Annotated in this window: 123 protein-coding genes, 7 tRNA genes, 3 pseudogenes and 2 riboswitches (2 of these 135 running past the window's edge); of the genes and pseudogenes, 96 read left to right on the forward strand and 37 right to left on the reverse strand. The window is 41.9% G+C overall.

From position 1 onward, the window contains the following. Positions 1-254, forward strand: partial view of a RidA family protein gene (locus MHB69_RS02215; protein WP_070326696.1) — the 3' portion only. The gene continues 139 nt to the left of window position 1, outside the view; only the last 254 of its 393 coding nucleotides appear in the window; its start codon lies off the left edge, out of view; the stop codon is at positions 252-254. A 198-nt stretch (positions 255-452) separates the two neighbouring features. Here MHB69_RS02215 and MHB69_RS02220 read toward each other — a convergent pair whose 3' ends face one another. The 3 genes from MHB69_RS02220 to MHB69_RS02230 are packed head-to-tail and all read right to left on the reverse strand — an operon-like array spanning position 453 to position 1,411. Next, the gene (locus MHB69_RS02220) at positions 453-689 is read right to left on the reverse strand and encodes a DUF2651 family protein (RefSeq protein WP_041116688.1); all 237 of its coding nucleotides are present in this window, start codon (positions 687-689) and stop codon (positions 453-455) included. A 25-nt stretch (positions 690-714) separates the two neighbouring features. Then, positions 715-1,008, reverse strand: a complete 294-nt coding sequence (locus tag MHB69_RS02225; protein ID WP_041116690.1) for a DUF5316 family protein — start codon at positions 1,006-1,008, stop codon at positions 715-717. 25 nt (positions 1,009-1,033) lie between these two features. Further along, positions 1,034-1,411, reverse strand: a complete 378-nt coding sequence (locus MHB69_RS02230) for a VOC family protein (RefSeq protein WP_061110657.1) — start codon at positions 1,409-1,411, stop codon at positions 1,034-1,036. A 184-nt stretch (positions 1,412-1,595) separates the two neighbouring features. Here MHB69_RS02230 and MHB69_RS02235 point away from each other — a divergent pair, with 184 nt between their 5' ends. The 8 genes from MHB69_RS02235 to MHB69_RS02270 all read left to right on the forward strand — a co-directional run bounded on the left by MHB69_RS02235 (position 1,596) and on the right by MHB69_RS02270 (position 8,298). Next, entirely contained in the window at positions 1,596-1,865 is a 270-nt protein-coding gene (locus tag MHB69_RS02235; RefSeq protein WP_080769491.1) for an excalibur calcium-binding domain-containing protein, read from the forward strand. A gap of 128 nt (positions 1,866-1,993) precedes the next feature. Continuing rightward, positions 1,994-2,749, forward strand: a complete 756-nt coding sequence (locus tag MHB69_RS02240; protein ID WP_024425552.1) for a Cof-type HAD-IIB family hydrolase — start codon at positions 1,994-1,996, stop codon at positions 2,747-2,749. A gap of 184 nt (positions 2,750-2,933) precedes the next feature. After that, positions 2,934-3,692: a 5-oxoprolinase subunit PxpA gene (locus MHB69_RS02245; RefSeq protein WP_342495962.1), complete on the forward strand. Its 759-nt coding sequence runs from the start codon at positions 2,934-2,936 to the stop codon at positions 3,690-3,692. A gap of 26 nt (positions 3,693-3,718) precedes the next feature. Next, positions 3,719-4,936 carry an NRAMP family divalent metal transporter gene (locus MHB69_RS02250; RefSeq protein ID WP_041116696.1) on the forward strand — a complete coding sequence of 406 codons (1,218 nt, stop codon included), beginning with the start codon at positions 3,719-3,721 and terminating at the stop codon, positions 4,934-4,936. 5 nt (positions 4,937-4,941) lie between these two features. After that, the gene (locus MHB69_RS02255; RefSeq protein ID WP_342495963.1) at positions 4,942-5,733 is read left to right on the forward strand and encodes a putative hydro-lyase; all 792 of its coding nucleotides are present in this window, start codon (positions 4,942-4,944) and stop codon (positions 5,731-5,733) included. Between the two features lie 18 nt (positions 5,734-5,751). After that, on the forward strand, positions 5,752-6,498 hold the full coding sequence (gene pxpB, locus MHB69_RS02260; protein ID WP_081123994.1) for a 5-oxoprolinase subunit PxpB: 747 nt from the start codon (positions 5,752-5,754) through the stop codon (positions 6,496-6,498). After that, entirely contained in the window at positions 6,495-7,541 is a 1,047-nt protein-coding gene (locus MHB69_RS02265) for a biotin-dependent carboxyltransferase family protein (protein ID WP_046313921.1), read from the forward strand. Before pxpB ends, MHB69_RS02265 begins: the two co-directional genes overlap by 4 nt. Then, positions 7,525-8,298, forward strand: coding sequence for an IclR family transcriptional regulator (locus MHB69_RS02270; protein WP_034283816.1), 774 nt, complete (start codon positions 7,525-7,527; stop codon positions 8,296-8,298). Before MHB69_RS02265 ends, MHB69_RS02270 begins: the two co-directional genes overlap by 17 nt. A gap of 33 nt (positions 8,299-8,331) precedes the next feature. Here MHB69_RS02270 and MHB69_RS02275 read toward each other — a convergent pair whose 3' ends face one another. Further along, complete coding sequence (locus MHB69_RS02275; RefSeq protein ID WP_034283819.1) at positions 8,332-8,967, reverse strand: FMN-dependent NADH-azoreductase; 636 nt, start codon at positions 8,965-8,967, stop codon at positions 8,332-8,334. Between the two features lie 406 nt (positions 8,968-9,373). Here MHB69_RS02275 and MHB69_RS02280 point away from each other — a divergent pair, with 406 nt between their 5' ends. From MHB69_RS02280 to MHB69_RS02290, 3 genes are all read left to right on the forward strand, one after another. Further along, a complete protein-coding gene (locus MHB69_RS02280; RefSeq protein WP_046313923.1) occupies positions 9,374-10,006 on the forward strand; it encodes a GDSL-type esterase/lipase family protein in 633 nt (210 codons plus the stop codon). 88 nt (positions 10,007-10,094) lie between these two features. Then, positions 10,095-11,177: a C45 family peptidase gene (locus MHB69_RS02285; protein ID WP_046313925.1), complete on the forward strand. Its 1,083-nt coding sequence runs from the start codon at positions 10,095-10,097 to the stop codon at positions 11,175-11,177. A gap of 129 nt (positions 11,178-11,306) precedes the next feature. Further along, entirely contained in the window at positions 11,307-13,394 is a 2,088-nt protein-coding gene (locus MHB69_RS02290) for a transcription antiterminator (RefSeq protein WP_046313927.1), read from the forward strand. 16 nt (positions 13,395-13,410) lie between these two features. On the opposite strand, the gene MHB69_RS02295 is transcribed toward MHB69_RS02290, so the two are convergent. Beyond that, the gene (locus MHB69_RS02295; protein ID WP_046314021.1) at positions 13,411-14,022 is read right to left on the reverse strand and encodes a class I SAM-dependent methyltransferase; all 612 of its coding nucleotides are present in this window, start codon (positions 14,020-14,022) and stop codon (positions 13,411-13,413) included. Positions 14,023-14,178: 156 nt separating this feature from the next. Here MHB69_RS02295 and MHB69_RS02300 point away from each other — a divergent pair, with 156 nt between their 5' ends. Together MHB69_RS02300 and MHB69_RS02305 are read left to right on the forward strand one after the other, a co-directional pair. Beyond that, complete coding sequence (locus MHB69_RS02300; RefSeq protein ID WP_034283829.1) at positions 14,179-15,048, forward strand: SDR family oxidoreductase; 870 nt, start codon at positions 14,179-14,181, stop codon at positions 15,046-15,048. Between the two features lie 294 nt (positions 15,049-15,342). Then, positions 15,343-15,765: a pyridoxamine 5'-phosphate oxidase family protein gene (locus MHB69_RS02305; RefSeq protein ID WP_046313929.1), complete on the forward strand. Its 423-nt coding sequence runs from the start codon at positions 15,343-15,345 to the stop codon at positions 15,763-15,765. 444 nt (positions 15,766-16,209) lie between these two features. On the opposite strand, the gene MHB69_RS02310 is transcribed toward MHB69_RS02305, so the two are convergent. From MHB69_RS02310 to MHB69_RS02320, 3 genes are read right to left on the reverse strand one after another with little or no spacing between them, the layout of a single operon-like run. Continuing rightward, positions 16,210-16,389: a hypothetical protein gene (locus tag MHB69_RS02310; RefSeq protein ID WP_041116715.1), complete on the reverse strand. Its 180-nt coding sequence runs from the start codon at positions 16,387-16,389 to the stop codon at positions 16,210-16,212. Next, complete coding sequence (locus MHB69_RS02315; protein WP_041116717.1) at positions 16,386-16,568, reverse strand: hypothetical protein; 183 nt, start codon at positions 16,566-16,568, stop codon at positions 16,386-16,388. The genes MHB69_RS02310 and MHB69_RS02315 overlap by 4 nt, the downstream gene beginning before the upstream one ends. Positions 16,569-16,581: 13 nt before the next feature. Beyond that, entirely contained in the window at positions 16,582-16,800 is a 219-nt protein-coding gene (locus MHB69_RS02320; protein ID WP_041116719.1) for a hypothetical protein, read from the reverse strand. A 158-nt stretch (positions 16,801-16,958) separates the two neighbouring features. On the opposite strand from MHB69_RS02320, the gene MHB69_RS02325 reads away from it, so the two are divergent. Next, the gene (locus MHB69_RS02325) at positions 16,959-19,208 is read left to right on the forward strand and encodes a hypothetical protein (protein ID WP_342495964.1); all 2,250 of its coding nucleotides are present in this window, start codon (positions 16,959-16,961) and stop codon (positions 19,206-19,208) included. A gap of 61 nt (positions 19,209-19,269) precedes the next feature. Here the strand turns inward: MHB69_RS02325 and MHB69_RS02330 are convergent, their stop codons facing one another. Both MHB69_RS02330 and MHB69_RS02335 read right to left on the reverse strand, forming a co-directional pair. Next, positions 19,270-19,566 carry a DUF3817 domain-containing protein gene (locus MHB69_RS02330; RefSeq protein WP_034664017.1) on the reverse strand — a complete coding sequence of 99 codons (297 nt, stop codon included), beginning with the start codon at positions 19,564-19,566 and terminating at the stop codon, positions 19,270-19,272. 129 nt (positions 19,567-19,695) lie between these two features. After that, positions 19,696-20,370, reverse strand: coding sequence for a GntR family transcriptional regulator (locus MHB69_RS02335; protein WP_065215296.1), 675 nt, complete (start codon positions 20,368-20,370; stop codon positions 19,696-19,698). 153 nt (positions 20,371-20,523) lie between these two features. Here MHB69_RS02335 and MHB69_RS02340 point away from each other — a divergent pair, with 153 nt between their 5' ends. From MHB69_RS02340 to MHB69_RS02405, 14 genes are all read left to right on the forward strand, one after another. Beyond that, positions 20,524-21,351: an AraC family transcriptional regulator gene (locus MHB69_RS02340; RefSeq protein ID WP_342495965.1), complete on the forward strand. Its 828-nt coding sequence runs from the start codon at positions 20,524-20,526 to the stop codon at positions 21,349-21,351. After that, a complete protein-coding gene (locus MHB69_RS02345) occupies positions 21,341-22,273 on the forward strand; it encodes a DMT family transporter (protein ID WP_046313938.1) in 933 nt (310 codons plus the stop codon). Before MHB69_RS02340 ends, MHB69_RS02345 begins: the two co-directional genes overlap by 11 nt. Positions 22,274-22,371: 98 nt before the next feature. Continuing rightward, positions 22,372-23,427 (forward strand): tartrate dehydrogenase, encoded by a 1,056-nt coding sequence (locus MHB69_RS02350; RefSeq protein WP_024427347.1) that lies wholly within the window; start codon positions 22,372-22,374, stop codon positions 23,425-23,427. A gap of 72 nt (positions 23,428-23,499) precedes the next feature. After that, positions 23,500-25,686 carry a DNA topoisomerase III gene (locus tag MHB69_RS02355; protein ID WP_041116726.1) on the forward strand — a complete coding sequence of 729 codons (2,187 nt, stop codon included), beginning with the start codon at positions 23,500-23,502 and terminating at the stop codon, positions 25,684-25,686. Between the two features lie 197 nt (positions 25,687-25,883). Further along, complete coding sequence (locus tag MHB69_RS02360) at positions 25,884-26,966, forward strand: glycosyl hydrolase family 8 (RefSeq protein WP_327825462.1); 1,083 nt, start codon at positions 25,884-25,886, stop codon at positions 26,964-26,966. Beyond that, positions 26,947-27,798 carry a diguanylate cyclase gene (locus MHB69_RS02365; protein ID WP_046313943.1) on the forward strand — a complete coding sequence of 284 codons (852 nt, stop codon included), beginning with the start codon at positions 26,947-26,949 and terminating at the stop codon, positions 27,796-27,798. Before MHB69_RS02360 ends, MHB69_RS02365 begins: the two co-directional genes overlap by 20 nt. After that, positions 27,788-29,500: a DUF2334 domain-containing protein gene (locus MHB69_RS02370; RefSeq protein WP_342495966.1), complete on the forward strand. Its 1,713-nt coding sequence runs from the start codon at positions 27,788-27,790 to the stop codon at positions 29,498-29,500. The genes MHB69_RS02365 and MHB69_RS02370 overlap by 11 nt, the downstream gene beginning before the upstream one ends. After that, complete coding sequence (locus MHB69_RS02375) at positions 29,493-30,761, forward strand: glycosyltransferase (protein ID WP_024427352.1); 1,269 nt, start codon at positions 29,493-29,495, stop codon at positions 30,759-30,761. Before MHB69_RS02370 ends, MHB69_RS02375 begins: the two co-directional genes overlap by 8 nt. 4 nt (positions 30,762-30,765) lie before the next feature. Continuing rightward, positions 30,766-32,853 (forward strand): cellulose biosynthesis cyclic di-GMP-binding regulatory protein BcsB, encoded by a 2,088-nt coding sequence (locus tag MHB69_RS02380; protein WP_342495967.1) that lies wholly within the window; start codon positions 30,766-30,768, stop codon positions 32,851-32,853. Positions 32,854-32,922: 69 nt separating this feature from the next. Then, positions 32,923-33,067: riboswitch (cyclic di-AMP (ydaO/yuaA leader) on the forward strand. A 112-nt stretch (positions 33,068-33,179) separates the two neighbouring features. After that, on the forward strand, positions 33,180-35,006 hold the full coding sequence (locus MHB69_RS02385; RefSeq protein WP_342495968.1) for an APC family permease: 1,827 nt from the start codon (positions 33,180-33,182) through the stop codon (positions 35,004-35,006). Positions 35,007-35,073: 67 nt separating this feature from the next. Next, entirely contained in the window at positions 35,074-36,795 is a 1,722-nt protein-coding gene (locus MHB69_RS02390) for a pyruvate oxidase (protein WP_034283856.1), read from the forward strand. A 192-nt stretch (positions 36,796-36,987) separates the two neighbouring features. Then, positions 36,988-38,580 carry a T7SS effector LXG polymorphic toxin gene (locus tag MHB69_RS02395; RefSeq protein WP_342496225.1) on the forward strand — a complete coding sequence of 531 codons (1,593 nt, stop codon included), beginning with the start codon at positions 36,988-36,990 and terminating at the stop codon, positions 38,578-38,580. A gap of 4 nt (positions 38,581-38,584) precedes the next feature. Further along, positions 38,585-39,061 carry a DUF2247 family protein gene (locus MHB69_RS02400; RefSeq protein ID WP_034284336.1) on the forward strand — a complete coding sequence of 159 codons (477 nt, stop codon included), beginning with the start codon at positions 38,585-38,587 and terminating at the stop codon, positions 39,059-39,061. A 346-nt stretch (positions 39,062-39,407) separates the two neighbouring features. Beyond that, complete coding sequence (locus tag MHB69_RS02405; protein ID WP_034283982.1) at positions 39,408-39,632, forward strand: hypothetical protein; 225 nt, start codon at positions 39,408-39,410, stop codon at positions 39,630-39,632. Positions 39,633-39,672: 40 nt separating this feature from the next. Here MHB69_RS02405 and MHB69_RS02410 read toward each other — a convergent pair whose 3' ends face one another. The 4 genes from MHB69_RS02410 to MHB69_RS02425 form a co-directional block, all read right to left on the reverse strand. After that, on the reverse strand, positions 39,673-39,936 hold the full coding sequence (locus MHB69_RS02410; RefSeq protein ID WP_008346966.1) for a hypothetical protein: 264 nt from the start codon (positions 39,934-39,936) through the stop codon (positions 39,673-39,675). Positions 39,937-40,034: 98 nt separating this feature from the next. Next, positions 40,035-40,604 (reverse strand): GNAT family protein, encoded by a 570-nt coding sequence (locus MHB69_RS02415; RefSeq protein ID WP_034283978.1) that lies wholly within the window; start codon positions 40,602-40,604, stop codon positions 40,035-40,037. Positions 40,605-40,675: 71 nt separating this feature from the next. Beyond that, on the reverse strand, positions 40,676-41,953 hold the full coding sequence (locus MHB69_RS02420; protein WP_034283976.1) for an Nramp family divalent metal transporter: 1,278 nt from the start codon (positions 41,951-41,953) through the stop codon (positions 40,676-40,678). A gap of 221 nt (positions 41,954-42,174) precedes the next feature. Next, complete coding sequence (locus MHB69_RS02425; protein ID WP_024427360.1) at positions 42,175-42,435, reverse strand: GlsB/YeaQ/YmgE family stress response membrane protein; 261 nt, start codon at positions 42,433-42,435, stop codon at positions 42,175-42,177. Between the two features lie 155 nt (positions 42,436-42,590). Here MHB69_RS02425 and MHB69_RS02430 point away from each other — a divergent pair, with 155 nt between their 5' ends. Continuing rightward, the gene (locus MHB69_RS02430) at positions 42,591-43,421 is read left to right on the forward strand and encodes an EcsC family protein (protein WP_034283975.1); all 831 of its coding nucleotides are present in this window, start codon (positions 42,591-42,593) and stop codon (positions 43,419-43,421) included. 25 nt (positions 43,422-43,446) lie between these two features. Here MHB69_RS02430 and MHB69_RS02435 read toward each other — a convergent pair whose 3' ends face one another. After that, positions 43,447-44,544, reverse strand: a complete 1,098-nt coding sequence (locus MHB69_RS02435; RefSeq protein WP_041116739.1) for a DctP family TRAP transporter solute-binding subunit — start codon at positions 44,542-44,544, stop codon at positions 43,447-43,449. A gap of 82 nt (positions 44,545-44,626) precedes the next feature. Here MHB69_RS02435 and MHB69_RS02440 point away from each other — a divergent pair, with 82 nt between their 5' ends. The 8 genes from MHB69_RS02440 (at position 44,627) to MHB69_RS02475 (ending at position 53,291) form a co-directional block, all read left to right on the forward strand. Then, complete coding sequence (locus MHB69_RS02440) at positions 44,627-46,231, forward strand: sensor histidine kinase (RefSeq protein WP_169737561.1); 1,605 nt, start codon at positions 44,627-44,629, stop codon at positions 46,229-46,231. Continuing rightward, on the forward strand, positions 46,228-46,911 hold the full coding sequence (locus tag MHB69_RS02445; RefSeq protein ID WP_034283970.1) for a response regulator: 684 nt from the start codon (positions 46,228-46,230) through the stop codon (positions 46,909-46,911). The genes MHB69_RS02440 and MHB69_RS02445 overlap by 4 nt, the downstream gene beginning before the upstream one ends. A gap of 124 nt (positions 46,912-47,035) precedes the next feature. Next, positions 47,036-48,304 (forward strand): C4-dicarboxylate transporter DctP, encoded by a 1,269-nt coding sequence (gene dctP, locus MHB69_RS02450; protein WP_041107478.1) that lies wholly within the window; start codon positions 47,036-47,038, stop codon positions 48,302-48,304. A 197-nt stretch (positions 48,305-48,501) separates the two neighbouring features. Next, complete coding sequence (locus MHB69_RS02455; protein ID WP_024425375.1) at positions 48,502-49,524, forward strand: AI-2E family transporter; 1,023 nt, start codon at positions 48,502-48,504, stop codon at positions 49,522-49,524. A 63-nt stretch (positions 49,525-49,587) separates the two neighbouring features. Continuing rightward, positions 49,588-49,721, forward strand: a riboswitch (cyclic di-AMP (ydaO/yuaA leader). A gap of 76 nt (positions 49,722-49,797) precedes the next feature. Continuing rightward, complete coding sequence (locus tag MHB69_RS02460; protein WP_034283966.1) at positions 49,798-51,039, forward strand: dicarboxylate/amino acid:cation symporter; 1,242 nt, start codon at positions 49,798-49,800, stop codon at positions 51,037-51,039. Between the two features lie 127 nt (positions 51,040-51,166). Continuing rightward, positions 51,167-52,078 (forward strand): ABC transporter ATP-binding protein, encoded by a 912-nt coding sequence (locus MHB69_RS02465; protein WP_034283965.1) that lies wholly within the window; start codon positions 51,167-51,169, stop codon positions 52,076-52,078. Beyond that, complete coding sequence (locus MHB69_RS02470) at positions 52,071-52,838, forward strand: ABC transporter permease (protein ID WP_034283983.1); 768 nt, start codon at positions 52,071-52,073, stop codon at positions 52,836-52,838. Before MHB69_RS02465 ends, MHB69_RS02470 begins: the two co-directional genes overlap by 8 nt. A 117-nt stretch (positions 52,839-52,955) precedes the next feature. Beyond that, positions 52,956-53,291, forward strand: coding sequence for a hypothetical protein (locus MHB69_RS02475; RefSeq protein ID WP_017366657.1), 336 nt, complete (start codon positions 52,956-52,958; stop codon positions 53,289-53,291). Between the two features lie 97 nt (positions 53,292-53,388). On the opposite strand, the gene fbpB is transcribed toward MHB69_RS02475, so the two are convergent. After that, entirely contained in the window at positions 53,389-53,538 is a 150-nt protein-coding gene (gene fbpB / locus MHB69_RS02480) for a Fur-regulated basic protein FbpB (RefSeq protein WP_065215285.1), read from the reverse strand. 315 nt (positions 53,539-53,853) lie between these two features. Beyond that, positions 53,854-54,174 (reverse strand): thioredoxin family protein, encoded by a 321-nt coding sequence (locus MHB69_RS02485; protein ID WP_034283964.1) that lies wholly within the window; start codon positions 54,172-54,174, stop codon positions 53,854-53,856. A 184-nt stretch (positions 54,175-54,358) separates the two neighbouring features. Here MHB69_RS02485 and MHB69_RS02490 point away from each other — a divergent pair, with 184 nt between their 5' ends. The 7 genes from MHB69_RS02490 to MHB69_RS02520 all read left to right on the forward strand — a co-directional run bounded on the left by MHB69_RS02490 (position 54,359) and on the right by MHB69_RS02520 (position 61,799). Beyond that, positions 54,359-55,441, forward strand: a complete 1,083-nt coding sequence (locus MHB69_RS02490; protein WP_041107469.1) for a D-alanine--D-alanine ligase — start codon at positions 54,359-54,361, stop codon at positions 55,439-55,441. 80 nt (positions 55,442-55,521) lie between these two features. After that, positions 55,522-56,886, forward strand: coding sequence for a UDP-N-acetylmuramoyl-tripeptide--D-alanyl-D-alanine ligase (gene murF / locus MHB69_RS02495; RefSeq protein WP_070326711.1), 1,365 nt, complete (start codon positions 55,522-55,524; stop codon positions 56,884-56,886). A gap of 18 nt (positions 56,887-56,904) precedes the next feature. Beyond that, positions 56,905-57,597, forward strand: a complete 693-nt coding sequence (locus MHB69_RS02500; RefSeq protein ID WP_061110634.1) for an alpha/beta fold hydrolase — start codon at positions 56,905-56,907, stop codon at positions 57,595-57,597. 127 nt (positions 57,598-57,724) lie between these two features. After that, positions 57,725-58,063: a glutamate synthase gene (locus tag MHB69_RS02505; RefSeq protein ID WP_034283957.1), complete on the forward strand. Its 339-nt coding sequence runs from the start codon at positions 57,725-57,727 to the stop codon at positions 58,061-58,063. A gap of 165 nt (positions 58,064-58,228) precedes the next feature. Then, positions 58,229-59,719, forward strand: coding sequence for a DEAD/DEAH box helicase (locus MHB69_RS02510; protein ID WP_061110633.1), 1,491 nt, complete (start codon positions 58,229-58,231; stop codon positions 59,717-59,719). A 114-nt stretch (positions 59,720-59,833) separates the two neighbouring features. Next, a complete protein-coding gene (locus MHB69_RS02515; protein ID WP_024425383.1) occupies positions 59,834-60,313 on the forward strand; it encodes a PH domain-containing protein in 480 nt (159 codons plus the stop codon). Beyond that, positions 60,303-61,799 (forward strand): PH domain-containing protein, encoded by a 1,497-nt coding sequence (locus MHB69_RS02520; protein WP_046313966.1) that lies wholly within the window; start codon positions 60,303-60,305, stop codon positions 61,797-61,799. The genes MHB69_RS02515 and MHB69_RS02520 overlap by 11 nt, the downstream gene beginning before the upstream one ends. A 54-nt stretch (positions 61,800-61,853) precedes the next feature. Here MHB69_RS02520 and MHB69_RS02525 read toward each other — a convergent pair whose 3' ends face one another. Then, the gene (locus tag MHB69_RS02525; RefSeq protein ID WP_041116754.1) at positions 61,854-62,459 is read right to left on the reverse strand and encodes a rhomboid family intramembrane serine protease; all 606 of its coding nucleotides are present in this window, start codon (positions 62,457-62,459) and stop codon (positions 61,854-61,856) included. 94 nt (positions 62,460-62,553) lie between these two features. Here MHB69_RS02525 and acpS point away from each other — a divergent pair, with 94 nt between their 5' ends. The 14 genes from acpS (at position 62,554) to MHB69_RS02595 (ending at position 73,554) form a co-directional block, all read left to right on the forward strand. Continuing rightward, a complete protein-coding gene (gene acpS, locus MHB69_RS02530) occupies positions 62,554-62,919 on the forward strand; it encodes a holo-ACP synthase (RefSeq protein WP_041116756.1) in 366 nt (121 codons plus the stop codon). Positions 62,920-63,079: 160 nt separating this feature from the next. Further along, positions 63,080-64,096, forward strand: coding sequence for an outer membrane lipoprotein-sorting protein (locus MHB69_RS02535; protein WP_098677666.1), 1,017 nt, complete (start codon positions 63,080-63,082; stop codon positions 64,094-64,096). Positions 64,097-64,237: 141 nt separating this feature from the next. Next, positions 64,238-65,419 carry an alanine racemase gene (alr, locus tag MHB69_RS02540; protein WP_098677665.1) on the forward strand — a complete coding sequence of 394 codons (1,182 nt, stop codon included), beginning with the start codon at positions 64,238-64,240 and terminating at the stop codon, positions 65,417-65,419. 294 nt (positions 65,420-65,713) lie between these two features. Next, positions 65,714-65,995 (forward strand): hypothetical protein, encoded by a 282-nt coding sequence (locus MHB69_RS02545; RefSeq protein ID WP_003214273.1) that lies wholly within the window; start codon positions 65,714-65,716, stop codon positions 65,993-65,995. 4 nt (positions 65,996-65,999) lie between these two features. Beyond that, positions 66,000-66,350: a type II toxin-antitoxin system endoribonuclease NdoA gene (gene ndoA / locus MHB69_RS02550; RefSeq protein WP_024425388.1), complete on the forward strand. Its 351-nt coding sequence runs from the start codon at positions 66,000-66,002 to the stop codon at positions 66,348-66,350. 115 nt (positions 66,351-66,465) lie between these two features. Further along, the gene (locus MHB69_RS02555; protein ID WP_034283948.1) at positions 66,466-67,296 is read left to right on the forward strand and encodes an RsbT co-antagonist protein RsbRA; all 831 of its coding nucleotides are present in this window, start codon (positions 66,466-66,468) and stop codon (positions 67,294-67,296) included. A 4-nt stretch (positions 67,297-67,300) separates the two neighbouring features. Beyond that, positions 67,301-67,669, forward strand: a complete 369-nt coding sequence (gene rsbS / locus MHB69_RS02560) for an RsbT antagonist protein RsbS (protein ID WP_003214235.1) — start codon at positions 67,301-67,303, stop codon at positions 67,667-67,669. Positions 67,670-67,671: 2 nt separating this feature from the next. Further along, positions 67,672-68,073, forward strand: a complete 402-nt coding sequence (locus tag MHB69_RS02565) for an anti-sigma regulatory factor (RefSeq protein WP_024427376.1) — start codon at positions 67,672-67,674, stop codon at positions 68,071-68,073. A 10-nt stretch (positions 68,074-68,083) separates the two neighbouring features. Then, a complete protein-coding gene (locus MHB69_RS02570; protein WP_024425391.1) occupies positions 68,084-69,091 on the forward strand; it encodes a PP2C family protein-serine/threonine phosphatase in 1,008 nt (335 codons plus the stop codon). Between the two features lie 59 nt (positions 69,092-69,150). After that, complete coding sequence (locus tag MHB69_RS02575; RefSeq protein WP_024425392.1) at positions 69,151-69,480, forward strand: anti-sigma factor antagonist; 330 nt, start codon at positions 69,151-69,153, stop codon at positions 69,478-69,480. After that, positions 69,477-69,965, forward strand: a complete 489-nt coding sequence (gene rsbW, locus MHB69_RS02580; RefSeq protein WP_041107445.1) for an anti-sigma B factor RsbW — start codon at positions 69,477-69,479, stop codon at positions 69,963-69,965. The genes MHB69_RS02575 and rsbW overlap by 4 nt, the downstream gene beginning before the upstream one ends. After that, a complete protein-coding gene (gene sigB / locus MHB69_RS02585) occupies positions 69,931-70,719 on the forward strand; it encodes an RNA polymerase sigma factor SigB (protein ID WP_024427378.1) in 789 nt (262 codons plus the stop codon). The genes rsbW and sigB overlap by 35 nt, the downstream gene beginning before the upstream one ends. Then, positions 70,719-71,318 carry a PP2C family serine/threonine-protein phosphatase gene (locus tag MHB69_RS02590; protein WP_034283944.1) on the forward strand — a complete coding sequence of 200 codons (600 nt, stop codon included), beginning with the start codon at positions 70,719-70,721 and terminating at the stop codon, positions 71,316-71,318. Before sigB ends, MHB69_RS02590 begins: the two co-directional genes overlap by 1 nt. Positions 71,319-71,394: 76 nt before the next feature. Continuing rightward, complete coding sequence (locus MHB69_RS02595; protein WP_098677663.1) at positions 71,395-73,554, forward strand: Tex family protein; 2,160 nt, start codon at positions 71,395-71,397, stop codon at positions 73,552-73,554. Positions 73,555-73,574: 20 nt separating this feature from the next. Here the strand turns inward: MHB69_RS02595 and cmpA are convergent, their stop codons facing one another. Next, positions 73,575-73,709: a cortex morphogenetic protein CmpA gene (gene cmpA / locus MHB69_RS02600; RefSeq protein WP_008346893.1), complete on the reverse strand. Its 135-nt coding sequence runs from the start codon at positions 73,707-73,709 to the stop codon at positions 73,575-73,577. Positions 73,710-73,808: 99 nt separating this feature from the next. Here cmpA and MHB69_RS02605 point away from each other — a divergent pair, with 99 nt between their 5' ends. The 13 genes from MHB69_RS02605 to MHB69_RS02665 all read left to right on the forward strand — a co-directional run bounded on the left by MHB69_RS02605 (position 73,809) and on the right by MHB69_RS02665 (position 81,909). After that, positions 73,809-74,282, forward strand: a complete 474-nt coding sequence (locus tag MHB69_RS02605; protein WP_024427381.1) for a SprT family protein — start codon at positions 73,809-73,811, stop codon at positions 74,280-74,282. A gap of 200 nt (positions 74,283-74,482) precedes the next feature. Then, a complete protein-coding gene (locus MHB69_RS02610) occupies positions 74,483-75,460 on the forward strand; it encodes a thiamine pyrophosphate-dependent dehydrogenase E1 component subunit alpha (RefSeq protein WP_024427382.1) in 978 nt (325 codons plus the stop codon). 19 nt (positions 75,461-75,479) lie between these two features. Beyond that, on the forward strand, positions 75,480-76,517 hold the full coding sequence (locus tag MHB69_RS02615; protein ID WP_046313978.1) for an alpha-ketoacid dehydrogenase subunit beta: 1,038 nt from the start codon (positions 75,480-75,482) through the stop codon (positions 76,515-76,517). Positions 76,518-76,534: 17 nt separating this feature from the next. Continuing rightward, the gene (locus tag MHB69_RS02620) at positions 76,535-77,665 is read left to right on the forward strand and encodes a dihydrolipoamide acetyltransferase family protein (RefSeq protein WP_342495969.1); all 1,131 of its coding nucleotides are present in this window, start codon (positions 76,535-76,537) and stop codon (positions 77,663-77,665) included. Positions 77,666-77,681: 16 nt separating this feature from the next. Beyond that, the gene (lpdA, locus tag MHB69_RS02625; protein WP_342495970.1) at positions 77,682-79,061 is read left to right on the forward strand and encodes a dihydrolipoyl dehydrogenase; all 1,380 of its coding nucleotides are present in this window, start codon (positions 77,682-77,684) and stop codon (positions 79,059-79,061) included. 103 nt (positions 79,062-79,164) lie between these two features. Beyond that, positions 79,165-81,012: a sigma-54-dependent Fis family transcriptional regulator gene (locus MHB69_RS02630; RefSeq protein ID WP_342495971.1), complete on the forward strand. Its 1,848-nt coding sequence runs from the start codon at positions 79,165-79,167 to the stop codon at positions 81,010-81,012. Between the two features lie 222 nt (positions 81,013-81,234). Then, a tRNA-Asn gene (locus MHB69_RS02635) sits at positions 81,235-81,309 on the forward strand. Between the two features lie 4 nt (positions 81,310-81,313). Further along, positions 81,314-81,404: transfer RNA gene (locus MHB69_RS02640), tRNA-Ser, on the forward strand. A gap of 9 nt (positions 81,405-81,413) precedes the next feature. Beyond that, a tRNA-Glu gene (locus tag MHB69_RS02645) sits at positions 81,414-81,485 on the forward strand. Between the two features lie 20 nt (positions 81,486-81,505). Then, positions 81,506-81,580, forward strand: a tRNA-Gln gene (locus MHB69_RS02650). A 31-nt stretch (positions 81,581-81,611) separates the two neighbouring features. Then, positions 81,612-81,687, forward strand: a tRNA-Lys gene (locus tag MHB69_RS02655). A 7-nt stretch (positions 81,688-81,694) separates the two neighbouring features. Next, a tRNA-Leu gene (locus MHB69_RS02660) sits at positions 81,695-81,777 on the forward strand. 48 nt (positions 81,778-81,825) lie between these two features. Further along, positions 81,826-81,909, forward strand: a tRNA-Leu gene (locus MHB69_RS02665). A gap of 123 nt (positions 81,910-82,032) precedes the next feature. On the opposite strand, the pseudogene MHB69_RS02670 reads toward MHB69_RS02665, so the two are convergent. Continuing rightward, a pseudogene (locus MHB69_RS02670) lies at positions 82,033-82,122 on the reverse strand (hypothetical protein); the annotation flags it as partial. An 866-nt stretch (positions 82,123-82,988) separates the two neighbouring features. Between MHB69_RS02670 and MHB69_RS02675 the strand changes: the two are divergent. Together MHB69_RS02675 and MHB69_RS02680 are read left to right on the forward strand one after the other, a co-directional pair. Continuing rightward, positions 82,989-83,366: a hypothetical protein gene (locus MHB69_RS02675; protein ID WP_034284113.1), complete on the forward strand. Its 378-nt coding sequence runs from the start codon at positions 82,989-82,991 to the stop codon at positions 83,364-83,366. Positions 83,367-83,733: 367 nt separating this feature from the next. After that, the gene (locus MHB69_RS02680) at positions 83,734-83,937 is read left to right on the forward strand and encodes a cold-shock protein (protein WP_003214229.1); all 204 of its coding nucleotides are present in this window, start codon (positions 83,734-83,736) and stop codon (positions 83,935-83,937) included. Positions 83,938-84,214: 277 nt separating this feature from the next. Here MHB69_RS02680 and MHB69_RS02685 read toward each other — a convergent pair whose 3' ends face one another. Then, the gene (locus MHB69_RS02685; protein ID WP_098677662.1) at positions 84,215-84,676 is read right to left on the reverse strand and encodes a CarD family transcriptional regulator; all 462 of its coding nucleotides are present in this window, start codon (positions 84,674-84,676) and stop codon (positions 84,215-84,217) included. Positions 84,677-85,003: 327 nt separating this feature from the next. Beyond that, entirely contained in the window at positions 85,004-86,053 is a 1,050-nt protein-coding gene (locus MHB69_RS02690; protein ID WP_046313986.1) for an NAD(P)-dependent alcohol dehydrogenase, read from the reverse strand. Positions 86,054-86,272: 219 nt separating this feature from the next. Here MHB69_RS02690 and MHB69_RS02695 point away from each other — a divergent pair, with 219 nt between their 5' ends. Further along, entirely contained in the window at positions 86,273-86,674 is a 402-nt protein-coding gene (locus tag MHB69_RS02695) for a MerR family transcriptional regulator (protein ID WP_008346757.1), read from the forward strand. A 42-nt stretch (positions 86,675-86,716) separates the two neighbouring features. Here the strand turns inward: MHB69_RS02695 and MHB69_RS02700 are convergent, their stop codons facing one another. After that, on the reverse strand, positions 86,717-87,445 hold the full coding sequence (locus tag MHB69_RS02700) for a glycoside hydrolase family 16 protein (protein WP_046313988.1): 729 nt from the start codon (positions 87,443-87,445) through the stop codon (positions 86,717-86,719). Between the two features lie 271 nt (positions 87,446-87,716). Between MHB69_RS02700 and MHB69_RS02705 the strand changes: the two genes are divergently transcribed. The 3 genes from MHB69_RS02705 (at position 87,717) to MHB69_RS02715 (ending at position 90,904) form a co-directional block, all read left to right on the forward strand. Then, on the forward strand, positions 87,717-88,289 hold the full coding sequence (locus MHB69_RS02705) for a TetR/AcrR family transcriptional regulator (RefSeq protein WP_046314028.1): 573 nt from the start codon (positions 87,717-87,719) through the stop codon (positions 88,287-88,289). A gap of 79 nt (positions 88,290-88,368) precedes the next feature. Next, positions 88,369-89,808 carry a DHA2 family efflux MFS transporter permease subunit gene (locus MHB69_RS02710; protein WP_046313989.1) on the forward strand — a complete coding sequence of 480 codons (1,440 nt, stop codon included), beginning with the start codon at positions 88,369-88,371 and terminating at the stop codon, positions 89,806-89,808. 193 nt (positions 89,809-90,001) lie between these two features. Next, positions 90,002-90,904, forward strand: coding sequence for an alpha/beta hydrolase (locus tag MHB69_RS02715; protein WP_342495972.1), 903 nt, complete (start codon positions 90,002-90,004; stop codon positions 90,902-90,904). A gap of 119 nt (positions 90,905-91,023) precedes the next feature. Here MHB69_RS02715 and MHB69_RS02720 read toward each other — a convergent pair whose 3' ends face one another. From MHB69_RS02720 to MHB69_RS02730, 3 genes are all read right to left on the reverse strand, one after another. Then, on the reverse strand, positions 91,024-91,323 hold the full coding sequence (locus MHB69_RS02720; protein ID WP_163115561.1) for a hypothetical protein: 300 nt from the start codon (positions 91,321-91,323) through the stop codon (positions 91,024-91,026). Between the two features lie 13 nt (positions 91,324-91,336). Beyond that, positions 91,337-92,161 (reverse strand): hypothetical protein, encoded by an 825-nt coding sequence (locus tag MHB69_RS02725; RefSeq protein WP_342495973.1) that lies wholly within the window; start codon positions 92,159-92,161, stop codon positions 91,337-91,339. 156 nt (positions 92,162-92,317) lie between these two features. After that, complete coding sequence (locus tag MHB69_RS02730; protein WP_342495974.1) at positions 92,318-92,746, reverse strand: hypothetical protein; 429 nt, start codon at positions 92,744-92,746, stop codon at positions 92,318-92,320. A gap of 119 nt (positions 92,747-92,865) precedes the next feature. Between MHB69_RS02730 and MHB69_RS02735 the strand changes: the two genes are divergently transcribed. After that, a complete protein-coding gene (locus MHB69_RS02735; RefSeq protein ID WP_163115559.1) occupies positions 92,866-93,162 on the forward strand; it encodes a DUF1433 domain-containing protein in 297 nt (98 codons plus the stop codon). Between the two features lie 82 nt (positions 93,163-93,244). Next, positions 93,245-94,005: pseudogene (locus MHB69_RS02740) on the forward strand (SDR family NAD(P)-dependent oxidoreductase). A 245-nt stretch (positions 94,006-94,250) separates the two neighbouring features. Here the strand turns inward: MHB69_RS02740 and MHB69_RS02745 are convergent. Further along, positions 94,251-94,670 (reverse strand): hypothetical protein, encoded by a 420-nt coding sequence (locus MHB69_RS02745; protein ID WP_342495975.1) that lies wholly within the window; start codon positions 94,668-94,670, stop codon positions 94,251-94,253. Between the two features lie 215 nt (positions 94,671-94,885). On the opposite strand from MHB69_RS02745, the gene MHB69_RS02750 reads away from it, so the two are divergent. Further along, positions 94,886-96,034 (forward strand): type II asparaginase, encoded by a 1,149-nt coding sequence (locus MHB69_RS02750; RefSeq protein WP_342495976.1) that lies wholly within the window; start codon positions 94,886-94,888, stop codon positions 96,032-96,034. 35 nt (positions 96,035-96,069) lie between these two features. Here MHB69_RS02750 and MHB69_RS02755 read toward each other — a convergent pair whose 3' ends face one another. Together MHB69_RS02755 and MHB69_RS02760 are read right to left on the reverse strand one after the other, a co-directional pair. Beyond that, positions 96,070-96,963 carry an alpha/beta hydrolase gene (locus tag MHB69_RS02755; RefSeq protein ID WP_342495977.1) on the reverse strand — a complete coding sequence of 298 codons (894 nt, stop codon included), beginning with the start codon at positions 96,961-96,963 and terminating at the stop codon, positions 96,070-96,072. Between the two features lie 56 nt (positions 96,964-97,019). Further along, positions 97,020-97,472 (reverse strand): helix-turn-helix domain-containing protein, encoded by a 453-nt coding sequence (locus MHB69_RS02760; protein WP_034284102.1) that lies wholly within the window; start codon positions 97,470-97,472, stop codon positions 97,020-97,022. A 420-nt stretch (positions 97,473-97,892) separates the two neighbouring features. Between MHB69_RS02760 and MHB69_RS02765 the strand changes: the two genes are divergently transcribed. The 3 genes from MHB69_RS02765 (at position 97,893) to MHB69_RS02775 (ending at position 100,661) form a co-directional block, all read left to right on the forward strand. Then, a complete protein-coding gene (locus tag MHB69_RS02765) occupies positions 97,893-98,498 on the forward strand; it encodes a TetR/AcrR family transcriptional regulator (RefSeq protein ID WP_034284099.1) in 606 nt (201 codons plus the stop codon). A gap of 31 nt (positions 98,499-98,529) precedes the next feature. Then, the gene (locus MHB69_RS02770) at positions 98,530-99,732 is read left to right on the forward strand and encodes a tetracycline resistance MFS efflux pump (protein ID WP_034284096.1); all 1,203 of its coding nucleotides are present in this window, start codon (positions 98,530-98,532) and stop codon (positions 99,730-99,732) included. A gap of 140 nt (positions 99,733-99,872) precedes the next feature. Beyond that, a complete protein-coding gene (locus MHB69_RS02775) occupies positions 99,873-100,661 on the forward strand; it encodes a GNAT family N-acetyltransferase (protein ID WP_342495978.1) in 789 nt (262 codons plus the stop codon). Here the strand turns inward: MHB69_RS02775 and MHB69_RS02780 are convergent. Next, the gene (locus tag MHB69_RS02780) at positions 100,653-101,126 is read right to left on the reverse strand and encodes a GNAT family N-acetyltransferase (RefSeq protein WP_342495979.1); all 474 of its coding nucleotides are present in this window, start codon (positions 101,124-101,126) and stop codon (positions 100,653-100,655) included. The two genes, MHB69_RS02775 and MHB69_RS02780, sit on opposite strands and share 9 nt — an antisense overlap. Positions 101,127-101,167: 41 nt before the next feature. Between MHB69_RS02780 and MHB69_RS02785 the strand changes: the two genes are divergently transcribed. After that, positions 101,168-101,437, forward strand: coding sequence for a YesK-like family protein (locus MHB69_RS02785; protein WP_087978837.1), 270 nt, complete (start codon positions 101,168-101,170; stop codon positions 101,435-101,437). Here the strand turns inward: MHB69_RS02785 and MHB69_RS02790 are convergent. The 3 genes from MHB69_RS02790 to MHB69_RS02800 form a co-directional block, all read right to left on the reverse strand. Beyond that, complete coding sequence (locus MHB69_RS02790; protein WP_326136021.1) at positions 101,434-101,973, reverse strand: GNAT family protein; 540 nt, start codon at positions 101,971-101,973, stop codon at positions 101,434-101,436. The two genes, MHB69_RS02785 and MHB69_RS02790, sit on opposite strands and share 4 nt — an antisense overlap. Next, positions 101,970-102,365 (reverse strand): VOC family protein, encoded by a 396-nt coding sequence (locus MHB69_RS02795; RefSeq protein ID WP_024425420.1) that lies wholly within the window; start codon positions 102,363-102,365, stop codon positions 101,970-101,972. The genes MHB69_RS02790 and MHB69_RS02795 overlap by 4 nt, the downstream gene beginning before the upstream one ends. Before the next feature lie 68 nt (positions 102,366-102,433). Beyond that, the gene (locus MHB69_RS02800; RefSeq protein ID WP_046314005.1) at positions 102,434-103,057 is read right to left on the reverse strand and encodes a GNAT family N-acetyltransferase; all 624 of its coding nucleotides are present in this window, start codon (positions 103,055-103,057) and stop codon (positions 102,434-102,436) included. Between the two features lie 149 nt (positions 103,058-103,206). On the opposite strand from MHB69_RS02800, the gene MHB69_RS02805 reads away from it, so the two are divergent. The 6 genes from MHB69_RS02805 to MHB69_RS02830 all read left to right on the forward strand — a co-directional run bounded on the left by MHB69_RS02805 (position 103,207) and on the right by MHB69_RS02830 (position 107,289). After that, complete coding sequence (locus tag MHB69_RS02805) at positions 103,207-103,758, forward strand: TetR/AcrR family transcriptional regulator (RefSeq protein ID WP_034284083.1); 552 nt, start codon at positions 103,207-103,209, stop codon at positions 103,756-103,758. Positions 103,759-103,843: 85 nt separating this feature from the next. Then, a complete protein-coding gene (locus tag MHB69_RS02810) occupies positions 103,844-104,386 on the forward strand; it encodes a dihydrofolate reductase family protein (protein ID WP_342495980.1) in 543 nt (180 codons plus the stop codon). 108 nt (positions 104,387-104,494) lie between these two features. Next, on the forward strand, positions 104,495-104,968 hold the full coding sequence (locus tag MHB69_RS02815; protein ID WP_034284080.1) for a MarR family transcriptional regulator: 474 nt from the start codon (positions 104,495-104,497) through the stop codon (positions 104,966-104,968). Beyond that, entirely contained in the window at positions 104,952-105,575 is a 624-nt protein-coding gene (locus MHB69_RS02820; RefSeq protein ID WP_034284077.1) for a nitroreductase family protein, read from the forward strand. Before MHB69_RS02815 ends, MHB69_RS02820 begins: the two co-directional genes overlap by 17 nt. A 17-nt stretch (positions 105,576-105,592) precedes the next feature. Then, on the forward strand, positions 105,593-106,645 hold the full coding sequence (locus tag MHB69_RS02825; RefSeq protein WP_024425426.1) for an LLM class flavin-dependent oxidoreductase: 1,053 nt from the start codon (positions 105,593-105,595) through the stop codon (positions 106,643-106,645). 350 nt (positions 106,646-106,995) lie between these two features. Next, positions 106,996-107,289 (forward strand): hypothetical protein, encoded by a 294-nt coding sequence (locus MHB69_RS02830; protein WP_034284074.1) that lies wholly within the window; start codon positions 106,996-106,998, stop codon positions 107,287-107,289. A gap of 33 nt (positions 107,290-107,322) precedes the next feature. Here MHB69_RS02830 and MHB69_RS02835 read toward each other — a convergent pair whose 3' ends face one another. Then, on the reverse strand, positions 107,323-107,886 hold the full coding sequence (locus tag MHB69_RS02835) for an XRE family transcriptional regulator (RefSeq protein WP_034284073.1): 564 nt from the start codon (positions 107,884-107,886) through the stop codon (positions 107,323-107,325). A 110-nt stretch (positions 107,887-107,996) separates the two neighbouring features. Between MHB69_RS02835 and MHB69_RS02840 the strand changes: the two are divergent. Continuing rightward, positions 107,997-108,584 (forward strand): annotated as a pseudogene (locus MHB69_RS02840) (LysE family transporter). A 4-nt stretch (positions 108,585-108,588) separates the two neighbouring features. On the opposite strand, the gene MHB69_RS02845 reads toward MHB69_RS02840, so the two are convergent. Continuing rightward, positions 108,589-109,140 (reverse strand): GNAT family N-acetyltransferase, encoded by a 552-nt coding sequence (locus MHB69_RS02845; RefSeq protein ID WP_034284071.1) that lies wholly within the window; start codon positions 109,138-109,140, stop codon positions 108,589-108,591. Positions 109,141-109,266: 126 nt separating this feature from the next. On the opposite strand from MHB69_RS02845, the gene MHB69_RS02850 reads away from it, so the two are divergent. Further along, positions 109,267-109,452, forward strand: a complete 186-nt coding sequence (locus MHB69_RS02850; RefSeq protein ID WP_342495981.1) for a CsbD family protein — start codon at positions 109,267-109,269, stop codon at positions 109,450-109,452. A gap of 148 nt (positions 109,453-109,600) precedes the next feature. Next, complete coding sequence (locus MHB69_RS02855) at positions 109,601-110,263, forward strand: O-methyltransferase (protein ID WP_342495982.1); 663 nt, start codon at positions 109,601-109,603, stop codon at positions 110,261-110,263. A 36-nt stretch (positions 110,264-110,299) separates the two neighbouring features. Here MHB69_RS02855 and MHB69_RS02860 read toward each other — a convergent pair whose 3' ends face one another. Together MHB69_RS02860 and MHB69_RS02865 are read right to left on the reverse strand one after the other, a co-directional pair. Then, on the reverse strand, positions 110,300-110,626 hold the full coding sequence (locus MHB69_RS02860) for an AzlD domain-containing protein (RefSeq protein WP_101677108.1): 327 nt from the start codon (positions 110,624-110,626) through the stop codon (positions 110,300-110,302). Continuing rightward, positions 110,623-111,348: an AzlC family ABC transporter permease gene (locus tag MHB69_RS02865; RefSeq protein ID WP_041116816.1), complete on the reverse strand. Its 726-nt coding sequence runs from the start codon at positions 111,346-111,348 to the stop codon at positions 110,623-110,625. Before MHB69_RS02865 ends, MHB69_RS02860 begins: the two co-directional genes overlap by 4 nt. 297 nt (positions 111,349-111,645) lie before the next feature. Here MHB69_RS02865 and MHB69_RS02870 point away from each other — a divergent pair, with 297 nt between their 5' ends. Together MHB69_RS02870 and MHB69_RS02875 are read left to right on the forward strand one after the other, a co-directional pair. Continuing rightward, positions 111,646-112,521 carry a DMT family transporter gene (locus MHB69_RS02870; protein ID WP_034284064.1) on the forward strand — a complete coding sequence of 292 codons (876 nt, stop codon included), beginning with the start codon at positions 111,646-111,648 and terminating at the stop codon, positions 112,519-112,521. 62 nt (positions 112,522-112,583) lie between these two features. Beyond that, positions 112,584-113,218: the 5' portion of a S66 peptidase family protein gene (locus tag MHB69_RS02875; protein ID WP_120209044.1), read on the forward strand. The gene runs 385 nt beyond the window's last position; 635 of the gene's 1,020 nt are visible here — the first part of the coding sequence; it begins with the start codon at positions 112,584-112,586; the stop codon falls past the right edge of the window.

The raw sequence follows: 113,218 nt of genomic DNA on the forward strand, positions 1-113,218 counted from the left end.
CATCAAGCTTAAACGACCAAGTAACGAATACGTTTGAAAACATTAAAAAAATCCTTGAATCAGAAGGATTGAATGAAGAACATGTGATCAAGGTCAATATATGGGCAACAGAAGAAATCGACTGGGACCATCTATATCCTCAGTGGGATACGATCTTCAAAACAGCTTACCCATCAATGACGATTGCTTATGTATCAGCTTTAGGATGGCCGGAGCTGAAAATTGAAATTGAATTATGGTGTGCGGATATATGATTCAAAAAAAGAACAGTGAAAACTGTTCTTTCAAATTGTTGACAAAGGGCTAAAATGATCTTGATTTTAGCCCTTTGTCTTCTTTTTTCAGCGTGATAGAAAACCTTTGAAGTCTAGGAAGGACGAGTACCGGCTCGGAGCGAATTTGACATTCGTGAGCACCGGCACGCAGACCTGACACAGAATGCGAGGGTTTGTCTACACGCTGAGCCGCTTTGTGATCCATCCAGCAAGGAACGTAAAGACGGTGTAGACGATGACCCAAATGAGAAAAGATACGTTTCCGCCAATAGAGGTGAACATGAAGATCAAGCTTGCTAACAGCACAATCAAAGTAGGCATCCAAACATTCTTCAAAAAGAGCGTGCCCAAAATGCCAATCAGCACAGAGATAATAGGAAAGCCAAATACAATGAATAGAATAAAAACAGCCATATTGCTAACTCCTTTTAATAAGTGTTTACATTAAAACATAAAAGACCGAAGCAGCCATGTGCGGAAGTGCAAAAATCATCACAAGAAAAGCCGTATCAAGGCGCCACATGCGGTGTTCTTTTGTTTCAGAATGATAGGCTGCTCGTGTCTCTTCTCCACTTGTCCAAGCACCCATTAGCACCCCAGACATCACGACCCCAATAATAGAAATCCCGCCGCTGACAAACCCAATCCATTCAAGGTGCTGCAACATCATAGCGGCGCTGCAAATCACAATCATTGAGCAAACACCGGCGAAAAAAGCATGTTTTTTTCTCATTCTGGTTCACTCCCTTCAAAGCCCATTAGGAGACCGCATCACATATTTCAATGAAATGACCATCAGGATCAGACACATAAGCGACCGTTTGACCCCATGGTTTTTTTGCAGGTTCTTTGATGATCGAAACCCCTTTTTCCTTCATTGATGCAATCGTTTGCTCCACATCATCCACAACAAAGCCAATTTCAAACGTGTGAGACGCTTGATTTGCTTCAGGGACAGGCAATCCGAGTGCTTCTTTGACATCTTGGCGTGAATTAATCGATAACGTCACGTCTCCAGTATCAAACTCAACATAGGATTCAACCCTCAATTTTATTGGGAAACCAAGTACTTGTTGATAGAAATGAATACTCGACTCCACATCGTTTACATATAAAATGGTATATTTCATTTTCATGTGAAAAACTCCTCTCTTCATATACGTGTCAAAAACGGAAAGGTTTCCCACTCATTGTACCATATAGGATATAAGGTGTATTTCATGCCAAAAAAATCAAAATATTTAGCTCAATAGTCTTGAAAAACAAAAAGTGGTGACATATGATAAAATTGTAAAATTAGAAAAAATAGGGGGATCTTACATGTTGAAAAAAATCATGGTGGCTGTCTTGTCTTTAGGTCTTTTACTAAGCTTTACACAAGTCGACACCCACACAGCAGATGCAAAAACGGTCAAGTCTTACAAAAATTGCAAAGCGCTGAACAAAGTATATAAAGGCGGCGTAGCAAAAAGCAAAAACACGAAAAACAAAGGCGGAAAAACAAAGTACAAGCCTTATGTATCAAAAGCACTTTATCAAAAAAATATGCGGCTTGACCGCGATAAAGACGGCATTGCGTGTGAACGCTAAGCACATGTGAAAAAGACCTGTCACAAGGTCTTTTTTCTATGGGATCAAACTCGTCCCTTTGTGCCAGCTTCATCTTTATATTAAAATAAAGATAGTTTCAAAAATCGATACAAAGTGGGGTACTCAATTTGTCAACACAAGCTCATAAGAAAGACATCCGATTGATTGCCATTGATATGGATGGCACGCTGTTAAACAGTGAGCACATCATTCCAGAGGAAAATAAACAAGCCATTAAAGAAGCTGAAGCAAAAGGGGTCCATGTGGTCATTAGCACAGGGCGGACACTGATGACATGCCGAGAGCTGGTTGAGCCGCTCAAGTTATCGTCTTACCTCGTGACAGCAAACGGAAGTGAAATCTGGGATTCAAATTTTCAGCTGATCGAACGAGATCTGCTGCATCCTGATCACGTCCAAATGATGTGGGATTTAAAAAATAGGTACGAAACCGATTACTGGGCTTCGACTGTGGATAAGGTGTGGAGAGGTGAATTCCCTGAACGGATTCATGACCATGAATGGCTGAAATTTGGCTTTGATATTCATGATGATGACGTTCGTGAGGAAGTACTCAATACATTGAAAACAAATAAGCACCTAGAGATCACAAACTCAAGTCCAACGAATATCGAAGTGAATGCAGCCGGCATTAACAAAGCGGCAGCTCTTGCAAAAGTAGCAGAACGCATTGGCTGTACGATGGACAACGTCATGTCACTTGGCGACAGCCTCAATGATATGGCCATGATTCAAGAAGCCGGATTAGGCATTGCGATGGGAAATGCCCAGGAAGTGGTGAAAGAGGCGGCTGATTGGATTACGGCTCCTAACACAGAACACGGTGTTGCAAAAGCCATCCAACATTGGGTGCTGTCTAAATAAAGTGCACTTCATTACAAGAAAAAGTGAGAGGACTTTGCCTCTCGCTTTTTTTTGTTTTCTCCTAGTTCGAATGTTATGTTTTCTGCCAATTTCATGTGCAGTCTATCCAAAGTTGGTATAATCAATATAAATTCGAATATTCGGACTTTATATTCCGTATTTCGGAACAACAAGGAGGGATTCTATGTATCAAGTGGATATCAACTGTGATTTGGGAGAAAGCTTTGGTCAATACACAATCGGTGCAGACGAACAAATCTTAGAATATGTCACCTCAGCCAACATTGCTTGCGGTTTTCATGCAGGAGATCCAACGGTCATGAGAAAGACAGTTAGAATGGCACTGGATAAAGGGGTCAAAATTGGTGCGCATCCGGGTTTGCAAGATTTGGCCGGCTTTGGCAGACGTCCAATGGCTATCTCCGCAGAGGAAGCCTATGATCTTGTCATCTATCAAATTGGCGCTCTATCAGCCTTTCTCAAGGCCGAGGGCGGGACGATGCAGCATGTCAAACCACACGGTGCCCTCTACAACATGGCGGCTGAAAATACTGAATTATCTAAATCGATTGCGCAGGCTGTGTATGATGTGGATCCAAACCTTGTGTTATTTGGTCTGTCAGGCAGTGAACTTGCGTTAGCAGGTGAACGAATAGGTTTGCAAGTGGCACATGAAGTGTTTTCTGATCGGACGTATCAAACAGATGGGACGCTGACATCCCGCCGCGAACCACATGCACTCATTGAAGAGGATGAACGGGCCGTCCACCAGGTTGTTCGTATGGTGAGAGAAGGCAGGGTTCGTACAGTTCAAGGAGAAGATATCGAGCTCAAAGCAGATACGGTCTGCATTCACGGAGACGGCAGCCATGCGCTTCAATTTGCAAAAACCATTACAGCGAAGCTAAAAGAAGCCGGGATTCATCTCAAGGCCTTTCAATAAAAATCGTCATCAAAGGGGGAAACAGCATGAAAACAGAGAAAGTCAAACACATGAAGGCACCAAAGGGGAATCGTTCTATGCTGATGGGCGCTGCCTTTTTAATGGCGACGTCCGCGATCGGACCGGGATTTTTAACACAAACAACCGTCTTCACACAGCAGCTTGCGGCTAGCTTTGGATTTGTCATTTTGATCTCAATTTTATTAGATATTTTTGCACAAACAAATGTATGGCGCATCATTGCCGTTTCAGAAAAACGAGGTCAGGATATAGCGAATATGGTGCTCCCGGGTCTCGGGTATGTGCTGGCCTTTTTGATTGTCATTGGAGGACTTGCCTTTAACATCGGAAATATCGCTGGAGCTGGTCTCGGTTTTCAGGTGATCTTCGGTGTCGATCCGCGAATCGGCGCAGGGATCAGTGCTGTGATTGCCATTCTCATCTTTGTGATCAAAGAGGCTGGGAAAGCGATGGACCGTTTTACGCAGGCAGCAGGCTTTGTCATGATTGGCCTGATGCTGTACGTGGCGATTTCAACAGCGCCGCCAGTTGGAGAAGCAGCCGTGAGAACATTTGTCCCAGAGACGATTGATATTTTATCCATTGTGACACTTGTGGGCGGAACGGTAGGCGGCTATATCGTCTTTGCTGGCGGGCATCGCTTGCTGGATGCAGGTATTAAGGGGAAGGAAGCACTGCCGCAAGTGACGAAAAGCTCTATTTTCGGTGTGTTAATTACATCTGTCATGCGTGTGGCACTCTTTCTTGCCACATTAGGAGTTGTCTCAAAAGGCTTGCAGATAGATCCATCCAACCCGCCTGCCTCTGTTTTTCAATTAGCTTCAGGAAATATCGGATATAAAATGTTCGGGATTATTATGTGGGCTGCGGCGATTACATCCGTCATTGGAGCAGCATACACATCTGTTTCTTTCTTCAAAACCTTCTCACCAAAAATTGAGCAAAACCAGCGTGGTATCATCATTGGCTTTATTGCCCTCTCGACCCTTTGTTTTATTACGATCGGAAGACCAGTGAACATCTTGATATTAGTTGGAGCGATCAATGCATTGATTTTGCCGCTCGCCCTTGGCACATTACTCGTTGCGGCGTATAAGAAAGACATTGTCGGAGATTATCGGCATCCATTCTTTTTGACAGTGACTGGTGCATTTGTTGTGGTCATTATGGCGATGATGGGCGGCTATACCATCATTAATGAAATCCCGAAACTATGGAGCTGATTCAGATGAATACTTATCAAACATATGAGCCATCACAGATGAGAGAATTGATTCGCGAAAAAAAGATCACAGGACCAACGGCTGGCTTTGCAGAGGGGTTTGCTCAAGCCAATTTAATGATTGTCAAAAAGGAACTTGCCTTTGATTTTCTATTATTTTGTCAGCGGAATCCGGCTGCATGTCCCTTGCTTGATGTACTGGACCCAGGTGATCCAGTGCCAAGACGGTCTGCGCCTCAAGCGGATATTCGTACGGACTTTCCTAAGTACCGTATTTACCGAAAAGGGATTCTTGAAGAAGAGGTGACAAATATCACTGCTTATTGGGAGGATGATATGGTTGCCTTTCTCATTGGATGCAGTTTTACGTTTGAGCACGCGCTTATGCTAAATGACATTCCTGTCCGCCATATCGAAGACGGTCATAACGTACCCATGTATCAAACGAATATAGCTTGTGAAAAAGCAGGAGTCTTTCATGGCCCGATGGTGGTCAGCATGAGACCCATTCCGGCGCATCAAGTCACAAGAAGTGTTCAAGTGACATCTCGATTTCCATCAGTCCATGGCGGACCGATCCATATAGGGGACCCAGCGGTGATTGGCATTTCCGATATAGGTCAGCCTGACTTTGGAGAACCATCTGTGATCAAAGAAGGAGAAGTCCCGGTGTTTTGGGCATGTGGTGTGACGCCGCAAGCCATTGTCATGCATACAAAACCCGATATTGCGATCACTCATGCACCCGGTCATATGTTCATCACAGATCGAAGAGATCAAAAGCTAGGTGTACTGTAGAAAGAGAGGTGTTCTCAAGTGGCTTTTTCAACGATAAAAGATTCCATCACCTACCACCCGCTGGGAGATGCAGCGATCGTCATCCAAGCTGGAGCTGACATACGTGAGGAGATTCATGTACGTGTTGAGCAGCTGTTTGCATGTATTGAACAGCACCCATTTGAAGGATATGTAGAAGCGGTTCAAGCCTTTACAAACGTGACTGTTTTCTACGAGCCTTATACCGTTCATCAATCGGCCCAGCTTCAAACACATGACCTGTCTCCATATGAATGGGTCAAAGGCTACATTGAACAACTTCTTGAAGACAAATGGCAGGAGGGAGTTCAGGTAAAGCGCCGCATCGTTGACATTCCAGTCTGTTACGGGGGAGCGCTGGGCCCTGATTTAGAAGAGGTTGCCCGTATCAATGGTTTAACGCCAGAGGAAGTCGTGCGTATTCACACTGCGGGCACGTACCTAGTCTATATGATTGGATTTGCCCCAGGGTTTCCGTTTTTAGGCGGGCTGTCTGAAAAGATCGCAGCACCACGCAGAGAAACACCAAGAATGTCCATTCCAAAAGGCTCTGTTGGTATTGCAGGAAAGCAGACAGGCGTTTATCCAATTTCTACACCCGGGGGCTGGCAGCTCATTGGACAAACCCCGCTGCCGCTTTTTCGCCCAGACGATGAAATTCCGAGTCTATTGAAAGCAGGGGACGAGGTCAGATTTGTCCAAATGTCTGAAAAGGAATTTTTCAGCATGAAGGAGGCAGAATGTTGAGTATTCATGTCATCAAGCCAGGGATGTACACAACCATTCAAGATAAAGGGCGTCAAGGCTATCAAAAGTATGGCGTCTTAACGAGCGGCGGCATGGATCCGCTCTCACTTAGAATCGCCAACATTCTCACCGGCAACCAAGAAAACGAAGCCGTGCTGGAAGTCACGTTGATGGGGCCGGGGCCTGTGCTCACATGTGAGAAGGATCAGCTCATTGCAGTCACTGGTGCTGATGTTGAGATTGATATTGATGGAGAGCGGGCACCATTATGGAAGCCGCTCTTTGTTCGATCAGGAAGCACGATTACCTTTGGTCTTTGTAAGAGAGGCTGCCGCGTTTATCTTGCTGTGGCAGGTGGATTTGATGTGGCACCAGTCATGCAGAGCAAAAGCACTTATGTCAGAGCAGGAATCGGTGGACTGAAAGGACGACCGCTTGAAAAAGGCGACATTCTGCCTGTTGGAGAGCCGTCTATCGTAGCGGATCATTTGTTTGATAGGCTGAAAAATAAAGTGAAACAGGCGGGATACGGCGCACCCGATTGGACAGTGAGTCATGATCATTTTTTGCCGCTGCTGAAATCGCCAGTGATTCGCGTGCTGGCAGGCAGGCATCTTTCTTTTTTTCAAGAAACATCTCAAACCGCTTTTTTTGAGCAGCCTTATCAGGTCACACCCCAATCAGATCGTATGGGCTGCCGGCTGAAGGGGGAGCCGGTTCATTTAAAAGAAAAGCTGGAATTGATCTCAGAAGCTGTCGCCTTTGGATCTATTCAAATTCCACCCGATGGCCAGCCGATTATTCTGCTGGCAGATCGGCAGACGACAGGCGGATACCCGCGTATTGGAGAAGTAGCAACTGTTGATCTGCCGCTTATTGCACAGGCGATGCCTGGGGCAAAGCTGTATTTTGAACAAATAGATCACCGGGATGCAGAGCAGGCGTTATTTAAGCAAGAAGCCGAACTGAGGGAGCTGGCCGCAAGAATCAAGCTGGAAGCATTCTCGTTTAGAAAAGGTGAAGAAGATGCAAAACACAAATAAAACGGTTGTGAAATCAATGGAGATTTTGCGGCTGTTTATCGCTCACGATCAATTAACATTAAATGAAATGATCGAGCTTTCCGGTATGCCGAAAACATCTGTTCATCGTATGGCGAGCTCTTTAGCTGATATGGGGCTGTTAGAAAAGCAAGAAACGGGTGTTTATCGATTAGGCTTGATGTTCCTTGAATACGGTCAGCTTGTGGCGGACCGCCTTGATATTCGAAGGATTGCAAGACCATTTATGGAAAGCTTACGGGATGAAGTAGGAGAAGCTGTACAGCTCATTGTTCGTGAAGGCGACGAAGCCATTTACGTGGAAAAGATTGAAGGTACGCAGCCTGTTCGTCTCTACACCGCCGTCGGCAGACGGTCCCCCCTATATGCGGGTGCCTGTGCGAGAAGTATTCTCTCTTTTTTACCAGAGAGCGAGAGACTTGCCTATATTGACTCAATCGAGCTGGGGAAGATCGGAATTGGGACCATCACAGATAAAGAGGTCCTAAGAAACATGCTGGAAGAATCAAATGCACGGGGATATACGCTAAGCTATTCTGAGCTTGAAAACTATACAGCTGCGATTGGAGCCCCAATTTTCAATCATCTGGGGGAAGTGGCAGCAGGTATTAGCATTGCAGGATTTGAAGCAGGATATCAAAAAGAACGCTTACCTTACTTAATTAAACAGGTGAAAAAAGCCGCCAGTGATATTTCGAGGGAATTAGGATTTTCATCTGAACAAATAAAAAGCCAATGACCGTAAAGATCATTGGCTTTTTGCGTGCAGTTATTAGAAAGTTTTTCCTAAAGCTTTCGCACGTTCGATTGCATCTGCTTTAATTTGCTCTGCTTTCGCAGGCTCAGCATTGTGGCCTTCAACGATAAGACCTTCGAAAGAAGGAATTCCGAAGAAGCTAGCGATTGTACCAAGGTAACGGTGACCTGCTTCAAGTTCAGCAGCAGGACCTTCAGAGTAGTATCCGCCACGTGCTTGGATGTGAAGAGCTTTTTTGTCTGTTAATAATCCAACAGGACCTTGCTCAGTGTATTTGAATGTTTTACCAGCTACAGCAACAGAGTCGATGTATGCTTTAAGAACTGGTGGGAATGAGAAGTTCCAAAGTGGTGAAACAAATACATATTTGTCAGCAGAAACGAATTGATCACTTAATTCGTTTAGACGAGCAACTTTCGCTTGCTCTTCAGCTGAAAGTGTATCGAAACCAGCGCCAGATTGAAGTTTGCCCCAGCCAGCGAATACATCTGCATCAATGTGAGGGATGTTTTCTTTGTACAAATCGATATGTACAACCTCGTCACTTGGATTTGCTTCCTTATAAGATTCGATAAATGCCTTAGCAGTAGCCATACTGTAAGAAACTGTTTCATCATGCGGATGTGCAGTGATGTATAAAACTTTTGCCATGTTCATTCAATCCTTTCTGTTTCGGTTATTTTTTTAGCGTATCCCAATGATACACTGAATATGTGGCATCTTTAATCATATTGGAATGCTATGAAAAAGATGTAACAAGCACAGTTACATGAAAACTGATATTTTCATTGTAATCACAATGTAGTTTGAAGTCAAGGTATAAAGTCTCGAAATCAAGATAAAAAGTTTGTAAATTTTTCTGGAACGCGTAAACACGCAGTTTTCAGCGTAAAAAGCCTACTCTTATTGAACAAAAAATCGTTCGATATCGCAAGTAAAGAGTTTGTAAAGGCACTGCATCTCAAAAATAGATGGATGCCCCTAAGTCATCTGCTACAAGCAACTGTTCTCCGAATTCGTATATATAAGAGAAGGCAGGAGAGAGTGAGGGATAAGAGTGGGACGATCCTATGTTGCGATTGGAGATTCCTTAACAGTTGGGGTGGGGGCACGTTTATTTGGCGGAGGATTTGTTCAGCGATTTTGGTGGATGCTTGAAAAAAAGACACATGCACCGGTCGAGCTGTCCGTATTTGCAAAATCAGGGTTAACGACTGATCAGATTTTACAGCTCTTCAAACGGTCAGAGGTGAGACGTGCGATTGCAGCAGCAAACATCATCACCATCACAGGCTGTGGGAATGACCTTGTTCAAGCTGTTCAGCAGTATGAAGAAGGTGAAGATGAAAAGAAACTGCTGCAAGCAGTCATACATTGTCAGGCGAATTTTAGCAAGATGATTCAAGAAATTGCTCAGATCAAAAAAGGGCAGCATCAGCCTTACTACGTATATTTCATGAATTTATATAATCCATTTCCGCAAATACCAATAGCCGGGCGGTGGCTTCAGCAATATAATCAACAACTTCGTTTGCTTGCTGCGAATCCGCATGTAGAAGTTGTGGATGTGTACCGAGCGTTTGAAGGGCATGAAAGAGCCTACTTATCGATTGATCAATTTCATCCGAATCCTAAGGGGTATGAAGCAATGGCAGAAGCATTGTTTAAGGTATACTGTAAACAGCTGTAATCCGTGGGATTGCAGTTTTTTTCATCCTTTTCAATATATGACGGTTTCGATATGATAAAAGAAACGAAGGCGAAAGAGGTGTGGAGGCATGGAGGAGATTAGTGCATATTTTCAAGAGATGACTGGAACGGCTTATGAAGTGGGAAAACAGCAGGCTGTCTGGCTTAAGGAGAACCCGCTGCTAAAGACACAATATATTCGGACAGAACCGGTAACACAACAGGCTGTGAAAGAAACGAAGCAGCTGATCCGTCCCTTTCTTCCTCAATTAGATGAAGAGTTTGCTGGGTTTTGTGATGAAATGCAATTAGATGAGCGTTATTTGACCTTTTTCTATTCATCTCATCTTCAGCCAGGCTGTTCCCACTGTGTGAGGCAGGGGAATATGGCGGCAGGTCAACAAACGGTCATGCTTCGTAACTATGATTTCTCCCCGATTTTTGATGATATGCGTCTTGTGACGACACATGTAAAAGGCTCGGCATATCATACAGGCTCGTCGCTGCTCTTGTTTGGCAGATCTGATGGGATGAATGAGCATGGTCTTTCTGTAACTTTCTCTGCTTGCGGTCCGCCGGTTGGCAATGAACCCGGTTTAAAGCCCCCAGCAGTCGCCGGTTTGCAGGTGTATCATGTGATTCGCTCTGTTCTGGAAACCTATCAAACGGTCGAGGAAGCCATTCGCTCTATCGAGGAAATGCCCGTTGCCTCAAATGTTCACATCATGCTTGCGGATCGAAAAGGAGAGGCGGCTGTGATTGAAATCATTGATGGTCAAAAAAGAGTGAGAAGACCGGAGAGAGGTTATATTGCGGCAACAAATCATCCGGTAGCTGATCAAACAGCAAAAGGGATGACCAAACATCATTCTGTGGTCAGATACGATATGTTAATGGAAGCGTTAAAAGAACAACGATCAAGTGATTCTCTTGTGAAACTGTTCCAGACAGAATATCCTGATGGTCTGGCTGTGCACAATTATGAGGAGCTGTTTGGAACGATGCGAACCGTCATGTTCCGTCCAGAAGAAGGCACAATCGATTATTGCTTTGGCTCTCCAGTATACAATCCGACTTATTCTTTAAAAGCGGGGGGTTCACTGCCTTTTCAAGAACAAAAGGTTCAATTTCATCAAAAGGATTATGGACCGTCATTTTGGAGAAGTGTCTGATGATCCCTTGTTTATATTTTGTCATAGCCGCTGTGCCAAAGTCAGATCAACTAAAGATTGCAATGCTCGTTGAAAGCGTTTTATATTAAGGTGTGACAATAGACCTATTTATACAGAAGGAGGCATTTCATGTACATAACGGCACGAGAACAGAAAGTCATTAAATACATCATTCAGCAAAATCGTTATGTCACCATTCGTGAGATAGCCGATTCTGTTCAGGTAAGTACTAGAACGATCCATAGAGAACTAAAATCCATTAAACCAATATTGAAAGATTATCAACTTTCATTAGATAAACAGCCGGGGAAAGGCTTGAAGGCAGTCGGCGAACAGGAGGATAAACAGCGGCTTCTTGCTCATATGTCAAATGAGGATCAAATCGAATATAGCTCAGATGAACGAAAGCTCTTAATTCTATGTGCGCTGCTTGAAGCGAAGGAACCGGTGAAATTATACACACTCGCAGCTGACTTGCAGGTAACAAATGCGACGATCAGCTATGATTTAGATGAACTGACGGAGTGGATTGCTCCATACGGTTTGCAGCTTATCCGCAAGCGCGGGTACGGCATTGAATTAAAAGGGCCGGAGGAAGCAAAACGAAAAATTGTCGGCAATCTCATTGTTGACCGGCTCGACATTCAATTGTTTTTAGAAACGATTGAAATGAATATCAAACATCGAACGAAAGCAACGGAAAAGGTGTTTGGCGTTGTCAGCAGAGGACAGCTGCTTAAGGTAGAAAGGCTGCTCTTTCATTTGAAAGATCGACTGTCACTCTCCTTATCTGATAGTGCCTATATTGCACTTGTTGTTCACTTAACCTATGCTATCGAACGTATTCAGCTTGGGGAAACCATTCGAATGGAAGAGGAGGAGCTGCTGGAATTAAAGCGGACGAAGGAATTTGAATCATCACTTCGAATGGCAAGAGCGCTTGAACGCATGTTTAATGTGGAGATCCCTGAAGCGGAGGTCGGATATATGACCATCCACCTTCGCAGCGCAAATCGCAGCTTTCAGACTGAATACCGTATTGATGAAATTGAGCTGGATATAGCGCTGAGAACGAAAAAGCTCATTGATTTTATTTCAAATAAAACCGGCTATCATCTCAATGAAAATGATTCATTGTATGAGGGGCTCGTGTCTCATCTTGAGCCTGCCATGAACCGTCTAAAGGAAAAGATGAGAATCTATAATCCGCTCACACAACAAATTAAAAAAGACTACTTTTTGCTGTTTATGGCGATTGAAGAAGGAGTCGAGCGTTTCTTTCCAGAGATTGAATTTCCAGAGGATGAAATTGCCTTTCTTGTGCTTCACTTTGGCTCAGTGCTTGAAATCAAAAAAGAAGAAACAAAAATTCATGCGCTGGTTGTTTGCTCAAGCGGGATTGGTTCCTCGAAAATGCTCGCCTCCCGGTTGAAAAAAGAATTGCCGGAGATCGCCAAATTCGATCTATCCTCTTTGATGGAGCTAAAGGAAATCGATGCATCGAGCTATGACATGATTGTCTCGACCGTTCCGATCCCATATGAGCATATCGATTACATCATGGTCAGCCCGCTTTTAAACGAGGATGATGCTATGCGTGTGAAGGCTCATATTAAACGGAAGATTCCTTATATCATCGAGAAAAAAAGAATAAAAGAACCTCCCGAAGAATTGGCGCAAGAAACCGTTGATATGATGGCGGTGGCAGAGCAGGTGACGAATTATATGTTTGTGATTCGCAGCATCCTGTCCCATTTTACCATCGAAAAAAGAGAGACGATGCCGCAGCATGATGAAACCATTAGGCAGCTGCTTCGTCAGCTTGAAGAGGAAGGATTTATCATACATGCAGATGATGTGGCGGGCGGCCTTTTGGAACGTGAACAGCAAGGCGGCTTAGGCATACCTGGCACTGAATTTGCTCTTTACCATTTAAAGCATACATTCATCAAGGAACCAATCTTTCATATTTATGATCTTGATCAGGCATACGAGGTTAAAAGCATGGATGGCGGGCAGCAGCAGATGTCAAGAATGCTCATGATGCTGGCGCCGCAAGAGCTTGGCAAGGAAGGGTCAGAAATGTTTAGTCTGATCAGTTCATCCATCATTGAAAGTGAAGAAAGCATGGCGCTTTATGGACAAGGAACAAAGGAAAACATTGAACAGAAATTACATCAGCTTTTCTATCAATTTGTCAAAGAGGCAAAGTGGTAAGAAAAAGGCCGAGAGCTTATTCGCTTCTCGGCTTTTTTGCTGTGACACAGACAGCAAGGGTAGGGCGAATTTCTTCATACTCAATAGAAAATTCGTCAAACCCTGCAAACTGCAAGTCATTTAATATGTTTTCACCCATCTCTTTTGTCCGATTGGCGTCAGCTCCTTTTTCTCTTGGCTGCATCACAATAGCGAGTGTCCCGCCTGGTTTTAAGGTGTGATAAAGATTGAGTAAGCCCGTTTTTGGATCATCCCAAATCGTAAAATTGTTAACAGACAGTACTTTGTCATACTGCTCTCCGGGAAGACGTGTTTTCTCGATTTTGCCGACATACAGACGAACCTGTTTGTCTTTTGCCCGTTTGCTGACGCGGGACTGTGCTTGCTCCTGCATGGTGGAAGAAGCATCCAGCCCATCAATGTGAAGGTCTTGATAATGCTTGAGCATATGTTTGATACTGTAGCCGGGTCCATAGCCAATTTCCAGAATGTTTTCACCATCTGTCAAATCTAAGTGGCGGATGGCCCACTGATTCAATGCTTTATTTTCATTTGCCATAATGAGTCCAGCAATGCTTCCGAGCCAGCCTTTTGGTCTGCTAAAGGTTTTCGAAATAGTAGACAGCATGTGAGAACGCTCCTTTTTGATGATCATGTAACCGATTTTTCCCCTCTTCAAACATGCTGATTTTCGGGAACACATCAATACAGCTTCATGATGTTTGAGTGAAAAAATGAGGTGGTAATGAAAGGATACATCAACAAATCAAGGAGGAGCTTACACATGGATTTACGTGATTATTTAACAAATGGCATTCCGCGCCAAACGCAGGATCAGCAGCCAGGCAGTGAAAGAGAAATGAATCCAGCGCCGATCTTTGAGGATGAATCATATCAAGGTTCTGGCAAGCTAAAAGGAAAAGTGGCACTGATTACAGGTGGAGATAGTGGAATTGGACGGGCAGTATCTGTTGCCTATGCAAAGGAAGGTGCACATGTTGCCATTGTGTATTTAAATGAACATGAGGATGCAGAGGATACGCAAAAACGTGTAGAACAAGAAGGCGTCAAATGCTTAACGATTGCAGGAGATGTCGGTGACGAAGCCTTTTGTGAGAAAGCAGTAGAAAAAACAGTTGAAGCCTTTGGTCAATTAGACATTTTAGTAAATAATGCGGCTGAACAGCATCCGCAAGAACGTATTCAAGATATTTCGAGTGAACAGCTTCACCAAACCTTTAGAACCAACTTCTATTCCTATTTCTATTTTACGAAAAAGGCATTGGATTATTTAAAACCGGGAAGCTCCATTATTAACACAACATCCATTAACCCATATAGAGGTAACCCAGTGCTGATTGATTATACGGCAACAAAAGGAGCCATTAACGGCTTTACGCGTTCTATGGCACAATCGCTTGTGAAAGATGGGATTCGAGTGAACGGTGTAGCGCCAGGTCCAATTTGGACGCCGCTCATTCCATCTACATTTGATGAAGACAGTGTGGAAAGCTTCGGAGCAGAAACTCCGATGGGAAGACCAGGACAGCCTGTTGAGCATGTCGGCTGCTTTGTACTGCTGGCTTCTGACGAATCGTCTTATATGACAGGACAGACACTTCATGTCAATGGCGGTTCCTTTATGAATACATGATCTACCGCGGCACCGCCCAGCTTTGATTGGGCGGTGTTTTTAGTATTTCTTGCGATTTTTCTGCACAGATATGACAGACCATACGATTATGCCTACAACAACTGCCGCAATGACAAGTGAGCTCAAATGAAACATCGTTTCATGATGCATGTTCAATTTCTCCCTTCATTGAACCTGTTTTTTATAGCATCAGCCAGAAGGTCTCTTTTTATGAAAAACACATTTCTTTGTTTAATGAATGGGCTGTCGTGGAAACCTACGTATACGGATGAAATTTTGAAGGAGTGAAACGATATGTCTCAAGGAGAATTAAAACAAAAGGTATTAAACCTGTTAGATGAACAAAAGGTGGGAACACTAGCGACTGTTGAACAGGATAAGCCGCATACCCGCTATATGACTTTTTTCCATGAAGGGCTGACGTTATATACACCAACGAGTAAAGAAACACATAAAGCAGAAGAAATTGAAAAAAACCCGAATGTTCATATTCTCATTGGATATTCAGGCGAAGGATTCGGTGATACGTATGCAGAGATTGCAGGCACCGCAGCATTAACCGACGATCCGGAACTGATTGACCGTCTTTGGTCTGATGAGATGGAGAAATGGTTTAAAGGAAAAGATGACCCAAATCTAGTGATCCTGAAGATTGACCCAGCCTCCATTCGTTATATGAATGAAGGAAGCCGTACACCAGCAGAATTATCACTTTAACACTTGCGCAAGCAGGGGGAATGTGTTATAGTTTGATATTAAGTGTTGAAATAAGCAAATAAATAAAGAAAGTAAACTTTCTTTTTTCTATGACATAATGAGAAGCAATAGAGCTTCTACTTGATAAGAACGAGACGCTGTCAAAGCGAACAAACTTATTCTTTTCCTTCTGCCACCGCCCCCCTATAAGAGCGGAAGAATGGAAAAAAGACGTTTTGATTTACAATTCACACTGGCACGGCTTCGGAGCCGTAAGGACGAATGAGAGGTAGGGCTTTCGTTGTCTTGTTATCCAGAACTTCCATGGCGTTTACTTTCAAACGTAGGTTCACTCGGAACACATATGACACACTGATATGATCGAATCTTAATTCATACAATCCGTAACGGAGATTAAACATTGATTATTTATTTGCATGAAAAGAGTAAGGAAAAGGCTGCCATCTATTTGGCAGCCTTTTTCATTGGGTCAAACAATAGGAACCCGAAACCAATGAGCACAAGAAAAGGAAAAACAAAGGTCGCAACCATTCGCATAACGTCCGCCCCAAAAGGGTTTGACACTAACAGCAGACCGATAAATGCACAAATAATCAGAGTGAATAAAGCGAGCTTCATGATCATTTACTTTGTCCTTTTTTCTGATACCGCCAAATCCGCTCAATAAAAAAGAACATGACCGCAAACAAAATAGAAAACATGAACATATCCAGCAGTGTCACGCCTCTATTTGGATGCACAAGACCAAACCAAATGAATTGAAGAACAAAAGAGATCGCAAAATAAAGAATAGATTGTTTCATCATTTTCCCCTTTTCACTTATTTTTTTGCCTCTTAAGCCACATCAGCCAAATGATGAAGGAACCAATCACACATGAAAGCAAAGTGACAGGCGGCAAGGTGTGCCAGCTAGTCAGCCCCTTTACAAAACACATATAAAAAAAGAAAATGGAAATGGATACGAGTACCCATTGCTTGAACCAGCGAGGGACACGCAGCCAAGCTGCTAGAATGATTGATGATAGCTTATCCAAAGAGATAACTCCTTTTTTGAATCTGATTGGATTTTATCGTAAACAACAAAGTTTGTAAAATATGGATTTCAGAGGCTTTGATGGTATTCTTCTCGCATGAAACATTTTCGCTGTACTGACGTATAAGTTTAAGGAACCTCATGAAAGGAAGCGATCAAGTGAAAAGAATACCAATCATCTTCCTCAGATATATTGTCTTCTTTATTCCAGCCATCATTCTCAGTGTCTTGGTGTGGAATCATTACCAAGATGATTTGTCAGATGGGAAAGTAACAGAGTATGACGTCAAAGGAATGTTTACATTTGATGAAGGAAAACGAGTGGTGAGTGCTGTATCAAAAGACCAGCAGCTCCATTTTGCAATGTATGATCCTCAATCAGGAAAAAGAATTAGTGAATGGACCACAGAAAGTGATACGTTTCATGAAATGCTGCCATCCATTCAAGGAAACAATCTCTTACTGACTTTAAAAAATAAAGACGGGCAGCTGTTGATCGAGAAACTAACACCAAGCGGAGAAAAGAAAGAGCTCGTTCAAAATAACCTGCAGATTCCCTCATTTCTAAAAACGAATACATACCAGTGGAATGGACGGCTCGTATTTACAGGAGAAATGGACGGTGCCGCTGCAGTCATCGGTGAGCTGAAGGATGGTCAGTTTCATGTGCACAATCTGAACGATCTAAAGCTGCCAGCAAGACCCGTTTCTATCGATGTTGTCATGAATTCCTTTAGAGGGCAGACGCCAATTCCTATGTTTGAATTGGCTTTGAAAAATGACCAGAAGGCGTATGTCAGCGGAATCTCAAACGAGAAGCAACAGCTTGGGGTTTATGTCTCCAAAAACGCTGAACCGTTCAGTCTCATTGAAGATAAAGTGGAGCAGCAGATGGAGAAAACAATCGGGACATCACAAAACTTTGCAGTCGCTGTCGAATCTAACTATCCAAAAAGGGCAAGGAAAGTGAATGCAGAGGGAAGGCTTGGGGAAGTCGTTCCAACACCAAAGCCGATTTATCAAACCTTTATTTACCAGCTTAATGAAGAAGAAGTTCTTCTTGCAGGCTCTACAGCAAAGGACGAAGCAAAAGGCAAACTGACAGGTTATATATATAACCATCGCACGAATAAGGCGACGTCTGCCAGCAAGCTTTTGCAGTCGTTTTCATATGAATCTTTACAAAGAGAAGGGCTCTCTTTCAATAAAAATGTGAAGAGCGACTGGCTCTATTATTCATTTGACAATCAATTAACGGGTGCATTTGAGACGAAAAGCAAAGAACTAAAGGAATTTCCTTTGCAAAAGGTCATCTCAATTGAAAACGCCAGTCCGGCCCACCAAACGTCTGTTGATACCTTTACGCAATATGTTATGAAGGGCGGACCGCTCATTCTCAACTGGGCGATATGGATCTTGATCCCGCTATTATTATTTGTGCTAGCGATCTTCCTGCCGCCGATTTTGAGGCTGGTGAGGAGAAACAAGATAAAGGACAGTGTCACATTAGAAGCCAATATTGTGTCTGTTAAAGAAACGGGCACCTACATTAACGAACAGCCAGTTGTCAGCATGCGGCTTCAATTTGAATATGAAGGGCAGCGCATAGAAAAGACGGTTAAAACGGTTGTATCCTACACCCAGATACCACAGCCAGGACAGCGTATTGTCATTCACTATGATCCAAAGAAGAAAAAAGCGATGCTCTTAAAAGAGGGTGACTTCTCGCAGCCAAGCGAGCCAAAGTTTATCAAAGGCGTTGTTTTAAGAAACATAGAATCATATGGAACTGTAGGCCGAGGCACAGTCTTATCACTCACATTTGAATTAGATCAGAAAACGTATATCATTCCGATGATTCAAGCCGCCGGTTTTGAATTTAGAACAGGAGAAAAAGCCGATCTTGTCGATATCAACGGCCAGCTCAAAATGGCATCCTATGGCCATGAAGTGCGGAATCGATCGGGGAAAGATGTGACGTTAACAGGAACGATTCAGCGTGTGAAGCAATATCCAGTGGCCATCCATGAACAAAAGCCTATTCAGCTTGATGTGTCGGTTTCAAACGGCGATGAGTCCATCACAAAAACGGTCAGCCAATTCATCCCTGATCATATGCAGGTCACAGCCGGCACTCAAATCACGATCCAGACAAAAAAAGAAGAGCTGGATAGAGAAATGGGTCTCATGCAAGAGAAACAAGGAAGTGCAAAAGTGACCAATGTTGAATTTGCTGGCGTCATCGGCAATCTGCCGTTAGCAATCATTCAGGTTGAGAGAAATGGCATGATGTATGAAGTGAAACAGCCAATCGATCCAATCACTAGCGTCTTGCCTGGTGATGAATTATGGGTGGCGGATCACGACATGACGCGTCAAGCAGCCATTGTGAAATATGCATCGATATAAAAAAGCGTTCCCTAGCGTGAAAAAAAAGGGCTAAAACGAATGTCGTTTTAGCCCTTTTTGATTAAGCTTTTGTATCATATTGGCGGAGCACCTTATCGTAGGCGAAGTTACCGAAAGGAATGAAAGCCGCAAAAAAACCAGCGATGGACCATTTCAAATGCCAGCGAACTTTAAAAGTCACATATGCCAAAACGAGCATATAGATGACAAACAATGCGCCATGAAGAGAGCCTACAATAGTGACTGCCATCGGAATATCCGCAAAATATTTTAGAGGCATGGCAATTAAAAGAAGGGTTAAAAGAGACATACCCTCAATAAAACCCGCCTGTCGAAGACGGCTAATACTTGTATGCATATACAAATCCTCCTGTATAAAAGCTAGTTTCTCATCTTCTAATATAAACGAAAGATCGTCTGGACATGCTAAAATCTACGAAAAATTCAAAATATGTTCATGGAATGCTTAAAAAATGGGAAAAGCCCTTTATTCTTTGTTTGTTTTAGAGAGTACTTGCTTTAAGTGCATAACATCATGTAATAAGTGCTCTGTCATTGCTTGAACCGCTTCTATGGAGCGGCGCTCTTTTATTTCAGAATAGATGGCTGTATGCTCTCTTTGAATAGTTTCAGCACGAGTCCCGCCGCTAAAATGGAAGATGCGGCAATAGTGAATGAGTGCATTCACGTGATTCAATTGTTTGGATAAGCGGTCATTGTGACTCGCCAACATGATTTTTTGGTGAAAGGCTTCATGTAACTGGACGATCTCTTTAGATGGCAGCTGCTGCTTGATCGCTTCGTCCGCCTGCGTGAGAACCTGCTCAATTTCATCCATTTCTCTTTGCGAGGCTTCCTTACAGGCAAGTTCAACAGCAAGTGTTTCTAAGGCCGCCCGAATTTGATAAAGCTCCTCAACATCTTTTTCTGTTAACGTATAGACGGAATAGCCTGAACGATGATCCGCGATTAAAAGCTCGTCTTTCTCTAACAGCCTCATGGCCTCTCTTACCGGTGATCGGCTTACACCAAATTGCTTGGCAAGCTGCGTTTCATTGATACGCTCTCCTGGCTGAAACTGACCATCAAATATCATTTGCTTCAGCTGTTCATAAAATTGCATGTGATACGGTGCTGGTCTTTCCATCTCGAATGAATTCATCCCATCATTCCCTCTTTTATTCATCATCTTTTGTCTCATGTTATCCAAGTTTTTCCCTCTAGGCAAGCCTGCATCGAAAAGTCAATATCGTACAATCCAAGAGAAAAAGGGTGTGCTACACTAATGATCAGTTCAGTGAAAAGAGGGATCGACATGAACACACAAGAGGAACGAACTGTACATTTTGATCAAGACTTGCAAATAGAGGCGTATCGCTTTCATGGCATCATGCAAAAGTTCCCGAATCATTTTCATACATATTATGTGATTGGATTTATTGAAGACGGTCAAAGACGTTTGATCTGCCAAAATCAAGAATACATCATTGAAAAGGGTGATATCCTTCTTTTCAATCCGTATGATAATCACGCATGTGAACAAATTGATCATAGGACACTCGATTATCGCTGCTTAAATATTGAAGCTGAAGTGCTGGAAAAAATCTTTCAGCACAAGCCGCATTTTAAAGCCCCTGTGTTTTCAAAAAGTGAACGAACAAAGCCGTTATATGATCTACATCAAATGATCACAGAAGAAGCGCCTGCTTTGAATAAACAGGAAACCTTCTATTTCTTTATGAAACAATTGATTGAAGCCTATGCTGATACATCAGAGGAAAAAGCATCACCCGCACGTGCCAACGAACAAAAAGTCCAAGATGTACAGCAATATATCGAAACACATCTCACGGAAAATATCTCGTTAGATGACTTAGGTGAGCTTGTGTCCATGAACAAATATTCATTGCTGCGTGCTTTTACAAAGTTCAGAGGCATCACGCCGTATCGTTATTTACAGACAATCAGGGTGAACTATGCGAAGGAGCTTCTCGCCCAAGGAGTGAAGCCTGTAGATGCGGCTGCCGCCGCTGGATTTTCTGATCAAAGTCATTTGACTCATTTCTTTTCGGAATTTATTGGGCTTACGCCAGGGCAGTATCAGCAAATTTTTGTAAAGCAGGTAACACCTGATGAAAAATAAACAGCTGCTTGGTCATTTAGCAGCCATGTTCACCATTTTTTTATGGGGATCCACCTTTATCTCTACCAAAATATTATTAACGGCTTTTTCTCCAACAGAGATTTTATTTTTCCGTTTTTTTATAGGGTACTTGGCTCTAGTGATCATCTATCCAGTCACCATGAAGGTGCGAAATAAAAAGCATGAAGGGATGTTTGCGCTGGCAGGTTTATGCGGTGTGGTTTTATATTACTTTTTAGAAAATGTCGCACTTACTTATACGTTTGCTTCGAATGCAGGTGTCATCAGCTCCGTTGTCCCATTCTTCTCCTTTTTATTGGCTTATTTTTTATTAAAAGATGAGCCGCTGCACAGCCGATTTTTCATAGGCTTTTTCATCGCGATGACGGGAATCGTGCTGATCAGCATGAATGGAATGGCGACGTTTCAATTGAATCCACTCGGTGATGCGTTAGCATTAACGGCCACTATCGTCTGGGCATTCTATTCCATTTTATCGAAGATGATCAACCAATATGGCTACCATATCATTCAGGTAACAAGGCGTGTTTTCTTTTACGGACTGCTATGGATGATTCCACTGATCTGGCATTTTAAAATTCGTTTAGACTGGGAACGGTTGACGAATCCATCGTTTGCCTTCCACTTGCTGTTTTTAGGCCTTTTCGCATCTGCGATTTGTTTTCTGACATGGAGCTTTTCTGTGAAAACGCTCGGTGTGGTGAAATCGAGTGTGTATATTTATGGAGTGCCCATTATTACGATGGTCATTTCAATGATCGTTCTTCACGAGAGATTGACCTTCATGTCTGCGCTTGGAACGGTACTGACCTTAGGTGGTTTGCTGCTTTCAGATAAAAAAAGTGCGGGAAGAAAGAAACAGAAGCCCCGTGTGCTGATGCAGGATAAAAAGGCGCTTTGATCAAAAAAGCGTCTTTTGTCCATTGTAAGAATAGACACTCTCTAGTAAACTCGAATTAAATGGTCGACGGTCGACCGATGACGAAGGGGGAAAAATCAATGAAGCATGTTTCAATTGCAGCAATTCCAGGAGACGGGGTTGGAAAGGAAGTTGTGCCTGAAGCCATCCGAGTTTTGAAAGCGATATCAGATGTGCATGGCGGGCTGTCTTTCACCTTTCAGGATTTTCCGTGGAGCTGTGAATATTATTTAGAGCATGGCGAAATGATGCCAAAGGATGGATTGGAACAACTGAAAGCCTTTGACAGCATTTTCTTAGGGGCAGTCGGAGATGCCAATTTAGTGCCGGATCATGTATCGCTTTGGGGATTGCTGATTAAAATTAGACGTGAATTTGAGCAGGTGATTAACGTTAGACCTGCAAAACAGCTGAGCGGTATTCGCTCCCCGCTTGCTCAGCCAAAGGATTTCGATCTTCTTGTTGTAAGAGAAAACGGTGAAGGCGAATATAGTGAAATCGGAGGCCGCATCTATCAAGGGGAAGATCAGCTTGCCATTCAAAATGCTGTTTTCTCCAGAAAAGGGACAGAGAGAGCCATGCGCTTTGCTTTTCAATTAGCAGAAAAAAGACGAAAGCATGTGACAAGTGCAACCAAATCGAATGGAATCGTTCATACAATGCCATTTTGGGATGAAGTGTTTCAAGACGTAGCAAAGGATTATCCAGAGGTGACAGCAGACTCGCAGCACATTGATGCGCTCTCAGCCTTCTTTGTGACAAGACCAGAGAAATTCGATGTGATTGTTGCCAGCAATTTATTTGGCGATATTTTAACTGATCTTGGGGCTGCGATTATGGGAAGTATTGGCGTGGCGCCTGCCGCCAACATCAATGTAAATGGCAAATATCCATCCATGTTTGAGCCTGTACACGGATCAGCCCCAGACATTGCAGGGAAAGGAATTGCCAACCCAATCGGTCAAATTTGGACCGCTAAACTCATGCTTGATCATTTCGGAGAGGAAGAACTAGGTACACACCTGCTCGAAATCATCGAGTCAGTCACAGCAGACGGCTTTTTAACGGCAGACATCGGCGGGGCTTATCAAACACAAGAAATCACAAACGAAATTATCACGCGTTTGAAGAAATAATCCGTCATTAGAACCGCATCTCCACGTCTGCTATAATAAAAGGATGGATAGAAGAAAGAGATGTGAAATCTAGTGTCAAAAACAGTTGTATTAGCAGAGAAACCTTCAGTAGGACGTGACTTAGCGCGTGTACTGAAGTGTCATAAAAAAGGAAATGGTTTTTTAGAAGGAGATCAATACATTGTCACGTGGGCCCTTGGCCATTTGGTCACACTGGCTGATCCAGAAGGCTACGGAAAAGAATTTCAATCCTGGCGTTTAGAGGATTTGCCGATCATTCCAGAGCCGCTCAAGCTTGTCGTCATGAAAAAGACAGGAAAACAATTCCAAGCAGTAAAAGCACAGCTTGCAAGAAAAGATGTAAAAGACATTGTCATCGCAACAGATGCTGGACGTGAAGGGGAGCTTGTCGCAAGATGGATTCTTGAAAAAGCGCATGTGAAAAAGCCGCTAAAACGACTATGGATCTCATCTGTTACGGACAAAGCCATTCAAGAAGGCTTCAAACGACTAAAAGACGGCAGAGAATATGATAATCTGTACCGCTCAGCGGTTGCACGTGCTGAGGCAGACTGGATTGTAGGGATCAACGCAACAAGAGCGCTGACGACCAAGTTCAATGCGCAGCTTTCCTGCGGACGGGTACAAACACCAACGATTGCCATGATCGCCAAACGAGAAGAAGACATTCAGCAATTCCAGCCGAAGCCGTTTTATGGAATGACTGCACAAGTAGATGGACTTACCTTGACGTGGCAGGATGCCAAAACAAAGCAAAACCGCACATTCCAAGAGAATGTCATAAAAGAGCGCTTGGCAGGCTGCAAAGGAAAACCAGCAGTGATCGATGCATTGAAAAAAACAGCGAAAAAAGCTTTTGCTCCAGGGCTGTACGACCTCACTGAATTGCAGCGTGATGCGCATAAACGCTACGGCTTCTCAGCGAAAGAAACATTATCTACGCTTCAACGGTTGTATGAGCAGCATAAGCTTGTAACATATCCGCGTACAGATTCACGATTTATTTCAGCGGATATCGTTCCTACATTAAAAGATCGATTAAAAGGAATGAATGTCAGACCGTACGCTCAGCATGTGAACCGCATTTTACAATCAGGCGTGAAAGCACACAAAGGCTTTGTCAACGATGCAAAAGTGTCAGATCACCATGCGATCATTCCAACCGAGGAAGAACTGTATCCTGGTGCATTAAGTGATAAAGAGCGTAAATTATATGATCTGATTGCCAAACGATTCCTTGCTGTACTCATGAATCCTTTTGAATACGAGGAAACAACGGTGATCGCCAAAATAGGCAGTGAAACATTCACAGCAAAAGGAAAAACTGTGCAATCAGCCGGCTGGAAAGCTGTGTACGATGAATCCTATGAAGACGAGGAATCAGCCGAAGCAGATCAGCATCTGCCGGTACTTTCCGAAGGGCAATCACTTGAAGTACGCCAGCTGAAAGAAACAAAAGGAGAAACGAAACCTCCTGCTCGTTTTAATGAAGCAACCCTGCTATCTGCTATGGAGAACCCAGCTGCATTTATGCAGAATCAGGAAAAGGATTTAGTGAAAACCCTTGGTGAAACAGGCGGACTAGGGACAGTGGCCACAAGAGCCGATATCATTGAAAAACTGTTTAACAGTTTCTTAATTGAGAAAAAGGGCAAAGACATTTTCATCACATCGAAAGGGAAGCAGCTGCTCTCCTTAGTGCCTGAAGACTTAAAGTCTCCTGCGTTAACAGCGGAATGGGAACAAAAGCTTTCTAAAATCGCAAAAGGACAGCTGAAGGCTTCTCAATTCATGAGTGAAATGAAGTCCTATGCAAAACAAGCCGTATCTGAAATCAAACAAACGAACCAAACCTTTAAGCATGACAATGTCACTGGCACCCATTGTCCGGACTGCGGAAAACTGATGCTGAAAGTAAACGGAAAACATGGCACAATGCTCGTGTGCCAAGACCGAGAATGCGGCCACCGTAAAAATGTGGCGAAGAAAACAAACGCACGCTGCCCGAACTGTCATAAAAAGCTCGAGCTGCGCGGAGAAGGCGATGGCAAAATCTTTGCTTGTGTGTGCGGCCATAGAGAAAAACTGTCTGTTTTCGAAAAACGCAAATCACAATCCAATCAAAAGAAAGCCAGTAAGCACGATGTGTCTAAATATATGAAGAAACAAAAGAAAGTGGAAGAACCAATCAATAACGCACTGGCTGAGCAATTAAAGAAATTAAAATTAGATCAATAGTATTATAAAAACCCATGCGGAAACGCATGGGTTTTCCAATGTAATCAAGCATATCGACATATTGTTTTTCTGAAAATGGGAATGTCTATGCGAAAAGACTCGTAATTTGGTATAAAATATTTATTTAAATTTAAACAGAAACAATCTATAATAAATCGTTAGAATGCTAAGAGAACGGGAGTTGAAAGGGGACACGAATGGATACACCCATACATCGCATAGGTATTGTTTTACTCATTGTCATTCTACTAGGTGGATGTACCTGGAAGCAGCAGACGGAATCAGCTTATCCAGTATCACCACAGCCAGTATTGCCCGGAGAATATTTTATTACTCATCACCTCATGACAGATCAAGGCTTGATCCGCACTTCATTTGCAGAGCAGCACATCTACTTATCCGAATCGCTGGGGCTTTGGATGGATTATCTTGTTCGAAAAAAAGACCAAAATTCGTTTGACCAACAATTGGGTGTCCTGCAAGATGAATTTTTACTAGACCATCATCTTCTCAGCTGGCAAATCGAATCTGATCAAAAAAGTAAGGCTAATGCTCTAGTTGATGATTTACGGGTAGTGGCGGCACTTCAAAAGGCAGATCGTTTATGGAAGAATGCAGCGTATCAAACAACAGCAAAAGAAATCGCACAAGCGTTAAAAGACAAAAATATGTATAGAGGCATCTTGTCCGATTATTATGATGCATCAACAAATCGAACTTCACACACAATCACACTCTCATATTTAGACCCAAAAGCAATCAAAGAATTGGAATCCCTCAAAATATTCACGAAACAAATGACGAGTAACCAATTGGCCATTCTAAAACAAGCACCGAGAAAAAAAGGATTCTTTCCTAAATCCTATGACATAAAGAAAAAAGCCTATTCATTTGATCGAGAAATCAATATGATTGATCAACTCTATACGGCTCTACATGCCGATCGTGCAAAGGTGAATACGTCCGCGATCATGAAATGGCTTAAAACGACTTTTACAAAAGAAGGAAAATTGTACGGTAGATATAAACTGAGCACATTGCAACCAGCAGTGACGTATGAATCGCCTTCTGTATATGCGCTGGTCATCTTGTATGCTCTTAAACAAAACGAACCGGAATTCGCAAAAGAGGTGTATGACCGCATGAAAGAATTACAAATTCAAGATCCTCTCAAGGATTATTATGGAGGGTACATGAACGAAAAAGACACACACTCATTTGACAATTTATTGCCTCTCATTGCAGAAAGGGAGCTTTTTAATGAATCGGTTATTCAGTAATACGTATCGTTTATATTATTCTCTGCTCCTCACGTTTGCAGGTCTTATTTTGTTTATGGGCTACCTTGGCGTACATGATGCAGAGAGCTTTTTGATGATCACACTGACTTTTGTCGTGTTAGGATGCGGGATTTTATTTGGCATCTTACCAGCATTAATTTTTACCTTGCTGATGTTGTTCTTTATAGGAAGTGCTATGTTCTTTACAGAGCTTGGCCACACAACCCCCTTCTTTACCAATCAAACATTGCAAGATGTGGTGATTTGGGGCGCAGCCCTCCTCTTTTTCGCGATTTCAGCAGGAAGCTTGCATGAGCGGATTAAGACGATGCGGCAAACCATTGAACAACAAAAGCAGGCTATGAAACAATTTGTGGCGATTGACTCCACCACTGGATTTGACAATGCAGAACGGATGAGGCTGGAATTGTCTGAGGAAATGAAACGGGCAGAACGCTACAAACAGCCATTCGTATTTATCCTTCTTCACATTCATTATGCAGCAGAATTCAAATCGTTATATGGAGAAAAAGAAATGCAGCACCTATTTCAGCAATTAAGTAACAAGATTCGCGAAAGTGTCAGAGAAACCGATAAGAAATTTCGATTATCTGAAGAACGAATAGGCCTGCTGCTTACTCACACACCAGAAGAAAATGTCTCTGTCGTCCTTGAGAAGCTAAAGGATAAATTGAAAAAGCATGTGCTGTTAAACGGCCGTGAAGTCACCTTGACATTTCATGTCTGTCATTTAACAAGCAGTTCGGATTATCGCACGCCAGAACAATTTTTAGAAGAACTAGAAAAAGAGATGATGATGAATGAACTTTAATTCTTTGATGAAATGCTGCTTGATGATTGCTCTCTTTTTGATTCTTTCGTTTCAATACATGGCTTCAGCCGACGCTCTTGCCAAGCCAGATACCCTGATCGTTTATTCAACAGATTCAGGAGAAGCGACTCCAGCAGTGCATATGCTGGATCTACTCGCTGGACATTTTTCCAAACAGACGACGATTGTATCTGATGAACATTTGGCTGAAAAGAAGATCAGCGAATTTCAGCAAGTCATCTATCTAGGGGAAATAAAGAGAACCTTACCAAAACAGACCATTCGTGTAATGAACGAAGCACAGAAGATCATAGCCATTGGATACAATGCGGAACAGCTGCGCCCATTTTCCGCGCTTACTTTTCACAAACAAGATCACACGAGTCAAATCAAATATACAGATGATAAAGCATACCGTCAGCTAGAGAAAAGGATCAGTGCGTTAACGGTTCAAGGGGCAGACTTGCAAAGGGAATTTCTATTGAAAAAACATAAAGCTGATCTTCCATTTGTGATTCAAACAAAGGAAGGTGCCGCCTATATTGGAATCCTAAATGTCGTGCAGCACAGCGAGCTTCTTGCAGAAGTGCTAGAAAAACGCCTTCCTTCTTCTAATCAACTGACCACAAAATACTTAAGGCTTGGGAACATCAGTCCTGTCACTGACGAAAAGAAGCTGCTTGAGCTTGGACAATACGTATCCACTCAGCATATTCCGTTTCTAATAGCGGTAACCCCTGTTTGGGTGGATCGAACAACAGGCGATGAAGTGACACTGAGTGACCGCCCGAAGCTTGTCAAAGTGTTAAAACAATTGCAAAGCGATGGAGCCAGCATCATTCTCCATGGATTTAGCCGTACGTATCGCACGGAGGATTCTGGTCAGGACTTTGAGTTCTGGGATGCAAAGAATGATCAGTCCATTACGTCAAATGACCCTAAAAAAGCTGAGAAGAAGCAAAGTGAAAGCCATTTTTCGAATGAAAAAGACTTCCATGCTTATACGAAATCGAATCAGCAGCAAGAAACCATCTATACAGAAGAAAAACTGACAAAAGGCATTGAGTTTCTTGCGCAGCAAGGTCTCTATCCACTGGCATTCGAGGTGCCGCATGATGCCATATCTCAACAAGGCTACGAAGTGATATCAAGGCATGTGTCCAGTCTGTTTGGACAGGTACAGCTGTCGGATCATACTTGGAAAACAGCCGGCGCTCCGCCGCTCGTGACGAAACCCGACATGCTTCATGGCATGACTTTATATCCCCAGCAATCAGTAGAGCCAGCATCTGACGAAGAAGGTTCAAATATTTTAACAGAACAAAAGATTCAATCCATCCAGCATCTTCAATCAGCCGCAATCGGGCTGTCCTATGATGTGGAATCCGGAATAACTGGATTGCAGAATCTGATGACGCAGATGGATGCAATTCCTTCTAGTGAATGGCTGGATTTAAAGAAAACAAAACAGACAGTCCAAACACCACATGTACAGATCAAAACATCAGGGGATGGACATATTCATGTAGAACAATCCAATAGAGCGGAAACCACAACAGTTAAACGAAGCGGCATGGAAAATATGCTGCGAATTCTCACCGTCGTGGTGATGCTGTTTATTGCGGCATTTGCTTTTTACACATTGTATTTAAGACTGACAATGAAAAAACGTATTTTTAAGGAGAGAAAATTAGGTGGCTGATGTCTTATTTTATCTTTCATTAATACTGATTTGGATCATGCTCCTATACCATATGTTTCTCATGCAGGGCGGCTTTCAGCACTACCTGACCTACGAAAAAGTGCTGCCTGAATGGACGAAACAAGGGAAAGAACTGCCGACCGTCAGCATTCTGATTCCTGCTCATAATGAAGAAGTTGTCATTCGGCAAACGCTAAAAGCAATGGTCCAGCTATCCTATCCTAAACATCTCCTTGAAATCATTGTGATTAATGACAATTCCTCCGATGGCACAGGGGACATCGTGCAGTCATTCAGTGAGCAATATGATCATGTCCATATGATTGAAACGAAACCGCCATTTGCAGGAAAGGGAAAATCAACTGCACTGAATGAAGGCTTAAAGGCTTCAACAGGAGAAGTCATCTGCGTATACGATGCAGATAACATGCCTGAACAAAAGGCCGTCTATCATTTGGTTCTTGGTTTATTGAATGACCCAAAGGCAGGCGCTGTTGTCGGGAAATTCAGGGTCATCAATGCAGCCAAAAATCTGCTGACCAAATTTATTAATATTGAGACCATCTGCTTTCAATGGATGGCGCAAGGCGGAAGATGGAAGTGGTTTGGCATTGCGACAATACCGGGCACCAACTTCGCCATCCGCCGGCACATTTTAGAAGAGCTTGGCGGCTGGGATGTTCATGCGTTGGCTGAAGACACCGAATTAACGATCCGTGTCTATAACCTTGGCTATGTCATTCGATTTTTCCCAGCTGCGATTACATGGGAACAAGAGCCTGAGACATGGAAGGTCTGGTGGCGGCAAAGAACGCGCTGGGCTCGAGGCAATCAATATGTTGTGCTCAAATTTTTAAAGCAGTTTATGAAGCTGAAACGAAAACGAATGATTTTTGATTTGTTTTATTTCTTCTTTACGTATTTCTTATTTTTCTTCGGTGTCCTGCTCTCAAATGGCATCTTTATCGTGAACCTATTTGTTGACCTTCACTTATCTGTAGGGGCTGTTGCACTAATCCTGTGGGGATTGGCCTTCTTCCTCTTTCTAACAGAAGTGATGATTACACTAAGTATTGAGAAAACAGAGCTCACCAAACAAAATATACTCATTGTGGCGCTCATGTACTTCACTTATTCTCAAGTATGGATTGCGCTAGTCGTGTATTCCTTATGTGTAGAGGCAAAGAGCCGTTTATTCAAACAAGAAGTGAAATGGTACAAAACTGAGCGTTACGATCAACAACAAAAGAAAAGCGGGTGACAAATTGAAATCGGTAAAATGGATGATTTTTATATTGATGATATCCCTTGCCATTCAGCCTTTTTTCATGGCGGGTCAAGCAATGGCGCAATCAAATCGAGTACAAGTGAAAGATGACTGGATTCGCTCATCTAAAGGAAGTCAAACGGAAACGCAAGCATTATCAGAAGATGTAGTAACCTTGTATGGACAAGAAGACCGCACTGAATTTTCCTATCAAATAGAGAGAGGAAAAGTTGAGTCTAGCACCCTTACATTAAATATAGAGGCTTCACCATTACTTATTTCGCCATCTTCGTTCACAGTCATGATTGATGGAGAGATTGAAAAGACCATTCCCGTATCAGGGAAAAATCAAAAGAAATCAATTCAAATCAAATTGAACAAAGCGCAATTGAAAAAAGGTTCTCATCAAATTCAGCTCACATTTTATGGCGTGTTAAAAGAAGGTGTGTGTATCAACCAAGAGACACCTGCCAATTGGCTGAAAGTATATCCTGAAAGTGAGCTGGATTTCAAAGGAACTCAAACGAAAGACGTGACGTTAGACAGCTTCCCTTCATTTTTCATTCAAACAGGTGATCAGAAAGAACAAACAGATATTGTGATACCAAATTCACCGGAAGCAGCTGAATTAGAAGCGGCTATGAAAGTATACCGGACGTTGAAAAACAAAGACCGCCAAGCAGACCTCAAACTCGTCCAAGAAAAGGACCTCAAGCAAATCGCTCATCCAACCATTGCTGTGGGAGCAAAAGGAAACTGGGATGGACGAGTGAAATCGATCGAGCAAGCTGCGAAAATGAAAACAGCAAGCGATCAGCTCACGTTAGCGGTGAGAACCTTGACAGGAAAGAAAAAAGAACAGCCCATTTTATTTGTCACTGCTAAGCAGCCAAAAACAATTGCTGAAAAAATCAATGTCCTGACTCAACCAGAACTGACAGGTCAGCTCACTGGGACAGATTTACTCCTTCAAAAGGTTACTGTTAAAACATCAAAACCATCTCATCAAATTCGTTTAAAAGATTTTGGTGGTGATGATGTCACAGTCGGAACCCAAAAGACGGCATCTGATCATTACTATTATCCAAAGGCATTGATCGCTCATCAAAAATCAGGAGCTAAACTAAATCTATCATTTAAAAAATCTGATACAGCGAACAAAGCGGAACGCTTAACAGTCATGATCAATAACGAACCGCACGACGTACCATTAACAAAACTAGGAAACAAAGATGAGAATGGGTTCTATCATGTGTCAATTCCAGTAGATTCACAAGTACTCCAAAAGAACGAATATATTGATTTGCAATTTGTTACTACAGGCTTTAAAAACATGGAAGCCTGCAGACATACGGATGAAGAAGGCTGGATTTACATTGATAAGAACAGCTCTCTTCAAATACCAGAAGGTACGACTAGTGATACACCGGATTTAGCCGCATGGCCGCTTCCTTTCACATCAAAAACGCAGCAAGGAAAAACATTGATCATCATGCCAGATCAAATCAAGCAAGAAACCATCAATCAAATGGCGATGCTGACAGAATCATTTAGTCAGCCGGAAGCTGCCCAATATCATTTGATCAAAGCTTCAAATGTGACAAATGATCAATTGGAAGATCACTCTCTCATTTTCATCGGGGGCATTCAAACGTTCTCTCTTTTAAAAGAAAAGGCAGACGATCTCATCGTTCCAGTAAAAAAGGATCAGTATGATGTATCCTCCTTTGGCATGATCAATGAAACGACTGCTCGTATTGTATGGACGCAGCCATCTGTATGGAATAAAGAACAAACAATGACCGTCTTTTCCGGAATGAATGCAGCTGACGCTGATCTTTCACATGAAGTGATTCATTTCCTGCAAACAAATACGGAAACGGCAACAGTTGCAATCGAGAGCAAAAACAAAGACATGTTCTCTAATCATCAAACGGTCAGCAGCACAACAAATGATCTCCCAAAAGATGAAAAGCAAGGCATCAATGATTCTTGGATTTACTTTGCATGTATCGCTGCACTGATTATTTTTGTGGTCGTGATGATTATTTATTTCGTGCGAAAAAACCGCAAAAAGACTGATTGATAAACGATCAAAAGACCTTGAAAAAATGTCTTTACTTTGGTGTTAAACGGGAGTATGATCTCTTTTATAAAAGACCAATCGCTGAATCATTTCGATGAGCGGGGGAACCATTGGTGGTGCAGGACACCACGTGGGGTGAATCCTTTTTAGGTAGGGCAAAGTCTCATGCGCCCGAATCCGTCAGCTAACCTCGTAAGCGTTAAAGAGAGCAAAGACCAACCTGTGATCTAAACAATAGACGCAGGGGCATTCTATTGCCTCTGTGTCTTTTTGGCGATCCATCTTTTGTAACTTAAATCGTTTGACACTAAAGGAGCGGGCATCACATGTACAGTTTGATGAAGCGTATTTTAATTGGGAAACCATTAAAATCACAGGCAGCAGGAGAACAAAAACTATCAAAAATCAAAGCGTTGGCATTATTGTCATCAGACGCATTGTCATCCGTTGCATACGGTACAGAACAAATCTTGATAGTTCTTTCAGTCGTTAGTGCAGCAGCATTTTGGTACTCACTCCCGATTGCAGGTTGTGTATTAATTCTTTTAATGGCGTTAATTCTATCTTACCGCCAGATTATTTATGCTTATCCAGAAGGCGGCGGAGCCTATGTCGTCTCTAGCAGAAACTTAGGTGAAAAACCAGGACTGGTCGCAGGCGGATCATTGCTTGTAGATTATATTTTGACTGTAGCAGTGAGCATATCAGCGGGTACCGATGCCGTCACATCGGCTTTTCCGGCACTATATCCATATCATGTGCTGATTTCAATTGTATTGGTCATTTTGATCATGGTGCTTAACCTTCGTGGATTGACAGAATCGGCATCTATTTTGGCTTATCCCGTGTACTTGTTTGTCATATCACTCCTTATATTAATTGGAGTCGGCGGTTTTAAATTATTAACAGGAGGCGTTCCTCCAGCGCCTGAGCATACAGCGATAGGCACGCATGTACCTGGCATTACATTGTTTCTTTTATTAAAAGCATTTTCATCTGGCTGTTCAGCACTGACTGGGGTAGAAGCCATTTCAAATACCATTCCATCCTTTAAAAAACCAGCTGCACAAAATGCAGCGAGAATATTATTGATGATGGGTGGATTACTAGCTGTTTTATTTGTGGGTGTGACATTGCTTGCGTTTGGTTTTGGCATCTCACCAAAGCCAGAAGAAACGGTTGTATCACAAATTGCATCAGATACATTTGGACGTACATTTTTCTATTATGTCATTCAAGCTGTCACAGCTTTAATCTTGATATTAGCGGCAAACACAGGCTTTTCCGCCTTTCCTTTATTGGCGGTCAACTTAGCAAAGGATAAATATATGCCGCGCATGTTTACTGTAAGAGGGGATCGACTCGGTTATTCTAATGGCATTATCTTTTTAGGTGTAGCTTCTATGCTGCTCATTTGGTTGTTTGATGGGAAAACGGAACACCTCATTCCGCTATATGCTGTCGGTGTATTTATTCCATTTACGTTGTCACAGACCGGTATGTGTGTGAAGTGGATTCGTGAAAAACCGCAGGGCTGGAAAACGAAAATGCCTATCAATATAGTCGGAGCACTGATTTCTTTCACCGTTCTCATGATTCTCATTTTGACCAAGTTCCATCTTGTATGGCCAGTATTTGTTTTCATGCCTATTGTGCTATTGATCTTTCATTCCATTAAAAAACATTATCTGTCTGTTGGAGAACAACTGCGTTTAATGAATGAAACAGAGCCTGTTGAGATTAAAGGAAATGTGGTCATCGTGCCAATTGCCGGTGTAACACGTGTCGTCGAGCAATCTGTTCAATATGCAAAATCCTTATCAGATCAAGTCATAGCAGTTCATGTATCATTTGATAAAGAAAAAGATAAGAAAATTGAAGCGGATTGGGAAAAACTGAACAGCGGTGTGCGGCTTGTGATATTGCATTCGTCTTATCGAAGTCTTATTCATCCGCTTGATAAATTTCTTGAAACGGTTGAGGCAAAAGCAAATGCGCATCAATATAAAGTGATGGTGCTCGTGCCTCAATTTATCCCGAAAAAAAGATGGCATACGATCTTGCATAACCAATCTGCCTTTTTATTAAGGTTCCGTCTATTATGGAAACGGGATATTGTGGTCGCCACCCTTCCATATCATTTTAAAAAGTAGCAGCAAGTTGAAACGTTTGATCAAAAGGGTGCGGTGGTATGGAGTAAGAAAAAAGGAGTTTTCTCACATGCCGCAAAGAACCGCAGGAAAAGAAGTAACAGCGCTACTGGAAGAGTGGGGCGTAAAACATATTTATGGAATGCCCGGCGACAGCATAAACGAATTGATTGAAGAGCTTAGGCATGAATCAAGCCAAATACAATTTATACAAACGAGACATGAAGAAGTGGCGGCACTCTCAGCGGCGGCTGATGCCAAACTAACAGGTAAGCTCGGTGTCTGCTTATCCATCGCTGGACCGGGTGCTGTCCACTTATTAAATGGACTATACGATGCAAAAGCAGATGGCGCACCCGTTTTAGCAATTGCAGGGCAGGTTGCGTCGAATGAAGTAGGAAGAGACACATTCCAAGAAATCAAATTAGAGCGGATGTTTGACGACGTCGCTGTCTTTAATCAGCAGGTACAAACAGCAGAAGCTCTGCCTGATTTATTGAATCAAGCCATTAAAGCAGCTTATACCCATAAAGGGGTGGCTGTTCTCACCGTATCAGATGACTTATTTTCTCAAAAAATTAAGCGTAAGCCAGTTTATACATCTCCTCTTTATGTTGAGGGAGAGGTACGGCCAAAGAAAGATCAACTGCTAAAGGCAGCACAGCTAATTAACAATGCGAAGAAGCCGGTCATCTTAGCAGGTAAAGGATTACGAAATGCAAAAGAAGAGCTTCTTTCATTTGCAGAAAAGGCTGCTGCACCTATCGTCATCACACTTCCTGCAAAAGGGGTTGTGCCAGACAGGCATCCATACTTTTTAGGAAACCTAGGTCAAATTGGAACGAAGCCAGCTTATGAAGCAATGGAAGAGTGTGACCTCTTAATTATGCTTGGAACTTCTTTTCCATATAGAGACTACTTACCAGAGGACACACCTGCCATTCAACTGGATATTAAACCAGATCAAATCGGTAAAAGATATCCAGTAGACGTAGGAATCGTGAGTGACAGCAAGAGTGGTTTGCAGGAACTGACCTCCTACATTGAATATAAAGAGCAGCGTGGTTTCCTTGAAGCTTGTACAGAGCATATGATGAAATGGCGGGAAGAAATGGATAAGGAAAAATCCGTTGCCACATCACCGCTTAAACCGCAGCAAGTCATTGCTAGACTAGAAGAAGCAGTTGAAGACGACGCCATTCTTTCTGTTGATGTAGGGAATGTGACCGTATGGATGGCACGCCATTTTGAAATGAAACAGCAGGATTTCATCATCTCCAGCTGGCTTGCCACAATGGGCTGTGGTTTGCCTGGAGCGATCTCTGCTAAGTTAAATGAACCGAATCGTCAAGCGGTTGCTGTCTGCGGCGATGGTGGCTTCACAATGGTCATGCAAGACTTTGTGACAGCGGTAAAATATAAACTGCCGATCGTTGTTGTGATCTTAAACAACAACAACCTTGGAATGATCGAATATGAACAACAGGTAAAAGGAAACATCAATTATGGTATAGAGCTGGAAGATATTGATTTTGCTAAGTTCGCAGAAGCATGCGGCGGCAAAGGAATCTCCGTGTCATCACATGAAGAACTAGCTCCAGCTTTTAGTGCAGCCCTTCAATCAGATAAACCCGTCATTATTGATGTTGCTGTCACCAATGAACCGCCGTTACCTGGGAAAATTACGTACACACAAGCAGCTGGTTTTAGTAAATACTTACTGAAAAAATTCTTCGAAAAAGGCGAGCTGGATATCCCTCCACTCAAGAAAAGTTTAAAACGCTTTTTCTAAACAAAATGTAGTCGGTCCTCTCAAAAGAGGACTGACTTTTTTTAATGAAAGGAAAAAACATTTCAATTATCACTTGTTTTATTTCCTCTAAAAATATATGGAAATTATTTTTGTAACTTAAAGCCTATTTTTCCAATTCGCTGAGAAAGGTAAAATAGACTTTATGATCAATAATGGGGGGAGTGACTTCTTCTGGGCAAGATACTTGATGCAAAAGCACTAACAAGTGCCATGGACACAAGGGCAAAACACTATCAAGAACTCCGCGAACAAATGTTAGATTTAAAAAAGGCATTACAAGGTGTTGCCAACCTCGGAGATGACTTCACTGGGAAAGGTGCCGATAATATTAAAAGTTTCTATAAAGAGCTCGCTGGAAATGTAGACATGTTTATCAGCTTCATTGATAAACAAAAAGCCTTTCATGAAGGTGTTTCTGGGACACTGGATGATACGAGCTTTGGCGGCGATACCTTTATAGAGGAACACTTTTTAGACAACGCAGTACATATGGGCATCAAAAACGCCAAAAGCATTGTAAAGGATCAAAAAAAGGCACTCAAAACGATTTTTCAAGACATTGATGACCTCATTTCCCTAGAGGTATTTGATAGCCAAACCTTTGATGAAAAAATAGAAGATGCGGAAGATGAACGAAAAAAGACGGTCAAAGAACTGAGAGAGCTTGATCAAAATTTAAAAGATGAATATGCTTTGTCAGAGACGGAACAGCAAGCTACAATGGCATTGTACGCTGAAATGATCAATGCGACAAATGACGGAAAAGCGATTTCGCCTATGAATTTTGACAAGAAAGCGTATCAAAATAGCGACATCTACAAGGCAAAGAGCGATATTGAGAAGCAAACTGCTGAATATCTGAAAATCAAAAAAGAACAAGAAGAAGCCCGCAAGATCGCAAAGGAACAAGAAGCACTCGCCAACCGCCCTTGGTATGAAAAAGCCCTCGATTACAGTGGAAATATTGTCAATGAACTGACAGGTGTGAACGATGCAAAACGTGCAGCAACAGGCGTTGATCCAATCACGGGCGAGGAACTCACCGCAGGCCAGCGAGTCGCGGCAGGCGGCATGGCAGCCGCAGGCTACATCCCAATCGTCGGCTGGGCAGGCCGTATTTTCAAAGGCGGAAAAGCTGTCTATAAAACGACCCAAGCCACATCAGCCGCAGTCAGGGCGGTCGATATTTACAAGACATCACAAAAATCCTTTGACGCCTTAAAAACATCGCAAAAAGGCTTATATGGTCTCACCGCCACCAACGGTTTCAGCGAAGCGATCACAGGCCGAGACATGTTTGGAAATAAGATCTCGAAAGAACAGCAGGAAGCGAGTATGAACGCGGCTCTGGGGATGCTTTTGCCGTTTGGGGCTAAAGGGTTTCATGGGAAGATGGGCATTAAGAGTACGAGAGAACTTAAGCATCCAGTTTTAGATAATCCACGAGTAGGTAGTGCATTAAAAGATGATTTTTATCATAGCTTTAATGATATAATTGACAACTACGCAGTTCATTCTAAGAGATTTGATTTACCAAATAGAAAAGGCCATATGGATTCGTTGTATCAAATAGAGGGCTCGGTGGTTAAGTACGAAACCAAATATGTAAAAGTAAAGAACAACGCCCCTGAAATGTTACAGTCGAAAGAAATAAGGAATGGCGTGTTTGAATGGGTGGTAGATCCAACAACGAATACAGTAACCCATAGAACTTTTATACCTGGTGGCAAAGTGACAGGAAAAATAAATCAATGGGGGAAATAGAAAATTGTATAAAACGGATATAATCACGAAAAATGGTTTTGATTGTAACTGGTCTACACTGTTTGTTGGTAGACAGTTTAATTTAATTTCGGCAATAGAAGTAACAAACTATGCTGTTAAATATCTAGAAAACAACCCTAATGTTAACAATGAATTAATCCTTGAATTAGCTTGGGAACAAGAAGAAGTTAAAGTAGATCATATACTTGAGAGCATAGTCTCTGACAAATCATCGGAAGACATGAAGAGAGAGTATCATAAGTGGCTATATAGCACTATGAAAGAGGTTTATACTAATTCAACTGATGAAAACATATTTGAAGAAATTGAAAATATTTTTTCAATCTTTCATACGCCCGAAAATATGTATGATTTTTTTAGAAAAGTTTCAGACGCATTTTATTACCCTCACGATTCACAAAATACAATTAAAGAACTTGTAGAAGAGTTTTTAGAAGATGAAAAGGAATTGATTTTATAACTAGAGAGTTTAATAGAACGATGGACTAATGGTCCATCGTTTTCTTTCATTCATTGCTGGTAAAGAGATTGGTATGATAAAAAATAAAGTAGATTTGTTAGAAAGCAATTGAGGAGAAAACAATGAGTGACCATAAAATAAGCATCCTGTCTGAGAAGTTTGAAAATGAAAATACTGGTGAACTCGTAGAAGGAATTACGATTATGATAGACGGTAAATTAAAAAGATGCTAAAAAATACAACAAACCTGAATGAAACAGTCACCTTGATTTTTACCTGCACAAGCCATTTCATTCCAGTCAGAAATTAATATGTTAAAATAAACTAATAAAAAGGAGCTAAAACCATGCTATGGATTTTCACACAAAACCAGCAAAGTTTCGTTCATGTCCACGAAGTCACTGTAGCCGGCAAAAAGATTGAAGGGATGATCGCAGGAAGCGATACTTGGGTGAAGACGCTCGGTAAGTATGACTCAAACGATCGTGCAGCAGAGGTCCTTCAAGACATTGTGAAAACGATTGAAGCCAATCAAGATGCCACTGTGACTTACAGAATGCCAAATCAATAAAAAAGAAACCACCTTTCCATTGCGAAAAGGTGGTTTTTGTTTATGATGGTGTTTTTGTAAAGGCTAAAAATAAAGGAATGCCTGTGCCGACAAGGGTTGTGGCAAATAGGAACATACCGCAAATGAATAGAAAATGGCTGGCTGAAAAGACAAGTGCCAGAATGAGAAAAACGATGCTGAGTCCTGCCATGCTATATGATGGGACAAAGCGGCGTTTGTAGGTGGCTTTCTTTGTTAAGAATGAGAAGAAAATGCCAAATAATAAAGGGACAATCCATAAGTAAAATAAAATAATAAGAGACATACTTCATACCTCGATTTTTCCTTCTATTTTATCAGATGCTGATCGCAACCGATACTACAAAGCTTCACTTTGTAAAATAATTCATGCAATCGACACAATTACGTGGGCTGATTCATAGAATGCGTTTTTTCTTTCATATATTCAGGTTGTAAAAGGGCGTATACACAATGATCCGTAAAGCGGTCGCCCAGCCATTCACATTGTCTCAAAATGCCTTCAAGCGAAAAGGATAAACGCTCTGCGATGCGTCTGCTCTTCAGGTTATCGACAGCAGCCCTGATTTCAATGCGGTGCAGTCCACAATCTTCAAATAAATAATGAATGACTGCTTTGCACGCTCTTGTCATGATGCCTTTTCCTTGATAGCCTTCTCCGAGCCAATAGCCAATTGAAACAGTCCTGTCGATCCAATGAATTTGGTGGGTGCCGATGATCCCGACAAGCTCTCCATGTGACCAGATGCCCGCTTGAAAACCGTTGTTCTGCAAGGCTTGCTGCATTGCGCCTTGAATGAACGCCATGCTGTCTTCCTCTGTTTTCGTTGAATCCACCCAAAGCATCCATTCACGTAAATGCTCTCTTGACCGCTGGATGAGCAAATATAGACTTCTTGCGTCTCTTGGCTCAAGCAGCCGCATAGCTATCTCTTGATCCTGATAAAAAAACATGTGCCCACATCCTCTCAGGGGAATTTTACCATAACCATATGAAAAGAAAAAGACAGCATCACTACTGTCTTTTACATAAACGTATCCACAATTAAAAAGAGATTGAGTGCGACAACAAGAGCTGCTATCACCCAAGATATTCCTGTTACCCAGCGGGCATTCGTTAATTCGCCCATAATTCGTTTTTTACTTGTAAATAAGATGAGCGGAATTAAAGCAAAGGCAATACCAAAGGATAAGACCACCTGGCTCATCACAAGTGCAGATGTCGGATTCACCCCAGATGCAATGATCACAATAGGGGGAATCATAGTAATCAGCCGGCGGACATACAGCGGAATCCGGTATTGAATAAAACCCTGCATAATGATATCGCCTGACAATGTACCGACAGAAGAGCTTGATAGTCCGGCTACAAGCAGTCCTACACCAAATAAGATAGCTGATACAGGACCTGCGAGTGTGCTAAAATGCTGGAACGCAACATCCAGATCTTCAACAAAGAGACCATTTTTATAAAATAAAGCGGCTGCCACAATCAACATACTGGCATTGATGGCTCCAGCGACTAGCATCGCAATAAGGATATCTAAAAACTCAAAGCGGAAAATCTGTTTTTTCTCCTTTTCCGTTCTGCCGACGACTCTCCTTTGGGTTAATGCTGAATGTAAATAGATCGCGTGCGGCATCACAGTGGCACCTAAAATTCCAGCTGCAAGCAGTACACTATCTGCGCCATCAAATTTTGGAATGAAAAGCCCGCCTGCGACACTTGCCATATCAGGCTTGGCGACAAAGGTTTGCACAGCAAAAGCGATCACGACAACGAACAGCATGCCGGTGATGCCGGCTTCTAATGCGCGATATCCCCGTCTTTGCAATTCTAAAATCGCAAATGATCCGATAGCTGCAATAATGGATGCTTCAAGCAGCGGGATCCGAAAAAGCAAGTATAAACCAAGTGCAGCCCCGATAAACTCGGCTAAATCTGTGGCAATAATGACGAGTTCGCCCTGAATCCATAAACCGATGGAGACGGGTTTTGGAAACTCTTCACGTGCGATTTCAGGTAAGTTTTTACCTGTCGCTATTCCAAGCTTTGCGGACAAGGATTGGATGAGCAAAGCCATGAGATTTGATATGAGAATGACCCATAAAAGGAGATATCCATATTTAGAGCCAGCCGCAATGTTGGTGGCAAAATTTCCTGGGTCAATATAAGCAATGGCAGCGATAAAAGCAGGGCCTAGAAAAGGAAGAAGCCTTCTAAATCCTTTGACCTTACCTTCAAGTGCACGCTCAGCTGCCGCTGACATGTGTGCCTGTGCCTCGATGTATTTGTTTGTCATATGTCATCACCTAGATTCTACAAAGTTTTGCTTGGGCACAAAAAGTTTCCTTGATGCAATTTTTAATCATCATATGCCCATATTCATGAAAAGTCAACTATCTGAACTAATAGGTTTGTTTATCATATGTAAGTGAAAAAAATAGATACCTTGTCAACGAGCAACATAAAAAACACCGCCTTTTAGACGGTGTCCCTACTGCTTCCTCTGTTATTTGTTTTTTAAGATACCCTTGATCCCACACTGCGGAAGATCAGGCTTAAAATAATGACAAAGATCGCTGCTCCTAAGATTGCTGGAATGATCGCAAAGCCTGCCAGACTAGGACCCCACGTTCCAAGTAATCCATGACCAATCCAAGCGCCTACAAACCCGGCAATCATTGAACCGATCCATCCTCCTGGTACACTGCCCCCAGCGAGTGCACTCCCAATGAGACCGATGACAATCGCCACAACTAATGAAATTAGAAATCCTAACATGTTGACCACTCCTCTTTTGTTTGTTTATTAAGCAATAACCGTTTTGAAAAAGATTAAAACCTTTCGGAACCGCTTCAATGTTCTATACGTATGATGGACAAGGATTGTGTATAATAACAGACAAATACTTCAGCGACATCTAAGGAGGCATATGCATGGAGGAAAGAGAGTGGCTAAAAGCACAATTAAAGGAGATTGAAAAATGGGAGAAAGACCAGCAAAAGGTATGGTTTTGGGAGAAACTCAGCCGCCTTCCATTTCAAATGCTGGACAAGCTGACGCCTGCTTTTATTCAGAAAAAAATCGGTGTGCTACTAGATGAAATGGGTCATTACATTCAGTCTGGCGGTGCCTATTTGACGTCGGAAAAAGGCATCATTCATCAATTTCAAAAGAAGTGTGAGGGCGAATCCATCCAGCGTATAGAGGATATTGGAAAGGCCCCAATCGAATTGATGGATGCCATTAGTGAACATATGGGGAAAAACAGAACGAATCTCGCGACGGTACAAGGGGCGACAACTGGTGTCGGCGGAATGTTTACGCTAGCTGCTGATATTCCTGCGGTACTGGGCCTCTCTCTGAAAACATTGCAGGATATTGCCGTCACCTATGGCTATGATCCTAAAAACAAAGAGGAGCGGGTCTTCATCATTAAATGCTTGCAGCTGAACTCTGCTGATGTCGTTGGAAAGAAATCGATTCTAAAAGAGCTGAAAAGCTATCATGCATCCGAAGGGAAGCATGAAAACATGATTTCTCAAATTCAAGGGTGGCGTGAGGTCGTCTATAATTACCGGGATTCGTTTGGCTGGAAGAAACTGTTTCAGCTTGTGCCCATTGCTGGGATTTTGTTTGGTGCCGTTTCGAACCGCTCACAATTAAAAGGAATTGCCGAAACAGGCATGATGCAATACCGAAAACGAAGAATTTTAACAAGATTAGAAGAGCTCACGCAGCAAGAACAGAGTGAGTCCGGCGCATAAAAAAATCCCTTATCAAAGGGATTTTTTATTTGCTCTCATCCTCTTCCTGAAAAGCATGAATAGGTGAGTGTTCATAACGTGCACGCAGTTCGCGGATCTGTTTGATGAGGGTGGAGCCGATCGTTTTTTCGGCTTCATCATACAAAGGATCAAGGGCTTTCATCCATTTTTGTCTTTCTGCTGGCGTCAATTCATGAATGGCAATCGGCGATTCACGTTTAATGTCCTCCAGCTGATCTTTGTTCATCTGTTCTGCATGCTTTTCATTCCAAGCCGTTGTTTCTTCCATGGCTTCAAGTAAAATTCGTTTCGTTTCGGGTGTCTGGCGGTCAAAGAAGGATTGATCTGTTAAGACCACATAGCCTAAATACCCGTGATTGCTGATCGTCATATAGTCTTGTATATGATAGAATTTTTTTGAATAAATATTTGAAATGGTATTTTCTTCACCGTCTACTTTTTTGGTTTCTAATAGCTGAAACGTTGAATTAAATGATTCCTGATAGGGCTTTGCGCCAAGGAGTTTGAATTGTTTTTCAATCATGTCGCTTTGCATAATGCGGAGAGACTGGTTTTTTAAATCAGCCGGCTGTTTGATGGGCCCTTTATTAGAGGTAATTTGCTTAAAGCCATTTGTCCAATAAGCCATTCCCTTTAATCCATCTTTTTGCAGCGTGCCAAACAACCTTTGTCCAATTGCACCGTGCAGGCCTTCTTGAACCGCGCTGTAATTTGAAAAAGCAAAGGGAAGATCAAGTGCCAGCCACTCAGGAGACAGCATGCCGAGCTTCGAGGTAGACGGAGCGATAAATTGAACTTGATTCTCTTTGAGTGCATTAATTTCTTCAATATCAGAATAAAGGCTTCCGTTGGAGAAAATTTGAATGCTGATCTTTCCATCGGATTTTTCGTGCACGAGCTCAGCAAATTTCTTTGCGGCAAGTCCTTTAGGTGTATTGTCTGCCACGACATGGCTGAATTTGAACACAAGCTGGTCCTTCAGTCCTGTCTGTTCATCATCAAAGGTTGTCGCTGATTTTGGCATCATATGATAAAAACCAAAGTATAAAGCGGTTACAAAACCGATCATGAGCAAAAGTGTATAAGCGAGTAAATTCTTCATGCGTCAGATCCCCCTTATGTCAAGCATACTTGACAGAGGAAGAATTCGTAAAGATACAGGTGAAAAAATGATGAGAAATCGATTGAAATTACAACAATTATCTATTAGATGGAAGCTTACCATCCTCACATATTTCGTTGTCATTTTCGCCCTTTTAATCGGAGGAATTGTCCTTGTTGGGGGAATTCAGCAAACAGAGGAACGGGAGCTTCGAAAAAGACTCATGAACACGGCGAGAACTGTGGCTGAAATGAATGAGGTGAAGCAGGCGTTAGCTGATCAGACAAAGGAACGTGATCGATTACAGCATGCGATCGAAGAGATTCGGATTATTCAAGACGCTGACTACATTGTCGTGATGGATATGGATCATGTGAGATTAACGCATCCAGTGAAAACGAGGATTGGCCAGCGCTCAGAAGGAACTGATGAAGAGCCGGCTTTTGCAGAGCATATTTATTTCTCAGAAGCAGAGGGAGAGCTTGGAACAGCCATCAGAGCTTTTTATCCAGTCAAGGATGATCAATTTAATCAAACAGGGGTTGTGCTTGTAGGAAGAACTCTGCCAAGTATGGCAGATATATTAGGAGAAATGAAGCGCGATATCCTCATGATCCTCCTCTTGACGCTCAGCTTTGGGCTTGTGGGTTCATTTTTGCTCGCCCGTCATATTAAACAGCAAATGTTTAAGCTGGAGCCGCATGAGATTGTGAGAATGCTAGAGGAACGCACTGCAACCTTTCACTCTATTAATGAAGGGGTTATCGCCATTGATAATCAGCACATGATTACCATTTTTAATGAGAAGGCGAAGCAGATTTTTGGCGTGACGGGTGATGTCGTGGGCCGGAATATTTGGGATGTGCTGTCTGATACAAGACTTCCTGAAATTATCGATCGCGCAGAACCCGTCTACAATGAAGAAATTCATATGAGCGGAAAGCGGATCATGAGCAGCCGGATTCCGATTGTGATGAAAAAGAAGATCATCGGAGCAGTTGCCATTTTTCAGGACCGGACGGAAGCGGCAAAATTGGCGGAGGAGCTCACAGGGGTTAAGAACTTTGTGGACGGTTTGCGGGTGCAAAACCATGAGCATATGAATAAGCTTCATACGATTGCCGGTCTGATTCAGCTGGGTAAAGCCGATCAGGCGCTCGATCTGGCCTTTCAAACGACAGAGGAGCAGGAACATGTGACGGACTTTCTTCACCGCGTCATAGAGCATGATGCTGTCTCAGGGTTATTGATGAGCAAAATCAGAAGGGGCAAGGAGCTTGGCATCATGGTCGAAGTAGATGAACATAGCTGTCTGCGTGATTTCCCTGAACGGCTTGATCAGCATGATATGACGAAGCTGCTCGGAAATCTCATTGAGAACGCCTTTGCTTCGTATGATACTGTAGAAAGAGACACAAAAGTCATTTCCATTAGTATCGATCAAACGGAGGATGTCCTCGCGATTTTAATTGAAGACAATGGCTCCGGGATCGAAGAAGAAATGATTCCTTCTATTTTCGATAAAGGCTTCACACATGGCAAAGAGGGCGGAACAGGCTATGGCCTGTATATTGTAAAAACGATTATCGACAAAGGGATGGGAAGTGTAGAGGTCACATCAAGCATCGGCATTGGTACCACCTTCTCAATCGAATTCCCAATGACCATAGAGGAGAGAGACAGATGACTCAGATTAAGGTGCTGTTAATTGAAGATGACCCGATGGTGCAAGAAGTGAATAAAGAGTTCATTATGAGTGTTCCTGGCTTTCAAGTAGCAGCTGTCGCTGGAAATGGGGAGCAGGGCATCCAGCTGATCAAAGAGATTCGTCCAGACCTCGTGGTACTTGATGTATATATGCCAAAAAAGGATGGCGTCAAAACGCTGCAAGACATCAGAAAACAGAAGATGAAAGTGGATGTGATTGTCATTTCAGCAGCGAAGGACAAAGAGACCATCGGCATCATGCTTCAAAATGGTGCGCGGGATTATATTATTAAACCATTCAAATTTGAACGAATGAAAGAATCACTTGAAAGCTATAAGGCGTTTAAATCAAAAATCCAAACCGCAGCAGAATTTTCTCAGGAGATGCTCGATGATATCATACGAAAGCCTGCTGTTAAGCAGGAAGATACTTGGCTTCCTAAAGGGCTGAATGTGCATACGATGAACGAAATTAAAGCTTATATGGGCTTGCAGGAAGGCGCCCAGTCTGCAGAGGAAGTTGCTAATGCACTTGGCATAGCCCGTGTCACGGCACGCCGGTATTTAGACTTCCTCGTCAAAGAAGGCGAGCTGAAATTAGATATGCAATATGGGGGGATTGGACGGCCTGTGAATAAATATATCGTACATTCTGACTAAGAGACCAAAAAGACCAAAATGTACGATATGTCCATAAGCTTCACAGCCTTTGATGAAATCGCTATCATTTATCTACAGATAACAGTTAAGCGTTTACATCAAAGGGTGAGGGAGTTGATTTTTTATGAAAAGGCTTTTGAAGAACCTGACATTTCAGGTGATTGCAGCTGTCATCATCGGGATCATTGTCGGGATGGTTTGGCCAAACGTCGGAAAAGAAATGAAGCCGCTTGGTGACACCTTTATCAATGCCGTTAAAATGGTCATAGCACCAATTATTTTCTTAACCATTGTTCTTGGTATTGCCAAGATGGGGGATATGAAAAAGGTTGGAAAAGTTGGGGGAAAAGCATTTATTTATTTTGAAGTCGTCACGACACTTGCTCTGGTCATCGGTCTTTTTGTTGTGAATATCATGAAGCCAGGTGCAGGTCTTGACTATAGCAAGCTTGAAAAAGGGGATGTCTCACAATATACCCAAAATGGCGGACAGGGTATCGACTGGATGGAATTTGTTACACACATCGTGCCATCTAACATGGTTGATGCTTTCGCAAAGGGTGATATTTTACAGGTCTTATTCTTCTCTATTTTATTCGGTGTTGCGCTCGCTGCTCTTGGCGAGAAGGGGAAAGGCATCATCGAATGGCTTGATAAGCTGTCACTTGTTTTCTTTAAAATCATTGGATATATCATGCGTGCTGCGCCGCTCGGTGCGTTTGGGGCAATGGCTTATACGATCGGACACTTTGGTTTGGCATCGATTAAACCGCTGGCGAGTCTGATGCTCTCCGTTTATATGACCATGTTCTTGTTCATTTTCGTTGTACTGAACATCATTTGTAAAATGTATGGCTTCAGCCTGCTCGGTTATCTGCGGTTTATCAAGGATGAAATTTTAATTGTACTTGGCACAAGTTCTTCAGAATCCGTGCTGCCAAGAATGATGGATAAAATGGAACGCTACGGGTGCTCTAAGTCTGTTGTCGGTCTTGTCATTCCAACAGGTTATTCCTTTAACCTAGACGGAACTTCAATCTATTTATCAATGGCCGTCGTCTTCTTGGCGCAAGTGTTTGGTGTAGACCTGTCGATCGGTCAGCAGATCACTATTATCCTTGTTCTGATGCTTACATCAAAGGGAGCTGCTGGGGTGACAGGAAGCGGATTTATCGTGCTTGCATCTACTCTTGCGGCACTACAGGTCATTCCGTTAGAGGGTCTAGCACTGCTCCTTGGGGTTGACCGCTTCATGAGTGAAGGAAGAGCGATTACAAACCTCATTGGAAATGGAATCGCAACAATTGTTGTCGCGAAGAGTGAAGGTGAATTTGACGAAGCGAAGAGCAAAACAGCACTTCAGGAAATGCGGAATATGAAGCAGGCTGTTTAGTATAAAAACAACCAAAAACCGAAACCTTATGTTCTACATGGGTTCGGTTTTTTTGTGTAAAAAAGAAAAAACAATAAAATTAATACAAATCGTAAGACCTCTTTGACCTTTTATTATATAATTTACAGAAAGATCCGATATAATGTATATCAGATACGATGAAAAATAGACTTTAGTCCTGGCAGGTGTGTAACGTAATGACGGCATTTTTAAAATTGTTCGAAAAACCCGGTGTTAAGCGGTTTTCAGTATTTGTAGTATTAGCCACAGCATTATATCTATTAAGAGGAATGATGAATTTAATTCTTTTGACCTTCATTTTCACCTTTTTGATGAATCGGTTGGAAGAGGTCATTAGAGGCTTTTTAAATCGCTTCCTGAAAATAGGACAGAAATCGGTCATTACCATTTTGTATATTCTTCTGGCTGGCGGATTGACATTTGGCGGATTCGTTTTTGTGCCAATCATCGCCAAACAGGTAGAGCAGCTATTTCATTTAGGAAAGAAAATTGCAGATCATCCACAAGATTTACCCTTCTTTGACGTCATCACGAACGTATTCGGAGATTTCAAAATATCAGCTTTCTTTGAGAAAGGGTTTAATTTCCTCTATACATACATAACCGATTTCAGCACATTCAGTATCCAGGTCATTATGTCCTTAATATTAAGCATGTTCTTCCTGTTCGAAAAAGAACGCCTCATTCAATTCATGAACAAGTTCAAAACGAGTAAAATCTCCGTGTTCTATCATGAAATTGCCTTCTTTGGACGTAAATTTTCCCGAACGTTTGGAAAAGTACTTGAAGCTCAGTTTATTATTGCAACCGTTAATTGTGTGCTAACGACCATCGCGTTAGGCATTATGGGTTTCCCGCAGTTATTTGGATTAGCGGTCATGGTTTTTTTGCTAGGCTTAATCCCAGTAGCGGGTGTAGTGATCTCTCTTATTCCACTCAGCATCATTGCGTATACACTCGGAGGCGGAATGTATGTCCTGTATATTGTGCTGGTGATTGTCATTATCCATGCCATTGAGGCATACTTCTTAAATCCGAAGCTCATGTCAGCTAAAACAGAGCTCCCTATTTTCTTCACGTTTATTGTGCTGATCTTCTCTGAACACTATATTGGCATTTGGGGACTTATTATCGGTATCCCAATCTTTGTGTTTATTTTAGATATCCTTGAAGTGACAAATAGGGAAGAAAGTAATTAAAAAGTTCATATGAACCTGTTTACAATTTTCTAAAAATAAGGTATAAATGGTATGAAAATATCATATTACCACACGCTTAATCCTTCTAAAGGAATGGGGGACCCATGTTTTTGGGGTGAATTTTTCTTATCTGAGAAAAAAGGACATCTCTTCGTCCTAACCCGTCAGCTAACCTCATCAGCGTGAAGAGAGTAGACAGTGGTACATGTATGGACACGCAGGCCCACGAGAAGACTCTCTCGTGGGCTTTTTGACGAGGAAGGGGAGATTTTATTGAAGCTGGCGACGAAAATTATTATTGCCTTGTTTGTAGGTGCAATCACAGGATTGCTGCTCAACCTTTTTGCTCCAGATGTATTCAAAGTGTTAGACCCTTATTTATTTACACCTCTAGGTCAAATCTTCTTAAACCTGATTAAAATGCTGGTTGTGCCCATTGTATTCTTTTCGATCACGCTCGGTGTAGCAGGCCTTGGTGATCCGAAGAAGCTAGGCAGAATCGGCGCAAAAACCATTACTTATTTCCTGCTCACTACAACTTTTGCCATCATCATTGGCATCTCATTAGCCTTATTGATCAAGCCGGGAGCCTTCGGCAATTTTGATACAAAAGCGGCTGATTATTCCGCAGAGGAAGCCCCATCAATGGCAGACACACTACTCAACATCATTCCAACCAATCCAGTCCAATCGTTAGTTGAAGGAGACATGCTTCAAATTATCGTCTTCTGTGTATTTTTAGGTCTTGGCATAGCCATGCTTGGTAAAAAAACGGAAGGCTTGCTGAAACTGTTTGAACAAGGAAATGAATTAATGATGTATCTTGTCGGTGTTGTGATGAAATTTGCACCGTACGGGACATTCGGTTTGATTGCAACGGCAATCGGCAGTCAGGGGCTGGATGCCATGAAAGCGATGGGACTTTACTTCTCGGTCGTGTTAATTGCGCTTATCCTGCATTTCTTCCTGACATATGGATCAACCATTGCTATCTTAGCTAAACGAAATCCAATGGCATTCTTTAAGGGATTTTCCCCAGCGATGGTTGTTGCATTTAGTACATCAAGCAGTAACGCAGTGCTGCCGGTATCAATGGAAACAGCGCAAAAGCGTTTAAAGGTGCCAGAGCCGATTTCAAGCTTTGTGCAGCCGCTGGGTGCAACCATTAATATGGATGGCACAGCCATTATGCAAGGTGTTGCGACCATTTTTATCGCTCAAGTGTATGGGGTTGAACTGACGCTTGTTCAAATGCTGACGGTTGTCTTAACAGCTGTTTTAGCAAGTATCGGTACAGCAGGTGTCCCAGGGGTAGGGCTCATCATGCTGGCCATGGTGTTAAATTCCGTGAATCTTCCTGTTGAGGGAATAGCGCTGATCCTTGGCATAGACCGCTTATTAGATATGGCAAGAACCGTAGTTAATATTACAGGTGACGCAGCATGTGCGGTGATTGTTTCTGAAACTGAAAAGAAGCACGAAAAAGAAGCGCCGACACCTAACTTATCACTGTAATAAGCAAGAAGGGCTGACTGGATCAGTCCTTTTTTTCATGGATTGATTTGTCTCGCGTGATATACTTTTTACAGGATGAGCGGTCATAACTGCCGCCACAGGCTTTACATCAGAAGGAGGAACCACTTTGCAGTCTGCTGTTTTAAAAGTAGAGAAAGTCGATAAACTAATTGGCCGGAAAATGATCTTGCAGGATATTTCTATAGACATTGGGCAAGGAGAAATTGTCGGATTACTTGGTCCCAATGGGTCTGGAAAAACAACTTTGATTCGATTGATCGTTGGCTTGATGAAAAAAAACAATGGCAACATCATGATCAATGGATATTCACAAGATGACGATTTTCTTAAAGCGATGTCATCTGTTGGTGCGATCATAGAAAACCCAGAATTTTATTCGTATTTAACAGGCTTTGAAAACCTTGAAATGTATGCAGCGATGCACGATGGCGTGACGGAGGAACGCATTCAGGAAGTGGTGGAAAGAGTTCGTCTGGAGGATGCCATTCATCAGAAGGTCAAGACGTATTCACTAGGGATGAAACAAAGGCTTGGGATTGCACAAGCTATTTTGCATCGGCCGAGCCTGCTCATTTTAGACGAACCGACAAATGGACTGGACCCTGCAGGAATGAAGGAATTCCGGGAGCACTTACAAATGCTTGTAAAGGAAGAAGGAACCTCGGTGTTATTTGCGACGCATTTATTGCATGAGGTAGAGGAGCTATGTGACCGCATGATTATCATTCAAAAGGGACAGATCAAAGCTAGTACTCATCTCCGGGATATGGAGGGGAAAGAGCAGGTGCTGATGAATGTTCAGCCAGTAGAAAAGGCCGTCTCATGGCTTGACGCACACGACTATACATATGAACGAAATGGAGCGCGTGTACTGCTTCAACTGAACAAAGAACGTGTGCCAGAGCTGAACAAACAGCTTGTGCTGGCGGGGTTTGATGTACTTGAATTGATGCCTCAAAAGCAGTCAATTGAAGAGGCATTTATGAAATGGACGGAAGGCGGGACGACAGATGCTTAACCTCATCAAGAATGAGCATAAGAAAATCATGAAGAAAAAGATCACACTCATTGCTCTTTTATTGATCGTTGTATTTCAACTGGCCATGGCTCTAACCTTAAAACGAGTCATATCAAGCTTTGGTGGACAAGACACAGTCGCGAACTATTTTGCTTATTCCACGAACGTCGTGTTTATTTTGCAGGTGCTTGCTGTTGTTATTGGCGCGACCTTGATCTCAACAGAGTTTCAGAAAAGGACGATCAAGTTTCTATTGATCCGGCCAAAAACAAGACTGCACATTTTTCTGTCAAAATACATCACACTTGTGCTGACAGTCATTTATTTGTTTGTTTTTTATTATGTTTTGGCTTTTCTATTTGGTCTTATTTTCTTCGGTACTGATTTTGATGAAAGAACAGGGCAATTATTTCAGCATACGTTTGCCGTCATTGGATCTCAGTGGGTGGAAGTGATCATGATGGCAAGCTTTGCTTTTATGTGTTCCAGTTTGTTTAGAAACAGTCTTGTTGCCCTTGTGACCTCGTTTTTTGTTTTATATGCGGCGAAATCACTTGTGCCGATCATGTCTCTCTTAGAAAATCAGTGGGGGAAAATCCTCCTTTTCGCGAATACGGACTTTACTCAGTACAGCTTTCAAGCACCGCCGCCTTTTCATGGGATGAGCATTTTGTTTTCTCTATTTATAGTAGGGGCGCATTTTGTTTTCTTTATTGGATCGGCTTGGATTCTTTTTTGGAAACGTGATGTAAATGTGTAAAAATTGTGTCAAATAACAAGAAAAATTCGTGACATCTTTGTGAAAACGAGTCTGTATTTCACGATAACCTGCTGATTTTGTCTTATAATAAGAAAGAGTCATGGAGGTGGCACTATCGTGAAAAATTTCATTACGGCTTTACCAATTTTGCTGCTGCTGTCGTTTTCGTTTGTGTCTTTTGCCTTCCAATTTGATCATCTTGTTTATTTCAGACTAGCGCTGGGGATTTTTTCGTTAGCGGGTCTTTTCTTTCTGTATACACTTAAAAGAAATATGAAATGGTTCATGGTCTATTTATATGCGAGCTGGATCGTTCTTGCTGCCGTCACGACATTTGAGGAACCAGTCTTTTCTCAATTTTTCTTCGGTGGTTTAACGATGACAATGGGTTATCTCACATATATGCTCATTTATTTAGGTATGAAGCAGGACCGTGTAGCGAAATCACATTAAAACAAAAGCCGATAAAATCGAATAACAGATTTTATCGGCTTTTTTATTTTGTTGAAGCAGACAAAAGAGCAGTCAGTGATGACTGCTCCTCTCATAGTTATGATTCACGCCCAGCAGCTGCAAGCTGCTTCTGGTGTTTTTTGTCGATGGTTTCGTAAATACTTTCCATCATTTGAGGATCGCGCATGATGGCCTTTTTGTTCTCTTCAATCAATTGCTGGTAGGTTTTAATTTTCTTCTTAGACATGTGACTCATCGCTCCTTAATAAGAATGGACGTCTATAGGATTTCACATAGATGAAATTGATAATCATTTTCAATTAGCAATTCCATTATACAAAGACAAATGTCAGAAGTAAAGATTCAATTCAGAAAATTCACGTAACCGACATATTCCAAGCTGGTTCGACGCTGCATTCTTTCCCAGGAAATAATGTTGTCGTGACTTGTCGTAAGTGAAACATCAATTTGAAACGTTTTGGCTGTGCAGCTCGTCTTATGAAGAGATTTAAAAAGAAAAAAGACATCAGCAAGAGTTTGCTGATGTCCTTCGTTTCATCAATTAAGAAACGTGCTCTTGAAGAAATTCTGTCACTTCTTCAGGCGATTTTGCATTTGCACTGTGTAAATGACCTGTTTTTTCACCATTTTTGAAAATTAACAGGCTTGGAATGCCCATTACCTGATACGTTTCAGCTAATTCAGGGAAATCATCTTTATTTATTTCAAACCATTCATGGTGAGCATAAGCTTCTAGGATGTCTGGAATGAACATGTCCATTCTTGTACAGTCAGGACACCATGTTGCAAAGAATTTAACGATGACTTCTTTGTCTGATTGAATCATTTCATTGAATTGTTCAGTACTTGTGATTTTTTTCAATTTGTCACAACTCCTTTTCATTGTCATTTTAATATAAAATAAAGGCGAATGACATACAAATGCTCGGGAGGCGCTTACAACCTTTACAAATCATTTCAATTACGTAACAACAAAAATTAATTAGAGCATTTTTGCTTGAAAGTGATAAGATAGTAAAGATGAATTTTAGTGGGGGGAGTATCCATTGAAAATAAGTTTAGGATTGATTTACGGCGGAAAGTCAGCCGAACATAATGTATCACTGCAAACAGCCCTTGCAGTTACAAAAGCACTTAACACTGAGAAGTTCGATATACATCCAATTTATATTACAGAAGAGGGTGAATGGTTAAGAGGAGAAAAACTCACTGAACCAGTATCAAACGTCAAAATGCTTCAATTTGAACAGAACGCAAAGACGTTTTTACCAACTTCTTTAAATGAAAGCATGTTTCCACAGCCTGCATCGGCTGATGAGAAAATTGATGTTGTCTTCCCGTTGCTGCACGGACCAAATGGAGAAGATGGCACAATGCAAGGATTACTTGAACTGTTAAATATCCCGTATGTCGGCAACGGCGTTCTCGCGTCTGCCGCGGGTATGGATAAAGTCATGATGAAAGATGTTTTTGCACAAGCAGGACTTGCACAAGCAAAGCACCTTTCTTTCAATAAAAAAGACTACGAGAAAGCGACACCAGACAGCTTAGAACAGGTGGAAAAAGTACTGGGCTATCCATGCTTTGTGAAACCTGCCAACATGGGATCAAGTGTTGGAATTAGCAAATGCCGCAGCAAAGAAGAACTGCAGACTGCATTTGACCTCGCTTTCCAATATGATCGTCGTGTGGTCGTAGAAGAAGGCGTCGTTGGAAGAGAAATCGAGATTGGTGTATTAGGCAATGATGAGCCGAAATGCTCTGTCGTTGGTGAGATTGCGCCTAAAACAGATTTTTATGATTACAAAGCAAAATATGAAGACGGCGATACAGATTTGATCATTCCGGCGAGTGTGTCAGAGGATGAATATAAGACGATTCATGACATGGCAATTAAGGCATTTAAAGCCCTCGATGGATCTGGTCTCGTACGTGCAGACTTCTTCCTTACAGAAAAAGGTGAAGTGTTGATCAATGAAGTGAATACAATGCCTGGATTCACACCATTTAGTATGTTCCCATTACTTTGGAAGCACACTGGTGTAGAGTATCCAGAGTTAATTGAAAAGCTGGTGTCACTTGCAATTGAACGCCATCAAGAAAAACAAACCATTAAAACAACTTTTTAATGTGAGCAGCAAGCAGACACTATCCTTAGGTAGTGTCTCTTTTCCTTCAAACGTGAAATGAGAAAGAGAGGCGAAAAATCATGATCAAACGTACAGTGAAACAAATCGCCCAAATGGCTGGTGGAACCCTATCTAATCAAGCTTTTGGCGAAGAACAGATTCACGGAGTGACAACAGATACACGAAAAGTATCAAACGGCGCCCTGTTTATCCCGCTTATCGGAGAACATTTTAACGGTCACACATTTGCTTCGAAAGCAGTGGAGCTTGGAGCATCAGCTGTTCTTTGGAATCAAAAAGAAGCCAATCCGCCAGAAGGCGTTCCGGTAATTCTTGTAGAGGATACACTAGCTGCCCTTCAACAGCTGGCGAAATCATACTTAAAAGAAGAAAACCCTCGTGTTGTCGGTATTACAGGAAGTAATGGGAAAACCACAACGAAAGATATGATTCATTCCGTCTTGCAAACAGCGTATCGAGTTCATAAAACAAACGGTAACTTTAATAATCATATCGGTCTTCCGCTCACCATTCTTGCAATGCCAGAAGGAACCGATATTGCGGTTTTGGAGATGGGCATGAGTGCAAAAGGCGAAATCGAATTTTTATCAGATCTGGCTGAGCCTGATGCGGCAGTCATCACAAATATCGGGGAATCACATATGCAAGATTTAGGATCAAGAGAAGCCATTGCTGATGCAAAATGTGAGATCGTAAAAGGATTAAAAGAAGACGGCATCTTTTATTACTTAGGTGATGAGCCTTTGCTTCGCGAAAGAGCAAGTTCACTTTCTCAGCGTGTGAAAACCTTTGGAGAAGCAGAGGACTGTGATATCAAGGTAACGCACATCAACCAGCTTGCAGAAGGAACAGAATTTCAGGTCGAAGGGTATGCCCAAGGTTTTCTCATTCCTGTATTAGGGAAACATAATGTGAAGAATGCACTTGCTGCTATTGCTATAGGCCAGCATTTTGGGCTGAATGAAAGACAAATTGCCCAAGGACTGATGCAAACGAAGTTGACGGGGATGCGTCTTGAGCTGATTAAAACAGACAAAGGAATCACTGTCATCAATGATGCATATAATGCAAGTCCTACTTCTATGAAAGCAGCCATTGATCTTGTGGGAGATATGGACGGCTTCGCCAATCGTATTCTTGTACTTGGAGATATGCTCGAAATGGGCAGCGAAGAAGAAACGTATCATTATGAATTAGGCCGTTACATCAAGCCAGAATTTATTGATCATGTCATGACGTATGGCCGTCTAGGTGCATTCATTGCTGAAGGAGCGAAAAAATCATTCGGGGCTGAGCACGTCTTCTCCTTTATGGACAAAGAGGACCTGAAGAAAAAACTAGCTGAAGTGGCAGGGCCTGACGATGTTGTGCTTGTCAAAGCCTCACGCGGTATGAAATTGGAAGAAGTCATTACTGCACTATAAAAGTGAGAAGGTGACAGAATGATTGGCTGTTTATGTATCCACGGTTTTACTGGTGCCCCTTATGAAGTAGAACCGCTGGCGCAATATTTAAAACAGGCGGCAGATTGGAATGTGCAGTCTGTTACGCTTCCGGGGCATGGAGAGGAGCTTCAGTTAAAAGGCATTCTTTATCAAGAATGGATAGCGACAGCTGAACTCGAACTTCTATCCCTTTATCGAACTTGTGACACCATGTATTTGATCGGCTTTTCTATGGGCGGAATGATTGCTTCTTATTTAGCAGCGAAGTACCCAGTTGCCCGTCTCGTCCTATTAAGTGCTGCGGCTAAATATGTGAACCCAAAACAAATGATGCAAGACACAAGGCAGATGGTAAAGGAGTCCCTGTCTGGGTTAATTGATACAAACCCTTTGTATGATCGATATCGTCATAAGCTCACAAGCACGCCGCTGTCAGCTGCGATAGAATTTATGAAGCTGGTAAAGCAAACGAAGAATTCGCTTGAGAAGCTTCATCTGCCTGTGTTAATTGTTCAAGGTGAAAGCGACGGAATTGTGCCCGCTTCAAGTGCAGAATTTATTTATCATAAAGTCCCGTCTCGCCAGAAAGAAATGTTTTATTTGCCCGATTGTAAACATCATGTTTGTCATGAGCCATGTGCCCAGCAATTGTTTGAGAAAGTAGAACATTTTTTAAAAAAAGCAATTTAATCTATAGAAAAGCTAAAATGTGGCTAAACTAATATAAATTGAATCCCACTTGTTAAAATTTGCATCATTTTTGTCGAATGAGTGACAGGCATATGGTACAATAGGAAAGAAAAGGTGGTTGATTCGGTTGTTTCAATATGACGGAAAAACCTTTGTCCCGCAGTCTAATTCGAGTAACGGAGAAGTATCAGCAGGAACCATATTTCAATATCGTCAGGACGGGAATATATTAACGGGCACATATCAAGGCGGCAGTATTATATCTGGCGTACTTGTAGGAACTGTGAATGAGGATGGAACACTTCATTTTAGATATCACCATGTAAGCAAGGACGGCAGCATGAGAAGCGGGACTTGCAATTCCACTCCAAAGCAGCTGGATAACGGAAAAATTCAACTGTTTGAAAAGTGGAAATGGATGGACGGAGATCAAAGTGAAGGTGAATCTGTCATTGTAGAACAGTAGATATATCCATTTCTGTCTTGTTGAAAAACAAATAGGGTAATGGTAAGATATAAGGTAGGGTAATTCGGGCTTTGTATATAATGGACCTGTCCTTTCGGAAAAGGGCAGTTTTTAATGATCATTCACGAGATTACTGAAACAGCAATTAGAAGGAGTTTGAATAATTTGACTATAACGTTTCAAGATTTTCAATTAAGCGAAAGTCTCATGAAAGCTATTAACCGCATGGGATTTGAAGAAGCAACACCGATTCAAGCGGAAACAATTCCTCTCGGTCTTCAGAATAAAGATGTCATTGGACAAGCACAAACAGGTACAGGAAAAACTGCAGCATTTGGTATTCCTCTGGTAGAAAAAATTGACCCAGCTTCTCCAAACATCCAAGCGATTATCATTGCGCCAACAAGAGAATTAGCGATTCAAGTATCTGAAGAGCTATATAAAATCGGCCAAGACAAGCGTGCGCGCGTACTTCCGATTTACGGTGGACAAGATATCGGCCGCCAAATCCGTTCGCTCAAGAAAAATCCTCATATCATCGTAGGGACTCCAGGACGTTTACTCGATCACATTAACCGTCGTACAATGCGTCTTCAAAATGTTGAAACAGTTGTGCTTGATGAAGCAGACGAAATGTTAAACATGGGTTTCATTGAAGACATTGAATCGATCCTTTCAAATGTACCAAGTGAACACCAAACACTTTTATTCTCTGCGACAATGCCTGCACCAATTAAGCGCATTGCAGAGCGTTTTATGACAAACCCAGAACACGTAAAAGTAAAAGCGAAAGAAATGACAGTCTCTAACATCCAACAGTTCTACTTGGATATTCACGAGCGTAAAAAGTTTGATACATTGACTCGTCTTCTTGACATTCAATCACCTGAGCTTTCAATTGTCTTCGGCCGTACGAAACGCCGTGTTGACGAATTGACTGAAGCACTTAACCTTAGAGGTTATACAGCTGAAGGAATTCATGGTGACCTGACTCAAGCAAAACGTATGGTTGCGCTTCGTAAATTCAAAGAAGGTTCAATCGATGTGCTTGTAGCAACAGACGTTGCAGCACGTGGACTTGATATCTCAGGCGTCACACACGTGTATAACTTTGACGTACCGCAAGATCCAGAAAGCTACGTTCACCGTATTGGACGTACTGGACGTGCTGGACGTACAGGTATGGCGATGACATTCATCACACCACGTGAAAAAGATATGCTTCGTGCGATTGAGCAAACGACTAAACGTAAAATGGATCGTATGAAAGAACCAACACTAGATGAGGCAATCGAAGGACAACAGCAAGTAACCATTGATCGTCTGCGTACAATCATCAGTGAAAACAACTTGAACTTCTACATGACAGCTGCTGCTGAATTGCTGGAAGATCATGATTCTGTGACAGTGGTTGCGGCTGCCATCAAAATGATGACAAAAGAGCCGGATGCAACGCCTGTTCGTTTGACAGATGAAGCACCAATGATTTCAAAACGCAATCGTAACAACCGCAGCTCTTCTAAACGTAGAGACGGTGGCGGCGGAGGCGGCTATCGCGGGAAAGGCCGTTCATCTTACGGTGATAAAAAGCGTTCTTCAAATGACCGCAATCGTTCTTCTAACGATCGTCGTCAAAAGAAATCTTATAACAACTAACATACAAGAGCGAATCCTTTGCAGGGTTCGCTTTTTTTAACAGGCTGAAATTGAAACTTTTTAGGCTTTGTTACGTAATATATTGATAGAAAAGTAAGAGAATGGGGGAAGAATGTGAGAAAACAGCCGCAACGTCAAATTAGTTTAAATGGTTTAAAGGTATGGCGTCTTCAAAATGGAATTATCTCATTGATTTTCTTACTCATCATCATTGGGGTATTTGTTGCCAGCTACTATTTTCAATGGCCATATTGGATTGGAGCGATCCTTTCTGGTTTATGGGTCTTACAGGTCATTTTTGGCATTTGGCTCATACCAAAAATCCGCCACCACATCTGGCGCTACGAAGTATTCGAAAATGAAATTGAAATACAGCATGGACTCATTCGCGTCACACGTGTAATTGTGCCAATGGTTCGTGTTCAGCATGTTGATACATCTCAAGGACCGCTTTTAAGGCGCTACCGTTTGGCCTCTGTTCAAATTTCGACTGCTGCCACAGTTCATGATATACCGGCGCTAGAATTAGAAGAGGCAGATGAGCTTCGTGATTACATATCTCGTTTAGCAAGGGTGACGGAAGATGATGTCTGAACCAAAACGTGTACACCCCATTTCGATGTTCATTGATTTTATATCAGATGCTGTATCCATGATCAAAAACTTCATTATCCCTTTTTTCGTGCTGATTTTTGTGAACTCGAATTCGAGCATTCGCTTTTATGCATTTATCATTCTTGGTGTGCTTCTTTTATGGAAAGCCGTTTTTACCATTTTAGAATGGAGACGATTCACTTACCGGATGGAAGACGATGAATTTCGTGTGGAATCGGGTGTGATTACGAAAAAGAAAAAATATATCTCGTTAGAACGAATTCAAACGGTCAATACAAGTGAAGGTATTTTCCAGCGGATTTTCGGTTTAGTGCGGGTTCAAATCGAAACGGCAGGCGGAACGGATGGTCCAGAAGTGAGCCTGACCGCGATTACAAAAGCAGAAGCGGAACAATTAAAGCAGTCGATTTTCAACCGGAAGAAAAGCTTGCAGGAAGAAGAAATGACGGATGAAGCAGGTGATCTGAATGGCCATTTGACTGCGCAAAAACCTATGCAGGAAGAAATCAATGTCTCCTATCGTATGGGTGTGCCAGAATTGCTTTTGGCTGCGACCACTTCAAGCGGTATCGGTGTCATTATCTCAGGGTGTCTCGCCATCTACACGCAAATAGATGAAATTCTCCCTTTGGACGGGTTCTTCAAGCAGTTCTCTTTTTTAAGCCATGCGAGCATTGAAATCTATGCGATTTTGATATTTCTTGCCGTATTGATCGCATGGATCTTGAGTGTTGGGGTAACAGCACTTCAGTATGCGAATTTTGCTGCAAAACGAAAAGGGAATGACATCATCATTACAAGAGGGCTCATCGAGAGACATCAAATGACCATTCCACTTGCGAGAATTCAAGCAGTGAAAATCAAAGAGAATATGATCCGTGAGCCTTTTGGTTTTGCGACGGTGATGCTTGTTAGTGCGGGAGGTTCGATCACAGAGAAAGAAACCTCTTCCGTCTTATTTCCGCTCATTCGGAAGAAAAAAATAAATGAATTGCTGTCACAATTCACCGATCATTATCATGTAGCACCAGAAACAGAGCTGAAAAAAGTGCCAAAACGTTCGCTCAAGCGCTACCTGATCTCATATGGCTTTGTGCCGTTACTTGTAGGTATCATCCTGTCGGTACGCTTTCCGCCATGGGGATATTTGGGACTCATTCCGTTACCGCTTGCTCTATTCTTTGGCTATTTAGCTTATAAACAATCAGGATATACAATCAAAGATTCATTGATTCAAATGACATCAAGAGGCATTGGCAAGACCACTGGCATTGTCTTGAGAAAACGAATGCAAAACTATACGATGACGCAATCTTTTTTCCAAAAGAAAGGTCGGGTCGCCAGTATTCACACCTTTGTGAAATCCTCTGCGCTGCTTGATTCCTTTGGTGTGCATCACCTTGAGGAAGAAGATGCGGCACGTGTATTTGATTGGTATTCGTATGAAAAAAATCAATCGTCTTAAACGAAAAATGTCGATCAGCTCCTGCTTGAGGAGTGATCGACATTTTTTATGAGATTAATAGCGTCTTTTTTTCGAATGGAAAAGCAGCGTAATCGGTGCTAGAATCATACCGCCGATCAATCCAAATAAGTGAGCCATGATATTGATGTTCGAATTGACGAACGTCATGATGACAGAAACAGCAAGAATCGTTAAAATCACTTGTGAATTCCCGCGGTCCATCATGTGCGGTTTAAACAGGACAAGGTATAGATAAACCCCAAACAAACCGAAGATCGCACCAGAAGCGCCAACATGTACATACTCTAAAGGCTCCACCCAATAGGTTCCGAGATTGCCAATGAATCCTGCACCGAGATAAATGATTAGAAATCGAACCTTCCCAAGCAAATGTTCAAGCGCTGGAGCGAACAAGAAAAGGGACATGGAATTGAATAAAATATGCGTGAGACTTCCGTGCAGAAAAATAGGTGTGACGAGACGCCACCATTCCCCAGCTGCTACACCATAATTGAAACCGACGAGATGATCCTGACCAAGCTGTATAATAGGGATAGGAACCGCAAATATAAGCCACAGGCCGATTTGTAAAGCAAGGATCGCTGTTACGATTGGATACGATCTAATAAATTGTTGAAAGCTCTCCGTTCGAATAAACATAACAAACCCCTTTTGACTAGATAATGGTAAGTTTATAGTAACACGTTTATGAAGCGAACACTCAAATTAGTACGAGTATCATAGGAGGTACCTCATGATCAAAGGAATAGGCATTGATATTGTAGAGATCGACCGTCTTTCGCGGGTGCTCAGCAGACAGCCCCGTTTACCGGAACGAATTTTGACTTTAAGTGAACAGGACGTCTTTCTTACACTCAGTGAAAAAAGACAGCTGGAATTTTTGGCAGGACGCTTTGCGGCAAAGGAAGCCTTCGCTAAAGCATACGGAACGGGAATCGGTCAGCATTTAAGCTTTCATGACATAGACATTCAAAAAGACGATAAGGGGAAACCCTTCATCAAAAGCGAGAAAGCAGAGGGCGATCAGGTCCATGTGTCGATAACCCATACAAAGGAATATGCTGCTGCACAAGTTTTAATTGAAAGGTTGTCAAGCTAGTCTGCATATTGTTTGTCCCCCCTTCATATATTGGGTAGTGCGATAAGGAAGGGCGAGTTGCTAACAGGCTTTGATGGTTCGCGGTACGCAGTTAACTCTTGAGGCGTACTGTTAAAGTCAAACAAGCGGTTTCTTCCTTTTAACACAATTAACGAAGGGGTTGAAAAGGGTGAGAAAAAGCTTTGTTTTGCTTGTAACGGGAATCCTTTTTGTACTGATTCTCTCCGCATGCGGTCAAAAATCTCAGAAGGATATCGTTGGAGATTTAAACAAAAAGGCAGAGGAAATGACATCATACAAAGCCAAAGCAAAAATGACCATTGAGACAGGAAATGACCCGCAGGAGTACCAGGTAGAAATTTGGTACAAAAAGCCGGAGCTTTACCGTGTCTATTTAGAAAATCCGAAAAAGGATCAGAGTCAAGTCATTTTAAGAAATGGCAATGGTGTGTTTGTGCTGACACCTTCATTGAACAAGAGCTTCCGTTTCCATAGTGATTGGCCGAATAATAGCAGTCAGGTCTATTTATTCGAATCACTTGTGAAGGACATTAAAAATGACAGTGCAGCTCAGTTCAAAGCGAAAGAGTCAAAGTATGTGTTCGAAACGAAGACCAATTATCAGCACAACCAAATGCTGCCTACCCAAGAGATTACCTTTCATAAGAAAACAATGGCGCCTGCCAGTGTAAAAGTGCTGGATAGCGACAAAAAGCCAATGGTGAAAGTGGAATTCTCTCACTTTGAATTCAATAAATCCTTTGACAAAGATGCATTTGATGAGAAGAAAAACATGACGCTCTCTCAAATGGATGTTGCCACAAGTGCAGACCCATCTGACAGCTTTGCGGTGAAAACACCAGTTGATATGCCAGAAGGCGTGAAGAAGATGGAAGAGAAAGAAATGACGACAGATGCTGGGAAGCGTTATGTAATTACGTACGGCGGCAAGAAATCCTTCACACTCATCCAGGAAAAAGCGAGAGTAGCTGAAGCATCTACGCCTGTCACGATGAACGGCGAGCCGGTCGATCTTGGTATGACAGTAGGGGTTCTGACAGATCAATCCCTCTCATGGACATCTGACGGAGTTGACTACTTAATTTCCTCAAGTGATCTATCGAAGGAAGAGCTTTTGATGGTTGCAAAGAGTGTAGAAGGCCAGTCAGCTAAATAAATGAGATTCTCAGGCAGAAAGCCTTGATAAATGAAGCATCAGCCCTGTGCAAGGGCTGATTTTCTTTGATTTGTTTCACATTATTCTTGATTTTTAGTATCATATGAGGGGATTGAATCATTCAATAGGGAAGTGTGACTGATGGACACAAATGCCTTTTATAGAGACACATGGGCAGAAATTAATTTAACAGCAATCAAGCATAATGTTTCACATATGAAAGATCATATCGGTCAAAATGTTCAACTGATGGCTGTTGTGAAAGCCAACGCATATGGACATGGAGATATAGAAGTGGCAAGAGCTGCCCTCAAAGCAGGTGCAGACTTGTTGGCTGTAGCCTTTTTAGATGAGGCCATTTCTTTAAGAAATCAAGGCATTAAAGCACCGATTCTTGTACTCGGCGCAGTACCGCCGGAGTATGTCAAAACCGCTGTTCGATACAATGTGATCATGACCGCTTACTCCACCAGGTGGCTGAGGGAAATCGTCGATATGATGAAAGGGGAGATGGGACAACCCATTCGTTTTCATTTGAAAATAGACAGCGGAATGAACCGTTTAGGTGTGAAAACGTTAGAGGAAGTGAATGAAGTAAAGAAGCTTGTCAGCGAGCATTCTTATTTACAGCTGGAAGGAGTATTTACTCACTTTGCGACAGCGGATGAAAAGGATGAGAACTATTTTGATCGTCAGGTCGACACCTTTCAAACCCTGCTTCAGCCGCTTCATACGGAAAAGCTGCTCGTTCATTGTGCCAATAGTGCAGCAGGTTTGAGGTTTAAAGAAGTGTTGTTTAATATGGTTCGCTTCGGCATCAGTATGTACGGGCTGTCACCATCAGAGGAAATCAAAGATGAACTTCCTTTCAAGCTGGAAGAAGCCATGTCTCTTCATACAAAACTCGCCCATGTGAAGCTCATTCAAAAGGGTGAGAGTGTCAGCTATGGGGCGACGTATACAGCTAATCAAGATACATGGATCGGTACGGTACCAGTCGGCTATGCAGACGGGTGGATCCGGAAGCTGGCAGGAACGGAAGTACTTGTTGGCGGTAAGCGCCGGAAGATTGCCGGAAGGATATGTATGGATCAATTCATGGTTGAACTGAAAGAGAATCTTCCAGTAGGGGAGCCAGTCGTTTTGATTGGTGGACAAGGTGAAGAAATGGTATCAGTCGATGAAATTGCCAAAAGGCTTGAAACCATTAACTATGAAGTCACTTGCTCCATTGGCCACCGCGTCCCAAGAGTTTATATAGAGGACGGCAAAAGGGTGCATGTGCGGAATCCGCTGCTTCAAAGCGGGCCAAGCTTTTTCTAAACAGCTTTCACAGGAACGATCGTCAAACTGACATCGTTCCTTTTTATTCTACAAAGAAGGGGTAAACATTCTCCCTTTTTTAGAGATTTTGGAAATACCGTATGATTTTCGGAAAAAAGCGTATAATGTGAAAGAGGAACTCCATTATCATCTTTGATTTACGGGTGAACAGCCGCTTCATGTTCTAATAAGAAATCATGAAAAAACAGCTTTGCTTGCGCATTGAATAATGGTATGATTAGTCTTGGAATGGATCGAAACGGTATCCGTAAGTTTTGTGGAGGTGTATGTTTTTTGTCTGAATCCAGCGCAACAAACGAAATGAAGATTCGACTACCGGAGGCTTTGATGTCTGAAATCGAACGAGTAGCAGAGCAGGATAAGGTAACAAGAAATGAATTGATCTACCGAGCGACAAAAACGTATATTCGTGAACGCAATATTCGACAAAATCGTGAATCGATGAGACGCGGCTACATGGAGATGGCGAAAATTAATCTGAATATCTCTTCAGAGGCACAATACGCAGAATTTGAGGCTGAGAATACAGTTGAGCGATTAGTCAGCGGGGGTTAAACATTTGATTGTTAAACGCGGTGATGTTTACTTTGCTGATTTATCTCCTGTTGTTGGCTCCGAGCAGGGCGGGGTTCGCCCAGTATTGGTGATTCAAAATGACATTGGAAATCGCTTCAGCCCGACTGCTATCGTTGCAGCCATAACAGCCCAAATACAAAAAGCGAAATTACCGACTCACGTCGAAATTGATGCAAAGCGCTACGGCTTTGAACGAGATTCTGTCATTCTCTTGGAGCAGATTCGTACAATCGATAAACAAAGATTGACAGATAAAATCACACATCTTGATGATGAGATGATGGAGAAGGTTGATGAAGCCTTACAAGTTAGTTTGGCTCTTATTGATTTTTAATATGGTGATACTTGGTTGCTCTGTTGGGAGCAACTTTTTTTGTGTTCAATTTTTATTAACGTTATAATGAAGAAAGACTAAAAGAAGTGCTGTTTATGTACGTAGGGGGTAAAACATGTCGAATCATATCGTGTTAGCTTTTGCAAGAGAGCATCGAGAGGAATTACAAAAAGAGTGGACGGACATTTTTAGACGACTCGGAGAAAAAGAAACGGACATGATGCTGAACGACAATATGTATGAAACCATCTGTTCGGAATATGTTCAATTAATCATTACATCTCTTTCAGAAGGGTATGCTGAAGATTTTGAAGAAAAAGTGCAAACTTTTGCTTTAAAAATTGTTCAAATGGGTATATCACTTAAGTTACTGGCAAATGGTCTAACAGAAATCCGTTCACATTTATATCACAAAATGAACGATGACAAAGATACAACAGAAGAAAGTCATGACCTCATCTGGCAAATTGATCGATTCATCACACCTATTCATAACGAGATCTTAAACCAGTATTCCATCTCATGGGAGAAAACAGTCAACCTTCAAAAAATCGCGCTGCAGGAACTTTCTGCCCCGCTGATCCCAGTATTTGAGCACATTACCGTCATGCCGCTTGTTGGAACAATTGACACAGAACGTGCCAAAAAAATTATGGAGAATCTGCTCAACGGTGTCGTCAAACATCGCTCACAAGTCGTCTTAATTGATATTACGGGTGTACCTGTCGTTGACACAATGGTAGCGCATCATATCATTCAAGCATCAGAGGCTGTGAGATTAGTAGGTGCGAAGTGCTTGCTTGTCGGTATTCGTCCAGAAATAGCCCAAACCATTGTGAACCTTGGAATTGATTTATCTCAAGTTACAACAAAGAATACCCTTCAAAAAGGAATTCAAACTGCTTTGGAAATGACAAATCGAAAAATTGTTTCATTGGAGGGATAACCCAGTGAGAAATCACCCGAAGATTCCAATCTTAAAACTATATAACTGTCTTCTGATTTCGATACAGTGGGAGCTTGATGATCAAACAGCTCTCCACTTTCAAGAAGACTTGCTGAATAAAATTCATGAAACAGGAGCAAACGGTGTTGTCATTGACCTCACATCCGTTGACATGATTGATTCCTTTATTGCAAAGGTATTAGGTGATGTGATCACGATGTCCAAGCTCATGGGGGCGAAAGTTGTATTAACAGGAATACAGCCGGCAGTCGCTGTGACGCTGATTGAACTTGGAATATCGCTTGAAGAAATTCAGACAGCACTAGATCTTGAACAAGGGCTTGAGACACTGAAGCGGGAATTGGGGGAATAGATATGAAAGACCAATCCTGTGTAAGAATATTGACGGAATGGGACATAGTCGCAGCAAGACAATTGGGGCGCAATGTTGCAAAAGAACTTGGATTTGGAACAGTTGACCAAGCAAGAATTACGACGGCCATTTCAGAATTAGCTCGAAACATCTATTTATACGCTGGTAAAGGTCAGATTTGTATAGAAGAAGTGATGGAGCGCGGAAAGCGTGGACTCAAAGTCATCGCAGCCGATGAGGGGCCGGGTATCATGGATATACGTAAAGTAATGGAAGACGGATTTTCAACATCAGGCGGACTCGGAGCAGGTCTTCCGGGCGTCAGACGGCTGATGGATGAATTTAAATTAGATTCTGCACCAGAACAAGGAACGGAGATACAAGCTGTTAAGTGGCTTCGCTAGGAGGGAAACCATGGATTTTAAGGAGGTAATGGAGCAGCGGTACCATCAGCTGCTCAGTCGTTATATCAGTGATTTAACTGAAACATCGCTTTATCAAGCTCAAAAATTTAGCCGTAAAACCATTGAGCATCAAATACCTCCTGAAGAAATAGTGAGTGTTCACCGAAAAGTGATTCAGGAGCTTTACCCTGATTTGCCGGAAGATGTTTTTCATTCACTAGACTTCTTAATTGAAGTCATGATTGGGTACGGACTTGCCTACCAAGAACATTTAACACTCAGAGGCATCCAGCAAGAAATAAAATCTGAAATTGAAATTGCTGCAAATGTTCAGCAAACCCTTCTGGAAACGAAAATTCCAGAAGGAGATACCTTTGATATTGGTGCAATTAGTGTACCGGCAAAACAGATGAGTGGAGATTATTACCACTTTGTGACGGATCACGATACAATCAATATCGCGATCGCAGATGTCATTGGAAAGGGAATCCCGGCTGCGCTCTGTATGTCGATGATTAAATATGCGATGGATTCCTTGCCAGAGTCAGGGAGCGGCCCAACAAAGGTGCTGAAAACCCTGAATCGTGTTGTCGAGCAAAACGTAGACCCAAGTATGTTTATCACGATGTTCTATGGCAGCTATAATAAAGAAACGCATGAGTTTAAATACGCATCGGCTGGTCATGAGCCGGGCTTTTTCTATTGCAAAAAAGAGAACACATTTTACGATTTAGATGCAAAAGGGCTTGTCCTTGGGATCGCACCAGACTTTGACTACAGACAGTACGAGAAGCATTTGGACGCAGGAGACATGGTGATCTTATTCTCTGATGGGGTCACAGAATCCAAGTCAGAGGATGGTTTCTTAGAGCGGGAGGACATCAAAACACTCATATCAGAGCACCTATCCTACTCAGCTCAAGAAATGGTGGATGCCATCTACGCCAGCTTACTCAAACTGCAGGATTTTCAGCTGCACGATGACTTTACTTTACTTGTTCTCAAAAGAAAGGTTTAGAAAGTGAACATGCGGGTATATAAAACTTTAGGAAACAAGAATTTCGAGGTGAATGCATAATGAATATGTCTGTAAAAGAGCATCAAATAGATCAAAAAACGAAAATCAGTGTCAGCGGAGAAATTGATGTGTACTCCGCTCCTGAGCTAAGAGAAACGCTCATGCCTAAAGCTGAGGCGGGAGAGCATCTTGAAATCTGTCTAAAGGATGTTACGTATATGGATAGTACAGGTTTAGGTGTATTCGTTGGGCTGTTTAAAGCGGCTCAAAAAGCAGGTGGCACATTAAAGCTTGAGAACTTGTCAGAACGGCTTGTAAGGTTGTTTGAAATCACTGGATTAAAGGACATCATTGACATTTCTGCAAAGTCAGAGGGTGGGGTACAATGAACGAATCAGTAGATCGAATCGAGATGAAAATACCGGCAAAACCAGAATATGTAGGCATCATTCGTTTGACTCTGTCAGGCGTAGCGAGCCGGATGGGCTATGCCTATGAAGAGATTGAGGACTTAAAAATTGCCGTCAGTGAGGCCTGTACAAATGCAGTTCAGCATGCCTATAAAGGTGAAGACGGCGAAGATGGAGAGGTGGCTGTTCGCTTTCTTGTCTACGAGGATCGTCTAGAAATCATTGTCGCTGACAAAGGCGGTAGCTTTGACTTTAAGCAAAAACAGGAAGACCTGGGACCGTACACATCTGCTCATACGGTGGATCAATTGGCAGAAGGAGGTCTTGGTTTATACTTAATGCAAACATTGATGGATGAAGTCGAGGTGCAAGCAAACTCCGGAGTTACCGTGGCGATGACAAAGTTTTTAAACAGGGAGCGAGTTGACCATGACACAACCATCCAAAACTATGAAACTAACTAAAGATGAAGTAGACCGCCTCATCCAAAGCTATCAAACCAATCAAGACGAGCAGGCGCAGCTCACGCTGGTCGAATGCTATACAAACTTGGTTGATATGCTGGCGAAAAAATATTCTAAAGGAAAAAGCTTTCATGAGGACCTCAGACAAGTTGGCATGATTGGTTTACTTGGCGCCATTAAACGATACGACCCGCTCGTCGGTAAATCATTTGAAGCCTTTGCCATTCCAACCATCATCGGGGAAATCAAACGCTTTTTACGAGATAAGACATGGAGTGTCCATGTACCAAGGCGGATTAAAGAGCTTGGACCAAGAATCAAAATGGCAGTTGATCATTTGACAACAGAGACACAGAAATCACCTAAAGTCCAAGAAATTGCAGAATACTTAGATGTAACAGAAGAAGAAGTACTTGAAACCATGGAGATGGGCAAAAGCTATCAAGCGCTGTCTGTTGACCAAGGCGTAGAGGCTGATTCTGAAGGAAGTACTGTGACGATTTTAGACGTTGTCGGCTCACAGGAAGAGGGCTACGAACGTGTGAATCAAAAAATGATGCTTGAGAGTGTGCTTCATGTGCTGTCGGATAGAGAAAAAGAGATTATCAATCTGACTTACTTGCAAAATAAGAGTCAGAAAGAGACAGGCGATTTACTTGGCATATCTCAAATGCATGTATCGAGACTTCAGCGGAAGGCAGTGAAAAAACTGCGAGATGCATTATCAGAAGATGCGTCTATGGAGCTAGGGTAATGAAACAGATTGAACAGCATGAGCATGTAAACGCCATTATCTATCAATCGAATAAAGAAGGAAAACCATGCTGCGGGGACAGTTTTTTTATTAAAGCAGATGATGAAGAACTAATTTGTGCTGTAGCAGACGGATTGGGCAGCGGCCAGTACGCCAATGAATCATCTTCTTTAGTCAGCGAAATTGTCGAAGAATATGGACATGAGGATGTGGCGGCCCTCATCGACAGATGCAATCAGGCTATGAAAAATAAACGCGGGGCCACTGTGGCCATATTAAAGGTGAATTTTTCCCAGCAGCAATTTACCTATTGTTCGGTTGGCAATATTCGGTTTATCTTGAATGCACCTTCTGGCGACTATATTTATCCACTTCCGACATCAGGATACTTATCAGGGAAACCTAGAAAATATAAAACATACACCTATTCCTACGAAAAAGGATCGATATTCATTATGTATTCAGACGGACTGAATGTGCCAAACATGCGCATGTGTTTAAAGCATGGACATTCAGTTGAAGACATCGCCAAACAGCTTGAAACATACACACAAGACAAAAAGGACGATCTCACCTATGTACTTGGTCAGCTCACGTAAAATAGCTGACCTTTTTTCTGTTTTGCCGGTTTTTTTGATACACTAAAAGAGAAGACACAGTGAGAGGATGCAAAGTATGAAGACATCTGACTTTTTATTGAAACAAATTGCGACAGAATTAAAGCTTTCAACAAAACAAATTGAAAGTGTGATCAAGCTCTTAGAGGATGGCAACACCGTCCCGTTTATTGCCCGTTATCGGAAAGAGCAGACAGGCTCACTGGATGAGGTGCAAATTCAAACCATTTCAGAGCGCTATACATATATCCAAAATGTCACGAACCGAAAAGAAGAAGTCATTCGCTTAATTGCTGAACAAGACAAACTAACCGATGAATTAAAACAGAAAATTGAGCAGGCTCATAAACTGCAAGAGGTCGAAGATTTATACAGGCCATTCAAACAAAAGCGCAAAACAAAGGCGAATGTAGCCAAAGCAAAAGGGCTGGAGCCGCTGGCGGAATATTTACTCACGCTGCCAAGCGACCAGGTCGGGAAGAAAGCAGCTGCTTTTATTAACGAAGAAAAAGAAGTAACAAATGTAGAAGAGGCACTTGAGGGTGCGCAGCACATCATTGCTGAACAGCTCGCAGATGATCCCGATATGCGAAAATGGATTCGCAGTGAAACGTACCAAAAGGGCAGTCTGGTCACATCAGGAAAAGACGTCGAAAGCGATGAGAAAAACGTCTATGAAATGTATTACGATTATCAAGAGCCAATCAAAAAGATTGTTCCGCACCGTGTACTAGCGGTCAACCGCGGGGAGAAAGAGGGCATTTTAAAGGCAGCCATCGAACCACCTGCTGAAAATATTCGCTTCTATCTCGACAAACAAGTTCTAAAAGGCAGACAGACAACGGTGAGACCGTTTATTGAAGCGGCAATCGATGATGCGTATAAACGTCTCATTCAGCCTTCCATCGAACGAGAAATAAGAAAAGAGCTGACAGAAAAAGCAGAGGAACAAGCGATTCATATTTTTGCTGAAAACTTAAGAAAACTGCTGCTTCAGCCGCCGATGAAAGGGAAGCGTGTACTTGGAGTCGACCCCGCATTTCGGACAGGCTGTAAATTAGCTGTCGTGGATGATACAGGCAAAGTCCATCATATTGGCGTCATTTACCCGCATCCGCCCGTGCAGAAAAAAGCGGAAGCGAAACAAAAAGTCAAAGAGATCATTCAATCATCAAACATCGAAGTCATTGCGATTGGAAACGGAACAGCCTCAAGAGAGACAGAACAATTCATTGCAGACTTGATTCAAGAGCTGGATCAGCCGGTGTCTTATTTGATCGTGAATGAAGCTGGAGCAAGTGTTTACTCCGCGTCAGCGCTGGCACGAGAAGAGTTTCCAGATCTGCAAGTCGAAGAACGAAGCGCCATCTCAATCGCTAGAAGATTACAAGATCCTTTAGCAGAGCTCGTGAAAATTGATCCGAAGTCTGTCGGTGTGGGCCAATACCAGCATGACGTGAGTCAAAAGCAATTAAACAGCTCGTTAACCTTCGTTGTTGAGACAGTCGTCAACCAAGTCGGTGTGAACGTCAATACAGCCTCACAGGCGCTGCTGCAATACGTATCAGGCCTTTCAAAAGCCGTCGCAGGGAATATCATCAAGCGTCGCGAAGAGATTGGGAGATTCACAAGCAGAAAAGAATTGAAGGATATTCCAAGGCTCGGTGCTAAGACATATGAGCAGTGTATCGGTTTCCTTCGCATTACAGATGGACAAGACCCGCTTGATCGTACAGGTATTCACCCTGAGAGCTATAAAGAAACAAAACAGTTTTTACGCATGATCAACATGACGCCAGACGATCTTGGCACAGAGCAGTTAAAAGAGAAGATTGCTGAAGTTAAACTGGACGAAGCAGCCCAGCAGCTTGACATTGGGACCATTACACTTCGAGATATCATTGATCAGCTGACTAGACCTGAGCGTGATCCGCGGGATGAAGTGCCAAAACCGCTGCTCAAAACAGATGTGTTGAAATTGGAAGACTTGAAGCAAGGAATGGAGCTGCAAGGAACGGTGAGAAACGTTGTAGACTTCGGTGCATTCGTTGATATTGGCGTAAAGCAGGATGGGCTTGTGCATATTTCCAAGCTAAGCAACCGTTTTGTGAAGCATCCGCTTGATGTTGTATCAGTTGGTGACATTGTGACCGTATGGGTGGACTCCGTTGACCAGGCAAAAGGCCGCGTTGCCCTCACCATGCTGAAACCAGAGTAAACAAAAAAACGAGGCGCACCTTAGGATGGGGTGTGCCTTGATGTGACTGAATGTTTTTTTCTATAGAAGTACCAGCATTGATTCAGCAATTTGATTTGATAATGATTTTTCTCATAAAATGCCTTCTGCATCTGATTTTTCAGCCAGTTGGGCATCGCCCATTCCTCCTTTGATCGAAACAGTGGATGTACCTTCAATGTATGCTTAGGGGAAATTGTCCCGTTCGAGGTTTTTATAGAAAGGAACGATCTTGATTGAACGAGAGAGAATTACAGCAGTTAACAGAGCACATTTCCCAGCAGTTCTTTGGCAAGACATTCCGCCATCAGGCTGTTTTTAATGACCGGTTAAAAACGACAGGCGGGCGATATTTACTTGGTACACACAACATTGAACTAAACCGCCGATACCTAGAGGAGCATGGACGAGAAGAATTAATCGGAATCATCAAGCATGAGCTGTGTCATTATCATCTGCATCTTGAAGGAAAGGGCTATCAGCATCGCGACCGTGATTTTAAAGCGTTATTAAAGCAAGTAGGAGCCCCGCGTTTTTGTACACCGCTAAAGACCGTACAAAATAAGCGCCGTGCGGGGAAACGCCATGAATATATTTGCACAGGATGCGGCCGGTCTTTTATAAGGAAAAGACGGTTTGATACCTCTCGTTATGTATGCGGCGTCTGCAAAGGAAAATTAAAGTGGCTGCGCACAATCGATTCATTGTGATAAGCATTCCTCTACGGGGATGCTTTTTTTTGTTCCAATTGATGTGTGGACATATTGAGACAAAAAGAGACGCATGTCTCATTTTGTCTCTTTTTTCATCGGTGTGATTCAGACAAAGCCTAAGTGTTTATGCGTCGTCATGTTGGCACGATTTTTGCTTGTATAGAAGTGCAAGCAAAAAAGATAGGAGGTTTTACTAAATGGAAATGGCATTGAGTAAAGAAAAAGCCGTATGGATGTATCAAAAGATGCAGGAAATCCGCCAATTTGAAGACCGGGTGCACACGCTTTTTACAAAAGGAATTTTGCCGGGGTTTGTCCATCTTTATGCTGGCGAAGAAGCTGTTGCCGTAGGAATCTGTGCTCATCTGAATGAAAAAGACAGTATTACAAGTACACACCGGGGCCATGGCCACTGTATAGCGAAAGGCTGTGATCTAAAAGGAATGATGGCAGAAATCTATGGGAAAGCCACAGGTCTCTGTAAAGGCAAAGGCGGATCCATGCACATTGCAGATTTTGATAAAGGAATGCTCGGTGCCAACGGAATTGTTGGAGGCGGCTTTCCTCTTGCGTGCGGGGCAGCCCTCACCGCTAAATATAAAAAGACAGAAAATGTAAGCGTTTGCTTTTTTGGGGATGGTGCAAACAATCAAGGGACTTTCCACGAAGGAATCAATCTCGCGGCCATCTGGAAACTGCCCGTCATTTTCATTGCAGAAAACAATGGGTACGGGGAAGCGACACCATTTTCTTATGCTTCAAGCTGCAAATCAATCGTGGATCGAGCGGCCGGTTATGACATTCCTGGGATTCAAGTAGATGGAAAAGATGTGATGGCCGTTTATCAAGCCGCAGAACAAGCAATTGAACGAGCAAAAAATGGAGAAGGTCCGACATTAATTGAATGCATGACATATCGAAATTATGGCCATTTCGAAGGAGATGCCCAGCGTTATAAAACCAATCAAGAAAAAACAGAACACCAAGAAGAGAGAGATGCGATCGCTCTTTTTAAAAATGAATTGATCAAGCAGCAGCTGCTGACGAATGGGGAGCTATCAAAGATTGAAGCGGCTGTAGCAGAAGCGATAGATGAAGCCGTTACATTCAGTGAAGAAAGTGAATATCCAGATCAGACCGAATTATTGACCGACGTGTATGTTTCGTATCAATAAATCAAAGGGGGAGAGGAAAATGACAAGAGAAATCAGCATGTCTAGTGCATTAAATGAAGCGATTAAACTTGCCATGAGAAGAGACGAGGATGTCATTTTAATGGGGGAAGATGTTGCTGGAGGTGCTCATGTCGATCACTTACAGGATGATGAAGCATGGGGCGGTGTGCTTGGTGTAACGAAAGGAATCGTTCAGGAGTTTGGACGTGAGCGAGTTCTTGACACACCGATTAGTGAAGCTGGCTATGTAGGTGCGGCCATGGCAGCAGCTTCCACAGGGTTAAGGCCAATTGCAGAACTCATGTTTAATGATTTTATCGGCACCTGTCTGGATCAAGTGCTGAATCAAGGAGCAAAATTCCGATATATGTTTGGCGGAAAAGCAGAGGTGCCGATCACGATCAGAACGACACATGGGGCGGGTTTTAGAGCAGCTGCTCAGCATTCGCAAAGCTTGTATGCGCTATTTACAAGCATCCCTGGATTGAAAGTAGTGGTGCCTTCTTCACCATACGATGCCAAAGGATTGCTGCTGGCAGCCATCGAGGATCAGGACCCTGTCATCTTTTTTGAAGATAAAACGCTTTACAATATCACAGGAGATGTTCCAGAGCGATACTACACGCTGCCGCTTGGTAAAGCAGAGGTGAAAAGAGAAGGCTCAGATGTGACCATTTTTGCGGTAGGCAAACAAGTTCATACAGCACTCGAAGCGGCAGAGCAATTAGCTACACGTGGAATTGAAGCAGAGGTCATTGATCCAAGAAGCTTGTCGCCGCTCGATGAAGAAGCCATTCTAACTTCAGTAGAAAAAACAAATCGGCTTGTCATTGTAGATGAAGCAAATCCAAGGTGCGGAATTGCCGCAGATATTTCTTCTCTGGTTGCGGATAAAGGATTCGATTTACTTGACGCTCCAATCAAAAAAGTGACGGCTCCTCATACACCGGTTCCGTTTTCACCACCGCTTGAAGATATCTATTTGCCGACACCTGATAAGGTTGTGAACACCGTATTAGAGATGGTTGGAAAGAGTCATGACAAGATCTTGAACTAAAGAAAGGAGAGAGGGAGATGGCTGTCGAGGTTGTGATGCCGAAATTGGGCATGTCAATGAAAGAAGGAACGGTATCTGTCTGGAATAAAGAGGTCGGAGAAACCGTAAATAAAGGGGAAAGCATTGCAAGCATCAACTCTGAAAAAATTGAAATGGAGATCGAATCACCTGCAGAAGGAACCATATTGGATATAAAAGTGCCTGAGGGAGAAGGTGTACCGCCTGGCACGGTCATCTGCTATATCGGTGAAGGAAATGAACAGGTCGAGGAAAAGAAAGAAAAAGACCTGCTGCCAAAACAAAAGAAAGTGAGAAAGAAAATCTCCCCTGTGGCACGTAAGATTGCTCAAAGCGCTAATCTGGATATTCATACTTTAGTGGGAACAGGGCCAGATGGGAGAATCACGAAAGCGGATGTGCTTCGGGCACTTCCTGATGAAAAAGAAAACCAACAAAATGAACCAAAGCATCAGCCAGTCAGCATGATGCGGAAAACCATTGCCTCGCGAATGATGGAAAGCCTGCAAACAAGTGCACAATTAACAATAACGATGAAAGCGGATGTGACAAAGCTGACAGCATTACAGTCTGAGTTGAACGAAACAGCCGCAGCACGACACGATATGAAATTAACCATGACCGATTTTGTAGCCAAAGCAGTGATTCTTTCCCTGCTAGAGCATCCTGCAATGAACAGTCAATATCAGAATGATAGAGTCGAAACTTTTGAGTATGTTCATCTTGGAATCGCTGCTGCTTTAGATCACGGTCTGGCAGTGCCTGTTATTCGGCATGCGGAAAAGCTTTCACTTATTGAGCTGGCGAAGAGCATCAAATCGTATGGCAAAAAAGCACGTGAAGGCAGACTTCTTCACGATGAAATTGAAGGCTCTACCTTTACAATCACTAACCTAGGCGCCTATGGTGTGGAACATTTTACACCGATTTTAAATCCGCCGGAAGCAGGTATTCTTGGCGTTGGCAAAGCGGATCACATGCCTGTTTATCATGGGAATGAATTATGTAAAGGGACGATCCTGCCACTCAGTCTGACATTTGACCATCGCGTGCTGGACGGAGCGCCGGCATCACAATTTATATCAACTGTTAAAGCCTATTTAGAAAATCCAGTATCCATTCTTTTATAGGAAGAAGGTGAAATGAATGACGCTTGTCATTATAGGAGGCGGGCCAGCAGGATATGTGGCGGCAATAACAGCCGCCCGTTTTGACAGAGAGGTTGTATTAATCGACCAAGGCCTGTTAGGAGGTACCTGCCTGAATGAAGGCTGTATTCCAACGAAAGCACTTTTGCAAAGCGCTGATATGTACGAACATGTGAAATCAGCTGGACATTTTGGAATTGAGCTTTCAGAAAAGGAGCCTGTTATTCATTGGGATGCCGTTCAAAAGCGGAAGCGGTCAGTCGTCAAGCAGCTGACTGATGGCGTTCGTTATTTGATGAATAAAAACAAAATCAGCGTGTTAAATGGGAAAGCATCATTTCTTTCAGCTCATGAGCTATTGATAGAAAGTGAAGGGAAATCTGAAATCATTCAAGCCAAACAATTCATTATTGCTACGGGATCAGAACCTGCTGCTTTACCTTTCGCCCCATTTGATAGAGAGTGGATCATTGATAGTAAGGATGCCATGACGCTCCCTTCAATACCAGATTCGCTTTGTATCATTGGTGGAGGGGTGATCGGCTGTGAGTTTGCAAGCATCTTTAGCAGAATGGGATCAAAGGTTGTCATGGTGGAACAGACAGCACACATTTTACCTGAAGAAGATCACGATACAGCTAACTGTCTTCACGATCAGCTTCAAAAAGCAGGTGTAGAGATTTTGACATCAGCAGCAGTCAAACAGCTTGATGCAAGCTCAAAAAAAGTGGCCGTTGAGAAGGTTCATGGGGAGCGCTGTGACATCCAGTCTGATCATTGTTTAGTCGCCATTGGCAGAAAGCCGAGGCTGGAAGAGCTGAATCTTGAGCAGATCGGCATTGAATTTGACAGGAACGGCATCTGCGTGAATGAGCATATGCAAACCAATCTCCCGCATATCTATGCGTGCGGTGATGTGACAGGCGGCGTTCAGCTTGCTCATGCTGCTTTTCATGAAGGAACGATTGCGGCATCACATGCATCAGGGGAAGATGTAAAGGTCAATGAACACGTGATTCCAAGGTGCATCTACACGTCTCCAGAAATCGCTAGTGTCGGTTTAAATGAAGAGAATGCTAGAAAACAATATGGGGAGATTCGGATAGGGAAATTTGCATTCTCTGCAAATGGAAAAGCACTAATTTTAAATCAGCCAGCTGGTCAAGTAAAGGTCATTGTCGAACCGCAATATCAAGAAATTTTAGGTGTATCCATCATCGGACCGAATGCCACAGAACTGATTGGACAAGCGGCGGTGATGATGCATACAGAGTTGACAGCTGATACATTAGAGCAGTTTATTGCGGCACATCCGACACTCTCTGAGGCGATACACGAAGCCTTGCTGCAAACAAATGGACGAGCGGTGCACTGCTGATAGAGAAACCTTCTATCCGATTGACTTCCTGGGTCAGCCAATAATTGAAAGCGCTTTTATAATTATCTATAATGGATAAAAAGCCCCCAGAGGAGAGGATGGAATGAATCCGACGCCTTGTTATTTAAATACTTGGAAACGTTTTGTTCATGAAGGTTTGCTTGATAGATCTCGTCTGGATAAGAGAGTGATGGAGTCATGGCACAGATGTAAACAGGCAAATGTGAACCCGTATTTAGATAAAGGACAGTCGTTTTTAGAAAAGGAATTATTCAGTGTTCAAAAAAAGAAGTACTCACTATTTCTAAATGCCGCTCTTCCTTACTTAAATAAAATCAGTCAGCAATTAAAAGAATCTGACATGATGGCTTTACTCATCGATGCAGATGGTTATGTGCTAAGTCTGACAGGAAGCCAAAGGACGCTGGTAGAAGCGAAAAAAATAAATTTTATGGAGGGCGCGCGCTGGACCGAAGCCGATGTGGGGACGAACGCTATTGGAACGGCACTGGTCATTGGGGAAGCTGTAGCGATCAACGGAACTGAGCATTTTTCAGTCGCTTCCCACCATTGGAGTTGTTCAGCGGCCCCTATTCGTGATGCAGACGGCACGATCATAGGAGTCATTGATATCTCCTGTATGGCGGATCAAAGGCATCCTTTTATGCTTGGAATGGCTTCAACAGTTGCATATGCCATAGAGAGAGAAATTCAGGTCCAGCAAAAAAGAAAAGAGATGGAGCTGATCAGTCATTGTCTCCAGCAGGTAGAAGCGGACGAGCCGTATGTTGTCTGTAATGAGAAAAAGCAGATTGTTTTGGCAAGTAAGCCGATTAGAGACCGATTTTCAGACTGGTACGGAATGGATGTTGAGCTGCTCATGGACGATACATTTGTTACACGAGACAAGCAGATCATTCAGTCAGAGCAGGACGGAAAGATGCTTGGGATGTCTTTTTCGTTTGAAGAAGCAGCGAAGAGCAATATAACCGTTTCTTTTGCTCAATTTCCCGGGGAATCTGGAACAAGTACGGTATTTCAACAGACGCTCAGCAAAATAAAACGAGCAGCACAAACAGATGCAAATGTCTATATTTGGGGAGAAACAGGTACAGGGAAAGAACTGGCCGCTCGAGCGATTCACTTAGCTAGTGAAAGACATGAAGGACCGTTTATTGCCGTTAATTGTGGAGCCATACCTGAAAGCCTGTTAGAAAGCGAACTATTTGGTTATGCTGAAGGGGCTTTTACAGGGGCAAAACGTCATGGAGCAAAGGGGAAGTTTGAACAGGCGCAAAAAGGAACGCTCTTTTTAGACGAAATTGGCGAAATCCCTTATGCGATGCAAGTGGCGCTTCTTAGGGTCATTGAAGAAAGGAAAGTCGTACCGCTCGGCGGGACACACGAAATCCCTTTGGATATTAGAATCATTACAGCGACACACCGGAATATGAACGAACTGCTGAAGGAAGGAAAAATACGTGAAGATTTGTATTACCGTCTTCATGTTTATCCAATCAACATCCCGCCGCTTAGGGAAAGAAAAGAAGACATTGTTGATTTATATCGTTACTACCAAAAGAAACACCAATGGAATGCGACATTTCCTGAATCTTTTTTTCGTAAGCTAGAAGCGTACCATTGGCCTGGAAACATACGAGAGCTTTTTAATCTGTTTGAACATATAAGGGTACTGTTTCCTAGAGGAGGATGGATTGGTGAATCGCAATATGCGGCGGTATTAGAGGCGATGGATCAGGAAAAGCAGAAGCTGCATCTACCAGAGTATACCGAGAATCCAAAAGAACTCACGTTTAGGGAACGCATTCAAAAGCAAACAGTGATAGACGCACTGCACAAAACGAAAGGTCATGTGACAGAAGCAGCGAGGCTGGCAGAGGTGCCAAGAAGCACCTTTTATAAGTGGATGCGGAAGTATAAGCTGTCATGAACCCATAGGGAGCGGAGCAGCAAGGAGGCCTTGGTCTTTAGTTAGAGGTCGGGGTCTTTCTGTCGTGTCTAAACAGAAAACAAAAAGGAAGGAAGAAAGGCTTGACTGTTATATTAGTATATGTTAAATTATAAAAGCCGTCGCTAATGAGACAGGAATGAAACACTTAAAAATTCTTGACACATTTTTCTGGCATAGATATAATGAAACATGTCTTATTATTCCGCAGTAGCTCAGTGGTAGAGCTATCGGCTGTTAACCGATCGGTCGTAGGTTCGAGTCCTACCTGCGGAGCCATAATGGAGAAGTACTCAAGTGGCTGAAGAGGCGCCCCTGCTAAGGGTGTAGGTCGTGTAAGCGGCGCGAGGGTTCAAATCCCTCCTTCTCCGCCATTATTGTATGGCCCGTTGGTCAAGCGGTTAAGACACCGCCCTTTCACGGCGGTAACACGGGTTCGAATCCCGTACGGGTCATGTTTTGTTTTTTGATTCGTTGGGCTATAGCCAAGCGGTAAGGCAACGGACTTTGACTCCGTCATGCGTTGGTTCGAATCCAGCTAGCCCAGCCATTTTTTATATATGTTTTTCTGCATAGCAGATGAGCCATTAGCTCAGTTGGTAGAGCATCTGACTTTTAATCAGAGGGTCGAAGGTTCGAGTCCTTCATGGCTCACCATTGTCACGCGGGTGTGGCGGAATTGGCAGACGCGCTAGACTTAGGATCTAGTGTCTTTATGACGTGGGGGTTCAAGTCCCTTCACCCGCATTGTTTTTCCAAACAGTGCACTTATGAATATATGAGCACATCATACACGCGGTCGTGGCGGAATGGCAGACGCGCTAGGTTGAGGGCCTAGTGGGTGAATAACCCGTGGAGGTTCAAGTCCTCTCGGCCGCATCAATGATACCAAGGGTTGTAGACCTTTGGTATTTTTATTTTATATAACTTCTAAATAAATCTGTCCAAAATCTGTCCACTCACCGTAAGTAAGTGGACAGATTTTGTTAGAGATCGATATTTTTATATAATGTCGTCCAATTTTTCAGCCATAGCCTTTTGTTTGTTAGGAAATAAGTGACCATATACATCTATTGCTGTCAGAATAGATGCACGTATCCCCCATTGAAGCGCCAATTTCAATAAGCTTCCTCCAGTAAGATAATCTGTTCTTTTTTGTTTTGTTTCTGGTAGGAGGAATGCTCCTTTCCTGGTTAGATCAGTCGGTTTTTTTACAGTGCGGTATAAAAATGTAGCGGCAACTTCATGAGGACTCGAAATAAAAAGGTACCGCAGCACAAGGATACCTTTTTAAGATCAGTATTTATTTTTAAAGACTACATACAAGCATTTTAATTGGCAAAGGTTGATTCCATGGAAATTTCATATCGTATCGACTGATTAATATGAAGATCCCTGACTCACTGATTGTGCAACAATCTGCCGTACTTCCCGAGCTAAATGTGTAGCATGTAAGGTAGCCTGCCAAATAACCGGACTAACTGCAGATTGACTGATGGATAATGCCTGTTGAGTGGATGGAACCATTGGACTCAGCAGTCTTTCTGCCTCGTCTACTCACAAAGTTGAGGGTCTAGTGGGTGAATAACCCGTGGAGGTTCAAGTCCCCTCGGCTGCATCTAAGAAACCAAAGTTTGTAGACCTTTGGTTTTTTTGTATCCTCTAAAGTATAGTTGCCAGTCATGATGCGATTGTTGTCCATATAAGAACATCATGAATAAATTCTTTTATTCAGCTTCTAGCTTCCTTTCATTTTTTATATTGTTAAATAAAGGTTTTGATGAGATAATTTGATAAAATGGAATTAAGTTGCATAAGGTCAACTTCAAAAAATTTATAAGCTCATGACCAATTCATGATTATCCAGAAAATACAAGCGATTTGTGTCAACATAAAAATTGGTTGACTAAATTAGCCTGTCCCTATAAAACTATTCAATATGAAAAAGGAGTTATAGCATGATAAAAAGGTTTTCTCTAGTTTTACTTACTCTAATGATGTCTATAGTTGTTATGCTAGTGGCTGCCCAAAATTCCCCTGGAGATAATGTCATTTCATTTGATCAGCCTCGCATCTTAATAATATCAATTGGAATAGTGGTTTTTTTATTCATCCCTCCGTTGGTGATGTCTTTTTTCAGTAACTTGATTGTGAGAACTATATCTGGTGTATACCAATGTTTTATTGTTCTCTCTTTTCTGGTACTAATTCCAATAGGATTTTTTATTCCAGATGGCTTTTTGACAATTGTTGTTTCTATCGCAGGAACTTTAGTCAGCGTAGCTAGTCTTATAGTAACTTTAATAATAGATAGGAATAAAAATGTTGAATATTAGCTGAAATAGAAATGACATGAATTTTCTAAGAGTACAGTAATGTTTTCGTTATTACCACTTTTAAATAATACTGACAGATGTCTGAAAAATGGAATGACGTTATGAACTTGTTTATTCCTTTCGAGATTGAACGTCCATTTTGTAGAAAAAATTATCTTAAAGTCAGAGAAGAACAAAATTATGTGGGATCGTTGATTTTGTTCTTTTAAATCCTAAATTGCAATTATTTCCGATTCATGCTACAATAAGAATAATTATTTTTGTTCGGCGTAAAGGATAGCATGAAGAAAGACTTTTCGTCTTGAGGATACTTTGGGCAAGGATAGTATAATACATTGTGTGGTATACGCACGAGGAGGCAACAAACATGGAACAAGGTACAGTAAAATGGTTTAACGCAGAAAAAGGTTTTGGATTTATCGAACGTGAAGAAGGCGACGATGTATTCGTACATTTCTCAGCTATCCAAGGTGACGGATTCAAATCTTTAGACGAAGGTCAAAAAGTAACATTTGACGTAGAGCAAGGTTCTCGTGGAGCTCAAGCTGCTAACGTTCAAAAAACTGCTTAATCTTCATCCTTTTAAAACAGGTTCTCTGTAGAGAGCCTGTTTTTTTATGCTTTCACGCATTTTTTCAATAAAAAACCCTACTCAGCGTACAAGTAGGGAGGTGTTACAAGGTAATCGTAAAAAAATTCATGCTTCAAAGGTTTATCAACAGTATAGCATATTGGATTTACAATATGCGGAATTTGCCTAAATAAATTCTTTTTTTCTTTAATAAATTGAAGGATGGACATGTTCGTAGAGAACTTGTATTCAAAAATGGTGAGTGTGGAAGAGGTTCTTAACAGAAACTTTTGATTTGTTTTTCTGTAATTCCTTTGATGACTTCTAATTCACTTAGCAAAAATTCATGGGCATCATCCAGCATTTTCTTTTCACTTGCATTGAGTGCTTTCTCTTTCTTCATACGCATCAGATCACGCACAACTTCAGCACCTTCTTGGATGTTACCCGTTTTTATTTTGTTTGTGTTAATTGTATGCCGTTCTTTCCATGTCAGTAATTGATCTGATTTGCCATGCTGGAAAATGTGCATTACATTCTTTAAAGCCAGTATATCTGTAACAGGTCTAATACGTGAACCTGACATTTTCCGTGTTGGAATCATTACTTTCATATGACTGATTGACATTTTAATCACATAATACTGTTGTTTTTCATCAGAGAATTCTTTTTCTTCTATGGCTTCAATTATACCTGCTCCGTGCATTGGATAAACAATGTTATCACCAATTTGAAACATATCATCCACCTCCATATAATGTATCTACTTTAAGGGTACCACACTTAGAGGTTAAATAATCAAATTTTTAATAATAACATGTTTATTTATTTGTTGTCAATAAATTTTGTTCTAAAAAAGGGAGGTTATTTTGTGGGAATTTTGGATGTGATTTTTTTCATTTGAACATATCCTCCTCGCTATAAGAAAAACAGGATATCCACAATAACAGCTCGGGTGCCAGCCTTTATATCCGTATCAAGTCATTGAAACGTAAACAGCTGTTTATGAGGAAATCATGTTAAAAAAAGACCAGCCATTGAGCTAGTCTTTCAAAAAAGAATCCGATCATAATGTCGAAATATCAATCACAAACCGGTAACGAACATCACTTTTCAGCACCCGTTCATACGCTTCATCAACTTGATTAGCGTTGATCACTTCAATTTGTGGCGCAATGTTATGAGCAGCTGCGAAATCGAGCATTTCTTGTGTTTCTTGGATGCCGCCAACGAGTGAACCAGCTATGCTGCGGCGGCCGGAAATTAATGAAAAGACGTGGAATTGATCCGGCTTAGGCGGTGCACCGACGTTCACCAAGGTTCCATCTACACGGAGTAAGGACAAATAGGCATCCACGTTAATGTTGGCAGAGACCGTATTGAGAATAAGGTCGTACTGACCGGCTAGTGTCTGAAACGTATCAGGATCACTTGTAGCAAAATAGTCTTTTGCACCAAATGATAGGGCCTCTTCTTTTTTATTCAAAGAGCGGCTCAATACCGTCACTTCAGCGCCTAGAGCACTCGCGAATTGAATAGCAACATGGCCGAGCCCGCCCATTCCGACGATCGCAACCTTTTTGCCAGGGCCTGCCTTCCAGTGCTTTAATGGAGAATAAGTTGTAATGCCAGCACAGAGAAGAGGGCTTGCGGCATCAAGGGACAGTTGATCAGGAATGCTGACGACAAATCGTTCAGTCACGACAATTTTTTGACTGTAGCCGCCATAAGTCGGCTCCCCGTCATAGTCACGGCTGTTATACGTTTGGACGACCCCTTTTGTGCAATACTGCTCGTCTCCATTTTGACAATATTCACAGGTGCCGCAGGAATCCACAAAGCAGCCAACGCCTACACGGTCTCCGATCTGAAACTTCGTCACATCATCCCCTACAGCTGTAACGACCCCAGTGATCTCATGACCTGGAACCATCGGGAAAATGCCGCCGCCCCATTCATCAAAAGCGCTGTGGATATCTGAATGACAGATCCCGCTAAATTGAATATCAATTAAAATATCATGTGGACGAAGCGCTCTTCTTTCAATGGTCGTCCGTTCAAAATTCGCTTTTGCATGTGATACACTTAAAACGTTTGATTGGTGCGTCTGACACATTCTTGATCATCCTTTCAAAAATAAGATTCGATTCTTTCCTCTATACTGTACGTCTTAAAGTGAACTATAAGTCAACAGAAAACCTTCTGTAATAATAAATCCAGGCTGTTACAACATTCTTGATATCAAGAATTGAGCCAAAAGCATCTTGCTTTCTTTTTCAAAATGGAGATGATGAGGAAAGGGAGATCGGAAGGTAAGAGAAAGAAGGAGGGCACAATGAAAATAGCACAAGCAGCAAAACAGCTCGATTTATCCACTGCGACACTTAGATATTACGAGAATATTGGTTTGATTAGGGAAATCAAACGTGACGATCATGGGATTCGTGATTATACGGAGGATGATCTTCAATGGATCGAATTTATCAAGTGTATGAGAAATGCAGGGCTCTCGATTGATGCGCTTAGAGAATATACAGCCTTATTTTTTGAGGATGATGATCATACGTTATCTTCGCGAAAAAACATTTTGGTCAATGAACGAGAAAGACTCGTTCAAAAACAAAAGGAAATCGAAGAGACCATTAAACGATTGGATTTCAAAATAGAAAGTTATGAAGATATTATCCACAATCATGAGAAAAAACTCGCTCATCAGCTGAAAACTCATTCTAATTAAACGAAGAAAAACCTGTGAAAAATCACAGGTTTTTTGATAGAGTTATCTTTTTGTGTAACGCACCCAGTTATAATGTGCGTGGAGCGGGGTAACACCGTTGTAGGAGCCGAGCCATTCATCGACACCTGCACCATTCCACAGGTTCATCATAATTTTCCCTGGTGTTTGAGGAATTTGAGTGGTGGCGGTATGCTTTAATTGTCCATCGACATACCATTTGATAGAGTTTGGCTGCCAGTCAAATGCATACGTGTGATAAGAGTTCGCTGCATCGAAACCAAGGTTGACGATCTTTTCATGATTTCCTACACCATTGGTATAGTAGTTAAACTGTACCTTTGTCGTATCTTTTCCTAGAAATTCAATGTCAATCTCATCCCAAGGCGTGCCATCAGTCGGTCCCGTATAAGTGAAGAAAGAAGAGACGATCCCCACATTTTTGGCTGGCTTCATGTTGACTTCATATAGCCCATAGCCGTAAGTTTGTGTGGAGCGGTTTTCTCCGCAGTCAAATTTATTATAGGCGGGACTTGTGAGCGATAAACGCATTTCACCTGATGAGGTCATCGACACGTTATTTGCACGCCACGTACAGTTAAACATGTTTCCATTCGAGTATCCATCGGCTTTTTGCCATAACCCCGTATTATAGTTGTTAAAAGGTTCATAAAACGATCCACCCGTTTGTGCCGAGGCACCCGCTGTAAATGTGGACAAACTCAAGACTAATCCAGTGACAAGCAGCATCAACATTCGTTTCATACGGTACATATTCGCATTCTCCTCTCCTTTTATGGAAGCGCTTTCTTTATTGATCATACATGATTCTTTCAAAAGGGAAAATCGGTCTAAATAATGATAAACAGTGTGCATTATTTAATAGAATTGAAAGAAGGATCATAAGTAAAAAATAATGATTGACATTGCGGACAGTTGTCCGTAAGATAATATCGGGACAATTGTCCTAAGAAAAACCTAAAGTGTTTTGATTTAACACATAGAGATAAGTGTCATGTGGATGAAGGTAAAGAAGGTGAGCATGGTGGAAAAGGATATTGGGGAGGAAATTGAAGAGATTGCATTCTCCTTGTTTCAAGAATTTGGTGTAGAAAATGTCAGCATGCATAAAATTGCGAAAACAGCTGGTGTTGGGCAGGGTACTCTTTACCGCCGCTACGCCAATAAAAGTGATTTGTGCCTTTCTATCCTTGGGGAGAGATTTGAACAGCTGATACCAGCTTTGCATCTTTACTTGAGCAAAATAAGTGATCAGCCGGTCCGTGAACGTTTGCGCTACGTTCTTGAAGAAATTCATCTCATCGTCGGTCACCATTTAGACTGGATTCGGATGCTCACAATCTCTGGGAGTTTAGAGCAGACAAGTAAAGTGTATGAGAGTCATTACAGTCAATCACTTAGACAAATCATTCGTGATTTGCTTGAAGAAGCGAGAGAAAAGGGAGAAGCGAACATACAGGACATAGAACTGACAACGTTATGTATGTCCTCTCCAATGACGCCTGAGCTCATGTTTTATATACATGAATCCGGCTATTCAATCGAAAGAATCGCTCAATTTGCTGCAGAAAAACAGATTTTATCCGTCTTTCAATAGACATGAAAGTGGCTCATTTCTGACCACCCTGACTTCCTAAGGTTCATCTAAATTGAAAAAGAAAAGGAGCCAACTTAATATGAACAAACAGAAAGCAGCAGCTTCTGACATTCGAACGCTGCCCATAATTATTTCTTTTATCACGGCTGGATTTATTGGCCTGTTCAGTGAAACGGCATTAAACATGGCGCTGAGAAGTTTAACGTTAGACTTTGGAATTGAAGCGACGACTGCTCAGTGGCTGACAACAGGATATTTATTAACACTTGGTATTCTCGTACCGATTTCAGGACTCATTCTTCAATGGTTTACGACAAGACAGCTTTTCATTACATCGCTTGTCTTTTCGATCATCGGAACATTTATTGCGGCGGTTGCGCCGGTCTTTAGTATTTTAATGGTAGCACGTGTCGTGCAGGCAGTCGGTACAGCATTGCTTCTGCCATTGATGTTTAATACGATTTTGGTCATCATCCCGCCTCATAAACGAGGCAGATCGATGGGGATTATTGGTCTTGTGATCATGTTTGCACCAGCAGTCGGTCCAACCGTCTCCGGTCTTATTCTGAAATCGCTGACGTGGCATTGGATTTTCTGGATTTCACTTCCTTTATTAATGGCTGCACTCGTATTTGGTTATATCTTTATGCAAAATATTACAGAACCAACAAGACCGAAAATCGATATCTTATCAATTGTGCTTTCAACCATTGGTTTCGGCGGAATTGTGTATGGCTTTAGCAGTGCCGGTGAAGGCGGCGGCTGGAGCAGTATGCATGTGATCGTGGCAATTGTAGTAGGTGTCATAGGGATTCTTGTGTTCTCCTTAAGACAGTTGAACATGAAAGAACCAATGCTGAACTTAAGCCCGTTTAAATATCCAATGTTTGTCATTGGGTTACTTCTGATTTTAGTGTGTATGATGGTGATGCTGTCTGCTATGATGATTTTACCATTGTATCTGCAAACATCCTTGGCGCTTTCTACATTTACAGCAGGTTTAATGCTATTGCCAGGTGGAATTATCAACGGACTCCTATCTCCAATCATGGGTGGTCTATTTGATAAGTTTGGTCCAAAATGGCTTGTCATTCCAGGTCTTGTCATTGTCGCAGCGACGATGTTTGGCTTTACGAATCTAAGTGTGAATACGTCGATTGGATTCATTGTCACCCTTCATATTACATTAATGATCGGAATCGCGATGATCATGATGCCTGCTCAAACAAATGGATTGAATCAGCTGCCGCCAGAGCTATATCCGCATGGTACAGCGATTATGAATACATTGCAGCAGGTGTCAGGAGCCATTGGTACTGCGGTCGGTATCTCGATCCTTTCTTCAGGCGCCCGCAGCTTTATGGAAAATGTGTCTGATCCCGCAAATCCGGTGAATCAGCTGCTCGCCTTTACAAATGGCGTCCAGCATGCATTTATCTTTGCAGTGATCATGACGATCATCGGTTTGATTATTGCTTTCTTCATTAAACGAGTGAAGGTAGAACAACAAGTATCATAAGAGAAATGAAAAGCACTGAGGGCATAGCGCCGCAGTGCTTTTTTATTTGCTCAATGCTTGTTTCAAAGAGAGTAAAAACGGGGAGATAGGTAAAAAGTGAACATTGAAAATTTGCTGTTGGTTCAGTAGGAGGAAAAGAGGAAAAGGAAAAGAATGAGTAACTAAGAAATGAATAAGATAGGAGTCTGAGATCATGAACTTAGAAGAACAAATCAAAATCGCTGCGTCATTACGCCAGCCATCTGAAGGTTCATTAGCGAGTCAATCGGAACTAAAGCCAGTAAATCCTCCTGAAGTGAACAAAATGGAATATGACATTCCAACAAGTGCTGGCGAAACAAAGGTGTGGGTATTTAAGCCAGTGAACACACAAAAACAGCTGCTTCCTGTTTTTGTGAATTTACATGGCGGCGGATTTATCATGGGCAGTGCTGAAATGGATAATCCCTGGTGTCCAGTCATTGCAGACCGGGCGCAATGTATCGTCGTCAATGTCGAGTATCAGCTTGCACCCGAGCACCCTTTCCCAGCCGCTCTTCATGAATGCTACGATGTAATGAAGTGGCTGTATGAACATCCTGAGGAGCTTCAAATCGATCGGAATGCATTAGCCATTGGCGGACATAGCGCAGGAGGAAATTTGGCAACGGCTGCTTGTCTATTGAATATTCAAAGAGGAAATACACTCCCAATTGCCTATCAAGTGCTTGATTATCCGCCGCTTGATCTAGCCACTGATCCAGCACAAAAGCCAGCGTTTGAAGAAGCGATCCCAGTTGAATTGGCGAGACTCTTTAATTCCTTCTATCTGCAAGGCCAAGATCCGCACAATCCGCTCGTTTCTCCGGTTTTTGCAGATCGTTCATCCTTAGCACAAATGCCTCCAGCTCTCGTCATCACAGCAGAGAGGGATTCGCTGGCTGAAGAAGCCGAACAATATGCTGCTAATTTAAAAGAAGCTGGGGTAGACGTCACGTACAGACAATTTAAAGGCGTTCCACACGGCTTCACGCACGCCGGAGATTTAGCCATAGCTGAAGAGGCTTGGCATTTGATGGGGGATCAATTAAAGAAAGCGTTTGAACAGAGACTTTGAGGGCTTCTTTTCATAAATAGGTAAAGCACAGGTGCAACCTGTGCTTTTTACTTCTCTTTAATTGTGACAAGCTGTCTAAAGAGATTGATTTACTAATACTTGAATTTGACTATCTTTCTCTATTTAGTTCTAATACTATTGATAAAAGCTTTTCTATCATGCTTAACTTGTAATGTTTTTTGCGCATTTTGATTTAATCTATCCACTAATGCATCAAGCGATTTACCTTCAAATGATGAAAATAGTGTTAAATAAGTCTGTGCAATTGTTTTTGTTGCTGCTGTTAGTTTTGTCGATTTCGCAATATCTGATTTTAAGGAGCCAACGTCAGTTTTTGCTTTTGCTTTTAACTGACTTTTCAACTCATTTTGTTGTTGGACCTTTTTTATCATTTCTAGTTCAGCGTTCATATCAGGCACTAATTATGACCTCCTATAACTTTAGCCATCTTGCTAATTCCTCATCTTTTTCTGTAAGATTTTCTGCCATTTTTACAATGAATTCAGCTATATCTTCTAAATCCTGAATCATATAATGCAATGAAGCTTCAAAGTTGTACTGTTCGTCTTCATCATAAAAAAACGGTGTTCCTTTATTGGTATAAGGAGCTATTTCTAATAGGGCTTGATCGACGTCATTTGGCCCAAGTTGTTCAAATTGATCTAATTTACTTTTGAATTGATTTGAAAGATTGTATATTGTTAAACTGTGTTCTCTTGGAAATGCTTCTACTTCTTTTTTTACGTTTTTTAACTCCTCTAATGCTAAAGTAAGTTGATCAGCCAATCTTTTTGCAACAGCCTTATCTACTTTTATTGTTTGGCCATCCATATTAGCATAAGAGGTCATGGTTTCTAAGTCACGATTATACACATCTTTACTTCCGTCGACATTGATAATATTGCCTTTATGGTCAAATTTAAAATTAGACTCGCTTATAGCATGTGTGTCATCAATTCCAAGTGCTTGCATAATAAAGTCAGCTGCAAGTGGAATAAGTGAAGCAGATAGAGCGACAGCTTTCAAACGGTTTTTTCTCTTTAGTCTTGCATCAGATGGATCTTTAGTATAAATCGTTGTTCCGTTATGTTGATCATATTCAAGACCCCATCCAGCACCGACCATGTCATCTGGATTAATGATGGATTTATTCATCGCTCTAAAATCACCATTTTTTATTTTTTGTTGAGTTTCTTTGTCATGAAGCTTTACAATAGATGGGTTATTGAATCCAACTGAATAGATGCCGTTAATCACTCCTGCATAATCAGCCTCTGCTCCACCTAGTGAATGACCAGTTGCTGAAATAACTGTATTGGGACCAGCATACTTTCTTTTTACTTCTCTAACTAGCTGATCAGATTGATCGAATTGAGACGTTTTTGTGATGAGTTTGTAATCACCGCTTGCCAGTTAAACTCTTTGTATATCATCATCTATGAAACGTTCACCTTTACTATAAATGTTAGAGTTTTTTCTAGTAATGTATTTAATTTTTTCTTTTGGGTTTTTTCCTGCAACAACATTTCCACCGTCAGCCTTAATTACATCTTGAACAAGTTGATCATTTGGATTTGTACCAGCAAACCCAATGATTACATTATCAGGCTCTTTTGGCTTGACCCATTTACCTTTTTCTTTTTTAGCTTGAATGAATACATATGCATCGAGTCCTGTGTCAGGGTCTCTCCGAATATTGTCTATAAAAAAATATTTGTCTGCACTTATTGATATTGGTTTAGCTTCACCAAAATTTTTTTCTAATAATCTATCCTGATAACTAACTTGACTTATTTTAAAATATTCGTAATCGGATATAGTGGGGCGATTGTTACTGTTCATGTACAATATCACTCTCTTATTATAAAATATAAGAAATAGAAAGGATGATATGATTGATCAAAAGAGGAACCATAATTATCCTGATTTCTTTTGTTATTATAGCAGTTGGAGGAATTTTCATGAAGCATCAAAATGATGTTAAACTACAAAATGAACAAGAAATAAAGTTGTTTGAAACAGCAAAAAAAAGAATGACATCGTTTTTAAAAGCCAATTATGAAAATATCAGTGATATTACATATAAAGAGAAGTATGATATAGACCCAATGGGTGGAATTAGTGTTGAGGGGTATCTAAACAAAGATCCAAAACAAGAATTCTGGGGAATTTATAATAAGTCGATGGATGAAATTGGAGGGTCTTCAGTGGAAGCAGAAAAAAAGGCTGCTTGTGAAAAAGAATTTTGCAAATATTAAAAGTGATTATAAGGAATTAACCACTAAATGTTTATAAGATTCTAAGCAGTCAAATAGCGAGTAGCGAATAGGGGGATATAAAATGAGTTATACAGTCATTACAGGAGCAAGCTCAGGTATTGGATATGAGGCGGCTCTCGCCTTTGCAGCACGAGGGAAAAATCTTATATTAGCTGCACGCCGGCTCGATAAACTCCAAGAATTGAAGGAGAAGATTCATGATCAATATCCCGATATCAAAGTAGTCATACAGTCAGCGATTTAACAAACATAGAGCAAGTGTATTCATTTTATGAATCATTGTCAGATTATGAGCTGGATACGTTCATTAATAATGCAGGGTTTGGTCACTTTGGCTCTATAGGAGAACAAGATTTAAGTAAAATAGGGGATATGCTTCATCTGAATATCGAAGCATTAACGATTCTATCCACCTTATTTGTTCGTGATTATGAGCAAGTAGAGGGAGCGCAGCTCATTAACATTTCTTCACGAGCCGGCTATACAGTCGTCGGCAATGCCGTCACCTATTCAGCAACGAAGTTTTACGTGAGCGCCTTTACAGAAGGACTGGCACTAGAGTTGAAAGAAAAGGGAGCTAAGTTACAGGCAAAAATATTAGCACCTTCCGCGACAGAATCAGAATTTGCAAAGCGTTCATTGGATGTAGACGAATTTGAATATGAAGGCAATTTCAAGAAATATCATACATCAAAAGAAATGGCAGCTTGTATGCTTGAGCTTTATGACAGTGAAAAAACAGTCGGTATTGTGGACGGAAAGACATTCGAATTTGAATTGAAAGATATGATCTTTTCACACGCTGGTACAAGTATGAAATAACAATTCTCATCACTGAGGTAGATATCCTCAGTGATTTTTTTATGGCATGATTGACTGTGTGGTCAAGCATAGGAGAAATGTAACAAGTGAAGGCGATTAAGCATCACAAAATTGCCCTTCGTCACTTTACAGAAAAGGATTTTGTACGTCCTAGGAAGATCGCTCAAAATGGATACCGACTATTTGATGAGAAAAATGCTTTAAAGAAACTAATGAAAAAAACACCTTCGCGTTAGGTGTTTTTTTCATGCATTGATTCTTTGATAAAACAAAGAATCACAAGTCCAGTAGATAAGACTGCTCATGATGATGATGGGTAAAGACGCCTGGCTCCCAATACCATCAATGAAAAAGAGCATGACAACCATTGCAATCAGTAAATATGCAGCTAAATAAAGAGGATGAAAAGCCTTTGGCTGCAAAGAAAACAATAACTGCAAAGGAACCGCAAAGACGAAATAAAAAACAAAAAAGATAGGTATGTAAAATATCAGAAACGCAGGCTCAGCTTGAATAGGTGGAAATAAGCAGACAAACAAGCCGAGTAAAATAGAGCTGATGAATAGTGTGATTAGGATTTTGTAAAAGGGTTGAAGCGGATGCAAAATGTATACTCCTTTTTTGTAAAATTTACTATATTTTATCATAAATTCATTATCAAGCATCGGTTATTTTGAAAATACGCCACCTTCAATACTCAATTTAATTACAGCAAATTTAGGTATTAAGAATTGAATAAATCATTAATATAACGCCCTTTTTACCTTTATTTGGTTATATAACTTTAGCCTCATGCCGATGAATGAATGTATGGTATAAAGTAAATCCTATAGATAGAGTTTAGCCATGAATCCATCAAATGAGGAAAAGAGATGATCCAATGAACATGACAAAATGGTTAGGTGCTGTCCTTCTTTCTGTTTTATTAATGGTGACAGCAGCCTGTGCGAACACAGGCACTCAAGAGAATACTCAAAGCGAAAAAGAAAACGTATCCAATGAAACAAAAGAGAAAAACAAGGCGGTTGAAACAGGGAATAAGTCCTTATCTAATATTAAGGTATTAGCCACGGGCGGGACGATTGCTGGCAGTTCAGACAGTGATACAGATACGACGGGCTATAAATCTGGTTCACTCGGCATTGATAAAGTCATTGATTCAGTTCCACAGCTGAAAGATATTGCAAATGTCACGGGTGAGCAGGTTGCGAATGTCGGCAGTGAAAATGTTGATAACGCTCTTCTTTTAAAATTAGCCAAGCGAGTGAATGAACTATTAAAAGATGATCAAGTAGATGGCATTGTCATCACGCATGGAACAGATACACTTGAAGAAACAGCTTACTTTTTACATCTGGTTGTCAAAAGTGATAAGCCTGTGGTGGTCGTTGGCTCAATGAGACCAGCATCGGCAATCAGTGCGGATGGTCCGCTCAACTTGTATCATGCGGTGAAAATTGCATCAGCCAAAGAAGCAAAGGGCAAAGGGGTCATGGTCACATTAAATGACCGAATTGCATCGGCTCGATTTGTTACGAAAACAAACACGACCACAACCGATGCCTTCAAGTCACTTGAGCAAGGATACATCGGAGAAGTTACTGGTGAAGTGGTGTCCTTTTATAACGAACCGACAAGAAAACATACGACTGAAAGTGAATTTGATGTATCAAAGATAAAAGAATTGCCGCAAGTTGATATTTTATACGGCTATCAAAATGATCAAAAATATATGTATGATGCCGCAGTCAAAGCAGGTGCGAAAGGGATTGTCGTGGCTGCAGCAGGAAATGGAACGATGTCAACAGAAGCCATCAAAGGGGCAACAGATGCAGTGAAAAAAGATGTGGTTGTTGTGAGATCAAGCCGTACGGGGAATGGAATTGTCACCCGCGAAAAAACGGATGATGAACATCACTTTGTGTCCTCTGATTCATTAAACCCGCAAAAAGCACGTATTCTGCTCATGCTGGCACTGACGAAGACAAAAGATCCAGGTAAAGTGCAAAGGTATTATGAACAGTATTAATGAAGAAAAAGACCCAAGTCATATTGGGTCTTTTTTTATGCATGTTCCTGACGTTCAGCACGTTCCTTTAAAGAGAGTAAAATATCTCGCCAAATATCGTCTACATCAGTAAGAAAGTGCCCTGCTTGATCTATATAATGGGTTTTGACGTTTGGAATCGCCTGAGCTATTTTTTCTATTTCTACAAATGGAGCCATTGTATCTTCTTTTCCGTGCCAGACATCAACAGGGATTTGAATATCTTTCATATCGAATGCCCATGGTTTCGAGAGTAAAATGGGTTCACGAATACATTCATCCACCGATTGACGAGTCGCTTCGTATAAATGTGTCATCATCATCTCTAACTGCTCATCGGTTTGAAGGAATTGCCGATCCCACGGATGTAAATGCTTGTTCCCGTTTTTGGCCAGCTTCTTAAATTTCTCTGGTTTGTTCTCAATCATTTTTTTCTGGGAACGATAGCTTGCTTTCAATAGCCAAGGAAACTTCTTACTAAGGAAAAAGGCTAATTTATTTTCTTTTAGCATACTTTTCGGCGGTTTTCCGCATTGAAAAGGGGTTGTGCTTGAGATCAGAGCGGCTGAAAGGACGCGATCCGGCAATTGATAGGCACAACCAGCAGCGAATGCGCCGCCTCCAGATACACCCATCACTGAAAAATGTTGAATGCCAAGATCATCTGCCACTTCCACCACGTCTTTTGCCCAGTCTAAAATTGTGCGGTCAGGTAGAGGGGTGGATAAACCGAATCCAGGTCGATCCAAACAGATGAGACGAATGCCGAGCTTTTGAGAGGTTGGATCATCATCTAAAAACATCACTCTTGATCCAGGTGTTCCATGAAAAAAGAAAATTGGAAACCCCTCAAGATCACCGTATTGAGTCAAACCAATGTACCGGCCATCTTGTAAATGAATGCTTTGCATATTTTCATCCCCTTAATAGTTTAGATAACTTAAATATCAGTGAGAGAAACACCGTATTAAGGTGCTTCTTTCGCAATCTGATAGATTTTTTCGTATAGAGATAGTAATGTTTTTAAATCTTCTTTTGGAAGCTTTGCATAATATTTTTGAATAAGGTGCAATTGAATGTCTTCCGTATTCTTGTGGTAGTCATGGCCCTTTTGAGCAAAATCAACAATGATTTCTCTTCGGTTATGTGGATTAATTTCTCGTTTGACATAGCCGAGCTGCTCAAGCTTTGATACAAGCTGGCTAGCTGCGCTGGCAGAAATCGAAAAGTAATCAGCTAATTCATTGATTGTTCTCGTTTTCGTGCGCAGCAGCTCAAGCGTCAGCTCTTGTTTGGCTGATAAATCTGCATACTCATGTTTTAAAAATCGTTGATACTCTTCTACATAAATTGAGCCTAGAGCATTCGAGTATTCAATGATCTTTTTACCGTAATGAATGATTTCCTCATCCAATGACATCACCTCTCTTCTATTATAGGCAATCTTTATATTTAAGTGAAGTTAAATATAAAGAAGAATTAAATGAATGACGGATATATTTGAAAGGAAATCACCGGTATATCCACTTTTTCATCAAAAAGGGACATAGTATACTTCCCATGACCCCTGCACATTCATAAAATGTGGTTGGTTTGAATTTGAACACGTAGTACACCAAAGTAGCCATGAAAAGGTCGCAGAAGAAAAATACATATAAGTCCTTTTTGGTGATAGCGCAAATGACTGTTTTGTTTGTTTTCACATGGATCACTCCTTATGAAGTCGATGACTTTTTCATTGTATTATAAGGAAAATCCATTTATAATTAAAAAATAAACCAACTGGTCGGTTTTATTTAGTCTGCATGAAGAAATGCAGGGTAGAAAGGGATTGTGACACATGACAAGTACACAAAGCGGGGCTGGAAAGAGTGAGAAGACGAAGCAAAAAATCGTCACCGCTTCACGTGATTTATTTGCAAAAAAAGGTTATTCAGAAACATCCGTGCGCGATATTTTAGAGGCTGCTGAGGTGAGTAAAGGCAATCTCTATCATCATTTCAAAGGAAAAGAGTTTTTGTTTCTTCATATTATGGAAGAGGATCATCGTTTGATGATGGAAACGTGGCAAGAGGAGAAGAAAACACTGAACCGAGCTATCGACAAGCTTGCCGGGTTTGCAGAACTGCTCAGTCAAATGGGCATTAACTACCCATTAATGAGAGCGAGTGAGGAATTTTGTGCCAGTGCCTTTACATCAGACGAAGTCATGGAACGGCTGAACAAGATTGATGTCGATTTTGATGATGTGATGAGAGATATCTTACTTGAAGGAAACAAAGATGGCAGCTGGTCAATCCAGCATGTGGAGTCAAAAGTGAAAATATTACTTTCCGTTTTTTATGGATTAGACGTGTTATATAAAAATGACACCATCGAGCAGAAGAAAGAGTTACAAAAAGAGGCGATCTCATTGTTTATTCACGGAATCAACCATCATGAGTAACAAGTGAGTCAGTAAAGGGGAAACAAACATCATGCAAAAACCGATTCGTGAGCAAAAAGCAGTACTCGTTATTTTATTAAGTAATATATTTATTGCGTTCTTAGGCATCGGTCTCATTATTCCTGTCATGCCGCTATTCATGAATGTCATGCATCTAACAGGAAGTACAATGGGATACCTTGTGGCGGCGTTTGCCGTTGCTCAGCTCATCGCATCACCTATTGCAGGTAGATGGGTAGACCGCTACGGAAGAAAGATTATGATTGTGTCTGGGCTGTTTCTATTCGCATTATCAGAACTCGTTTTTGGTCTTGGTACACACGTGTATGTTCTGTATGTTGCAAGGCTTCTAGGCGGTATTAGTGCGGCATTTATTATGCCGGCTGTCACTGCGTATGTCGCAGATATTACGACCGTTCAAGAAAGATCAAAGGCGATGGGTTATGTCTCTGCGGCCATTAGTACCGGTTTTATCATTGGCCCGGGAATTGGCGGGTTTATTGCAGAATACGGCGTACGCCTGCCATTCTTCTTTGCGGCAGGGATTGCGTTTATTGCCGTTATTTCGTCTATGTTTATGCTGAAGGAGCCTTTAACAAAAGAAGAGCGAGCGAAGCAAATGAATGAAGTGAAAGAATCGACTTTCTTTAAAGATTTGAAAAAATCAATTCATCCAAGCTACCTCATCGCCTTTATCATTGTGTTTGTCCTCGCATTTGGACTATCTGCATATGAAACAGTCTTTAGCTTGTTCACAAATCATAAGTTTGGATTTGGTCCAAAAGATATTGCCGTGATCATTACCGTCAGCTCGATTGTGGCTGTCATCATACAAGTACTTGTTTTTGGTAAACTGGTAAATGCCCTAGGTGAAAAAAGAGTCATTCAGCTATGTCTGATTATCGGGGCTGTCCTTGCTTTCGTTTCAACTGTTGTTTCAGGCTTTTTGGTTGTTCTGATTGTCACATGTGTCATTTTCCTTGCCTTTGATTTATTACGTCCAGCATTAACGACCTTCTTATCTAAAATTGCTGGCAACCAGCAAGGATTTGTCGCAGGAATGAACTCCACCTACACAAGCCTAGGTACGATTTTCGGGCCGGCACTTGGCGGCATCTTATTTGACCAAAATATTCACTTCCCATTTCTATTCGCAGGTGTTGTCTTATTTCTTGGATTAGGCTTAACCCTGATTTGGAAGGGAAAAGTGTCAGAAGAGGCAGCGGCAGAATAATGTCATGCAGAAGTAAGAGACCTTTTAACTAAGGTCTCTTTTTTAAATTGCGCTATTGATGCAGAAGAATTCATTTTGCTGAAAAGAGACCTGAATGTCAGCAGCTTTTTCTTTATAATGGAAGGAAAGGAGGAGAAATCGTGCATCTCTTAGAACGGCAAAAGACACCATCAATGAAAAAAGGAATTCGGCAGATTGATCCGGCATATCCAGTGTTTGTAGATGCGGTCATGGATGGTTTTATTCAAGGAAATCTTTATGTAGATAATGAAGCGCATCCGCTTGTTTATTTTCTCGAAGCTTCATGCGGCATTTATTATGTAGCAGGAAGGAGTGAAGCGGAGCTGTTACGCTCCTCAGCCTTTATCGTGGATGTGTACGAAAGGCAGAAAAGACAAAACGGCCGATTTACCATATTTTCAGCAAATCCATTAACAGATGCGATGATGAAAAAATGTCTTGGGTCACATCTGAATGAAATGGAAAGACATGCGTACGTTTATTCACAGGCATATTCTCATGCCACTCAGTCTCATCAAGGCTATAGAGTAGAGCGGACAAATGAGCAGGTGATGACTGCAAGCAGGACTTTTCCTCCCAGCTATTACGAAGCCTATTGGGGAGAAACAGCTCGTTTTCTATCAAAGGGAATCGGGATTGCCATTTTAGATGGAGAGAACGTGGTAAGTGAATGTGTCTCTATTTTTTCAAGTAAGGATCGTGCGGAGATAGATATTTGGACAGATGAAACATATCGAGGAAAAGGTTTGGCGCTGCTGGCAGCTCAGCATATGATCAGCATCTGTCTTGAAAAAAAGAGGACACTGCATTGGGATTGCGATGTCCATCACCTAGCTTCAATCAAACTAGCAGAGAAGTTAGGCTTTCAGAGGCTCAAAACCTATCGATTGTTTTATGGTTCAAGATGAGAAGGTTTTGAGATACCAAGCATCCATTGCAGAATGCTCAGAGCCTTCAAGCGGTTCTGAAAGAAGAGAAAAGCCATACCGCTGATAAAGGCCTATAGCCGCTGTTAATTCCCGGCGGGTTTCTAAATAACACGCTTCGTAGTATGTAGAGGCATATTCCAGCGCCGTATCCATCAGTTTTTTGCCCGCACCTTTTCCTTGTGCTTTTGGACTTAAATAAAGCTTTTGTAATTCACATACTCCATTTGTAAATGGAGCAATCCCTATACCGCCCACAATCTCACCCTGCTCTTCAGCAATCCAATAGCCTGCATGAGTCAATGATTGATAGTATTCGAAAAGCTGGTCAAGTTGGGGGTCAGTGTAGGCTGTTCCTTCAATCGCTAGATTCGCTGATTCTAGTGAGCTGCGGATAATCGCTGCGATATACGGGTTGTCTTTTTGCTCAATGGGTCTAATATTCATTTGAAGTACCTCCATTGTTATGGGTTAGGAGTTGATATCACATGTTCTGGCTGCAAACCGCCTTTTTTACAATCGTTGTTTTGTGTCTCTCATGGTGGGCAGGGAAAAGACGCCGGCAGCGCCATGCGAGGTTCATTGTCCCTATATGCTTGATTTTATTTGGTTTGGTTTTATTGATTGTCAGTTTTTTTATTGGAAGATGGGAAGGCATGGCGCTTAGTCTAGCGAGTGTCTCTATCGTTCTATCTTCCATTATTTGTTTAATCATCGTCACTGGGATTCAATTTTTTAAAAAAGACGACTTTTCTTAAACAGGAGCATCTGTATTCATCATGTGGTTATATTCTTCACGAAGGATGCCCATGATGATGACATCTGAGTATGTACCGTTGAAATAGAGCGCTTGGCGTCTTTTTCCTTCATATTGAAATCCGGCTTTCTCATAGCTTCGAAAGGCCCTTGGATTGTGGGAAAAGACTTCAAGCTCAAGACGGTTGAGTTCTAATGTGTCAAAGGCAAATGCTTGAACCATCCGAACCGCTTCAGTGCCATATCCCTTTTGAAAATGCTCCGGCCCGTGAAGCGCAATGCGGAAGCTTGCCGTATGATTGAATGGATCAATGTCCACAATCGCCGCATCCCCAATCATCTCTTTCGTGTCTAGCAGACAAATAGCGAAATCTCGTCTGCTGTCATCTTGCAAAAAGCGGGTATAGGCGGAGCGGATTTCTTCTAGTGTGAACGTTTTGCGTGTGCCAGTCATATAAAGTGTCTCTGCATGCTGGCATCCTCTTTGAATACCAGGATAATCTTGCTCTTCAATCGGTCTCAAAAATATACGAGTCATGACGGATCACCCTCCTCTATATATCGAGAGATTTCAATTAAATTCAGATCAGGATCACGGATATAAACAGATTCAATTGGACCTAATGTACCGGTGCGTCTGACCGGCCCCTCTTCAATGGGGACCACTTGCTTCCGGAGGTGCAGCAGCAAACTGTCCATGTCTAAATCGGTGATAAAGCACAAATCATGAGATCCAGGAAGAGGATGAGCCGCTTTTGGCTCAAATTCATGACCAGCTTCATGAAGGTTGATTTTCTGTAAACCAAAACGAAGCGCTTTACGGCCTTCACCAAAAGTTTCTTCCTTCATCCCTAATACGTTTGTATAAAAGCGAATGGTGTCCTCCATATGTTGTACAGTCAACACGATATGATCAAGTCGTCGTATCATCAGTCTCTCCTCCAAGTATGATCATTGATTGAACTGACTCTATTATATCATCACCTGACGAGGATACCTTATTTAATCACGGTTTTATAGCTCCAGCTTTCCAAGGACATTTCCTTTCCGCGCAGTACCCTTTCATCAAACTCCATCCAGCCATTTTTCCGGTAGAAATGACGATTGGCCTCGTTGTGTGTCATCAGTGTGAACAGTCCGCCGCCTTGCCGGGCGATAAAGGGAAAAAGGCATTGCCTTAACATGCGGCTTCCGAGTTTTTTCCCTTGCTCGTCTTTTGCCACGACAAGTGCTTCTAAATACCAGTAAGGCTGCTTTAAGGAAGAACATGCTTTTTTCGCCTCCTTTAACACACGGAACACATGCTGAACCGCCGATATACCGCCAGTGAAGAGCAGCTTTAACCCACCTGACAGCACATAATCCATGACGCCTGGTTCAGGAAGACGCGGATGCTTTAAAAGAGCAGCAGTCACAATTTTTTCGTTCTCAACCCCGACCAAACAGATTTGATGCTGAAAATACACCTTTGTATTGACCAAATGCAGTTGACGAGCGAAAGCAGACCGGTTTTTGACCTTTTCACATAATAGGTCAAAAAATGAATAGTCCTGAAACGAATCATCTAACAACTCTGCCACTTGAGGTAGTTCATCCTCTCTAGCAAGTCTGAAATGAAACATATGATGGTCCTCCTTTACTGAACACATATAGATTATTGAACATGTGTTGATTATAATAAGAAGTAAACCAATCGAACATCGGCAATGGATGAAATCCTGTTCATAAATAGACATTTGGCGCCTGATTGTTCAGCAATGGAGGGGATGTCATGAAGGACAGACGAACAATCAAAACAAAAAGAGCCATTCGGGAAAGCTTTCTTGAGCTGTTAAAGGAAAAGGAAGTGCAGCAGATTACGGTATCAGAGCTATCAAGGAAAGCGGATTTAGGCAGGGGAACCTTTTATTTGCACTATCAAGATGTGTTTGATTTATATGAACAGCTTGAGAAAGAACTATTCGATCAGCTCGGGGGATTATATGATGAAACCTTTCCAAGTCAGGACCCTCTTGATATGCTTTCCTTTTTAAACAAAACGACGGAGTACTTGAAAGAGAATCAATCTATGTTGACGTTATTTGTAAAACCAAATGGCCCAACCACCAATCAATTCAAAGCATTTTTCAAAGAAAAAATCATGAAAGAGTGGCAGCATGATCAGCGGCCGATTACAGAAAATGAACAAATCGAGGCCTCTTTTGTCGTGTCTGGTGTCGTGGGTGTACTCGAGGAATGGATTCACGAAGAAATGACCATTGATGCCGGCAAACTCGCGCATAAATTATACGAGCTTCTCGTCAAGGTGGAACAGGAATCGTAAAAAGGGAGAAAGTTATGTAGCCTTTGTCTTTCCTTTTTGATAAAATAGAATATATGTTCTTATTCGGAGTAAGGGAGTGGTGGGATTGAGTGAGAAAAGGAAGCTGTTTTTTTATGGGGCGATGAGTATCGATGGATATTTAGCGAGAGAGGATCACCGGCTCGATTGGCTGATAGGGACAGAGGGCGAAGAAGAAACGAGCTATGACACCTTTTATGCGTCAGTCGATACGCTGATCATGGGGCGCAATACATATGAACAAGTGCTTCAGCTATCACCAGATGGGTTTCCTTATGAAGGAAAGACTTGTTATATCATGTCACGTACGTTACAAGACAGTTTGGAAGGAACGCATATCATTCGCGAAGATATCTTATCATTTGTCAAAAAATTAAAGAATGAAACAGGCCGGCATATTTGGATTGTCGGCGGCGGGGGACTGCTTCAATCTTGCATACAAGCAAGATTGGTTGATGAGCTTTTTCTTCAAATCGTACCTGTCATGATTGGAAGAGGAATTCCTCTATTTTCACCGGCGGATCTGGAATCTAGGTTTTCATTACAGGGAGTACATCAATACAAGCAAATTGCTGAAATGCATTTTATCTTAAAAGAAGAGGATCACTGAACCAAGGTGGTCTTTTTTTTATGAAATAAACTCGTTGACAAGAAAATATCCTAGTGTTAGGATAAATTTATCCTAGTTTTAGGATTTCTTGAAAAAGGAGTAGTTGCCATGGTGCAGCATGATCATGAATTAGATTTAAGGCTATTCCGCGTGTGGATGAAAGCCTATCAAGCCCTTTTTACAAATATCCAAAAAGACATTGAACGTTATGATATCGGATTTGAAAACTTTCAAATCCTAGAATTGCTCTACAGTAAAGGGCCTCAGCCTGTTCAAAAAATCAGCGACATCCTGTCAATCCCAAGTGGAAGCATGACATATGTCGTGAACAAACTAGAAAAACAAGAACTGGTGAAAAGGCAATGTGCGCCTTCAGATAAGCGGGTCTTTCATGTACGGCTGACGGAAAAAGGGAAGCAATTGTTTGACGACATTTTCCCTAAACACACAGAGGTCATTTCACAAAATCTAGCCTTTATTGAAATAGAAGAAAAAGAGCAGCTCATTGAATTACTGAAAAAAATCGGTTTAGGTGCAAAACAACTTCGCGAAAAGGGGAAACAAGATGACACTCAGCTTTGATACGTTGGTACGTGAAAGACGATCCGCATCAAATTTTTTGCCAAATATCTCGATTTCGAGAGAAGAGCTTAACAGCATATTTGAAGAGGTCAAGCTGGCACCATCCGCTTTTAACTTACAGCACACACAATATGTTGTCGTCCAAACAGAAGAGCTGAAAGAACAAGTAAGAGAAGCGGCATTTGGACAATATAAAGTGCACTCTGCTTCAGCAGCGATCATCGTACTCGGAGATCCAAATGCTTATGAGCACGCAGGGAACATATATGAAGGCCTAAAAATGCTAGGCATTATCAATGCGCAGCAATATGAAGAAATGGTCAGAGAGACCGTGAGCTTTTATGAGCAGAGAGGAGCAGATTTCCAGAAGGAAGAGGCAATCCGCAATGCTTCATTATCTGCCATGCTGTTTATGCTTGCCGCTAAAAATAAAGGCTGGGATACTTGCCCGATGATCGGTTTTGATCCCGAAACAATGAAAAAGGTATTAAACATTCAATCAGATTTGGTTCCTGTGTTAATGATTACACTCGGAAAAGAAAAAGTAGAGAGCAGACAAGCGAGAGGCTATAGAAAGCCAGTTTCTGAATTTGTGACATATTTATAAGATAGGGGGTTCCCATCATGGAACTAGGAATTAGTACATTTGTTGAAACAACACCCGATTTTCAAACAGGAAAAACAGTCAGTCACGCACAGCGTATTCGAGAAGTAGTAGAAGAAATTATTTTAGCAGATCAAGTCGGTCTCGATGTATTTGGCGTAGGTGAGCATCACCGTGAGGATTTCGCCGCATCGAATCCAGCTGTCGTCTTAGCGGCTGCAGCCACACAAACAAAAAATATTCGTCTGACAAGTGCAGTGACAGTCCTTTCATCAGCAGATCCTGTTCGTGTCTTTCAGGATTTTGCAACGCTGGATGGACTATCAAACGGACGTGCAGAAATTATGGCAGGCCGTGGTTCATTTATTGAATCATTTCCGCTCTTTGGCTATGACCTGGATGACTATGAAGAATTATTTGAAGAAAAGCTTGATTTGCTGCTCAAATTACAGCAGTCAGAGCGTGTCACATGGAGCGGAAAGCACCGCCCGTCCATTCAGGATGTTGGCGTGTATCCAAGACCTGTTCAAGATCCGCTTCCAATCTGGATCGGCAGTGGAGGAAACCGTGAATCCGTCGTACGTGCTGGATTACTAGGGTTACCACTTGTACTTGCAATCATTGGCGGTAGTCCTAGACAGTTCGCACCGCTCGTTCAGCTGTACAAGCAAGCGGCAGTGCACGCTGGACATGACCCTGAGAAATTAACTGTAGCATCACATTCTCATGGATTTGTTGCGGCAGAAACAGACCTGGCAGCAGATCAATTCTTCCCATCTACACAGCATGTGATGAACACATTAGCGAGAGAGCGAGGCTGGGGACCTTATACTCGTTCTACGTTTGATGCAGCCAGAACTTTAGAAGGCGCGCTGTATGTAGGAGATCCAGATACCGTGGCAGAGAAAGTCATTCACCTTAGAAAAAATGTAGGCATCACACGTTTTATGCTTCATGTACCGGTTGGTTCAATGCCGCATGATCAAGTGCTAAAAGCCATTGAGCTATTTGGAAAAGAAGTGGCTCCTAAAGTAAGAGAAGAGGTTGCCCGCTGGGAAGCAGAGCAAAAATAAATAAAAAGGCCGATCAAGAGAATAGGCTTGATCGGCTTTTTCTTATGCTTAAGGATCAATGACACATGGTTTCACTGTAGGACATGAGGCGGCAGAAGCAAATGGTGTGGTCGTCAAAGTGAAGAGGAAAACAAGTTGAAAACAGATGAGCCATTTTTTCATGAAATCACCTCCGTTCACAATTGTTTCACTAGATTGAGATGAGGATAAAAGCATAGAAGTATGTAACACGCTCTATCCAGCATAAGACAATGATATCATAATTTTCAAAATAATTAAAAAATAAACTTACAAAAGTTCTAAATTATGGTATAGTTTATACGTTCAACAAAAAAGGGAGGGATTTTTTTATGAAAAAGGTCATGTCTTCTGTTTTGGTTGGAGCAATTGTCTTAACGGGTGCTGGAGTCACAATTGCTCCAGTGGAAGCAAAGGAGCAAACAAACAGTGAAATAACGGCTCAGGCCAGTCGAACTGTTTCAGTAACAAGAACATATACGACATCAAACATCCCAGAAAGTATTGTATATGCAGAGGATGGCTGGGTCGGGATTTTAAAACAAACCTCTATTAAAGAATTAGGATTAGGAAAATATAGTGTCACATTTACTGGAACAGTGGTACGCGATCCAGGATTTAATTAAATAAAACGCAAAGCTGACAGGTGGACAAGCCTGTCAGCTTTTTTCATGAGGATAATAAAGAATCATTTGCATTCGGACCATTTGTTCCCCGGTTTGTTGATACGTGTGCGTCCGGTCCGCTTTAAAACGAATAGAGTCTCCGGCTTTTAAGGTGTATTGTTCATCACCAATGGATAAATCAAGGACTCCCTCAAAAACAGTGATCAATTCCTCTGTTCCCCCAATGTGTTCACTCGCACGAAGCGACCCGCCTCGATCAATTTCCACTCGGTACATTTCAAATTTCCCCCGGTTATCAAAAGGAAAAGTCGTGTACACACGATATCGTCCGTCGTCCTCAGTTAAAACCTGTGCATCTTCCTTGCGTACTACCTTGATTTCAGGCTGCGGTGAGTGAATGAGCTCACTAAAAGATACTTTTAATCCGTTGGCGATTTTCCACAAAGTCGTGATGGTAGGGGTCGATTCTCCTCTTTCAATTTGTCCAATCATCGTCTTGCTGACACCAGTTAATTCTGCCATCTTTTCGAGGCTTAATTTTTTTTGATCTCTAAGTAGCCTCACATTTTTAGAAATAATCGATTGTACGTCTTCCATGAAAAAAACTCCTTTCTCTATTTACTTTATAAAGACCGAACGTTACAATAAAACACAACATACGCAATAAAGTAATTAAAGTCTATATAACGTATAAGGGAGGCGGCATTTTGATTGTATCCATGTTGATCTATGCTTTTGTTAGCAGCTTTACCCCAGGGCCCAACAACATCATGGCCATGGTCTTTACGAATAAATACGGGGTCAAGTAAACATTTCGCTTTTGTTTAGGTGTGGGTATCGGATTTCTCGTTATTTTGTGTTTGAGCTGCTTCTTTAATCTCATTCTTTATCAAGTGATGCCGAAAATAGGCTGGGTTATGGCGTTCATCGGAGCTGCATACATGATTTATTTAGCGGTCAAAATCATGAAAAGTAAAGGCGGGGATGACGAAACACTTGATCGCTACAATCATTTTATCCCTGGTATGATGCTGCAATTTATCAACCCAAAAGCGATTTTGTATGGATTGACTGTGATTTCAACATTTGTTTTGCCATATGGACAATCTAATATGCAGTATGTCATATGGACGCTGATTCTCGCACTCATTGGCTTTCTCGGTACATTCAGCTGGAGCTTATTTGGCTCTTTGTATAAGCGTTTTTTGACTGCTTACGAAAAACCGTTCCAGTATGTGATGGGGCTGCTTCTGATATACAGTGCGATTTCAATGATATGGGGCTATGTGATGTAAGTAGTCAGGAGCTTGGCCGCTGTCTGCCCATCACAACAGTATCATAATATAATCCGTCACTCAGCCGTTTATCGTTTTTTAATACGCCTTCAATCAAAAAGCCGTGGTTCTCATATAACCGAATGGCTTTTTTGTTCGTTTCCAGCACTTGAAGTGACATCTTCTGAATACCCTGCTGATCTGCCCAGTCGATCGAAGCGGCTAAAAGCTCTTTCCCGATGTGATAGCCCCAAGCATCTTTCTGGATGGCGACGCCAAATGTCACTTTGTGAGCAGATCGCTTGAGTAAATGGCCCTCGCATCTTGAAAAACCGACAATTTTTCCTTCAATAGCAGCGACCAAAAATAAATGCCGGCTTTGTTTAGTATCCTCTTGAATCAAAGCCTCAAATGCTTTTTCATCAAGAAAGGCTTCGCCTGGTTCACGGTCTAAATATTCTGTTTCACCATCGATTTTCAGTCTGAGAGCTGATAACTGCTTGGCATCAGCCGCTGAAGCGGACCGAATATGATAGGTCAACCCACGAACTGTGAATATCTTTTTAGAGATGATCATTAATGAGAACACCCACCCTTCTTTCCAGTATGTCTATCATACCTGAAACGTGTACATCGCACACTCAGATGTTTTGTATCTTTCAAAAAGGCTAAATGAATAGTATCAAACGTGGAGGTGGAACAAATGAGTAAAGAAAAAGGACATATGGATAAAGCGAAAGGAAAAACAAATCGAGTCAAAGGTCAAGTCAAAGAAAAGCTTGGTGAAGCAGTCGATCATCAAAACTTGAAAGCAGAAGGGAAAAAGGATCAAGCAAAAGGAAAGCTTCAAGATAAAAAAGGGGATGTCAAAAATAAGCTGAACGAGTAGAACCGAAACTAGTAGGTTGCTTCATGTATTCCTCATCACATGTCTTTCATCAAAAAAATGAATAGATATGTGAAAAGAATTGATTATACGCTCTCACGATCATCATGTAGACTTGAGAGAGAAGACATAATCAAGGGAGATGGATGAAATGGAGCACGTGTGGGAGAAAGTCGACGAGTATATCACAGACAAGCTGATCCCTAAAGATGATGTATTGGAGCAAACCCTTACTCATAATAAGCAAGCGGGTCTGCCAGAAATTGATGTGTCACCAGCCCAAGGGAAAATGCTTTATTTATTAGCAAAAACGAAGAATGCAAAGCGCATTTTAGAAATCGGGACACTCGGTGGATACAGTACTATTTGGCTGGCCCGTGCTCTTGAAGAGGATGGGGAACTCATCACGTTAGAGGCTGTCAGCCATCATGTACAGATCGCACAGCAAAACATCAGCAGAGCGGGCTTATCAGAACGGGTGAGCATTTTGGAAGGAAAGGCATTAGATACGTTATCTCAGTTAAAAGAGAAGGCTGCGCTTCCATTCGATTTCATTTTCATTGATGCAGATAAACCGAACAATCCGAAATATCTGAAGTGGGCGTTAGATTTCTCGAAAAAGGGAACAGTCATTATTGCAGACAATGTCGTCAGAAATGGTGCAGTCCTTCATAACTCTGATGAGGATGAACGAGTACAAGGAACTCGTGAATTTTTCGATTTACTCAAACAAGAGCCGAGAATAGAGGCAACAGCGATTCAAACTGTTGGGGAAAAAGGTTATGATGGATTTGTATACGGAATCGTCAAATGAAACAAAGCTTAACCACATGTGGTTAAGCTTTTTCTTTTAGAAAAACCATCTAGCAATGCCCATCAGCATGACGCCGACAAGAACAGTAAGTGACAAGCTTTTTGTCCAAACAGCAATGAGTACAGTAGGAGTCAAGACAGCCAGATACATCCAGTGGATAGTGACGCCTGTGCCTGTTGTTGTATGGATGAAGAGATGCTCTGCAATCAAAGCTGCAAAGATACAAATAGGAATAAACGATAACCATTTCAGCACCACTTCAGGCAGCTGAATACTCCGTACAAATATAAAGGGTACGACTCTCGGAATGACGGTGACGATCATACAACCAACAATGAGCCATAACATAAAGCTGCTGATCATTTATCTGTCACCACCCCAATGGTTGCGACAAGTACAGTAGCTATGAGAACAGCCACATGTGATGGAACAAAATGAAGCAGAACAAACATGGCAACGACCATATACAAGACAAGCGACAGGCGATGAGTTAACTTATTTTTGGGTACTGTCTGTAACGAAAGGACTAGCAGTGCGGCAAACATCGCTGATAAAGCAAAATCAAGACCAAGCGCTTCAGGATTTGAAATCCAGTGTCCAAAAATGCCGCCAAGTATGCAGGCTGCAATCCAGCATAAATACGCCGTTATGTTCAGTCCGTGCATCCACCTGTTATTCAGCTTTCCTTGCTGCGCTAATTTATTCATCGCTACACCGAAGGATTCATCAGTCAGCAAAAGACCGAACCCAATATTTTGTTTCACAGAGTAGCGTGTAAAATGAGGAGCAAGCGTCAGGCTGAGCAATAAATGACGCAGATTCACAATAAATGTGGTGAAAATAATAGCAGAAAGGGGACTCCCTGTCACAAGCAGTGCACAGATAATAAACTGTGAAGCACCTGCGTAAATAAAAATCGATAAAAGCGCAATGTCCCATATACTTAACTGTGCGCTAATTCCAACAATTCCGAAGGCAAACCCAATACTCATATAACCGAGCAGGGTTGGCACACAATCTTTTATTCCCTCAAGAAACGGTTCATGTTCCGTGCTGGGAATGTGTTTCCTCGCTTCAATATCCAACGTCCTCTACTCCTTTTCTCCGTGGCCACCAATAGTTTTACTTACTATATGAAAACGAATTCAGCATGTCAATACCCGTTTATCTTCTATTATATGAAGAAAAATGGTGACAAAAAAGGATTGAAGTCAACCAGAATTTGTTATAAAGTAGTCTGAAAATAAAAACAAATGAGGTGACGACAATGCTATGGAAGCCTTTATTTGAACATGATGTACCAAACACCCTCCGTCCATAACGGAGAGTGATCTCCGTTTGTGGATATGGCGGTCAATATATCCAGTAACGGAGGGGAAAAGATGAAGGAAAAATATATAGGCGCCCTTTACCTAGCAATCGCTGCAAGTATTTGGGGCGGCATGTACGTTGTTGTCAAAGTAACAGTAGCGGTGGTTCCGCCGCTTGAGCTTGTATGGATGAGATATGCTGTAGCAGGAATCGTGCTGGTGTGCACCATTTGGCGCTTGGGCTATTCCTTTCGATTAGATAAAAAAGATATCCCGCTTGTTGTCATGATCGGATTGATCGGAAATTTCCTATCAATTGTGACCCAAGAAATTGGCACCATGTATACGTCGGCACAAATGGGGGCTGTGATTACATCTGCGACCCCTGCTTTTATGGTGCTGTTTGCGTTCTTTCTATTAAAAGAAGCTATGACTGTTCGAAAGTGCGCATCCATCCTGCTTGCGACAGCAGGTGTATGGCTCATGATTGGACCAGTCGCAGTGCAAACAGATGAATTTGTTGGCGGTCTTTCATTAGTTTTCGCTGCTTTAACTTGGGCGCTGATGTCTGTTTTGCTGAAACGAGTTCCAGGAAAATACCCTCAAGTCGTGACGACCACATATGCGATCATCATTGCATTCATTGTCTTAACACCACCTGCTTTATTTCGTTTACCTCATCTAGATGTGGAGCAGATGGCCAGGCCAGAGATTTGGGGCGGTATTCTCTATCTAGGCATCATCTCAACAGCTCTAGCATTCTTTTTGTGGAATAGAGGGCTTCAATTGATGGATGCCTCGAGCGGCGGTCTGTTCTTCTTCTTTCAACCGATCGTAGGGACAGCTCTTGGCTGGCTGCTTTTAGGTGAAGAGATGGGGATACGCTCATTCATTGGGATTCTGTGTATCTTTGCAGGAGTCTATACTGTATTGCGTCAAAAGGAATAAAAGAAGATGTCCCTTCTAACAGGGGCATCTTCTTTATAAATGAGAGAGGGTAGGGAAACAGGATGATACAATTTCCGCATTTGCAAAAAGGACAAACAATTGGCGTCACAGCACCTTCGTCAGGTGTACAGCCATCTTTGCATGACATGTTTCAGCTTTCATGTGAACGAATGAAACATAGAGGCTATGATGTTATATGTGGAGAGACGGTCTGGCATCAGGAAAAGGCAAAATCTGCCCCTGCGATAGAACGAGCAAACGAACTTCAGTACATGATGACATGTGAGGAGATTGACCACATCATCCCGCCATGGGGAGGACAGCTGCTTATGGAAGTGTTAGAGCACCTCGATTTCTCATCCATGCAAAAAAAGTGGATTCTAGGATACTCAGATACGAGTGCACTCCTGCTGGCGTTGACATTAAAAACAGGCATTGCTACAGCGCATGGGCCGAACCTAGTAGATCTTCAGGGAGAAGAGCTTGATCAAACGACTGTCATGTGGGAAGAGGTGCTTTCAACAAAAGGGGAAATGGCCATAAGCCAGTTTTCTTCATCTATGTATCAAAAGGAATGGAAGCGTGACGATCCGATTAAACATGTCTTTCATTTAACAGAATCTACTGCATGGCATACGGTTGATCAACAAGAAAAGATGGTAAAGGGAAGACTGCTGGGTGGCTGCATTGATGTCAT

Origin of the sequence: Bacillus sp. FSL K6-0994 (assembly GCF_038630815.1) — a bacterium.
In the GTDB taxonomy this organism is placed as follows: domain Bacteria; phylum Bacillota; class Bacilli; order Bacillales; family Bacillaceae; genus Bacillus; species Bacillus safensis.

What these genes read in the sequence shown, in the direction of transcription:
- MHB69_RS02385 (WP_342495968.1), top strand. Translation starts at nt 33,180, where the DNA reads ATGTACAGTTTGATGAAGCGTATTTTAATTGGGAAACCATTAAAATCA.
- MHB69_RS02590 (WP_034283944.1), top strand. Translation starts at nt 70,719, where the DNA reads ATGAAACAGATTGAACAGCATGAGCATGTAAACGCCATTATCTATCAA.
- MHB69_RS02820 (WP_034284077.1), top strand. Translation starts at nt 104,952, where the DNA reads ATGACACTCAGCTTTGATACGTTGGTACGTGAAAGACGATCCGCATCA.
- MHB69_RS02855 (WP_342495982.1), top strand. Translation starts at nt 109,601, where the DNA reads ATGGAGCACGTGTGGGAGAAAGTCGACGAGTATATCACAGACAAGCTG.
- MHB69_RS02445 (WP_034283970.1), top strand. Translation starts at nt 46,228, where the DNA reads ATGACTCAGATTAAGGTGCTGTTAATTGAAGATGACCCGATGGTGCAA.
- MHB69_RS02595 (WP_098677663.1), top strand. Translation starts at nt 71,395, where the DNA reads ATGAAGACATCTGACTTTTTATTGAAACAAATTGCGACAGAATTAAAG.
- MHB69_RS02235 (WP_080769491.1), top strand. Translation starts at nt 1,596, where the DNA reads ATGTTGAAAAAAATCATGGTGGCTGTCTTGTCTTTAGGTCTTTTACTA.
- MHB69_RS02390 (WP_034283856.1), top strand. Translation starts at nt 35,074, where the DNA reads ATGCCGCAAAGAACCGCAGGAAAAGAAGTAACAGCGCTACTGGAAGAG.
- MHB69_RS02825 (WP_024425426.1), top strand. Translation starts at nt 105,593, where the DNA reads ATGGAACTAGGAATTAGTACATTTGTTGAAACAACACCCGATTTTCAA.
- MHB69_RS02785 (WP_087978837.1), top strand. Translation starts at nt 101,168, where the DNA reads ATGTTCTGGCTGCAAACCGCCTTTTTTACAATCGTTGTTTTGTGTCTC.
- MHB69_RS02700 (WP_046313988.1), bottom strand. Translation starts at nt 87,445, where the DNA reads ATGTACCGTATGAAACGAATGTTGATGCTGCTTGTCACTGGATTAGTC.
- MHB69_RS02685 (WP_098677662.1), bottom strand. Translation starts at nt 84,676, where the DNA reads ATGTTTCAAATTGGTGATAACATTGTTTATCCAATGCACGGAGCAGGT.
- MHB69_RS02780 (WP_342495979.1), bottom strand. Translation starts at nt 101,126, where the DNA reads ATGAATATTAGACCCATTGAGCAAAAAGACAACCCGTATATCGCAGCG.
- MHB69_RS02630 (WP_342495971.1), top strand. Translation starts at nt 79,165, where the DNA reads ATGAATCCGACGCCTTGTTATTTAAATACTTGGAAACGTTTTGTTCAT.
- MHB69_RS02835 (WP_034284073.1), bottom strand. Translation starts at nt 107,886, where the DNA reads ATGGAAGACGTACAATCGATTATTTCTAAAAATGTGAGGCTACTTAGA.
- MHB69_RS02620 (WP_342495969.1), top strand. Translation starts at nt 76,535, where the DNA reads ATGGCTGTCGAGGTTGTGATGCCGAAATTGGGCATGTCAATGAAAGAA.
- MHB69_RS02565 (WP_024427376.1), top strand. Translation starts at nt 67,672, where the DNA reads ATGAAAGACCAATCCTGTGTAAGAATATTGACGGAATGGGACATAGTC.
- MHB69_RS02755 (WP_342495977.1), bottom strand. Translation starts at nt 96,963, where the DNA reads ATGCAAAGCATTCATTTACAAGATGGCCGGTACATTGGTTTGACTCAA.
- murF (WP_070326711.1), top strand. Translation starts at nt 55,522, where the DNA reads ATGATCAAACGTACAGTGAAACAAATCGCCCAAATGGCTGGTGGAACC.
- MHB69_RS02520 (WP_046313966.1), top strand. Translation starts at nt 60,303, where the DNA reads ATGATGTCTGAACCAAAACGTGTACACCCCATTTCGATGTTCATTGAT.
- MHB69_RS02340 (WP_342495965.1), top strand. Translation starts at nt 20,524, where the DNA reads ATGAACACACAAGAGGAACGAACTGTACATTTTGATCAAGACTTGCAA.
- MHB69_RS02845 (WP_034284071.1), bottom strand. Translation starts at nt 109,140, where the DNA reads ATGATCATCTCTAAAAAGATATTCACAGTTCGTGGGTTGACCTATCAT.
- MHB69_RS02470 (WP_034283983.1), top strand. Translation starts at nt 52,071, where the DNA reads ATGCTTAACCTCATCAAGAATGAGCATAAGAAAATCATGAAGAAAAAG.
- MHB69_RS02430 (WP_034283975.1), top strand. Translation starts at nt 42,591, where the DNA reads ATGGAGGAAAGAGAGTGGCTAAAAGCACAATTAAAGGAGATTGAAAAA.
- fbpB (WP_065215285.1), bottom strand. Translation starts at nt 53,538, where the DNA reads ATGTCTAAGAAGAAAATTAAAACCTACCAGCAATTGATTGAAGAGAAC.
- MHB69_RS02275 (WP_034283819.1), bottom strand. Translation starts at nt 8,967, where the DNA reads ATGGCAAAAGTTTTATACATCACTGCACATCCGCATGATGAAACAGTT.
- MHB69_RS02370 (WP_342495966.1), top strand. Translation starts at nt 27,788, where the DNA reads ATGAACTTTAATTCTTTGATGAAATGCTGCTTGATGATTGCTCTCTTT.
- MHB69_RS02555 (WP_034283948.1), top strand. Translation starts at nt 66,466, where the DNA reads ATGTCGAATCATATCGTGTTAGCTTTTGCAAGAGAGCATCGAGAGGAA.
- MHB69_RS02270 (WP_034283816.1), top strand. Translation starts at nt 7,525, where the DNA reads ATGCAAAACACAAATAAAACGGTTGTGAAATCAATGGAGATTTTGCGG.
- MHB69_RS02415 (WP_034283978.1), bottom strand. Translation starts at nt 40,604, where the DNA reads ATGTTTTTTTATCAGGATCAAGAGATAGCTATGCGGCTGCTTGAGCCA.
- MHB69_RS02335 (WP_065215296.1), bottom strand. Translation starts at nt 20,370, where the DNA reads ATGAATTCATTCGAGATGGAAAGACCAGCACCGTATCACATGCAATTT.
- MHB69_RS02860 (WP_101677108.1), bottom strand. Translation starts at nt 110,626, where the DNA reads ATGATCAGCAGCTTTATGTTATGGCTCATTGTTGGTTGTATGATCGTC.
- MHB69_RS02575 (WP_024425392.1), top strand. Translation starts at nt 69,151, where the DNA reads ATGAATATGTCTGTAAAAGAGCATCAAATAGATCAAAAAACGAAAATC.
- MHB69_RS02410 (WP_008346966.1), bottom strand. Translation starts at nt 39,936, where the DNA reads ATGTCTCTTATTATTTTATTTTACTTATGGATTGTCCCTTTATTATTT.
- MHB69_RS02715 (WP_342495972.1), top strand. Translation starts at nt 90,002, where the DNA reads ATGAACTTAGAAGAACAAATCAAAATCGCTGCGTCATTACGCCAGCCA.
- MHB69_RS02245 (WP_342495962.1), top strand. Translation starts at nt 2,934, where the DNA reads ATGTATCAAGTGGATATCAACTGTGATTTGGGAGAAAGCTTTGGTCAA.
- MHB69_RS02285 (WP_046313925.1), top strand. Translation starts at nt 10,095, where the DNA reads ATGGAGGAGATTAGTGCATATTTTCAAGAGATGACTGGAACGGCTTAT.
- MHB69_RS02745 (WP_342495975.1), bottom strand. Translation starts at nt 94,670, where the DNA reads ATGCTTGATAATGAATTTATGATAAAATATAGTAAATTTTACAAAAAA.
- lpdA (WP_342495970.1), top strand. Translation starts at nt 77,682, where the DNA reads ATGACGCTTGTCATTATAGGAGGCGGGCCAGCAGGATATGTGGCGGCA.
- MHB69_RS02735 (WP_163115559.1), top strand. Translation starts at nt 92,866, where the DNA reads ATGAAGCATCAAAATGATGTTAAACTACAAAATGAACAAGAAATAAAG.
- MHB69_RS02225 (WP_041116690.1), bottom strand. Translation starts at nt 1,008, where the DNA reads ATGAGAAAAAAACATGCTTTTTTCGCCGGTGTTTGCTCAATGATTGTG.
- MHB69_RS02815 (WP_034284080.1), top strand. Translation starts at nt 104,495, where the DNA reads ATGGTGCAGCATGATCATGAATTAGATTTAAGGCTATTCCGCGTGTGG.
- MHB69_RS02305 (WP_046313929.1), top strand. Translation starts at nt 15,343, where the DNA reads ATGTCTCAAGGAGAATTAAAACAAAAGGTATTAAACCTGTTAGATGAA.
- MHB69_RS02730 (WP_342495974.1), bottom strand. Translation starts at nt 92,746, where the DNA reads ATGAACAGTAACAATCGCCCCACTATATCCGATTACGAATATTTTAAA.
- MHB69_RS02365 (WP_046313943.1), top strand. Translation starts at nt 26,947, where the DNA reads ATGAATCGGTTATTCAGTAATACGTATCGTTTATATTATTCTCTGCTC.
- MHB69_RS02295 (WP_046314021.1), bottom strand. Translation starts at nt 14,022, where the DNA reads ATGCTGTCTACTATTTCGAAAACCTTTAGCAGACCAAAAGGCTGGCTC.
- dctP (WP_041107478.1), top strand. Translation starts at nt 47,036, where the DNA reads ATGAAAAGGCTTTTGAAGAACCTGACATTTCAGGTGATTGCAGCTGTC.
- MHB69_RS02255 (WP_342495963.1), top strand. Translation starts at nt 4,942, where the DNA reads ATGAATACTTATCAAACATATGAGCCATCACAGATGAGAGAATTGATT.
- MHB69_RS02760 (WP_034284102.1), bottom strand. Translation starts at nt 97,472, where the DNA reads ATGTCATTGGATGAGGAAATCATTCATTACGGTAAAAAGATCATTGAA.
- MHB69_RS02330 (WP_034664017.1), bottom strand. Translation starts at nt 19,566, where the DNA reads ATGCATACAAGTATTAGCCGTCTTCGACAGGCGGGTTTTATTGAGGGT.
- sigB (WP_024427378.1), top strand. Translation starts at nt 69,931, where the DNA reads ATGACACAACCATCCAAAACTATGAAACTAACTAAAGATGAAGTAGAC.
- MHB69_RS02455 (WP_024425375.1), top strand. Translation starts at nt 48,502, where the DNA reads ATGACGGCATTTTTAAAATTGTTCGAAAAACCCGGTGTTAAGCGGTTT.
- MHB69_RS02570 (WP_024425391.1), top strand. Translation starts at nt 68,084, where the DNA reads ATGGATTTTAAGGAGGTAATGGAGCAGCGGTACCATCAGCTGCTCAGT.
- MHB69_RS02500 (WP_061110634.1), top strand. Translation starts at nt 56,905, where the DNA reads ATGATTGGCTGTTTATGTATCCACGGTTTTACTGGTGCCCCTTATGAA.
- MHB69_RS02310 (WP_041116715.1), bottom strand. Translation starts at nt 16,389, where the DNA reads ATGATCATGAAGCTCGCTTTATTCACTCTGATTATTTGTGCATTTATC.
- MHB69_RS02350 (WP_024427347.1), top strand. Translation starts at nt 22,372, where the DNA reads ATGAAGCATGTTTCAATTGCAGCAATTCCAGGAGACGGGGTTGGAAAG.
- MHB69_RS02315 (WP_041116717.1), bottom strand. Translation starts at nt 16,568, where the DNA reads ATGAAACAATCTATTCTTTATTTTGCGATCTCTTTTGTTCTTCAATTC.
- MHB69_RS02435 (WP_041116739.1), bottom strand. Translation starts at nt 44,544, where the DNA reads ATGAAGAATTTACTCGCTTATACACTTTTGCTCATGATCGGTTTTGTA.
- MHB69_RS02345 (WP_046313938.1), top strand. Translation starts at nt 21,341, where the DNA reads ATGAAAAATAAACAGCTGCTTGGTCATTTAGCAGCCATGTTCACCATT.
- MHB69_RS02420 (WP_034283976.1), bottom strand. Translation starts at nt 41,953, where the DNA reads ATGACAAACAAATACATCGAGGCACAGGCACACATGTCAGCGGCAGCT.
- MHB69_RS02800 (WP_046314005.1), bottom strand. Translation starts at nt 103,057, where the DNA reads ATGTTTCATTTCAGACTTGCTAGAGAGGATGAACTACCTCAAGTGGCA.
- MHB69_RS02770 (WP_034284096.1), top strand. Translation starts at nt 98,530, where the DNA reads ATGCAAAAACCGATTCGTGAGCAAAAAGCAGTACTCGTTATTTTATTA.
- MHB69_RS02250 (WP_041116696.1), top strand. Translation starts at nt 3,719, where the DNA reads ATGAAAACAGAGAAAGTCAAACACATGAAGGCACCAAAGGGGAATCGT.
- MHB69_RS02220 (WP_041116688.1), bottom strand. Translation starts at nt 689, where the DNA reads ATGGCTGTTTTTATTCTATTCATTGTATTTGGCTTTCCTATTATCTCT.
- MHB69_RS02680 (WP_003214229.1), top strand. Translation starts at nt 83,734, where the DNA reads ATGGAACAAGGTACAGTAAAATGGTTTAACGCAGAAAAAGGTTTTGGA.
- MHB69_RS02750 (WP_342495976.1), top strand. Translation starts at nt 94,886, where the DNA reads ATGAACATGACAAAATGGTTAGGTGCTGTCCTTCTTTCTGTTTTATTA.
- MHB69_RS02850 (WP_342495981.1), top strand. Translation starts at nt 109,267, where the DNA reads ATGAGTAAAGAAAAAGGACATATGGATAAAGCGAAAGGAAAAACAAAT.
- MHB69_RS02765 (WP_034284099.1), top strand. Translation starts at nt 97,893, where the DNA reads ATGACAAGTACACAAAGCGGGGCTGGAAAGAGTGAGAAGACGAAGCAA.
- MHB69_RS02690 (WP_046313986.1), bottom strand. Translation starts at nt 86,053, where the DNA reads ATGTGTCAGACGCACCAATCAAACGTTTTAAGTGTATCACATGCAAAA.
- MHB69_RS02795 (WP_024425420.1), bottom strand. Translation starts at nt 102,365, where the DNA reads ATGATACGACGACTTGATCATATCGTGTTGACTGTACAACATATGGAG.
- MHB69_RS02830 (WP_034284074.1), top strand. Translation starts at nt 106,996, where the DNA reads ATGAAAAAGGTCATGTCTTCTGTTTTGGTTGGAGCAATTGTCTTAACG.
- MHB69_RS02610 (WP_024427382.1), top strand. Translation starts at nt 74,483, where the DNA reads ATGGAAATGGCATTGAGTAAAGAAAAAGCCGTATGGATGTATCAAAAG.
- MHB69_RS02290 (WP_046313927.1), top strand. Translation starts at nt 11,307, where the DNA reads ATGTACATAACGGCACGAGAACAGAAAGTCATTAAATACATCATTCAG.
- rsbW (WP_041107445.1), top strand. Translation starts at nt 69,477, where the DNA reads ATGAACGAATCAGTAGATCGAATCGAGATGAAAATACCGGCAAAACCA.
- MHB69_RS02425 (WP_024427360.1), bottom strand. Translation starts at nt 42,435, where the DNA reads ATGTTAGGATTTCTAATTTCATTAGTTGTGGCGATTGTCATCGGTCTC.
- MHB69_RS02615 (WP_046313978.1), top strand. Translation starts at nt 75,480, where the DNA reads ATGACAAGAGAAATCAGCATGTCTAGTGCATTAAATGAAGCGATTAAA.
- acpS (WP_041116756.1), top strand. Translation starts at nt 62,554, where the DNA reads ATGATCAAAGGAATAGGCATTGATATTGTAGAGATCGACCGTCTTTCG.
- MHB69_RS02790 (WP_326136021.1), bottom strand. Translation starts at nt 101,973, where the DNA reads ATGACTCGTATATTTTTGAGACCGATTGAAGAGCAAGATTATCCTGGT.
- MHB69_RS02870 (WP_034284064.1), top strand. Translation starts at nt 111,646, where the DNA reads ATGAAGGAAAAATATATAGGCGCCCTTTACCTAGCAATCGCTGCAAGT.
- MHB69_RS02405 (WP_034283982.1), top strand. Translation starts at nt 39,408, where the DNA reads ATGCTATGGATTTTCACACAAAACCAGCAAAGTTTCGTTCATGTCCAC.
- MHB69_RS02695 (WP_008346757.1), top strand. Translation starts at nt 86,273, where the DNA reads ATGAAAATAGCACAAGCAGCAAAACAGCTCGATTTATCCACTGCGACA.
- MHB69_RS02710 (WP_046313989.1), top strand. Translation starts at nt 88,369, where the DNA reads ATGAACAAACAGAAAGCAGCAGCTTCTGACATTCGAACGCTGCCCATA.
- alr (WP_098677665.1), top strand. Translation starts at nt 64,238, where the DNA reads ATGGACACAAATGCCTTTTATAGAGACACATGGGCAGAAATTAATTTA.
- MHB69_RS02230 (WP_061110657.1), bottom strand. Translation starts at nt 1,411, where the DNA reads ATGAAAATGAAATATACCATTTTATATGTAAACGATGTGGAGTCGAGT.
- MHB69_RS02675 (WP_034284113.1), top strand. Translation starts at nt 82,989, where the DNA reads ATGATAAAAAGGTTTTCTCTAGTTTTACTTACTCTAATGATGTCTATA.
- cmpA (WP_008346893.1), bottom strand. Translation starts at nt 73,709, where the DNA reads ATGCCCAACTGGCTGAAAAATCAGATGCAGAAGGCATTTTATGAGAAA.
- MHB69_RS02360 (WP_327825462.1), top strand. Translation starts at nt 25,884, where the DNA reads ATGGATACACCCATACATCGCATAGGTATTGTTTTACTCATTGTCATT.
- MHB69_RS02805 (WP_034284083.1), top strand. Translation starts at nt 103,207, where the DNA reads ATGAAGGACAGACGAACAATCAAAACAAAAAGAGCCATTCGGGAAAGC.
- MHB69_RS02525 (WP_041116754.1), bottom strand. Translation starts at nt 62,459, where the DNA reads ATGTTTATTCGAACGGAGAGCTTTCAACAATTTATTAGATCGTATCCA.
- MHB69_RS02300 (WP_034283829.1), top strand. Translation starts at nt 14,179, where the DNA reads ATGGATTTACGTGATTATTTAACAAATGGCATTCCGCGCCAAACGCAG.